The sequence below is a fragment of the Curtobacterium sp. NPDC098951 genome, from assembly GCF_044759965.1.
Classification (GTDB): Bacteria; Actinomycetota; Actinomycetes; order Actinomycetales; family Microbacteriaceae; genus Curtobacterium.
Genome location: NZ_JBIWAG010000001.1, coordinates 117359 through 232701 on the forward strand (window position 1 = coordinate 117359; position 115343 = coordinate 232701).

General features: G+C 70.6%; 91 protein-coding genes (1 of these 91 cut by a window edge). 68 read left to right on the plus strand and 23 right to left on the minus strand.

The genetic code is table 11. From position 1 onward, the window contains the following. Positions 1–240 precede the first annotated feature (240 nt). Together pknB and ACIQUC_RS00620 are read right to left on the minus strand one after the other, a co-directional pair. On the minus strand, positions 241–2265 hold the full coding sequence (gene pknB / locus ACIQUC_RS00615; protein ID WP_402262066.1) for a Stk1 family PASTA domain-containing Ser/Thr kinase: 2025 nt from the start codon (positions 2263–2265) through the stop codon (positions 241–243). A gap of 202 nt (positions 2266–2467) precedes the next feature. Beyond that, on the minus strand, positions 2468–3685 hold the full coding sequence (locus ACIQUC_RS00620; RefSeq protein WP_402262069.1) for a LysM peptidoglycan-binding domain-containing protein: 1218 nt from the start codon (positions 3683–3685) through the stop codon (positions 2468–2470). A gap of 163 nt (positions 3686–3848) precedes the next feature. On the opposite strand from ACIQUC_RS00620, the gene ACIQUC_RS00625 reads away from it, so the two are divergent. Next, positions 3849–4214: an Rv2175c family DNA-binding protein gene (locus ACIQUC_RS00625; RefSeq protein WP_022906697.1), complete on the plus strand. Its 366-nt coding sequence runs from the start codon at positions 3849–3851 to the stop codon at positions 4212–4214. Positions 4215–4286: 72 nt separating this feature from the next. Here ACIQUC_RS00625 and ACIQUC_RS00630 read toward each other — a convergent pair whose 3' ends face one another. After that, positions 4287–5405: a polyprenyl synthetase family protein gene (locus tag ACIQUC_RS00630; protein ID WP_402262073.1), complete on the minus strand. Its 1119-nt coding sequence runs from the start codon at positions 5403–5405 to the stop codon at positions 4287–4289. 83 nt (positions 5406–5488) lie between these two features. On the opposite strand from ACIQUC_RS00630, the gene ACIQUC_RS00635 reads away from it, so the two are divergent. The 22 genes from ACIQUC_RS00635 (at position 5489) to ACIQUC_RS00740 (ending at position 32539) form a co-directional block, all read left to right on the plus strand. Beyond that, on the plus strand, positions 5489–5884 hold the full coding sequence (locus ACIQUC_RS00635; RefSeq protein WP_402262076.1) for a DUF3040 domain-containing protein: 396 nt from the start codon (positions 5489–5491) through the stop codon (positions 5882–5884). 1283 nt (positions 5885–7167) lie between these two features. Beyond that, positions 7168–7599: a division/cell wall cluster transcriptional repressor MraZ gene (gene mraZ / locus ACIQUC_RS00640; RefSeq protein ID WP_022906684.1), complete on the plus strand. Its 432-nt coding sequence runs from the start codon at positions 7168–7170 to the stop codon at positions 7597–7599. A gap of 64 nt (positions 7600–7663) precedes the next feature. After that, complete coding sequence (gene rsmH, locus ACIQUC_RS00645) at positions 7664–8671, plus strand: 16S rRNA (cytosine(1402)-N(4))-methyltransferase RsmH (protein WP_402262079.1); 1008 nt, start codon at positions 7664–7666, stop codon at positions 8669–8671. 1 nt (position 8672) lies between these two features. After that, a complete protein-coding gene (locus ACIQUC_RS00650; RefSeq protein ID WP_402262082.1) occupies positions 8673–9374 on the plus strand; it encodes a hypothetical protein in 702 nt (233 codons plus the stop codon). Positions 9375–9423: 49 nt separating this feature from the next. Beyond that, the gene (locus ACIQUC_RS00655) at positions 9424–11193 is read left to right on the plus strand and encodes a peptidoglycan D,D-transpeptidase FtsI family protein (protein ID WP_402262084.1); all 1770 of its coding nucleotides are present in this window, start codon (positions 9424–9426) and stop codon (positions 11191–11193) included. 14 nt (positions 11194–11207) lie between these two features. Continuing rightward, positions 11208–12845, plus strand: coding sequence for a Mur ligase family protein (locus tag ACIQUC_RS00660; protein WP_402262087.1), 1638 nt, complete (start codon positions 11208–11210; stop codon positions 12843–12845). Then, a complete protein-coding gene (murF, locus tag ACIQUC_RS00665) occupies positions 12842–14407 on the plus strand; it encodes a UDP-N-acetylmuramoyl-tripeptide--D-alanyl-D-alanine ligase (RefSeq protein ID WP_402262090.1) in 1566 nt (521 codons plus the stop codon). The genes ACIQUC_RS00660 and murF overlap by 4 nt, the downstream gene beginning before the upstream one ends. After that, entirely contained in the window at positions 14404–15507 is a 1104-nt protein-coding gene (mraY, locus tag ACIQUC_RS00670; protein ID WP_022906691.1) for a phospho-N-acetylmuramoyl-pentapeptide-transferase, read from the plus strand. The genes murF and mraY overlap by 4 nt, the downstream gene beginning before the upstream one ends. Then, the gene (murD, locus tag ACIQUC_RS00675; protein WP_402262093.1) at positions 15497–17023 is read left to right on the plus strand and encodes a UDP-N-acetylmuramoyl-L-alanine--D-glutamate ligase; all 1527 of its coding nucleotides are present in this window, start codon (positions 15497–15499) and stop codon (positions 17021–17023) included. The genes mraY and murD overlap by 11 nt, the downstream gene beginning before the upstream one ends. Further along, positions 16992–18362: a putative lipid II flippase FtsW gene (gene ftsW / locus ACIQUC_RS00680; protein ID WP_402262096.1), complete on the plus strand. Its 1371-nt coding sequence runs from the start codon at positions 16992–16994 to the stop codon at positions 18360–18362. Before murD ends, ftsW begins: the two co-directional genes overlap by 32 nt. Continuing rightward, complete coding sequence (murG, locus tag ACIQUC_RS00685) at positions 18359–19480, plus strand: undecaprenyldiphospho-muramoylpentapeptide beta-N-acetylglucosaminyltransferase (RefSeq protein WP_402262099.1); 1122 nt, start codon at positions 18359–18361, stop codon at positions 19478–19480. The genes ftsW and murG overlap by 4 nt, the downstream gene beginning before the upstream one ends. After that, on the plus strand, positions 19477–20898 hold the full coding sequence (murC, locus tag ACIQUC_RS00690; protein ID WP_402262102.1) for a UDP-N-acetylmuramate--L-alanine ligase: 1422 nt from the start codon (positions 19477–19479) through the stop codon (positions 20896–20898). Before murG ends, murC begins: the two co-directional genes overlap by 4 nt. Further along, positions 20895–22172 carry an FtsQ-type POTRA domain-containing protein gene (locus ACIQUC_RS00695; protein WP_402262105.1) on the plus strand — a complete coding sequence of 426 codons (1278 nt, stop codon included), beginning with the start codon at positions 20895–20897 and terminating at the stop codon, positions 22170–22172. The genes murC and ACIQUC_RS00695 overlap by 4 nt, the downstream gene beginning before the upstream one ends. A gap of 138 nt (positions 22173–22310) precedes the next feature. Beyond that, positions 22311–23480 (plus strand): cell division protein FtsZ, encoded by a 1170-nt coding sequence (gene ftsZ / locus ACIQUC_RS00700; RefSeq protein WP_402262108.1) that lies wholly within the window; start codon positions 22311–22313, stop codon positions 23478–23480. A 7-nt stretch (positions 23481–23487) separates the two neighbouring features. Continuing rightward, positions 23488–24213: a YggS family pyridoxal phosphate-dependent enzyme gene (locus tag ACIQUC_RS00705; protein ID WP_402262111.1), complete on the plus strand. Its 726-nt coding sequence runs from the start codon at positions 23488–23490 to the stop codon at positions 24211–24213. A 44-nt stretch (positions 24214–24257) separates the two neighbouring features. Then, positions 24258–24821 (plus strand): cell division protein SepF, encoded by a 564-nt coding sequence (locus ACIQUC_RS00710; RefSeq protein ID WP_402262113.1) that lies wholly within the window; start codon positions 24258–24260, stop codon positions 24819–24821. Between the two features lie 71 nt (positions 24822–24892). After that, positions 24893–25195 carry a YggT family protein gene (locus ACIQUC_RS00715; RefSeq protein WP_402262115.1) on the plus strand — a complete coding sequence of 101 codons (303 nt, stop codon included), beginning with the start codon at positions 24893–24895 and terminating at the stop codon, positions 25193–25195. Positions 25196–25372: 177 nt separating this feature from the next. After that, the gene (locus tag ACIQUC_RS00720; protein ID WP_402262118.1) at positions 25373–26056 is read left to right on the plus strand and encodes a DivIVA domain-containing protein; all 684 of its coding nucleotides are present in this window, start codon (positions 25373–25375) and stop codon (positions 26054–26056) included. A 2-nt stretch (positions 26057–26058) separates the two neighbouring features. Beyond that, a complete protein-coding gene (gene lspA / locus ACIQUC_RS00725; RefSeq protein ID WP_402262121.1) occupies positions 26059–26721 on the plus strand; it encodes a signal peptidase II in 663 nt (220 codons plus the stop codon). Continuing rightward, positions 26718–27641 carry an RluA family pseudouridine synthase gene (locus ACIQUC_RS00730; RefSeq protein WP_022905404.1) on the plus strand — a complete coding sequence of 308 codons (924 nt, stop codon included), beginning with the start codon at positions 26718–26720 and terminating at the stop codon, positions 27639–27641. Before lspA ends, ACIQUC_RS00730 begins: the two co-directional genes overlap by 4 nt. 597 nt (positions 27642–28238) lie before the next feature. After that, positions 28239–31721 carry a DNA polymerase III subunit alpha gene (gene dnaE / locus ACIQUC_RS00735; RefSeq protein ID WP_042723464.1) on the plus strand — a complete coding sequence of 1161 codons (3483 nt, stop codon included), beginning with the start codon at positions 28239–28241 and terminating at the stop codon, positions 31719–31721. Between the two features lie 35 nt (positions 31722–31756). Further along, on the plus strand, positions 31757–32539 hold the full coding sequence (locus tag ACIQUC_RS00740) for a hypothetical protein (protein ID WP_402262124.1): 783 nt from the start codon (positions 31757–31759) through the stop codon (positions 32537–32539). Positions 32540–32596: 57 nt separating this feature from the next. Here the strand turns inward: ACIQUC_RS00740 and ACIQUC_RS00745 are convergent, their stop codons facing one another. Beyond that, a complete protein-coding gene (locus tag ACIQUC_RS00745) occupies positions 32597–34051 on the minus strand; it encodes a glycosyltransferase family 2 protein (RefSeq protein ID WP_402262127.1) in 1455 nt (484 codons plus the stop codon). Continuing rightward, positions 34048–35418 carry a glycosyltransferase family 4 protein gene (locus tag ACIQUC_RS00750; RefSeq protein WP_402262130.1) on the minus strand — a complete coding sequence of 457 codons (1371 nt, stop codon included), beginning with the start codon at positions 35416–35418 and terminating at the stop codon, positions 34048–34050. The genes ACIQUC_RS00745 and ACIQUC_RS00750 overlap by 4 nt, the downstream gene beginning before the upstream one ends. Before the next feature lie 169 nt (positions 35419–35587). Between ACIQUC_RS00750 and ACIQUC_RS00755 the strand changes: the two genes are divergently transcribed. Together ACIQUC_RS00755 and ACIQUC_RS00760 are read left to right on the plus strand one after the other, a co-directional pair. Further along, on the plus strand, positions 35588–36409 hold the full coding sequence (locus ACIQUC_RS00755) for an ABC transporter permease (RefSeq protein ID WP_022905399.1): 822 nt from the start codon (positions 35588–35590) through the stop codon (positions 36407–36409). Then, complete coding sequence (locus tag ACIQUC_RS00760) at positions 36406–37134, plus strand: ABC transporter ATP-binding protein (RefSeq protein ID WP_402262132.1); 729 nt, start codon at positions 36406–36408, stop codon at positions 37132–37134. Before ACIQUC_RS00755 ends, ACIQUC_RS00760 begins: the two co-directional genes overlap by 4 nt. A 126-nt stretch (positions 37135–37260) precedes the next feature. Here ACIQUC_RS00760 and ACIQUC_RS00765 read toward each other — a convergent pair whose 3' ends face one another. Further along, positions 37261–39924: a CDP-glycerol glycerophosphotransferase family protein gene (locus ACIQUC_RS00765; RefSeq protein ID WP_402262135.1), complete on the minus strand. Its 2664-nt coding sequence runs from the start codon at positions 39922–39924 to the stop codon at positions 37261–37263. Positions 39925–40261: 337 nt separating this feature from the next. Between ACIQUC_RS00765 and ACIQUC_RS00770 the strand changes: the two genes are divergently transcribed. After that, complete coding sequence (locus tag ACIQUC_RS00770) at positions 40262–41902, plus strand: glycosyltransferase family 61 protein (protein WP_402262137.1); 1641 nt, start codon at positions 40262–40264, stop codon at positions 41900–41902. A gap of 109 nt (positions 41903–42011) precedes the next feature. Here the strand turns inward: ACIQUC_RS00770 and ACIQUC_RS00775 are convergent, their stop codons facing one another. Further along, positions 42012–44633, minus strand: a complete 2622-nt coding sequence (locus tag ACIQUC_RS00775) for a CDP-glycerol glycerophosphotransferase family protein (RefSeq protein ID WP_402262139.1) — start codon at positions 44631–44633, stop codon at positions 42012–42014. A 124-nt stretch (positions 44634–44757) separates the two neighbouring features. Next, positions 44758–46383: an endonuclease/exonuclease/phosphatase family protein gene (locus tag ACIQUC_RS00780; protein WP_402262142.1), complete on the minus strand. Its 1626-nt coding sequence runs from the start codon at positions 46381–46383 to the stop codon at positions 44758–44760. A 133-nt stretch (positions 46384–46516) separates the two neighbouring features. On the opposite strand from ACIQUC_RS00780, the gene ACIQUC_RS00785 reads away from it, so the two are divergent. Next, entirely contained in the window at positions 46517–48199 is a 1683-nt protein-coding gene (locus tag ACIQUC_RS00785) for a glycosyltransferase family 2 protein (RefSeq protein ID WP_402262145.1), read from the plus strand. Positions 48200–48205: 6 nt separating this feature from the next. On the opposite strand, the gene ACIQUC_RS00790 is transcribed toward ACIQUC_RS00785, so the two are convergent. The 5 genes from ACIQUC_RS00790 to ACIQUC_RS00810 all read right to left on the minus strand — a co-directional run bounded on the left by ACIQUC_RS00790 (position 48206) and on the right by ACIQUC_RS00810 (position 54933). After that, positions 48206–49258 (minus strand): glycosyltransferase, encoded by a 1053-nt coding sequence (locus tag ACIQUC_RS00790; RefSeq protein ID WP_402262148.1) that lies wholly within the window; start codon positions 49256–49258, stop codon positions 48206–48208. A gap of 22 nt (positions 49259–49280) precedes the next feature. Beyond that, positions 49281–49436, minus strand: coding sequence for a hypothetical protein (locus ACIQUC_RS00795; protein WP_022905388.1), 156 nt, complete (start codon positions 49434–49436; stop codon positions 49281–49283). 102 nt (positions 49437–49538) lie between these two features. Further along, the gene (locus tag ACIQUC_RS00800) at positions 49539–52139 is read right to left on the minus strand and encodes a glycosyltransferase (protein WP_402262151.1); all 2601 of its coding nucleotides are present in this window, start codon (positions 52137–52139) and stop codon (positions 49539–49541) included. Continuing rightward, the gene (locus ACIQUC_RS00805) at positions 52139–53584 is read right to left on the minus strand and encodes a glycosyltransferase family 2 protein (RefSeq protein ID WP_402262153.1); all 1446 of its coding nucleotides are present in this window, start codon (positions 53582–53584) and stop codon (positions 52139–52141) included. The genes ACIQUC_RS00800 and ACIQUC_RS00805 overlap by 1 nt, the downstream gene beginning before the upstream one ends. Next, a complete protein-coding gene (locus ACIQUC_RS00810) occupies positions 53581–54933 on the minus strand; it encodes a hypothetical protein (protein ID WP_022905385.1) in 1353 nt (450 codons plus the stop codon). The genes ACIQUC_RS00805 and ACIQUC_RS00810 overlap by 4 nt, the downstream gene beginning before the upstream one ends. 53 nt (positions 54934–54986) lie before the next feature. Between ACIQUC_RS00810 and hisD the strand changes: the two genes are divergently transcribed. The 3 genes from hisD to ACIQUC_RS00825 are packed head-to-tail and all read left to right on the plus strand — an operon-like array spanning position 54987 to position 57859. Continuing rightward, entirely contained in the window at positions 54987–56294 is a 1308-nt protein-coding gene (gene hisD / locus ACIQUC_RS00815) for a histidinol dehydrogenase (protein ID WP_402262156.1), read from the plus strand. Positions 56295–56306: 12 nt separating this feature from the next. Continuing rightward, positions 56307–56786 carry a transcriptional regulator NrdR gene (gene nrdR / locus ACIQUC_RS00820; RefSeq protein WP_402262159.1) on the plus strand — a complete coding sequence of 160 codons (480 nt, stop codon included), beginning with the start codon at positions 56307–56309 and terminating at the stop codon, positions 56784–56786. Then, positions 56783–57859, plus strand: coding sequence for a quinone-dependent dihydroorotate dehydrogenase (locus tag ACIQUC_RS00825; protein ID WP_402262162.1), 1077 nt, complete (start codon positions 56783–56785; stop codon positions 57857–57859). Before nrdR ends, ACIQUC_RS00825 begins: the two co-directional genes overlap by 4 nt. 514 nt (positions 57860–58373) lie before the next feature. Here the strand turns inward: ACIQUC_RS00825 and ACIQUC_RS00830 are convergent. Further along, positions 58374–58949 carry a DUF3043 domain-containing protein gene (locus ACIQUC_RS00830; protein ID WP_022905383.1) on the minus strand — a complete coding sequence of 192 codons (576 nt, stop codon included), beginning with the start codon at positions 58947–58949 and terminating at the stop codon, positions 58374–58376. Between the two features lie 53 nt (positions 58950–59002). On the opposite strand from ACIQUC_RS00830, the gene ACIQUC_RS00835 reads away from it, so the two are divergent. The 6 genes from ACIQUC_RS00835 to ACIQUC_RS00860 all read left to right on the plus strand — a co-directional run bounded on the left by ACIQUC_RS00835 (position 59003) and on the right by ACIQUC_RS00860 (position 65751). Further along, the gene (locus ACIQUC_RS00835; protein WP_402262165.1) at positions 59003–60448 is read left to right on the plus strand and encodes a dipeptidase; all 1446 of its coding nucleotides are present in this window, start codon (positions 59003–59005) and stop codon (positions 60446–60448) included. 58 nt (positions 60449–60506) lie between these two features. After that, complete coding sequence (locus ACIQUC_RS00840) at positions 60507–60881, plus strand: iron-sulfur cluster assembly accessory protein (protein ID WP_022905381.1); 375 nt, start codon at positions 60507–60509, stop codon at positions 60879–60881. Between the two features lie 258 nt (positions 60882–61139). Beyond that, a complete protein-coding gene (gene coxB / locus ACIQUC_RS00845) occupies positions 61140–62039 on the plus strand; it encodes a cytochrome c oxidase subunit II (RefSeq protein WP_402262169.1) in 900 nt (299 codons plus the stop codon). A 12-nt stretch (positions 62040–62051) separates the two neighbouring features. Then, positions 62052–63791 (plus strand): cytochrome c oxidase subunit I, encoded by a 1740-nt coding sequence (ctaD, locus tag ACIQUC_RS00850; protein WP_402262172.1) that lies wholly within the window; start codon positions 62052–62054, stop codon positions 63789–63791. A gap of 4 nt (positions 63792–63795) precedes the next feature. Further along, complete coding sequence (locus ACIQUC_RS00855) at positions 63796–64212, plus strand: cytochrome c oxidase subunit 4 (protein WP_402262175.1); 417 nt, start codon at positions 63796–63798, stop codon at positions 64210–64212. 159 nt (positions 64213–64371) lie between these two features. Continuing rightward, positions 64372–65751: a glucose-6-phosphate dehydrogenase gene (locus ACIQUC_RS00860; RefSeq protein ID WP_402262177.1), complete on the plus strand. Its 1380-nt coding sequence runs from the start codon at positions 64372–64374 to the stop codon at positions 65749–65751. A gap of 102 nt (positions 65752–65853) precedes the next feature. On the opposite strand, the gene ACIQUC_RS00865 is transcribed toward ACIQUC_RS00860, so the two are convergent. Continuing rightward, positions 65854–67743 (minus strand): glycoside hydrolase family 15 protein, encoded by a 1890-nt coding sequence (locus ACIQUC_RS00865; protein WP_402262180.1) that lies wholly within the window; start codon positions 67741–67743, stop codon positions 65854–65856. A 55-nt stretch (positions 67744–67798) separates the two neighbouring features. After that, positions 67799–68863 (minus strand): App1 family protein, encoded by a 1065-nt coding sequence (locus ACIQUC_RS00870; RefSeq protein WP_402262183.1) that lies wholly within the window; start codon positions 68861–68863, stop codon positions 67799–67801. A gap of 146 nt (positions 68864–69009) precedes the next feature. On the opposite strand from ACIQUC_RS00870, the gene ACIQUC_RS00875 reads away from it, so the two are divergent. The 13 genes from ACIQUC_RS00875 to holA all read left to right on the plus strand — a co-directional run bounded on the left by ACIQUC_RS00875 (position 69010) and on the right by holA (position 86438). After that, complete coding sequence (locus ACIQUC_RS00875) at positions 69010–69657, plus strand: TetR family transcriptional regulator (RefSeq protein ID WP_402262186.1); 648 nt, start codon at positions 69010–69012, stop codon at positions 69655–69657. Between the two features lie 201 nt (positions 69658–69858). Further along, positions 69859–70728: an ABC transporter ATP-binding protein gene (locus tag ACIQUC_RS00880; protein WP_022907004.1), complete on the plus strand. Its 870-nt coding sequence runs from the start codon at positions 69859–69861 to the stop codon at positions 70726–70728. Beyond that, positions 70725–71447, plus strand: a complete 723-nt coding sequence (locus ACIQUC_RS00885; RefSeq protein WP_402262190.1) for an ABC transporter permease — start codon at positions 70725–70727, stop codon at positions 71445–71447. Before ACIQUC_RS00880 ends, ACIQUC_RS00885 begins: the two co-directional genes overlap by 4 nt. After that, on the plus strand, positions 71444–72184 hold the full coding sequence (locus ACIQUC_RS00890) for an ABC transporter permease (protein WP_022907006.1): 741 nt from the start codon (positions 71444–71446) through the stop codon (positions 72182–72184). Before ACIQUC_RS00885 ends, ACIQUC_RS00890 begins: the two co-directional genes overlap by 4 nt. Beyond that, positions 72181–73116 (plus strand): ABC transporter substrate-binding protein, encoded by a 936-nt coding sequence (locus tag ACIQUC_RS00895; RefSeq protein ID WP_022907007.1) that lies wholly within the window; start codon positions 72181–72183, stop codon positions 73114–73116. Before ACIQUC_RS00890 ends, ACIQUC_RS00895 begins: the two co-directional genes overlap by 4 nt. 272 nt (positions 73117–73388) lie before the next feature. Next, the gene (locus ACIQUC_RS00900; protein ID WP_402262194.1) at positions 73389–74801 is read left to right on the plus strand and encodes a cytochrome ubiquinol oxidase subunit I; all 1413 of its coding nucleotides are present in this window, start codon (positions 73389–73391) and stop codon (positions 74799–74801) included. Beyond that, positions 74801–75805, plus strand: coding sequence for a cytochrome d ubiquinol oxidase subunit II (gene cydB, locus ACIQUC_RS00905; protein WP_402262197.1), 1005 nt, complete (start codon positions 74801–74803; stop codon positions 75803–75805). Before ACIQUC_RS00900 ends, cydB begins: the two co-directional genes overlap by 1 nt. A 9-nt stretch (positions 75806–75814) precedes the next feature. Then, positions 75815–77464 carry a thiol reductant ABC exporter subunit CydD gene (gene cydD / locus ACIQUC_RS00910; protein WP_402262199.1) on the plus strand — a complete coding sequence of 550 codons (1650 nt, stop codon included), beginning with the start codon at positions 75815–75817 and terminating at the stop codon, positions 77462–77464. Then, positions 77461–79209 carry a thiol reductant ABC exporter subunit CydC gene (gene cydC / locus ACIQUC_RS00915; RefSeq protein ID WP_402262202.1) on the plus strand — a complete coding sequence of 583 codons (1749 nt, stop codon included), beginning with the start codon at positions 77461–77463 and terminating at the stop codon, positions 79207–79209. Before cydD ends, cydC begins: the two co-directional genes overlap by 4 nt. A gap of 125 nt (positions 79210–79334) precedes the next feature. Next, positions 79335–81875, plus strand: coding sequence for a leucine--tRNA ligase (gene leuS / locus ACIQUC_RS00920; RefSeq protein WP_402262205.1), 2541 nt, complete (start codon positions 79335–79337; stop codon positions 81873–81875). 220 nt (positions 81876–82095) lie between these two features. Next, positions 82096–82863 carry a helix-hairpin-helix domain-containing protein gene (locus ACIQUC_RS00925; protein ID WP_402262208.1) on the plus strand — a complete coding sequence of 256 codons (768 nt, stop codon included), beginning with the start codon at positions 82096–82098 and terminating at the stop codon, positions 82861–82863. A gap of 11 nt (positions 82864–82874) precedes the next feature. Further along, positions 82875–85409 (plus strand): ComEC/Rec2 family competence protein, encoded by a 2535-nt coding sequence (locus tag ACIQUC_RS00930; RefSeq protein WP_402262211.1) that lies wholly within the window; start codon positions 82875–82877, stop codon positions 85407–85409. Between the two features lie 9 nt (positions 85410–85418). Then, entirely contained in the window at positions 85419–86438 is a 1020-nt protein-coding gene (gene holA / locus ACIQUC_RS00935; protein WP_022905737.1) for a DNA polymerase III subunit delta, read from the plus strand. 404 nt (positions 86439–86842) lie between these two features. Here the strand turns inward: holA and rpsT are convergent, their stop codons facing one another. Next, entirely contained in the window at positions 86843–87103 is a 261-nt protein-coding gene (gene rpsT, locus ACIQUC_RS00940; protein WP_022905736.1) for a 30S ribosomal protein S20, read from the minus strand. A gap of 191 nt (positions 87104–87294) precedes the next feature. Between rpsT and ACIQUC_RS00945 the strand changes: the two genes are divergently transcribed. Together ACIQUC_RS00945 and lepA are read left to right on the plus strand one after the other, a co-directional pair. Next, a complete protein-coding gene (locus ACIQUC_RS00945; RefSeq protein ID WP_402262215.1) occupies positions 87295–88479 on the plus strand; it encodes a pyridoxal phosphate-dependent aminotransferase in 1185 nt (394 codons plus the stop codon). Positions 88480–89168: 689 nt separating this feature from the next. Beyond that, positions 89169–91016, plus strand: coding sequence for a translation elongation factor 4 (lepA, locus tag ACIQUC_RS00950; RefSeq protein ID WP_022905734.1), 1848 nt, complete (start codon positions 89169–89171; stop codon positions 91014–91016). 12 nt (positions 91017–91028) lie between these two features. Here lepA and ACIQUC_RS00955 read toward each other — a convergent pair whose 3' ends face one another. After that, positions 91029–91517, minus strand: coding sequence for a hypothetical protein (locus ACIQUC_RS00955; RefSeq protein ID WP_402262218.1), 489 nt, complete (start codon positions 91515–91517; stop codon positions 91029–91031). A 132-nt stretch (positions 91518–91649) separates the two neighbouring features. Here ACIQUC_RS00955 and ACIQUC_RS00960 point away from each other — a divergent pair, with 132 nt between their 5' ends. Then, entirely contained in the window at positions 91650–92297 is a 648-nt protein-coding gene (locus ACIQUC_RS00960) for a DUF1990 family protein (RefSeq protein ID WP_031261340.1), read from the plus strand. A gap of 27 nt (positions 92298–92324) precedes the next feature. Here ACIQUC_RS00960 and ACIQUC_RS00965 read toward each other — a convergent pair whose 3' ends face one another. Together ACIQUC_RS00965 and ACIQUC_RS00970 are read right to left on the minus strand one after the other, a co-directional pair. Beyond that, on the minus strand, positions 92325–93008 hold the full coding sequence (locus tag ACIQUC_RS00965; RefSeq protein ID WP_022905731.1) for a response regulator: 684 nt from the start codon (positions 93006–93008) through the stop codon (positions 92325–92327). Continuing rightward, positions 93005–94510 carry an ATPase gene (locus ACIQUC_RS00970; RefSeq protein ID WP_402262222.1) on the minus strand — a complete coding sequence of 502 codons (1506 nt, stop codon included), beginning with the start codon at positions 94508–94510 and terminating at the stop codon, positions 93005–93007. Before ACIQUC_RS00970 ends, ACIQUC_RS00965 begins: the two co-directional genes overlap by 4 nt. A gap of 174 nt (positions 94511–94684) precedes the next feature. On the opposite strand from ACIQUC_RS00970, the gene ACIQUC_RS00975 reads away from it, so the two are divergent. Next, positions 94685–96073: a cation:dicarboxylate symporter family transporter gene (locus tag ACIQUC_RS00975; RefSeq protein ID WP_402262225.1), complete on the plus strand. Its 1389-nt coding sequence runs from the start codon at positions 94685–94687 to the stop codon at positions 96071–96073. A 134-nt stretch (positions 96074–96207) separates the two neighbouring features. On the opposite strand, the gene ACIQUC_RS00980 is transcribed toward ACIQUC_RS00975, so the two are convergent. Further along, on the minus strand, positions 96208–96909 hold the full coding sequence (locus tag ACIQUC_RS00980; RefSeq protein ID WP_402262228.1) for an HAD family hydrolase: 702 nt from the start codon (positions 96907–96909) through the stop codon (positions 96208–96210). Positions 96910–96937: 28 nt separating this feature from the next. On the opposite strand from ACIQUC_RS00980, the gene hemW reads away from it, so the two are divergent. Next, positions 96938–98155, plus strand: coding sequence for a radical SAM family heme chaperone HemW (hemW, locus tag ACIQUC_RS00985; protein WP_402262231.1), 1218 nt, complete (start codon positions 96938–96940; stop codon positions 98153–98155). Position 98156: 1 nt separating this feature from the next. On the opposite strand, the gene ACIQUC_RS00990 is transcribed toward hemW, so the two are convergent. Next, entirely contained in the window at positions 98157–98555 is a 399-nt protein-coding gene (locus ACIQUC_RS00990) for a DUF4870 domain-containing protein (RefSeq protein ID WP_022905727.1), read from the minus strand. A 107-nt stretch (positions 98556–98662) separates the two neighbouring features. Here ACIQUC_RS00990 and hrcA point away from each other — a divergent pair, with 107 nt between their 5' ends. The 8 genes from hrcA to era all read left to right on the plus strand — a co-directional run bounded on the left by hrcA (position 98663) and on the right by era (position 105815). Further along, a complete protein-coding gene (gene hrcA, locus ACIQUC_RS00995; RefSeq protein ID WP_022905726.1) occupies positions 98663–99679 on the plus strand; it encodes a heat-inducible transcriptional repressor HrcA in 1017 nt (338 codons plus the stop codon). A 30-nt stretch (positions 99680–99709) separates the two neighbouring features. Beyond that, entirely contained in the window at positions 99710–100825 is a 1116-nt protein-coding gene (gene dnaJ, locus ACIQUC_RS01000) for a molecular chaperone DnaJ (RefSeq protein WP_402262235.1), read from the plus strand. Further along, positions 100825–101562 (plus strand): 16S rRNA (uracil(1498)-N(3))-methyltransferase, encoded by a 738-nt coding sequence (locus ACIQUC_RS01005; protein ID WP_402262238.1) that lies wholly within the window; start codon positions 100825–100827, stop codon positions 101560–101562. The genes dnaJ and ACIQUC_RS01005 overlap by 1 nt, the downstream gene beginning before the upstream one ends. A gap of 50 nt (positions 101563–101612) precedes the next feature. Next, entirely contained in the window at positions 101613–101966 is a 354-nt protein-coding gene (locus tag ACIQUC_RS01010) for a histidine triad nucleotide-binding protein (RefSeq protein ID WP_022905722.1), read from the plus strand. 67 nt (positions 101967–102033) lie between these two features. Further along, a complete protein-coding gene (locus tag ACIQUC_RS01015; protein WP_402263786.1) occupies positions 102034–103095 on the plus strand; it encodes a PhoH family protein in 1062 nt (353 codons plus the stop codon). After that, positions 103092–103553, plus strand: a complete 462-nt coding sequence (gene ybeY / locus ACIQUC_RS01020) for an rRNA maturation RNase YbeY (RefSeq protein ID WP_022907665.1) — start codon at positions 103092–103094, stop codon at positions 103551–103553. The genes ACIQUC_RS01015 and ybeY overlap by 4 nt, the downstream gene beginning before the upstream one ends. Before the next feature lie 4 nt (positions 103554–103557). Continuing rightward, positions 103558–104880, plus strand: coding sequence for a hemolysin family protein (locus tag ACIQUC_RS01025; protein ID WP_402262243.1), 1323 nt, complete (start codon positions 103558–103560; stop codon positions 104878–104880). Then, positions 104877–105815: a GTPase Era gene (gene era / locus ACIQUC_RS01030; RefSeq protein WP_402262245.1), complete on the plus strand. Its 939-nt coding sequence runs from the start codon at positions 104877–104879 to the stop codon at positions 105813–105815. Before ACIQUC_RS01025 ends, era begins: the two co-directional genes overlap by 4 nt. Positions 105816–105874: 59 nt before the next feature. Here era and ACIQUC_RS01035 read toward each other — a convergent pair whose 3' ends face one another. Next, positions 105875–107938 (minus strand): acyltransferase family protein, encoded by a 2064-nt coding sequence (locus ACIQUC_RS01035; RefSeq protein ID WP_402262248.1) that lies wholly within the window; start codon positions 107936–107938, stop codon positions 105875–105877. Between the two features lie 127 nt (positions 107939–108065). On the opposite strand from ACIQUC_RS01035, the gene ACIQUC_RS01040 reads away from it, so the two are divergent. The 6 genes from ACIQUC_RS01040 to recO all read left to right on the plus strand — a co-directional run. After that, the gene (locus tag ACIQUC_RS01040) at positions 108066–109313 is read left to right on the plus strand and encodes a sensor histidine kinase (RefSeq protein ID WP_402262251.1); all 1248 of its coding nucleotides are present in this window, start codon (positions 108066–108068) and stop codon (positions 109311–109313) included. Beyond that, the gene (locus ACIQUC_RS01045; RefSeq protein ID WP_402262254.1) at positions 109310–109984 is read left to right on the plus strand and encodes a response regulator; all 675 of its coding nucleotides are present in this window, start codon (positions 109310–109312) and stop codon (positions 109982–109984) included. The genes ACIQUC_RS01040 and ACIQUC_RS01045 overlap by 4 nt, the downstream gene beginning before the upstream one ends. Positions 109985–110155: 171 nt before the next feature. Beyond that, complete coding sequence (locus ACIQUC_RS01050; protein ID WP_022906404.1) at positions 110156–110908, plus strand: ABC transporter ATP-binding protein; 753 nt, start codon at positions 110156–110158, stop codon at positions 110906–110908. Beyond that, positions 110905–112305, plus strand: a complete 1401-nt coding sequence (locus ACIQUC_RS01055; protein ID WP_402262257.1) for an FtsX-like permease family protein — start codon at positions 110905–110907, stop codon at positions 112303–112305. Before ACIQUC_RS01050 ends, ACIQUC_RS01055 begins: the two co-directional genes overlap by 4 nt. 277 nt (positions 112306–112582) lie before the next feature. Then, the gene (leuA, locus tag ACIQUC_RS01060) at positions 112583–114352 is read left to right on the plus strand and encodes a 2-isopropylmalate synthase (protein WP_402262260.1); all 1770 of its coding nucleotides are present in this window, start codon (positions 112583–112585) and stop codon (positions 114350–114352) included. A 282-nt stretch (positions 114353–114634) separates the two neighbouring features. Next, positions 114635–115343, plus strand: partial view of a DNA repair protein RecO gene (recO, locus tag ACIQUC_RS01065; protein ID WP_022906402.1) — the 5' portion only. Its footprint extends 200 nt past the window's final position; 709 of the gene's 909 nt are visible here — the first part of the coding sequence; the start codon lies at positions 114635–114637; the stop codon falls past the right edge of the window.

Here is a 115343-nt window from a genome sequence, read left to right on the forward strand (position 1 = left end):
CGCGCGCCCGCCGGGCGGGGGGGGCGGGGCCGCTATCGGCCCCCCCCCCCCCGGGGGGCGGGGGGGGGGGGGGGGGGCCCGGGGCCCCCGCGCCTCCCGTCCGTGACGTGCGTGCGCCCGCCGCCCCGCCCCGCTCGCCCCGAGACTCGGCTCCGCGGACACCTTCGTGGCTCCGAGAGCGCAAAACTGTCCGCCTGGCCGAGTCTCGGCACCGCGGAGTGCGGAGTGCTGGGCGTGCGCCTACTGCTCGTAGGCGAGCGTGATCGTGTCGCCGCGGTACACCGTCGCGCCGGCGCCCGGGTCGGTGGACTGGACGGGGAGCGAGGCCTTCCAGTCGTAGAAGCCGCACAGGATGTTCGTGCAGTCCGGCACCGAGACCTTCAGTCCGAGCGCGTCGAGCGTCGCCGTGGCGTCATTGATCGTCTTGCCGTGCACGTCCGGCAGCGTGATCGGAGTCGGACCCTTCGACACGACGACGTCGATCGCGGAGCCCTCGACCACGGGGTCGTCCGCGGCCTTCGCCGAGATGATCTGCCCCGTGGGGACGGTGTCGCTGTACTGCGCGTCCTGCGAGCCGAGGGTGAGGCCGACCGCGTCGAGCGTCGCCGAGGCGTCGTCGACCGACTTGCCGACGACGTCCGGCACCGCGCCGAGCGAGACGGTGAGCGTCACCGGGCCGCGTTCGCCGTAGGCCTTGACGGTCGAGAGGTCGACGGATGCCCCGTCGGTGCCGAGTCCGGTCGCCGCGATGACGGTGTCCTTCGGTGCGTCGGCGGAGAACTGGTACTGGTCGTCCTGCAGCTCGAAGTCGTCGTCGAGCGCGGCGGTGACGGTGGAGAGCGGCTGCCCGACGATCGCCGGCAGGGCGATCATCTTCGGGCCGTTCGACACCACGATCTGGACCGAGGTGCCCTTGCGGACCTCGCGCCGGGCCGCGGGCTTGGTCGTGGAGACCTGCCCCTTCGCGACGACCGCGTCGAACCGGGTCGCGGTCGACGACGCCGTCTGCAGACCCTGCGCCTCGAGGAGCTGGCGAGCCTGCGAGACCGACTTGCCCGCGACCTCGGGGATGCGGACGTTGCCCCACGGACCGGGACCGAACGCCCAGCCGATCGACCCGCCGAGCGCCATCAGCACGAGGACGACGACGAGGACGATCCAGCCGCGCTTCCGGCGCCTGGTCGACTTGTCGGCGAGGCGCTGTGCGGCGGGGGAGAGCGCACCGGGCTGCGAGCCGGTGCGCCGGGGGCCCGGTGCGTTCCGACCGCCACGGCCGCCGGGCTGCTGGGCCGACGAGCGCTGCGACGGCTCGAGGATGGTGGTGGCGTCGCCGGAGTCCGCCGAGGTGGGCGTCGCGGACCCGGCCGGGATGATCGCGGTCGCGTTCTCGGGACGCAGCACGGCGGTCCGGTACTGCCCGGTGGCGCGCTGCTGGTCGCCCGCCATGTGGTCGAGCATCTCGCGGGCGTCACGCGGACGGTCGTCCGGGTTGCGGGCGGTGGACCAGGCGACGAGGTCGTCGAGCTCCGGCGGGATCCCGGCCACGGCGGCGCTCGGTGCGGGGACCTGGTCGTTCGCGTGCTGGTAGGCGATCTGCATCGGCTGCTCGCCCTTGTAGGGCTGCTCGCCGGTGAGCATCTCGTAGAGCATGATGCCGAGCGCGTAGATGTCGCTGCGGGAGTCGGCGGCGCCGCGCGTGACGAGCTCGGGGGAGAGGTACGCGATCGTGCCGAGCAGGGCCGCACCGGTCGCGGTGTTCGCCGTGGTGGCGCGGGCGAGGCCGAAGTCCCCGAGCTTGATGCGGCCGTCGTCGGCGAGCAGGACGTTCTCGGGCTTGAGGTCGCGGTGCACGATGCCGGCACGGTGCGCCGAGGCGAGGCCGGCGAGGACGGCCCGGAGGATGTCGGTCGCCTGCTCCGGCGTGAGCGCGTGGTGTTCCTGCAGGAGGTCGCGGAGCGTGATGCCCGGGATGTACTCCATGACGATGTACGCCGTGTCGTCCTCGGCGCCCTGGTCGTACACGCCGACGAGGTTCGGGTGGGAGAGCCGGGCGGCGGAGCGGGCCTCCTGGATGAAGCGCTCCCGGAAGGCCTGGTCGTCCGCCAGGTGGCCGTGCATGATCTTGATCGCGACGCGTCGCTCGAGCCGCACGTCGGTCGCCAGGTACACGGTCGCCATGCCCCCGCGCGCGATGCGGGAGCGTACGCGGTACCGGTGATCGATCATGCGACCGATCATCGGGTCCGTGGCGGCGTTGGTGGTCATCGGCGGCATTCTACGAATCGGGACTGCACGGACCCGCACTGACGCACCGGTCGTGACCGAATCTCGATCTTGCGGATGACTCGGTTCTGTCGGGCGGCCAGGCCTGCGAGCACGCCCGGGGACCGGGCGGCCAGGCGTGCGGGCACGCCCGGGGACCGGGCGGCCAGGCGTGCGGGCACGCCCGGGGGCCGCGCGGCCGGGGTCAGAGCGATGCCAGCAGGCTCTGCGCGGTCTTCTCCCACTGCGCGTACGCCTTCGGGTACGCCGACACCTGGACGGCCTGCGCCGCCGTGGTGACGTTCATCGACGACCACCCGGCGATGTCGAGCAGCCCGCGGGTGTGCCCGGGGTTGCCGGTGAAGAAGCGCTTCGTCGCGGTCACCGGGTCCTGCAGCGCCGCAGCGGAGCCCCAGCCCTGGCTCGGCCGCTGCTGGAACAGCCCGACCGAGTCGCGGTCGCCGTGGGACAGGTTGCGGAGGCTCGACTCCTGCATCGCCGCGGCGAGGGCGATGACGATCCCGTGGTCGGACACCCCGAGCGATCGGCCGACGGACACGATCGTCGCCGCGTTGCCCCGCTGCTCCGCCGAGAGCGAGGGGCCGGAGGACGGCAGCACGAGGGTCTTGCCGGCGTAGATGGTGCTCGTGTAGGTGAGCCCGTTCGCCGAGAGGAGCGCCGAGACCGACACCCCGTGCGCGGCGGCGATCGAGGCGATGGTGTCGCCCGTGCCGATCTTCACGCTGCCGGCCCGGGCCGACGAGGCGTTTCCGGAGCTGGAGGTCGGAGCGGCCGCGACCGACGCCACGGGCGCCGCCGTGGCACCAGCCGTCGGGACCCGGAGCGTCTGCCCGGGGTAGATCACGGAGCGCTGCGAGAGCTTGTTCGCGCTGAGGAGCGCCGTGGTCGACACGCCGACGCGCGCGGCGATGCCGGACACCGTGTCGCCCTGCTTGACGTGGTAGCTGCCGGTGGCCGACGTCCGCGCCGAGGCCGTCGTGACCGCTGGCGTCGACGCGAGGTGCAGCGTCTGGCCGGGGTGGATGATCGTGTTCCAGCCGAGGCCGTTGCGCACGAGCACCTCCTGCGCGGACAGGCCGTACCGGGCGGCGATGCCCGACACGGTGTCGCCCTGGCGCACGGTGTACGTGGTGGGGACCCGGGTGGAGACGGCGGCGACCGTCTGGACGGTGGTCTCGGCCGGACGGGCCACGGCGGTCTGGAAGACCGGTCGGTCGGTCACGGTGCGGTCCTCGTCGACGTGTCGCTTGTTGCGGTTGTCGTCGTCGTGGCGTGGTTCGGTGTGGGCGACCGGGCCGGTGAGTCCGGCGGTCACCGCGATCGTCCCCGCGAGGACGATGGGCATGGTCGCGAACCGGGCGGATCGTGCGCGCCGGGCGTCTTCGTCTGCAGCGTTGTCCACGGTGTCTCCTGTTCGAGCGGTGAGCCGTTGCGCGTGCGTGCGCACTCACAGGTGTTCCCACGCTGGCATGGCGCGTTTCCCAAGTCAACCAGAGAGTCGGATGTTGCGTGTGTGACGAATGTGACGAACGAGTCGGTGTGACGCCGCGCCCCACTCTGGCAACATGGGGCCTGTGAGTGCTGCACCCATCGACGACACGACCCTTTCCGAGCGATGGCTGACCGTCCCCGACCTGGTGGACCTGCTCGGGGTGAGCCCCGGGCGCATCCACCGTCTCTTCGAGCAGAAGACGCTGCTGCCCGCGCGCGTGGACGGCGTCCTGCGGGTGCCGAGCGAGTTCCTCGACGAGGGCGAGCCGCTGCCCGAGCTGCGCGGGACGCTCATCGTGCTCTCGGACAACGGCTTCACCGATGACGAAGCCGTCCGCTGGATGCTCTCGGACGACGACGCGATCGGCACCTCGCCGATCGCCGCGCTGCGCGCCGGCCGCAAGGCCGAGGTGCGTCGCATCGCCCAGTCCCTGCTCTAGCGGTCCCCGCCCGACGGACAGGAGGCACGGTGCCAGCTGGCACCGCGCCTCCTGTCCGTCTCGCTGGAGCGTCTACGCGACGCGTCGGCTGACCGTGTCGGCCAGCGCGACGAGCTGCTCGCGCGCCGACGGCGTGAGCGGAGCCGCTTCGATGGCGGCCTTCGCGCGCTGCACGTGCCGGTCGATCGACCGCTCGACGGCCGCGACCGCACCGGACTCGGTGAGCGTGGCGCGGAGCATCTGCACCTGCGCCTCGTCGAGGTCCGGGTCGCCGAGGAGCTCGTCGAGCAACTGGCGCGGACCACCGGGGAGCGCCTTGCGGGCCGAGGCGATGAGGACGGTGCGCTTGCCCTCGCGCAGGTCGTCGCCGGCGGGCTTGCCCGTGACCTCGGGGTCGCCGAAGACGCCGAGCATGTCGTCGCGGAGCTGGTAGGCGACGCCGAGGGGGAGTCCGAACGCCCGGAGCCCCTCGAGCTGCGCGTCCGACGCCCCGGCGACGAGGGCGCCGATGACGAGCGGTGCCTCGATCGAGTACTTCGCCGACTTGAAGACGATGACGCGCTGCGCCCGCACGAGGTGCTCGTCCTCGTCGATGGTCGGCCACGCGGTCTCCTCGTGCACGTCGAGGTACTGGCCCGCCGTGACGTCGAGGCGCATGGTGTGGAACTCCTGGCGGACGATCCGACCACGAGCGGGGTCGAGCAGGGCGAGTCCCTCGTCGAAGACGGCGTCGCTCAGGGAGAGCAGGAGGTCGCCGAGCAGCAGTGCGGAGTTCGTGCCGTACAGCGCGCGGTCACCGACCCAGCCGGACTCCTCGTGCAGGGACTCGAACCGGCGGTGCGCCGCCGGACGCCCGCGACGGGTGTCCGAGCGGTCCATGATGTCGTCGTGCACGAGGGCCGCCGCGTGGAAGATCTCGAGCGCCGCTGCGACCGTGACGATCGCCTCGGCCGTGGTCTGCCGCGACCCCTCGCCGAGCGGGTCGAACGAGCCCGATCGTCCCGCCACGGACTGCCATCCCCAGTAGCAGAACAGGGCCCGGAACCGCTTGCCCCCGGACAGCAGATCGCGCGCGTACCGGTCGAACGGAGCAAGGTCCGGACTGATCGCTGCGAGCCGTTCCCGTTGGTCGTCCAGCGCTCGATCGATCCGCGCCGACACGAGGTCCACTAATCGCGTACTCTCAGCCACACTCCCTACCCTAGTGGAGCGGTCGAGTCGTAGACTCGGTCCACCTCAACCACGCGTCGATCCCAGGAACAGAGGGAACACAGATGCCACTCTCGGAGCAAGAGCAGCGACTCCTCGAAGAGATGGAGCGGAGCCTCTACCAGAATGACTCCGACTTCGTCGCGCGCGTCACGCGTCGCCAGGGTCGTCCGACCTACACGTCGATCACGCTCGGGGTGCTCGGCGCCCTCGCGGGTGTCGCGATCGTCATTGTCGGGTTGGTCATGCGCCAGCCGCTCATCGGGATCCTCGGCTTCGTCGTGATGCTGGCCGGAGTCCTCTTCGCGCTGCGTCCCGGCATGCGAGCGCCCAAGGCGAAGACGCCTCGGGCCGGCAAGCCGTCGTCGGGCGGGTCCGCTCGGCCGAGCCAGAGTGGCGGCGGGTCCTTCATGGACCGCATGAACGAGCGCTGGGACAAGCGGAACGACAACCAGGGCTAGGCGCCCTCCACACTCCTCCACGGGGTCGGTCCTTCGGGGCTGACCCCGTTGTCGTGCGCGGGGGCGCATCGCGCCCCGCGAGTCCGTGCCCCGTCCCGCGTCCTGCACCTCCGCGCCCCGTCCTGCGCCTCCGCGCCCCGCGCCCCGTCCCGCGCCTCGCGCCCCGCGAGCGGGCGAAATACGTCCCGCTCGGCGGCCCTGAGCGGCCGAATCCGCCCGCTCGGCGGGCAACGCGCGGCGTGTCCTGCCCGCTCGGCGGGTGATCGTGCGCGGCTGTCGGACGGGAGGTGCGGGTCGGCCTCGCACCGCGCCTCCCGTCCCCGATGGGTGCAGCTGTACCCCGCGCTCCCGCGAGTGGGCGATGTCCGTCCCGCTCGGCGAGCTTGGGCGGCCGATTCCGCCCGCTCGCTGGGGAGCGCGCGGCGTGTTCTGCCCGCTCGGCGGGGAGCGCGCGGCGTGTCCTGCCCGCTCGGCGGGCAGTGCGCGGCGTGTCCTGCCCGCTCGGCGGGTGACCGTGCGCTGCTGTCGGACGGGAGGCGCGGGTCGGCCCCGCACCGCGCCTCGCGGCCCCGACGGGTGCTGCTGTACCCCGCGCTCCCGCGAGCGGGCGATGTCCGTCCCACTCGAGCGGGCCGGGCGGCCGATTCCGCCCGCTCGGCGGGGAGCGTGCGGCGTGTTCTACCCGCTCGGGAACCGGGCAGCCAGCGCGTGAGGTCGAGCGCGTGCGGACCGGTCGGCGGGCGGGCTGGTCGGGGGAGGTGTCGGCGGGGCGGGCACGCGCGCGCCGGCGCGCGGGCGCTGGTCGCGAGAAGTGTCGCCGGGGCCGGCCGGCGGCGGCACGTCCTGCGACCCGGGCGATCGGCGGACGGCACGTCGTGCGACCCAGGCGATCGACGGCCGGCGGCGGCACGTCGTGCGACCCAGGCGATCGGCGGACGGCGCGTCGTGCGACCAGCGCGGCGACGGAGTCGACCCGCCGCCCGGGTCCCGCCGTCCTGGCTGCGGCGACCGCCCGCCGGGACGGCCCTGCCGGGGACACCTCGGCACGCCGCCGTCGTGCCCACGGAGCTGCGAAAGTCCTCCACTTCCCTCCACGCGCTCCACTCCGCTCCACAGGCCCGCCGTTCCGCGGCAGTACGGGCCGAAATTGCCCGATCGACGACGAGATCCGCCCCCAGAACGAGGCTGACGGGCGACTTCGGGAATGAAATCCGCCCCGTGGGGAGGGGAGTGGAGTAAAGTGGGGCACACAACGGTCCGGTGGAGCGGAGGGGAGGCCCGACGTGCTGCTCGGTACCCATGCCCCGAAGCTCGACGAGAAGGGTCGCGTGATCCTCCCCGCCAAGTTCCGGGACGAACTGTCCGGGGGCCTCGTGATGACCCGCGGGCAGGAGCGCTGCGTGGTCGTCTTCAGCGCGGACACGTTCGAGCAGCTGCACGAGCGGATCCGCACCGCACCGATGACCTCGAAGCGCACCCGGGACTACATGCGCCTGTTCCTCTCCGGAGCGAGCGCGGAACAGCCCGACAAGCAGAACCGCGTCACCATCCCGCAGAACCTCCGCGAGTACGCGGGGCTCGAGCGGGACCTGACGGTCATCGGCTCCGGTGACCGCGCCGAGATCTGGTCGACCCCCGCGTGGGAGGCCTACTACGCCGAAGTCGAAGAGGGCTTCGCCGACAACGACGAGGAGGTGATCCCGGGGATCTTCTGATCCGTGGATCGGGACTCCCAGCCGTGCATCCCTGACACCCCTTCCCCGGTGTCAGGTCGCATGGATGGGGATCCGGACCCGCGGCCCGGAGGACGAGGGGCTGCACATGGCCGAGGACGAGACCAACACACCGCGCTTCCCGCACACCCCGGTGATGCTCGAGCGCATCGTCGACCTCTTCACGCCCACGCTCGAGGGGCCGGGCAAGGTCGTGGTCGACGCGACGCTCGGCATGGGCGGCCACTCCGAGGGGCTCCTCGAGCGGTTCCCGGAGCTGACGCTCATCGGCCTCGACCGCGACACCGACGCGCTCGGCATCGCGGGGGACCGGCTCGCCCGGTTCGGTGACCGCGTCCGCCTGGTGCACACCGTCTACGACGGCATCGTCGAGGCGATCGAGGGCGAGGGCTTCGAGCAGGTCGACGGCGTGCTGTTCGACCTCGGTGTCAGCTCGCTGCAGCTCGACCGTGCCGAACGCGGCTTCGCGTACAGCCAGGACGCACCGCTCGACATGCGGATGGACCGGACCGAGGGGCAGACCGCGGCCGACGTCCTCGCCACCTACGACGAGGGCGAGCTGCGCCGGATCTTCCAGCGCTACGGCGAGGAGAAGCTCGCCGGACGCTACGCCCGCGCCATCGTCGAGCGACGCGCCAGCGCCCCGTTCGAGATGTCCGGCGACCTGGTCCAGGTCCTGCACGACGCGACCCCGGTGGCGATCCAGCGACAGGGACACCCGGCGAAGCGGGTGTTCCAGGCGCTCCGCATCGAGGTCAACGCCGAGCTGAGCGTCCTCGAGCGGGCGATCCCGGCGGCCCTCGACTCCATCGCGGTCGGCGGCCGGATCGTCGTCGAGTCGTACCAGTCGCTCGAGGACCGCATCGTCAAGCGGGCACTCACCGCACGGACGAAGTCGAGCGCACCCGCCGGCCTGCCGGTCGAACTGCCCGAGCACCGGCCGACGTACGAACTGGTCGTCAAGGGCGCCGAGCTGGCCGACGAGGCCGAACGCGCCGCCAACCCACGAGCAACCCCCGTGCGCCTGCGCGCGGCCGAGCGGATCCGGAAGTGACATGAGCACGAACCTCGCACTCGTCGACCCCGCCGTCGTCCCGTCCCGCGCCCCGCGTCCGACGCGACAGAACCGGCCGGAGCTCGTCGAGGTCACCCCGACCAAGGCCCAGCGCCGGGCACGCCCCCGCATCGCCTACGCCGTGGTGGCGGTGGTCGCCCTCGGCATCCTGCTCCTCGCGCAGCTCGGCATCAGCATGGTGCTGAGCCAGGGCGCGTACACGCTCAACTCCCTGAGCGCCGAGCAGACGAACCTGTCCCGCACCCAGCAGTCGCTGTCCGAGGAGCTGCGGGTGCTCGACTCGCCGCAGAACCTCGCCCGCAACGCCCAGGCGCTCGGGATGATCGCGAACTCGACGCCGGTGTACCTCGACCCGAAGACCGGTCGTGTCTACGGCACGCCGACCCCGGCGGTCGCCGACCCGGCCACCGCGGCGACGTCGAACCAGGTGCCGAACTCGCTGCTCGCCGACGTGCCGCTGGCCGCGAAGCCGGGTGACACCTCGACGAGCAAGGAGAGCGGGGCCAGCTCGACGAGCACGGACAGCGGAGCCGGCTCGACGAGCAAGGACGCTGGCACCACCACGGACAGCACCGCCGCCGACGCTGGGAAGACCACAGGCGCCAGCGCGTCGGCCGGGGCTTCGTCCACCGCCGACGTAGAGTCCGACCCGAACCAGCTCCAGGCCCCCTCCACCCGGTGACCTGCGGGTCGGGACAGCCTGCCGCACCACCCGGGAAGGACCGCATCGCGTGACGAAGACGATCCGCAACCGTCGACTGCGCTACAGCGTCGTGATGATCGCCGTGATCGCGCTCGTGGCGGTCTTCGTGGTCCGCCTCGTCGACATCCAGGTGGTCCAGGCCGCCTCGCTCAACGAGCTGTCGAAGGAGAAGCGGAGCATCCCGGTCACGATCTACGGGACCCGCGGGTCGATCGTCGACCGCAACGGGACCGAGCTCGCCGACAGCGTCACCCGCTACAACATCACGACGGCCCCGCGCCTGGTGAAGAAGTTCGAGGGAAAGCTCGGCGGCACCCGCGTGAAGGACGTCACGGTCGACCAGGCGCTCGCGGCGCTGGCGAAGGCCTCGGGCGGCGACGTGGCGACCATGCAGAAGAGCATCGCGGCGAACCCGCGGTCCGACTTCGCCTACCTCGTCAAGGGCCTCGACGTGAAGCACTACGAGGCGGTGACCGCGCTCGGCATCCCGTGGATCTACAAGGAGCAGCAGGCGTCACGGGTGTACCCGACGGCGGCAACGACCGGCAACATCACCGGCTTCATGGGCACCGACGGTGCACAGGCCGGGCTCGAGTACGCCTACGACAAGTGCCTGGCGGGGTCGAACGGCTCCGAGACGTACGAGCGCGGTTCCGACGGCGTCCAGCTCCCCGGGAGCACCGTGACGACCAAGGAAGCCAAGGACGGCGGCACGGTCGAGACCACGATCGACAGCGACCTGCAGTACATGGCCAACCAGACCATCGCGTCCGCCGCGAAGTCGCTGCAGGCCGAGTCCGCCACGGCGACGGTCACCAGCGTGAAGACGGGGGAGATCCTCGCGGTCGCGGACTACCCGACCGTCGACCCGAACGACGTCGACGCCACCACGGACAAGGGTGCGTTCGGATCGCGGGCGCTCACGGCGACGTACGAACCGGGCTCCACGATCAAGGCCGCGATCGCGGCGGCACTCATCGACCAGGGCAAGTCGAGCCCGACCGACCGAGCGGTCGTGCCGTACTCGCGCTCGTTCCCCTGGGGCGGGTCGATCCACGACTCCGAGTTCCACCAGACCGAGAACCTGACGCTCACGGGCATCCTGCAGAACTCGTCGAACGTCGGCATCACCGAGCTCGGTGAGCGCCTGACCGCCCAGCAGCGGTACGACTACATGAAGAAGTTCGGCCTGTTCGAGCCCGAGTCGGCGATCGACTACCCGGGGCAGCCGTCGATGGACTACGGCTCGAGCCCGGAGTGGGACCAGCAGACGAACATCAACTCGATGTTCGGGCAGGGCATCTCGACGACCGCGATCCAGGTCGCGAGCATCTTCCAGACCCTCGCGAACGACGGTGTCCGGATCCCGCTGCACTTCGTGAAGGGCTGCGAGACCGCCGACGGCACCATGATCGACGCGCCCGACGTGCAGCCGACGCGTGTCGTGTCCGCGAACGCCGCGACGCAGGTCACGGACATGCTGCAGAGCGTGGTCACGGGTGGCACCCTCGTCGGCATGAAGCCGATCTCCGGCTACAACATCGCCGCGAAGACGGGCACCGCCGAGGTGGCCGAGGGGTCCAAGGGCTACGGCGGACAGCGCATCACGTCGGTGGCCGGAATGGCACCCGCCGAGGACCCCCAGTATGTTGTCACGGTGACGTTCACGAAGCCGCAGACCAACAAGTGGTCCAGCGGAGCGGCTCCGGCGTTCCGAACTCTCATGTCCCAGGTGCTCGAGAAGTACCGAGTAGCCCCCTCCACGACGCCGGCGAAGACCTACCCGACCACGTGGTGAGGAAGAAGGAGCACTTGTCCGCACGGATCCCCCCGGTCCTCCGACCCGAACACCCGACCCCGAGGGCCGTGGCCGAACTCGCGAACGCGTTCGGTCTGCGTGTCGTCGGCTCGGTCGACGCCGTCGAGACGACCGGTGTCACCCTGAGCGCTGCCGAGGTGCAGCCGGGTGAACTCTTCGTCGGCGTGCACGGTGCGAACCGCCACGGCGCGGAGTTCTCCGCCGAGGCCGCCGAGCGCGGTGCGGTGGCCGTCCTGACCGACGACGCCGGCGTGGAGCACGCCCAGGCGGCCGGTCTCCCCGTGCTCGTCGTGGACGACCCCCGTGCGGCCCTCGGCGACGTCTCGGCGTGGGTCTACCGCACCCACCCGGACGAGGCCACCGACCTGCCGCAGCTGTTCGCCGTCACCGGCACGAACGGCAAGACGAGCACTTCCTACATCCTCGAGGGGATCCTCAAGCAGCTCGGTCTCGTCACCGGCCTGAGCTCGACCGCCGAGCGCCACATCGGCACCCTCAGCGTCACGAGCCGGCTCACCACGCCCGAGGCGAGCGAGATGCACGCGCTGCTCGCCCGGATGCGCGAGAGCGAGGTGCGCGCGGTCGCCGTCGAGGTGAGCGCCCAGGCCCTCAGCCGCCACCGCGTCGACGGCATCGTCTTCGACGTCGCGGCCTTCACGAACCTGTCGCACGACCACCTCGACGACTACGCCGACATGGAGGAGTACTACCAGGCGAAGCTCCCGCTGTTCCAGCCCGAGCACGCCCGCCGCGGCGTCGTCTCGCTGGACACCGACTGGGGCCACCGCGTGGTGCAGGACTCCCGCATCCCGGTCACGACCATCACGGTCCACCCCGACGTCGAGGCCGAGTGGCACGTCGACATCGTCGAGGCGCACGCCGCCTACACCGAGTTCCGCCTGACCGGACCCGAGGGGCGTGAGCTCACCACCCGTGTGCCGCTCATCGGGTGGCACATGGCTGCGAACGCAGCGCTCGCGATCGTGATGCTCGTCGAGGGCGGGTTCGAGCTCGGTGCCATCGCGCACGCGCTCGAGACGAACCACCGCCGCTACCCGGACGAGGACGAGCGCGAGCAGCGCGACGAGCCGACGAGCGCCATCGAGTGCTACCTGCCCGGCCGCACCGAGCGCGTCTCGGGCGATCGCGGTCCGAGCGTCTACGTCGACTTCGGGCACAGCCCCGACGCCTTCGAGAACACCCTCGCCGCGGTGCGCCAGTTCACCTCCGGCAAGGTCCTCATGCTCTTCGGCGCCGACGGCGACCGCGACACCACCAAGCGTCCCGACATGGCCCGCGTGGCCGCCGCGGGGTCGGACATCCTCGTGATCACCGACCACCACCCGCGCTTCGAGGACGCCGCGTCGATCCGGAAGACCCTCGTCGACGCCGCGCGCGAGGCGTTCCCGGACCACGAGATCCACGAGGTCAGCCCGCCCGAGGCGGCGATCCGCACCGCCGTGGGCCTCGTCGGCGACGGGGACTCGATCCTCTGGGCCGGCCCCGGCCATCAGGACTACCGCGACATCCAGGGCGTCCGCACCCCGTACTCGGCACGCGACGAGGCCCGCCAGGCCCTCCGCGAGGCCGGGTGGGAGCCGAACTCCGGTCCGGCCGAGGACGCACGATGATCGCCCTGACCCTCGCCGAGATCGCGACCGCGGTCGACGGCGAGCTGATCCCCGGTGCCCAGGCGACCGACGTCGCCGACCAGGGTGACCTGGTCGTCGAGGGCTCGGTCGAGACCGACTCCCGGCTCGTCGGGCCCGGCAGCGTGTTCTTCGCGCTCCCGGGCGAGGTCACGGACGGCCGCCGCTTCGTCCCCGCCGCGACCGAGGCCGGCGCCGCGCTGATCGTCACGCCGGAGCGCGTCGACACCACCGCGCCGCAGATCGTGGTCACCGACGGCTACGCGGCCCTCGCGGCGCTGGCGCACGAGGTCGTCACACGCGTCCGGATGGCAACCGCCGACCGGGTCGACGCCGACGGTCGCCCGGCACCCCTGCGGGTCGTCGGCATCACCGGCTCGAACGGCAAGACGAGCACCAAGAACATGCTGCGCACGATCCTCGAGCAGCACGGTGCGACGATCGCGCCCCAGGGATCGTTCAACAACCACGTCGGCGCACCGATCTCGATGCTCCGCATCACCGAGGACACCCGGTACCTGGTCGTCGAGATGGGCGCGAGCGGCATCGGCCACATCGCCAAGCTCGTCTCGATCGCCGAGCCGGACGTCGGTGTCGTCCTCAAGGTGGGCCTCGCGCACGCCGGCGAGTTCGGCGGGATCGAGGCGACCCAGCGCGCCAAGTCCGAGATGGTCACCGACCTGCCGGCCAGCGCGACCGCGCTCCTCAACGTCGACGACGACCGCGTCGCGTCGATGCGCGACCTGACGGCGGCGACCGTCGTGGGCTTCGGCACGTCGGCGGATGCCGACTACCGCATCACCGGCATCGAGACGGACCGCAACGGCACCCGCTTCACGCTCACCGCGCCTCCCGTCCGCCAGGAAGGCGACCCGTCTGCGGACGGACAGCCGGGGCCCACGCCGCCGGTTCCGGATCGACGCGCCAGCGGCGAGCCGGCCGTGCAGGTGGGGAGAGGGACGGACCACGTCGACGTGCAGCTCGCGATCCTGGGTGAGCACCACGCGATGAACGCGTCCGCCGCGCTCACGGTCGCCCACCTGTGGGGCGTGCCCCTCGCCGACGGCGCGGCCGCGCTCGCGTCGATGACGCGCGCCGAGCGCTGGCGCATGGAGCTCCTCCCCGGCGGCCCCGACGGGGTCACCGTGATCAACGACGCGTACAACGCGTCGCCCGACTCGACCGCCGCCGCGCTGCGGACGCTCGCCCAGATCGTCCGCCCGGGGGAGCGGACCGTCGCCGTGCTCGGCGAGATGGCCGAGCTCGGCGAGTTCTCGACGGAGGAGCACGACCGCATCGGCCGGCTCGTCGTCCGTCTGGGCATCGGTCAGCTCGTGGTCGTCGGCCGCGGCGCGATGCCCATCCACCAGGCCGCCACCCTCGAGGGATCGTGGGACGGCGAGTCCGTGTTCATCGAGGACGTCGACGACGCCGTCCACGCACTGCAGGAGATGCTCCGCCCCGGCGACGTCGTCCTCGTCAAGTCCTCGAAGTCCGCCGAACTGCGATTCCTCGGCGACCGCCTCGGAGGTGTCACCGAATGATCGCCCTCCTGATCGCCGGCGCCGTGTCGCTGGTGTTCACACTGCTGCTCACGCCGCTGTTCATCAAGCTGTTCCACCGCCTCGGCTGGGGACAGTTCATCCGCGACGACGGTCCGCAGTCGCACCACACCAAGCGCGGGACCGCGACCATGGGCGGCATCGTCCTGATCATCGGCGCGGTGCTCGGCTACTTCGTCGGGCACCTGGTCGGCCGCGACTCGATCACGCTGTCCGGGCTGCTCGTGCTGTTCCTCATGGTCGGCCTCGGGTTCGTCGGGTTCATCGACGACTTCCTCAAGGTCCGCCGCCAGCGCAGCCTCGGCCTCGGCGGGTGGGCGAAGGTGCTCGGTCAGGTCATCGTCGGCGTGATCTTCGCGACCGTCGCGCTCGTCGTCCCGTCCGGCAACGGCAAGCCGCCGGCGTCGACCATGGTCTCGGCCATCCGGGACATCCCGTGGCTGGACTTCATGGCGCTCGGCACCGTGATCGGCACCGTGCTGTTCCTCGCCTGGATCGTGCTGCTCACGGTCTCGACGTCGAACGGCGTGAACGTCGCGGACGGCCTCGACGGCCTCGCCACCGGGTCGAGCATCCTCGCGATCGGCTCGTACGTGATCATCGGCTTCTGGCAGTCGAACCAGATCTGCGGCGGTGCCCGGCTCGACTCGAACACCGAGCACGCCTGCTACACCGTGACCAACCCCCTCGACCTCGCGGTCGTGGCGGCGGCTGTCTGCGGCGGCCTGATCGGCTTCCTCTGGTACAACACGTCGCCGGCGCAGATCTTCCTCGGCGACACCGGGTCGCTCGGCCTCGGCGGCGCGCTGGCGGGTCTCGCGATCCTCAGCCGCACCGAGCTCCTGCTCGTCCTCATCGGCGGCCTCTTCTTCATCGTCACCGGCTCGGTCATCCTGCAGCGGGCGTACTTCAAGATCACCCACGGCAAGCGCATCTTCCGGATGAGTCCACTGCACCACCACTTCGAGTTGAAGGGGTGGGCCGAGGTGACCGTCGTCGTCCGGTTCTGGATCATCGCCGGACTCTGCGTCGCGGCCGGCGTCGGCCTGTTCTACCTGGAGTGGATCGCCCGTGTCGGCTGACCGCCTGGCATCGCTCGACAGCTGGTACGCCGAGGGCTGGAAGGGGCTCGACGTGGCGGTCCTCGGACTCGGCGCCACCGGGTTCTCGGTCGCGGACACCCTCGTCGAGCTCGGCAGCGCCGTGACCGTCTACTCGTCGGACGCCCCCGCGGACAGCGTCGAACTGCTCGACGTGATCGGCGCGCGCTTCGTGCAGGCGCCGCTGGACACCGTGCCCGCCGCGCTCGAGGCGCAGGCGCCGGACCTCGTCGTCGTGTCGCCGGGCCTGCCGCCGCACAACGCGACCGTGCAGTGGGCCGTGGCGAACAGCGTCGTCTGGGGTGACATCGAGCTCGCCTGGCGCGTCCGCGACAAGGTCGTGCGCGGTCCGATCGCCGCGCCGTGGGTGACCATCACCGGCACGAACGGCAAGACCACCACGACGCAGCTCACCACCGCGATGTTCGAGGCCGCCGGGCTGCGGGCCGTGTCCTGCGGCAACATCGGCGTGCCCGTCCTCGACGTCGTTCGGGACCCGGACGGCTTCGACGTCCTCGTGGTCGAGCTGTCCAGCCACCAGCTGCACTACATGCCGACCACCGGCGACGGCGCGGTGGTGCCCCTCGCGAGCACCTGCCTGAACATCGCCGACGACCACCTCGAGTGGCACGGCTCGGCCGAGGCCTACCGGGCCGCCAAGGCGAAGGTCTACGAGCGCACCGTGCTCGCCTGCGTCTACAACACCACCGACGACGCCACCCGGCACATGGTCGAGGAGGCCGACGTCGTCGAGGGGTGCCGTGCGGTCGGCTTCACCCCCGGCATCCCGGCACCCGGTGACGTCGGCGTGGTCGAGGACGTCCTGTGCGACCGGGCCTTCACCGACGACCGACGCAACAGCGCGCTCGAGCTCGCGACCGTCGCCGACCTCGAGGCGGCCGGGCTCGCCAGCCCGCACATGACCATGAACGTGCTCGCCGCGGCCGCACTCGCCCGTGCGGCGTCGGTCGAGCCGGCCGCGATCCGTGCCGCCGTGCAGGGGTTCCGTGCCGACCACCACCGGACCGAGCACGTCGCCACCGCCGACGGCATCACGTGGGTGGACGACTCGAAGGCCACGAACCCGCACGCGGCGACGGCGTCGCTGGCGTCGTTCGACACGGTCGTGTGGATCGTCGGGGGCCTGTTCAAGGGCGTCGACGTCGACGGACTCGTCGCGCGCTTCGGCCCCGACGTCCGTGCCGTCGTCGTGATCGGCACCGACCGGACCCCCGTGCTCGAGGCATTCGCGCGACACGCGCCCGGGGTGCCGGTGCTGCAGGTCGAGGCAGCGGACACTGATCAGGTCATGCCCGAGGCGGTCCGGCATGCCGCATCGGTCGCGAGACCGGGCGACACGGTCCTCCTCGCCCCGGCCGCGGCGTCGTTCGACCAGTTCGGCTCCTACGCGGACCGGGGGCGTCGATTCGCGGCGGCGGTCCACGAGCACCTGGGAGGAAACGCCGATGGCGACGACGGATCTTCCGAGCGGCAGTAAGACCGGGGCAGCTCCGAGCCGCCCGCACACATCCGCCCGCCGCCACAACGGTGCGGTCGTCGCCGTCAAGAACGTCTTCGTCGCCGAGTCGAGCACCTTCTACACGATCCTCGGCGTGACGCTGTTCCTCGTCGTGTTCGGGGTCGTCATGGTGCTCTCGTCGTCGAGCGTGGAGCAGTACGCCGCGACGCACGACTTCTTCGGGGCCGCGTCCCGTCAGGGTCTCTACGCGGTGCTCGGCGTGCCGCTCATGCTCATCGCCTCCCGTCTGCCCGCGCGGTTCTGGCGGAAGTGGGCGATGTGGATCGTCGGGGTCGGCCTCGTCGTGCAGGCGCTCGTCGTCCTGACGCCGCTCGGGTACTCGATCCAGGGCAACCGGAACTGGATCCGCGTCGGGTCGTTCACCGCGCAGCCGTCCGAGATCCTGAAGCTCGCGCTCGTGCTCGGCATCGGCGCGATCATGTACGTCAAGCGCGAGAAGCTCGACGACTGGAAAGAGGTCTTCATCCCGATCGGCATCGCGTCGCTCGGGTCGATCGGCCTCGTCCTCGTCGGCGGTGACCAGGGCACCGCGATGATCATGCTCATCCTGGTGTTCGGGGCGCTCTACGTCGGGGGAGCCCGGGCGAAGCACCTGCTCGTCGGGGTCGTCGGCCTCGCCGTGCTGCTGCCGTTCGTCACGATGGCGTCGAGCTCCCGGTCGCACCGCATCAGCGCCTGGCTCTCCGGCTGCACGGACACGAGCCAGTACCAGGACCTCTGCTGGCAGCCGACCCACGGCATGTGGGCACTGGCCTCCGGCGGCGTCTTCGGCGTCGGGCTCGGCAACTCCAAGGCGAAGTGGTCCTGGCTGCCGGAGGCGGACAACGACTACATCTTCGCGATCATCGGCGAGGAGCTCGGACTCGTCGGCGCCGTCGTCGTGCTCGCCCTCTTCGTCGTCCTGGCCGTCGGCATGATCAAGATCATCCGCCAGTCGAACGACCCCTTCGTGAAGACCGTCACCGGTGGCGTCCTCGCGTGGATCATCGGCCAGGCGCTCGTCAACATCGCCGTGGTCCTCGGCCTCCTGCCGGTCCTCGGCGTCCCCCTCCCACTCATCTCGGCCGGCGGCTCCGCGCTCATCATGACGCTCGTCGCCATCGGCGTCGTCCTGTCGTTCGCACGGGACCTGCCGGGCAAGAACGACCGCGCGAGCGCGTTCCCGGGCAAGAACGACCGCGCGAGCGCGTTCCCGGGCAAGAGCGACCGGGCGAGCACGTTCCCGGGTCCGAGTGGCCGCACGAGCGCGTTCCCGGGTCCGAGCGGCCGCACCACCACGAACGGAACCCTCCGGTGAGCACCTACCTCTTCGCCGGCGGCGGTACCGCCGGTCACGTCAACCCCCTGCTCGCGGTCGCCGACCGTCTGACCGAACGCGAGCCCGACGCCGAGGTCCTCGTCCTCGGGACGGCCGAGGGGCTCGAGTCCCGCCTGGTCCCGATGCGCGGGTACGAGCTGCTGACGATCCCGCGCCTGCCGTTCCCGCGCAAGCCGAACGCCGCCGCGCTCCGCTTCCCCGGCGGGTTCCTCGGCGCGGTCCGTCGTGTCGAGCAGATCATCCGCGACCGCGGGGTCGACGTCGTCCTCGGCGTCGGCGGCTACGCGGCCGCGCCGGCGTACATCGCGGCGCGTCGCACCGGGACGCCGATCGTCGTGCACGAGCAGAACGCGAAGCCGGGGCTCGCGAACCGTCTCGCCGCCTTCCTCACCGACCACGTCGGCCTGACCTTCTCGAACACCCGCCTGCGCCACGGCCGGGTCGTCGGCATGCCGCTCCGTCGCGAGATCGAGTCGCTCGACCGTCGCGCCGTCCGCGCCGAGGGCCTCGCCGAGTTCGGCCTCGATCCGGCCCGTCCGGTCCTGCTCGTGACCGGCGGGTCCTCGGGTGCGCGCAGCATCAACCGCACGGTGAACCGCTCCGCCGCGACCATCGTCGGCGCCGGCTGGCAGGTCCTGCACGTCGTCGGGGGCAAGTCCGACATCGGTCCGAGCGACCTCGACGGCTACCACGTGCTGCCCTACTGCGACCGCATGGACCTGGCGTACGCCGCGAGCGACTTCGTGGTCTCGCGCGCCGGCGCCGGCATGGTCTGCGAGCTCACCGCCGTCGGGCTGCCGAGCGTCCTCGTGCCGTACCCTGTCGGCAACGGCGAGCAGCGGCACAACGCGAAGGACGTCGTGGACGCCGGGGGAGCGGTCCTCGTCGCGGACGCGGAATTCGACGAGGACTGGGTGACGTTCCAGCTCCTGAACATCCTGCAGGACCGGGCCCGCATCGCGGACATGACCGTCCGGGCCGGCAGCGTCGGGCACCGCGACGGCGCCGACCGGATGACCGACCTCGTCCTCGACGCGGGCCGGACACCGGCCAGCCGGACGCGGCCGAGCGGCACCAGCACCACGGAGGAACGATGACCATCAAGCCGGACCTGACGCAGCCGATCCCCGAGGACCTCGGCACCGTCCACTTCGTCGGCATCGGTGGCTCCGGCATGAGCGGCATCGCCCGGATGTTCCTCGCCGCCGGCCACCGCGTGACGGGCAGCGACTCCCGCGAGACCGCCACGACCCAGACGATGCGCGAGCTCGGCGCGGACGTGCACATCGGCCACGACGCCCGGAACGTCGGCGACGCGGACACCATCGTCGTGACCAGTGCCCTCTGGCCGGACAACCCCGAGCTGCTCGAGGCCCAGCGCCGCGGCATCCCGGTCCTGCACCGCTCGCAGGCCCTCGCCGCGCTCATCGCCGGCCAGCGCCTCGTCGCGGTCGCCGGTGCCCACGGCAAGACGACGTCGACGGGCATGATCGTCACAGCGATGGTCGAGCTGGGTCTGGACCCGAGCTTCGTCAACGGCGGGGTCATCCAGTCCCTCGGCACGAGCTCCGCTCCCGGATCGAGCGACCTGTTCGTCGTCGAGGCCGACGAGTCCGACGGCTCGTTCCTGCTCTACGACGTCGCCGTCGCCCTCGTCACGAACGTCGACGCCGACCACCTCGACCACTACGGCAGCGAGGAGGCCTTCACCGAGGCGTTCGTCGAGTTCGCCGCGAAGGCGTCCGAACGGGTCGTCATCTCGAGCGACGACGCCGGCGCCCAGGCCGTCACCGCCGGCATCCGCGCGCGCACCGACGCCCCCGAGGTCGTCACCTTCGGCGAGGCCGTCGACGCCGACGTCCGGATCGAGGGCATCACCGAGTCCGCCGGGGTCGAGGTCGACTTCCGCGCAGCGGGCGCATCGCACCACCTGACGCTCCGCGTGCCCGGGCGCCACAACGCGATCAACGCCGTCGGCGCGTTCGCCGTCCTGACCGGGCTCGGCGTCGCCGCCGCGGACGCGATCCGCGGGATCGAGGCCTTCGGTGGCACCCAGCGGCGCTTCGAGCTGCACGGCGTGGAGCGCGGGGTGTCGGTCTACGACGACTACGCCCACCACCCGACCGAGGTCGCGGCCGCGCTCAGGGCGGCACGGAACGTCGTCGGCGACGGCCGCATCATCGCGATCCACCAGCCGCACCTGTACTCGCGGACCCGGATGATGGCCGGCGACTTCGCGAAGGTCTACGAGGAGCTCGCCGACCACACCGTCGTCCTCGACGTCTACGGCGCCCGCGAGGACCCGGAACCCGGCGTCACCGGCGCCCTCGTCCAGGAGCGCTTCGCCGACCAGTCGCGTGTCGAGTTCCTGCCGGACTGGGACGAGGCGTCCGCGCGCGCCGCCGCGGTCGCGCGGGACGGCGACATCATCATGACGCTGAGCTGCGGCGACGTGTACCGCATCATCCCGCAGGTGCTCAGTGCCCTCCACGACGACGGGGCGCAGTCCCGGTGAAGCGTCCAGAGGGGTTCGACGAGGGTCCGGCCCGCCCGGACGCACCTGCTGCGGGCGCGCGTGCGCCCCGGCAGCGCCGCACCCCGACGGCCCCGAGGCGTCCGTCCCGCGAGGTCGCGCCGGAGGTCCAGGAGGCGCGGCACGAGCCTGCCCCGACCGCGCCGGACGACGAGACGGCCGACCCCACCGCCACCGACCCGGCGACAGCCTCGGCGCGCGACCGCGCCGGGGCCCTCGCCGGCGCCGCGGGGCGGCGCCTCGGCGCCGGGCTGTCCTCGGTCGCCGGACGGCTGCGCGAGTACACGCCGGACGAGGACCACCACGACCCGGAGGCCGAGCGCGCCGCCCGCGAGCGGCGGGAGACCGAACGGCAGGACGCCGAGCGGCTCGCCCACCTCACCGACCTGCACGGCTCCGACCCGAACGGCACCGAGCTGCACGGCTCCGAGCATCGCGAGGGCGAGCGCCCGATCGGCGCCGGCGTCCGCGCGGCGGAGACCGCGCGCGAGGCCCGGGTCGCCAAGCGCCGCCGTCGTCTGCTCGAGCGGGCCGAGGTCCGTCGCTTCACCCGCCGCAGCCGCCACCGCCGTGCCGCGTGGATCACCGCGGCGAGCATCGTCCTGGTGTTCGGGATCTCGATCCTCGTCGCGGTGTTCTCGCCCCTGATGGCCCTGCAGACGATCGAGGTGAAGGGCACGAACCGCGTCGACGCCACCGAGGTCCGCCAGGCGCTCTCCGACCAGATCGGCACCCCGCTGGCGCGGCTCGACTTCGACGCCATCAAGCGCGACATCGCCGGCTTCCCGCTCATCGAGAGCTACGTGACCGAGGAGGCCCCGCCGCACACCCTCGTCGTCACGGTCACCGAGCGCACGCCCGTGGTGGCGGTGCGGTCCGGGAAGTCCTTCGACCTCGTCGACCCCGCCGGCATCGTCGTGCAGTCCTCGCCGAAGCAGCCCGCGAACATGCCGCTCGCCGACATCGGGAACGCGAAGCTCGGATCGAGCGAGTTCCGCACGATGACCGAGGTCGTGCTCGCGCTGCCGTCGACCGTGCGGTCTCAGGTGACGAGCGTGAAGGGCTCGACCGCCGACGACGTGACGCTCACCCTGCGCGACCGCTCGAGCGTGGTCTGGGGCAACCCCGAGCAGTCCGACGCCAAGGCGGCGCTCCTCGCGGCCCTCGTGAAGGACCACGCGGCCCGGAACCCCGGCACCGTGGTCGAGTACGACGTGAGCGCGCCCGACAACGGGATCATCCGCGCGAAGAAGTAGCGGAATCGCGCGACACGCGGCGTGGCGGCGCGACAGCCTGTGGACGGCACCCGTAGCGTCGATTCGAGCACCACATCTACCAGCATTGCCCCTGAACTTCAAGTAGAGGTTGAGGGTTCAACCGGAGGCCTGACTGACGTGACCACGAACCACAACTACCTCGCCGTCATCAAGGTCGTCGGTGTCGGCGGCGGCGGCGTCAACGCCGTCAACCGGATGATCGAGCTCGGCCTCCGTGGCGTCGAGTTCATCGCGATCAACACCGACGCGCAGGCACTGCTGCTCAGCGACGCCGACGTCAAGCTCGACGTCGGCCGCGAGATCACCCGCGGCCTCGGCGCCGGCGCGGACCCCGAGGTCGGCCGTCGTGCCGCCGAGGACCACGCCGAGGAGATCGAAGAGGCCCTCGCCGGTGCCGACATGGTGTTCGTGACCGCTGGTGAGGGTGGTGGGACCGGCACGGGTGGTGCGCCCGTCGTCGCCCGGATCGCCAAGTCCATCGGCGCCCTCACCATCGGTGTCGTCACGAAGCCGTTCAGCTTCGAGGGCAAGCGTCGTCAGTCCCAGGCCGAGAACGGCGTCGCCGGGCTGAAGGACGAGGTCGACACGCTCATCGTCGTGCCGAACGACCGCCTGCTCGAGATCAGCGACCGCGGCATCTCCATGGTCGAGGCCTTCGCGACCGCCGACCAGGTGCTCCTCGCCGGCGTGCAGGGCATCACCGACCTCATCACCACCCCGGGCCTGATCAACCTCGACTTCGCCGACGTCAAGTCCGTCATGCAGGGTGCCGGTTCGGCGCTCATGGGCATCGGGTCCTCGCGCGGTGCCGACCGGGCGATCAAGGCCGCCGAGCTGGCCGTCGCGAGCCCGCTGCTCGAGGCGTCGATCGACGGCGCCCACGGCGTGCTGCTCTCGATCCAGGGCGGATCGAACCTCGGCATCTTCGAGATCAACGACGCGGCCCGTCTCGTGCAGGAGGCCGTGCACCCCGAGGCGAACATCATCTTCGGTGCCGTCATCGACGACACCCTCGGCGACGAGGTCCGCGTGACCGTCATCGCCGCCGGCTTCGACGGTGGCGAGCCGACCTCGCAGCTCAAGGAGCGTCGCTCCAGCTGGGTCGACCCGGACGCCGGTGCGACCGTGCCGGTGGCGTCCGCCGGCGCGAGCGGTGCGATCGAGGACTCGTCCTCGGCCGCTCCGTCGTGGGCGTCGCAGGAGCACGAGGCGCCCGCGCAGCGTGCCGCCGACCCGGCGTTCGACGACGACGACGACGAGCTCGACGTCCCCGACTTCCTGAAGTAAGTCCTCCTTGGTAGCCGAACCGCGCCTCCCGTCCGCCTCGTCACCAGACGACGGACCGGAGGCGCGTCTCGCGTCCGTCAGGAGCGGCATCGCCGACGCGGCGCGCGCCGCAGGGCGCTCGGCCGACGAGCTCACGCTCATCGTCGTCACGAAGTTCCACCCGGCGTCCCTCGTCCGCGAGCTCGCCGCGTTCGGCGTCACCGACGTGGGGGAGAACCGCCACCAGGAGGCGCAGGCCAAGGCCGCGGAGCTCGCCGACCTCGACCTGACCTGGCACTTCATCGGCCAGCTGCAGTCGAAGAAGGCCCGGCAGGTCCGGCGGTACGCGCACGTCGTGCAGTCGCTCGACCGCGAGTCGGTCGTGGACGCGTTCGCCCCGACCGAGGCCGAGCCGGAGCCGCCGGTCATCGACGGCTTCGTGCAGGTGAACCTGACCGACGACCCCGACCGCGGTGGTGTCCGACCGGACGCCGTCGAAGCGATGGTCGAACGGGTCCTCGCGACCGGGACGATCCGGCTGCGGGGTGTGATGGCGGTCGCGCCGCTCGACGAGGAGCCCCGCGCGGCGTTCGCCCGGCTCCGCGGCGTGTCCGAGCGCGTGGTGTCGATCGTGCCGACGGCGACGGACATCTCGGCGGGGATGAGCGGCGACTACGCCGACGCCGTGCTCGAGGGCGCGACACACCTGCGGATCGGGTCCGCAATCACGGGAAATCGGCCGGTCGCGCCCTAGCCTCGTTGCAAGGGCATCCACGAGCACCGACCTCCGGAGGAACCATGGCCAACCCGCTGAAGAAGACGATGGTCTACCTGGGCCTCGCCGACGAGGAACTCGAGTACGAGGACGAGCCGCAGCAGCAGACCGCGCGCCAGCAGTCCGCTCCGGCTCCCGCCCCCGCGGCCGCGCAGGTCGCCGACGAGACCCCCGCGCCCGCCGCGGCACCGGTGGCGCCCGTCGCTGCCGAGCCCAAGACGCACACCCACCAGCGCGGCGCACAGGTCACCCCGCTCCGCCGCTCGCACACGTCCGCACAGAAGGCAGCACCGGTCCAGGAAATGAACGAGATCCTCACCGTCCACCCGCGCGAGTACAAGGACGCCCAGTCCATCGCCGAGAGCTTCCGTGACGGCATCCCCGTCATCATCAACCTCTCGCAGATGACCGAGGCCGACGCCCGCCGCATGATCGACTTCGCCTCGGGGCTGTCGCTCGGCCTCTACGGCAAGATCGAGCGCGTCACGAACAAGGTCTTCCTGCTCTCGCCGGCCCACGTCGCGGTGAGCGGTGAGGCGCCTGAGGTAGAGTCCGACATCGAGGCGTCCTTCTTCGCCCAGTCCTGAGTCCCTCAGGCCCACCCGCCCCGTGCAGGTCGTCGCGTGACGATCCGCACCCGAGCTGAGCGAGCCCAATCGTGACCGCGATCCTCACGATCCTGTACTACCTCCTCCTGCTGTACATCCTCGTGCTGTGGGGGCGGTTCGTCCTCGACATCGTCCAGCAGTTCAACCGGTCCTGGCGGCCGCGCGGAGGACTCCTCGTCGTCGCCGACGTGGTCTACACCGTGACGGACCCGCCGATCCGGGCGGTCCGACGGGTGCTCCCGCCGATGCGCATGGGGCCCGTGGCCCTCGACTTCGGCTGGACGATCGTGCTCCTGGTGGCGATCATCCTGCGGTTCGTGATCGCCCTGCTCATCCCCGTGTTCGCCAACTAGGGGGACACGACACGCGCCACGCCCAGGGTGCGGTCACGGTTCACGGCCACCGTCGGTGTACGGTGGTCGGGACCGATGCTCGCCCCGGCGTGGCATCCGCACCGTTCGGTGTGACTGGTAGATTCGGTCGCACCGGTTCGGTTCCACACGTTCAGCAGTTCTATTGAGGTGACGGCAATGGCTTTGACGCCGGAAGACGTAGTCAACAAGCGGTTCCAGCCGACGAAGTTCCGCGAGGGCTACGACCAGGACGAGGTCGACGACTTCCTCGACGAGGTCGTGGTCGAGCTCCGTCGCCTGACGGCCGAGAACGACGAGCTCCGCCAGCGTCTGCAGGCGGCCGAGTCGGCGCCGAAGCCGGCCGAGGCCGAGCAGTCCGCCCCGACCCCCGAGCCCGAGCCGGAACCCGCCCCCGTGGCAGCCGCTCCGGAGCCGGCTCCGGTCGCCGCCGCCGCGCCGGCCACCACGGTCCCGGCAGACGAGGACACCGAGGGCACCACGAACCTCCTGACCCTCGCGCGTCGTCTCCACGAGGAGCACGTCCGCGAAGGCGTCGAGAAGCGTGATGCGCTCATCGCCGAGGGCACCGCCCAGGCCGCGCGTCTCGTCTCCGAGGCCGAGGCCAAGCAGCGCCAGATCATCGCCGACACCGAGAACACGAACCGTCAGCGTGTCGCGGTGCTCGAGCAGGAGCAGCGCCAGCTCGAGGGCAAGATCGACGAGCTCCGCACGTTCGAGCGCGACTACCGCGCACAGCTCAAGAGCTACATCCAGGGTCAGCTCGCTGAGCTGGACGGCTCGGGCACCGAGCAGTCCGGGCTCACCCCGGCGCCGGCATCGGCGCAGGGCTTCGGCAACTGACGTTGTCGCGACCAGCATCACGAGCGAAGGTCAGTGTCCGCGCGATCGCGGCACTGGCCTTCGCCGCTGTCGTCGTGGTGGCGCTCGACCAGGGCGTGAAGGCGCTCGTCGTCCAGAACCTGCCGTACGGCACGCCGGTCCCGGTCCTCGGGAACGTCCTGCAGCTGCTCTACGTCCGGAACCCCGGTGCCGCGTTCTCGTTCGCGGTGAACATGACCTGGGTGTTCTCGATCGTCTCCACCGCCGTCGTCGTCGCGATCATCCTGTTCGCCCGACGCATCCGCTCGATGTGGTGGGCGCTCGTGCTCGGCATGCTCCTGGGCGGGGCGCTCGGCAACCTGCTCGACCGGCTCTTCCGTGAGCCCGGCTTCGGCCGCGGCCACGTGGTGGACTTCATCTCGACGCCGTGGATGATGCCGGCGATCTACAACATCGCCGACTCGTTCATCTGCATCAGCATGGTGATCTTCGTCCTGCTGGTGATCCTCGGCGTGAACCTCGACGGCTCGCGCGCCCTCTCCGCGAAGCAGCAGCGCGCGGCGGACGCGGCCCGCGCGCAGTCGGACGCCTCCGAGGTGGACGAGCACCGCGCCTCCCGGCCCCTGGTCGACGACCCGCGCGCGCCGCGTGACGGGCGGGACACCCTCGGGCACGACGCGACGTGACCGAGAGCCGTTCCCTGCCGGTCCCGGACGGGCTCGCCGGTGAGCGCGTCGACGCCGCCATCGCGAAGCTGCTCGGGTTCAGCCGCTCCTTCGCGGCCGAGGTCGTCGCAGCCGGTGGCGTGACCGTCGACGGTGTGACCGTGGACAAGTCCGATCGGTTGCACGCCGACTCGTGGCTGCAGGTCGAGTGGACGCCGAAGGAAGCCCCCCGGATCATCCCGGTCGAGGTCCCCGGCATGACGGTCGTGCACGACGACGACGACATCGTCGTGGTCGACAAGCCGATCGGCGTCGCCGCACACCCCTCGCCCGGCTGGGACGGCCCGACCGTGCCCGGGGGCCTCGCCGCCGCCGGCTTCACGATCGCGACCTCCGGTGCCGCCGAGCGTGCGGGCATCGTGCACCGCCTCGACGTCGGCACCTCGGGGCTCATGGTCGTCGCGAAGACCGAGCTCGCGTACACGCACCTCAAGCGCGCGTTCAAGGAGCGCACGGTCGACAAGGTCTACCACGCGCTCGCGCAGGGCCACCCGGACCCGACCTCCGGCACGATCGACGCCCCGATCGGACGGCACCCCTCGAGCGACTGGAAGTTCGCGGTCACGGCCGACGGCAAGCCGAGCGTGACGCACTACGAGACGCTCGAGGCGTTCCGGTCGGCGACGTTGCTCGAGGTGCACCTCGAGACCGGCCGCACGCACCAGATCCGGGTGCACATGGCGGCGACGCGGCACCCGCTCGTGGGCGACACGATGTACGGGGCCGACCCGGTGCTCGCGAACGAGCTCGGGCTGACCCGGCAGTGGCTCGACGCCGTCCGCCTCGGGTTCGAGCACCCGCGCACGGGGGAGTGGGTGTCGTACTCGGCGGAGTACCCCGACGACCTGCAGCTGGCGCTCGACCGCATCCGCGCCGCGTAGGCGCGCGGCGGGTCCCGCGCGGCCCCGCGCGGCCCCGTCCCGCGCGGCCCCGTCCCGTCCCGCCGAGCGGGCGAAATACGTCACGCTCGGCGCCTCCGAGCGGCACGTTCTGCACGCTCGGCGGCACGCACGCGGCGTGTCCCGTCCGCTCGGCGTCGCGTCGGGCGCGGGGCGACCCCCGACGGCCTGGAGGCGCGGGTGGGCCCCGCACCGCGCCTCCCGTCCGGTGTCGGTCGCGCCGGGCGCCAGGCTCGCCGGACCCGGCCACCTCGGGCTCGGCCACCTCGTCTGCGAGGTCGCGGGATCTGTCGCTCGCGGCGCCGAGGAGCGGCACATCGTGCGACCTGGGCGGCACGCGCGCGGCGTGTTGTGCGACCTCGGCGTCGCGGTCCGCGCGTGTCCCTCGGCGTGTTGCGCGACCTCGGCGTCGCGGTCCGCGCGTGCGCCGCGCCGGGGCCCGGCGACCGCGCCGACGCGCCCGGGTTTGTCCCCGGTCGCGGTTAGGCTGTTCCCAGACCGCAGCAGCTCCCGCGAACCGGAGGTTCCGTGTCGGATTCCGACTCCTTCGTCCACCTGCACGTGCACAGCGAGTACTCGATGCTCGACGGCGCCGCCAGGCTGGGCGACCTCGTGGCCGAGACCGCGGCGCAGGGCATGCCCGCCGTCGCGGTGACCGACCACGGCAACATGTTCGGCGCGTTCGAGTTCTGGAAGGCCGCCAAGGCCGGCGGCGTGAAGCCGATCATCGGGACCGAGGCGTACATCACGCCGCGCACCCACCGCACCGACAAGACGCGCATCCGCTGGGGCGACGGCGGCGGGGACGACGTGTCCGGCTCCGGCGCGTACACGCACATGACGATGTTCGCCGAGAACACCACGGGCATGCACAACCTGTTCCGGCTCTCGAGCAAGGCGTCGATCGAGGGGTACTACTTCAAGCCCCGCATGGACATCGAACTGCTCGAGGAGTACCACGAGGGCATCATCGCCACGACGGGCTGCCCCTCCGGCGAGATCCAGACGCGCCTGCGGCTCGGGCAGTACGACGAAGCCGTCAAGGCGGCGGCGGACTACCGCGACATCTTCGGCAAGGAGAACTACTTCGCCGAGGTCATGGACCACGGACTCGAGATCGAACGACGGATCATGAGCGACCTGATCCGCCTGGCGAAGGACCTCGACATCCCGCTGGTCGGCACGAACGACCTGCACTACACGCACGCCCACGACGCCAAGTCGCACGCGGCGCTGCTGTGCGTGCAGTCCGGCTCCACCCTCAACGACCCGAACCGCTTCAAGTTCGACGCCGACGAGTTCTACCTGAAGACCCCGCAGCAGATGCGGCACCTCTTCCGCGACAACCCCGAGGCCTGCGACAACACGCTGCTCATCGCCGAGCGGTGCAACGTCGAGTTCGACACCGCGGCCAACTACATGCCGAAGTTCCCGGTGCCCGACGGCGAGACCGAGCACTCGTGGTTCGAGAAGGAAGTGGCGAAGGGGCTCGAGTACCGCTACCCCGAGGGCATCACGCCCGAGGTGCAGGAGCGTGCCGACTACGAGGTCGGGATCATCAACCAGATGGGCTTCCCTGGGTACTTCCTCGTGGTCGCCGACTTCATCAACTGGTCGAAGAACAACGGCATCCGCGTCGGCCCCGGCCGTGGTTCCGGTGCCGGCTCGATGGTGGCCTACGCGATGCGCATCACCGACCTCGACCCGATCCGGCACGGCCTGATCTTCGAGCGCTTCCTCAACCCGGACCGCGTCTCGATGCCCGACTTCGACGTCGACTTCGACGACCGGCGCCGCGGTGAGGCGATCAAGTACGTCACCGAGAAGTACGGGTCCGAGCGCGTCGCGCAGATCGTCACGTACGGCACCATCAAGGCGAAGCAGGCGCTCAAGGACTCCTCGCGCGTCCTCGGGTTCCCCTTCGGCATGGGCGAGAAGCTCACCAAGGCGATGCCGCCGCCCGTGATGGGCAAGGACATCCCGCTCACCGGGATCTTCGACAAGGACCACCCCCGCTTCAAGGAGGCGGTGGACGTCCGGACGGTCGTCGAGACCGACCCCGAGGCGAAGACGGTGTTCGACACCGCGCTCGGGCTCGAGGGGCTGAAGCGACAGTGGGGCGTGCACGCCGCCGGCGTCATCATGTCGAGCGACCCGCTGATCGACATCATCCCGGTGATGAAGCGCGAGCAGGACGGCCAGATCGTCACGCAGTTCGACTACCCGGCAGCGGAGTCGCTCGGCCTGATCAAGATGGACTTCCTGGGCCTCCGGAACCTGACGATCATCAGTGACGCCCTCGACAACATCAAGACGAACCGCGGGATCGAGCTCGACCTCGAGACCATGGGGCTCGAGGACCCCGAGGCGTACGCGCTCCTGCAGCGCGGTGACACCCTCGGTGTGTTCCAGCTCGACGGCGGCCCCATGCGCGGGCTGCTGCGCCTGATGAAGCCGGACAACTTCGAGGACATCTCGGCGCTCATCGCCCTGTACCGTCCGGGGCCCATGGGTGCGAACTCGCACACGAACTACGCGCTCCGCAAGAACGGCGAGCAGGCGATCACCCCGATCCACCCCGAGCTCGCCGAGCCCCTGCAGGACATCATCGGCACGACCTACGGCCTGATCATCTACCAGGAGCAGGTCATGGCCATCGCGCAGAAGGTCGCCGGGTTCTCCCTCGGCCAAGCGGACATCCTCCGCCGCGCGATGGGCAAGAAGAAGAAGTCCGAGCTGGACAAGCAGTACGCGGGCTTCGAGAAGGGCATGCAGGACAACGGCTACTCGGCCGCTGCCATCAAGACGCTGTGGGACATCCTGCTGCCGTTCTCCGACTACGCGTTCAACAAGGCGCACTCGGCGGCGTACGGCGTGGTGTCGTTCTGGACCGCGTACCTCAAGGCGCACTACCCGGCCGAGTACATGGCGGCGCTGCTGACGAGTGTCGGTGACGCCCGCGACAAGCTCGCGCTGTACCTCAACGAGTGCCGCCGCATGGGCATCAAGGTCATGCCGCCGGACGTCAACGAGTCGATCGGCTTCTTCGCGGCCGTCGGCGAGGACATCCGCTTCGGCATGGGCGCCATCCGCAACGTCGGGTTCAACGTCGTCGACGACATCGTGAAGGCCCGCACCGAAAAGGGTGCGTTCGAGTCGTTCCACGACTTCCTGCGCAAGATCCCGATCTCGTCCGCGAACAAGCGGACCGTCGAGTCGCTCATCAAGGCCGGTGCCTTCGACGAGTTCGGCGACTCCCGCCGGGCGCTCGTCGAGATCCACGAGGCTGCGGTCGAGGGCGCGGTGAAGGTCAAGCGCGACGAGGCCCACGGCAACGTCGGGTTCGACTTCGACTCGCTCTTCGCCGAGGTGGCCGAGGAACAGCCCTCGGCGGCCGTGGTGTCGCAGGTCCCGGACCGGCCGGAGTGGTCCAAGCGCGACAAGCTCGCGTTCGAGCGCGACATGCTCGGCCTGTACGTCTCCGACCACCCGCTCGCCGGGCTCGAGATCGAGCTCGCCAAGCACCAGTCGATCACCATCGCCGACCTCATCGCGGCCGACGACTCGGTCGAGGGCGAGACCGTCACGGTCGCCGGCCTGCTCACGAGCGTCCAGCACCGGGTCGCGAAGTCGAGCGGCAACCCGTACGGCATCGTCGACATCGAGGACTTCGGTGGCCAGATCGGCGTGATGTTCCTCGGCAAGACGTACCAGGAGTTCGGGCCGTCGCTCGTCGCCGACTCGATCGTCGTCCTGCGCGGGCGGGTGAACGTCCGCGACGACGGCAAGGCCCTGCACGCGGTGAGCATGTTCCAGCCGAACGTCGGTGACGCGATGGGGTCCGGACCGCTCACGCTGAGCCTGCCCGAGCGCCAGGCGACCACGACGACGGTCACCGAGCTCGCCGCCGTGCTCGGCCGGCACAGCGGCGAGACCGAGGTCAGGTTGAAGCTCATCAAGGACGACGTGGCTCGTACCTTCGAGCTGCCGTTCCCGGTGAACCTCACGCCCGACCTGTTCGGCGAGCTGAAGAGCCTGCTCGGCCCGCGCTGCCTGGTCTGACGCGGTGCCTGGTCTGACGCGCTGCCTGGTCTGACGTGCTGCCCGTCCGCCCCGACCCCGCCGTGCTGCGGGCGTTCGGGGTGGCCGGTGCCCGACCGGTCCTGCTCGCGGGCGGCCGCGGGCTGACCTGGCGCGCCGACACCGTGGTCCTCCGGCCGCACGACGGCGCGGCGGTGACGGACTGGCGGGCCGAGGTCCTCGCCGAGCTGGAGCACACGCCGGCGTTCCGCACACCACGGCCGGTCCCGACGTCCGAGGGGTCCTGGCGCGTCGGCGAGTGGGAAGCGCTCGAGTGGGTGCCGGGGCATGCCGTCCCGACCCGGGTGGCCGACGTCATCGCCGCGGGGACGGCGTTCCACGAGGCGGTCGCGCACCTGGACCGCCCGGCCTTCCTCGACCATGCCGACGACGCGTGGAGTCGTGCCGACGGCATGGCCTGGGGGACTGCTCCGCTCCCGCGGCAGCCCGCCCTCGACCGGCTCGGTGCCGCGTTCCGGCCGGTCCGGTCGCCGTCCCAGCTCGTGCACCGGGACCTGCTCGGCAACGTCCTCTTCGCCGACGGTCAGCCGCCGACGGTGATCGACTGGCCACCGTCCTGGCGTCCCGCCGGCTTCGGCGCGGCCATCGCCGCGGTGGACGCCGTGTGTTGGCACGGGTACCCGGTCGACGCGGTCGGCGCCCTCGGCGACGGGATCGCCGAGTGGGCGCAGCTCCTCGTGCGGGCGCTCGCGTTCCGCATCGCGACGCTGCAGCTGCTGGACGCGTGGGACCCGGCCACCGCCCACCGGCACGATCCGGTCGTGGACGCGCTCGTCTGACGGCCAGGAGGCGCGGGGCGGCGCCGCCCCGCGCCTCCCGACCGGCGGGTGGTCCGGTCAGGCCCCGCGGCCGGTGATGGCGCGGATGCGCGCCACGAGACGGGGGCTCCGCGCACCGAAGGTGAGCGCGGTCAGTCGGCGGATCGAGACGGTCGCGCGGTGCACGAGCAGCCCCGTGGCCTCGGCGATGTCGGACACCGCGTGCCAGCGCGCGCGGAGCGCCACCGGGTCGATCTCGGACGACGCGGCCATGCGGACCAGCTTGACGAGGTCGTCGCCGCCGTGCCACACGGTGCTGTGGTTCTCGAAGCGGCGCAGGATCCGGTCGATGGCCGACGCGCGGTGGTTCGCGACCGCGAGCGACCAGCGGTGGTCGTGCGAGACGGGATCGACCAGGACCCACCGTGGCGCGTTGGCGTTCAGCGCGGAGAGCTGGGCGAACGTCGTCAGCGCGCCCAGGGCGACGGCGACGTCGAAGATCTGCCGCGGACGCCCGCCGACGGCGATCGACGCGCCCGGCAGGGCCTGCCGGGCCGCGCGCACCTGCGACCTGGGGACGATGACGGTGACGACCATGTCGTCGGACACTGCGGCGAGGGTGCTGCGGACGCGGGCGACGAGCTCGTCGGTGAGGTCGCCGGGAAGGTGGAGCGCGACCCGGACCACGTCGTCGTCGGGCAGGAAGGCGTCGGCGAAGACGTCCACCGCGTCGCGGTACCGGGCGAGGAACAGGGCGACGGCGCCGCCGTAGAACGGGTAGCGCTCGAGCAGGATGCGCTCGTGTTCCAGCCGCAGCGACGGGCCGCGGTCACCGCTGAAGCTCGTCGACCCGGTGTGCAGGACGAGCGCACGGTTCGCGAGGACCGAGGTGAACCCCTCCTCGTTGATGCGCAGGCAGAAGTCGTTCTCCTCGCCGTAGCCCGGCGAGAAGACCTCGTCGAAGAGGCCGAAGCGGTCGATCATCTCGCGGCGGATGAGGAAGCAGAAGCCCATCGCGACGGGGGAGACCGTGTGGCGGGGGAGCAGGTACTTCGTGCGGCCGTGGAGCTCGCGGGTCCGTCGGGGTGCGAGGTTCGCGCTCGGGTTCCGGCGGGCGTACGGGAACGACGCGATCGTGGCGTTGTCGCTGCGGGCGCAGACGACGCCGATCACGTCGTCGGAGGCGAGCACCGCCGTCATCTCGTCGAGGAACCCGGGCATCGGCACGGTGTCGCTGTTGAGGAGCAGGACGTCGTTGCCCGTCCCGTCGAGCTCGAGGACCGCGCGGTTGCAGTTGCCGACGAAGCCGAGGTTCCGTGCGTTGCGGGCGTACTCGAAGCCGTCGTGGTCGCCGACGAGCTCGAGGATCCGCGCCTCGATCACGTCGACGCGGGGGCCGACGTCGTTCGCGAGCAGCACCCGGTCGACCGAGAAGTCGACCGTCTCGAGGAGCGCCTCGATGCAGCGTTCGAGTCCGGGCAGGTCGTCGTAGACCGGCACGACGATCGTCACCGCACGGCGGTCGCGGGTCACCGGCGAGCCAGCTTCCGCACGACGACACCCGGACGGGCGAGCAGCCGGCCCACCGCACCCGAGCGCGACCGCACCCGATTCGCGAGCAGGCCCACCGCGGCGCGGGCGCTCGTCGCGCCGAGGGACGCGTAGGCCCCCGGCAGCTCGAACCAGTAGCGCGCGGCCTGGGGGAGCCGGTAGCCCTCGGTGCCGACCAGGGCGACCAGCCGCTCGATCGCGGCGGCGTTGTCGTGACCCGACCCCGTGACGGCGGCGAGCCGCTCCGGAGCAGCCGCACCGTGCCTCCTGGCCGAGTCGGGGTCGGCCGCGTACGCAGCGAGGGCGTCCGCGAGGGCCGCGGTGTCGTCCGCTTCCACCAGCGTGCCGGTGACGCCGGGCTCGACCAGCTCGGCGCTCCCGCCCTGGCGGGTGGCGACGACCGGCTTGCCGAGCGTCATGTACTCGGCGGTGGTGCGACCGAACGCCTCGATCGTCGACGGCGTGACGCAGACGTCGGCCGCCTCGATGAACGGCGCGGGGGTGTGCTGCTCGCCGGCGAACACGACGTGGTCGGCGACGCCGAGCGACCGGGCGCGGTCGGTGAGGCGCTGGTCCTCGCCCGGGTGCTTCCAGCTGCCCACGAAGCAGACGCTCGCGGTGACGCCGCGCGCGCGGAGCGCGCCGAGCGCGTCGACCACGCGGAACTGGCCCTTCGACTCCTCGACGCGGCCGAGCACCGTGATGCGGAGCCCGGGGTCGGGTTGCGGGAAGGGCGCCACCGCGGGCGTCTGGTCGCGGGTGGCCTGGAGGCGCGTGGTGTCGACAGTCGGGTAAGCGACGGAGAGCTTGTGGTCCGGTACGTACTGCGCGAGGTGCGCGCGCATCGCCTCGGAGTTGGTGACCACGGCGCCGGACATGAGGCCGATGTCGCCGAGGACCCCGGCGCGTCCTGTCTGGAACTGCAACCCGTGGTCGAGGTCGCCGTACTCGCGGACGAACCAGGCCTGGGGGATCCCGAGCACGGCGGCGGCGAAGGACGCCCACGGGGCGACGAGCGTGTTCGTGACGACGAGGTCCGGGCGCTGGCGCTCGTAGAGCCGGATGATCGCGTTCACGGCCGCGTAGTCGACGGTGGCGAAGGCGGCGCGCTCAGCAGCCGGTGCGGGCTGCGGGCTCGGCAGGGCCCAGCCGCGGAAGCGCAGCGCGTCGTAGGACCAGCCGTGCTCGTCGAGCGCCTCGATGAACTTGCCCCGGGGTGCCTTCGTGACGAAGGTCGGGGTCATGGTCGGGTCGATCGTCAGCCAGTCCTCGACGAACCGGAGGAGTGACCGCTCCGCACCACCGAGGTTCACCGGCGCCGTGGAGTGGTTGGCGAAACTGACGATCACCTTGTCACTCTACAAAGGTTTCGGCGAGTCTTCGTCATCTCGACACCTTCTGTGGACAGCGTTCACGGTGCGGATCGTGCATCATGCAACGGTTGTGCGAGAATGCCTCGTCCCCCGAATCCCGCGAGGAGCGCGCTGGTTGCGCTCCGGAGGAGCCAGCACCCGAAGCATGACGTACCTGAACGAGCTCATGTCCTCGCGCGAGTTGCTGGCGAACCTCACAGCGCGAGAGGTCAAGGGCAAGTACCGCCGCACGGTCTTCGGGCAGCTGTGGTCGCTGATCAACCCGCTCGCGACGATGCTGATCTACACGATCGTGTACTCGTTCATCTTCCGGGCGCGGCTCGAGGTCGGCGACCCGAGCGGACTGAACATCTACCCGCTGTGGCTGATGTGCGGACTCCTGCCGTGGATCTTCGCCCGGAACGTCATCAACTCCGGCATGACGTCGATCGTCGCCAACGGCTCGCTCATCAAGAAGGTCTACTTCCCCCGGATGACGCTGCCGCTCGCGGCCGTCGGCTCCTTCGGCTTCACCTGGCTCGTCGAGATGGGCGTGCTGCTCATCGCCCTCGCCATCGCCGGCTCGAACTTCTGGATCTACCTGCCCGTGATCGCGCTGACCATGGTGTTCCTCGCCATGTTCGCCGCCGGCCTCGGGCTGATCCTGTCCATCGTCAACGTGCACTTCCGCGACATGCAGCACCTCGTCGGCATCGCCCTGCAGATGTGGATGTACCTGTCGCCGATCATCTACCCGCTGTCGCTCGTCGAGGACGCGGCGAACAAGGCCGGGCACCCGTGGATCATCCACGTGTACAAGCTCAACCCGATCGAGCGGTTCTCCGAGGTCTTCCGGAACCTCATGTACGACAACCGACTCCCGAACTGGACCGACCTGGTCGCGTGCGCCATCGCGGGATGCGCGTCGCTCGCACTCGGCTACTTCGTGTTCTCCCGCAACGAGAAGAAGCTGGCTGAACTGCTGTGACCGATGCTGCCATTACCGTCGACCACGTCTCGAAGCGCTTCCGCATGTACAAGGAGCGCAACGACTCGCTGAAGAGCATGGTCATGCGGGGCAAGAAGTCCGTGCACGAGGACTTCTGGGCCCTGAAGGACGTCTCGTTCGAGGTGCCGCACGGCACCACCTTCGGACTGATCGGCAAGAACGGATCAGGCAAGTCCACACTGCTCAAGTGCCTGGCGAAGATCCTCTGGCCGGAAGAGGGCGCGATCACCGCCCGCGGCAAGCAGGCATCGCTGCTCGAGGTCGGCTCCGGCTTCCACCCCGAGCTGTCCGGCCGCGAGAACGTCTTCCTGAACGGGTCCATCCTCGGCATGAGCCGCAAGGAGGTCGCGCGGAAGTTCGACGACATCGTGTCGTTCTCCGGCGTCGGCCACTTCATCGACCAGCCCGTGAAGAACTACTCGTCCGGTATGTACGTGCGGCTCGGGTTCTCGGTCGCCGTCGCGGTGACGCCGGACATCCTCGTCGTGGACGAGGTGCTCGCCGTGGGTGACGCCACCTTCCAGAAGCGCTGCCGGACCAAGTTCAAGGAGATGAAGGAGGAGGGCCGGACGGTCATCCTCGTCTCCCACTCGATGAGCACGGTGAAGGACATGTGCGACGAGGTGGCCTGGCTCAACGAGGGCGAGCTGAAGATGATCGGCAAGACCGACGACGTCGTCAAGGCGTACAACGAGACCGTCTGACCATCCCGGCCACTTCTCGCTATCCCGACGTCGGGAGCCGATGGCGATAGCTCCCCTGATCGGAGCGCCGATACCAGCTGTTCGGCTCTCCCGCGGAGATCGCTCACCGCGGAAGAGCCGTGCGTGCTAGTTGGCTGCTGGAGTGGCCGCTTCGGATCGACTCGGCTCTGCCACAGGTGCACCGCCGTCTACGGCGAGCATCGCGGTGAACACTCGCTCTCGGTTCTTCCCGTCCGCTGCGACGAAGGCCCGGCGCTCACGTTCGAGGTACACCTCAGCTGGCTGCCAATTCGCGGCTGCGTCGGAACGGAGCGTCTCTACGACTTCGGAGGCAGTGCGCACGACTGGGCCGAAACCGTCTTCGCGGTGGTCGAAGTACCCGGGGCGGCCGACGTGCAGACCGTTGAAGAACTCGTCCCGATCGAACTGGAAGTAGGTGACGGGGATGTTCAACAGAGCCGCATCGAACGCCACGGACGTGTAATCGGTCACGAAGGCGCAGGAACGGGCCAGGACATCCTGGACGTTGTCCGTAGCGAACGACAAGACCTCGACCGACTCCGGAAGACCGAAGTCACCGAGGTACGGCTTCATGTTCGGATGCGGCATGAAAGCAACTCGTTTGCCGTGTTTGGCAGCGAGCTCATGGAGAGCCGGGTCCGTCAGCAGAGCTCTGAAAGCCTGCGCGTACTCGCTCGTGTCGAAGTCGGGATGCTTCAGACGCTCATTCGAACCCTTGACGACCCGACCGACCAATGATTGACGCCAGGTCGGCATGACGACGATCAGATCGCGCTCTCCGACCGGGACGGCTTCTCGGCGGGCCAGCAGGGCATCGTGTCGAGGCAATCCCGTCAGCACGACCTCGCGGTCACTGAACTTGTAGGGCCCTGGACCGGCGATGGCTGCCTTCTCATCGGGTGTAGAGGTGACGAAGACGTCGATGTCCTTTTCGTTCAGCCATCGCGAGAGGTCGTTGTGGATGACACCGTGCTGGAGGAAGGTGAACGAGAATCGTTCCCGGCCGAAATCGATACGAGGGAGCGGATGGACGACGTAGTTGTCGATGTGCGATGAAGCGAGGTGCTTCGCGTGCAGTATCAGGGAGTACCAGTCCTTCGACTTGTAGTCCACGAGACGGAATCCCTCAGTCTCGAGCCTTGCCCAGTCCTTGGACTCCTTCGACAGGACAAACCAAGAGTTGACATCGGGACGGTTATTCTTCATCCAGCGGTACTGGTGCTCGGCATTGTCGTTCGCGTCCGTGTCCCGGTCCATGAAGACCCACGCGTCCGCGAATCGGGTCCGCGCCGCCTTCGAGCGAGCGCGCCAGACGATCGCCCGGATCCGCCGCTCTCGGGCGCTCAGGAAGCGGTCGCGAAGCACTCGCGCCTCCGACCTCACGAGCTCCAGACGGCTGCTCCCGAGCGCCCACTTGTCTGCCACCTCCTCGCGCTGACCGACGATGAACGGGTCGAGCATGCGCTTGGTGAGAGCGTGTGGCTGCCCCAGAGGGGCGTCGCGCGAGAACGCGACTGGTTTGCCGTCCAGTGTGAGCGTCGTCATCTGTCCGCGAACCAACCAGACAACTCGACGTCTCACGAGGACGCGATCGTAGAACGCAACATCTTCGACGGTCTCGTAGGCGGGCTGGACCGTCGCCAAATCGCTCGTCCAGCGTTCCTCGGGCAGATCGCCAGTGAACCAGTAGGCGAACTGCAGAAGTTGATGACGCTCGTCCACTGAGATGAGCTGGACTGTGTCCGGTCGCCGGTTCCCCGCCGCGTAACCGTACAGGAGCACCTCGCGAACCGATTCCTGAACCGAGATCGCTGAGAACTCGCGGATCGCGTCAGCGCTGATGTGCTGGAGGATCTCCGCAGCGAGTTCGTGGAACTCACCGAGAATTTCTTTCGGCGCCGCGGCTGTTGCCGATCTGGCGCCCCGCTCGTTTCGGAAGTACCAGATGAGATCGTACAGAACCGTGTTCTCGACCCAGCGCGGGATCGGGCCGACAGTCGCCGCCTCACGGAGGAGGTCGAGTTCCCCGTATCTGAGAACGTTCGTGTACTTCTCCGGCTTGTCGTACCCACCTTGAACGAGGGAGGAGTTGTCAGAGCGCACGCGATAGAAGTACTTTGCGGACGCCATGAGACCGATGTGATGCGACCCCGTACGGAGAAGGTAGCGACCCACTGTATGAGCATCCTCGAAAGTCGGACGGATACGTGAGTCGAAGGTGAGCCCGGTCTCCCGGAGCAGAGCGGTCTTGAGGAACGCGTGATTCACACCGAACTGCGTCACAGGATCGAGCCGCATGTTCACGACTCGTGACCCCTTTTCGAAGCGCTTCCTCGAAGGGTGGTTGTCGGTGACGTTCCCGTCGTCGTCAGTCTTCATCAGGTGAGCTGCGAGGACCGTCAAGGACGGCCGATCGTGGAGGTTCATGAACTTGATCACCTCGTCGAAGTACGACGATTCGAACATGTCATCGGGGTCAGGGAAGGTGACCCAGTTGCCCCGAGCCTCACGCAGTCCCGTGTTCCGTGCTTCAGCCAGTCCCTGGTTTTCCTGCCGAATGACTCGAGCATTGAGAGGGTGCTTCGAGAGCCAGGCCTCGATGATCTCCGCGCTGTCGTCGGGGGATCCGTCGATGACGAATAGGAACTCGACGTTCTCGAGGTCGTTCGTCTGGGCTTCGATCGAGCTCAAGAAGTCAGACAGGTACCGCTCGACGTTGTAGGTCGGCACAACGGCTGTAATGAGCGGGAGAACGGATTCGCGGGGCATCGGTGCTTTCCTTCGGTGAACTTCAGCAGTTTACGCAAGCTTGAGAGCCGAGTGTGCGGCGTTCAAAAAGATCGACCACGTGGTTGGCGCGGCGCTGGACGTCCCGGCCCCTCCGACCCATGCCCAGTCCCGTGGCATCCCGCCTTCGCGGCTCTAGGTCAACACCCCAATATAGAGGACTGGTTCGGCAGCGAGGAAGGTAACTGACACAGCTCGACGTTCGAAGCGGCCCTCCCGTCGCTGCGACGCGTCTCGCCGCGCTGCCGCCAAGGGCGCGATCGTGGCACGAGGCCGGTCGCTGGGCGCTTTCACGCGGAGCGACCCATACGATGACGGAGTGGCCCGCCTTGACTCACATCGATCACTGTCCAAGCTCACTGCCTTCGTGAAGCAACGATCTGCCGACCTGTCAGGTCCGATTGTGCTGATCTCGGACGCCGCTGAGCACCCGGCTGTGTCGCACCTGTCATCGGCCTTCCCCAGGCTGACCGTGCTCCTTCCAAAGACGACGGAGCGTGCTGGACTCCGAACCGTAAAAGTCGATTCGCCGGAAGATGCGTCGCTGGCACTGAGTGAGATCGGGGCGCCGCTGGCGGTTGTCGACGTTCGGGAGGCCTCCACAGGGGAGCGATCTGCGTGGTTCGAGTGGCTGTTCTTCCATGTCGCACCTGGCGGCTTGTACGTTGCTCCGAAGGGAGAAGAAGTCCGCTCCGCCTGGCTGGCAGCTGCTACTTCGACAGTGCAGCATCGCGGGCCTGCGCAACTAAAGGAGCTTGCAGCATCGATCGGGGACCCGGTCCCCGTCGGGAACTTTGTGGCAGTTCCGAAGGTGGAATCTCACATCTTCAAGCTGAAAGAGGAGAACACCAACCGGTATCTTCCTAAGCGCGAGGGTATTTCAAACTTTCGCACAATCTCTCAGATCGCTGGTGGGACATATTCGGCCACAACAACGATTCACGAGTACGGCGGAAAATCACTTCCTAGAAGTGGTTGGGAGTTCCAGGAGTCCTTCGTTCGTCACGTGAGGGGTCCCGTGCAAGTACTGTCCGATGGCCTTGCGGTGAAGGGCAACACTGCGCTGCCGTCATCTTTCCGCCACGCGCGCGCCCGTGACGTGAAGAACGATGCTCTCCGAAGCTTGAACCAGGAATTCGCGGTACTTAGGTCAGCGGTGACGCCGCGTTACCTCGAGGGTAGTTACTACGATCTGAGTTCTACGCTCACTGGGCACTTCGGGCATTTCGTCACGGAAACCGTGGCGAAGCTCTGGGGATGGCAAAATGCGAAGCGTTCGATGCCGGACCTCAAGGCTCTATACCGGACTCCAGCGACTGGTCGACAACCAGTATTGGAAAGAGCTGTATTCAATGCGTACGGCATCGCGGATGATGACATGGTTTTCGTCGACGATGACGTTGTGGTCGACAATTATGTCTGGAGTTCCTACCTTTGGCAGAATCTTTCCAACTATCACTTTCACCCGGCAATCTTGGCGACGTGGAGAAAGCTCAGAGAGAATCTTGTCGATCGTCAACAGAAAACGCCAGAACGCATCTTTATATCTCGATCGGACCGCAGCTCGGACAATAGGGCTTGCCGCAACGTGGAGGATCTCGAGAACCGGTTTGCTGACGCTGGCTACAGCATTGTGTATCCCGAGTTGCTCCCATTCGGCGAACAAGCCACTGTATTTGGAAACGCCAAGCACGTCGCTGGTCTTGCGGGTTCGGCCATGTTCAATATGCTGTTCGCTGAACAATTGGAGAAAGTGATTGTGCTTTCTCACAATTCTTACACCGCGCGAAATGAATTTCTCTACAGCATGGCGCTCGCGAACGAGCTGCACTACTTTTGGTCTCGTGCTGACCTGCAGCATGGAAAAAATGGCTTCTCAACGCAAGCTTTCCACTCATCCTGGGAATTTGATTTCAATCAGCACGGAGAAGCGCTGATGAAAGTCTTGGGTGATAGTTGACAGGGAGTTTGCGCCCGCAAACCTTTGTAGACGATGAGAAACGACTAGGCATCCCTCGTTAAGTTATCTGGCCGTCAAACTTCCAGTATTGGCCGGTGAACTTTGATGCTCATTCAGTCCGAGACCGAAGAGCTCGCATTGCTCGGTATACGCGCTCACTCGAGCCTTGGTCTCGAAATCCAAACGCTTCGCGTGCGAGATCCGCGTATCGAGACTCAACGGTAAATGAATTCCTTGCTGAGCGCGCAACGATGTCAACGAGGTCGTCACGTTCGTAAGCTACTTCACCGAAACCGTCATGATTATAGTCGAAATAACCACGCCTCCGCGGATTTTTGCCGCCCCAAAACTCGGCGCGGTCGAATTGATAATAGGCGACCGGAACTCCGACGAACGCTGCTTCGAATGCGATAGAGGAGTAATCGGTGATGACCATTGCGGCGCGAGCTATCACGCTCTGAATGTCGTCAGAAGCGAAGTCTAGAACCTCGACGCCCTTCGGAACCGCAAAATCCGATAGATACGGGCGCATGTGCGGATGCGGCATGAAGACGACGCGCACGCCCTGCGCAGCGGCTATCTCCGCTAGCGTCGGATCGTTTAGGAGGTCGGAGTATCGCTTTGCGTATTCGCTATCGAGGAAGTTGGCTACCTTGAGGCGTTCATTCGCGTTATTGACCCTCTCGCCAACAAGGTATTGACGCCAGGTTGGGATGATGACGATAAGATCAGCACTTTGGGCTTGCTCACGTTTGCGGAGGAGCTCATCATGCCGAGGGAACCCTGTCAACGCCACTTCACGCGCGGTGAACTTGTAGGGGCCGGTTCCAACAAACGACTCATGTTCAGGTTTCGTCACCGAGATCATCAGATCGAAGGGCTTGGTGTTCAGCCATCGGGAGAGATCATCCTGAGTTACTCCGTGCTGCAGGAACGTGAACTTGTAGCGCGGGTTGCCGTATCGTCGACGGTTCATTGGATGGGTGACGTAGTAGTCGGCATGTGACGACGCAAGGTGGTCGGCACTAAGCAAAAGCTGCTTCCATCGCCAGGACCCGTATTCGACGAGCTTGAAGCCCTCTTTCTTCAGGCGACGCCACGAATCACTGTTCTTCTCAAGGATGAACCAGGGGTTCGTATCGGGGTGCTCCTTCGCCAGGTGGCGGTAAAGGTGTTCAGCGTTATCGTTAGCCAGGTCATTTTTATCCATGAGCGCCCAGGCGTGTGCGAACCTGCGCCGAGTCCAGGGCAGCCGTAGGGAAGTCGCCAACGCCCAGTCGTGAGCCTTCGGCCGGGTCCAACGGCGGGCATGCCACCATTTGCGGATTGAGCGATGCGCGTACCGATTGAAGCGCTCGTCTGCGGGGTCAAAACGACTTGAGATGCTTCGACGTTTGTTCATCACCATGGATGAGATCGTCTTCTCGGCCAGCCCTTCGATGCCTGGCGCGGACTCGCCACGATTAATTGATTTCGCATCTCCATTCAGGCGGATGATCGTCCGGCGGCCGCGCGGTAGCCAAATGATTCGCCGGCGCATCAGAAGCTTGCCGTAAAAAGTGAAATCGTGGATCTTTTCGTACACCGGCTTCACTGCTGCTCCGTCCACGATGATCTGTTCGGAGGGTAGGTCCCCGTTGAACCAATAATCGAATCGCACAAGCTGCACGACCTCGTCCACGTCGGCAAACCGCACGTAGGAAGGCACGTACTTCTCGTCGTAGCCGAACTGGAACGCGAGGCGGATGACCCAATCAACATGCATGAAGTCGAATCCGCGGATTGCATCATGCGAGATGATTCGCAGAGTTTCTCGCATCAGTTCGTGGAACTCGGGAAGAGCATCCGCCGGCGCAGATGCACTCAACGAATGGATGGACAGCTGCTCCTTGAAGTACCAAAAGAGTTCATACAGTACGGTGTTCTCAAGCCATCGAGGCACCCCGCCGGCTGACGCCGCGCTCCGAAGAAGGTCGAGATAGCCGTAGCGAAGAATGCTGGTGTACTTGCCGCGATCCAGGTAGCTCGACCCCAGCAAGGACGAGTCATCCTCGCGGGTCCGGTAGTGGTATTTTGCTGATGCCATCAGGCCGAGCTCATGCGAGTTCGTGAGCAGAAGGTATCGGGCGATGTAATGCCCGTCTTCGAAGTGGGGACGTACGCGACCATCGAACCTGATTCCATACGCTTCGACAAGGTTTCGGCGGAAGAACGCCGAATTCACGCTGAGCTGGAAGATTGGTTCGACGCGAAGATCGGAAATTCGTGAGCCGCGTTCGAACTTCAGTCGATGCGGGTGAGTATCTGCAAGTTCCCCAGAAGGGAGAAGCCGCATCTGGTGCGCTGCGAGAAGATTGAGGGTCGACCTGTGCCCGTGGATTCGAATGAACTTTGCGACTTCTTCGAGATACGATCCTGCGAGCACGTCGTCCGGGTCTGTAAACGTTACCCATTCCCCGGTGGCCATCTCTAGACCAGCGTTTCGAGCGGCGGCGACCCATTGATTTTGCTGTGTCAGCACGACAACGTGCTCGCCCCGATGATCCCTGTATCCGTTCAGCAGCTCGAGGCTGCCGTCGGTTGATCCGTCGTCGACGAAGATCAGCTGCACTTGTGACATGTCGAAGGACTGTCGTTCAAGCGACTCGAAGAGCGCGGGCAGGTAGCGCTCGACGTTGTATACCGCGATGACGGCGCTGATCAGGTACGAGTGCTCGACAGTGTCGGTCAACAGGATCCCCTCGAGTAGGTGAGCGCAGTTCAGCGCCGACTTAGTTTACGCGGCTGAGAGGTCCCGCGGTCACCATTGCTGGGGCACTGGTCACAGGCGAGAAGCTTGACGGCGCGCCGAGCGATCACCGACCAGCGGGCAGCCTGACGGTCGTCCAGATCAGGTTGTGGTCGGAAGGCAGAACCGTGGTGGTCGGGTTCCAGACATTGGTGAAGTTCAGGCTGCCTTGGATTCCCCGCGTGAGGATGTAGTCGATCCGAAGCCCGTCCTGGTTCGGATCGCTCACCTGGGCGCTCGGCGCCTTGAAGCTGTTGTAGGTGGGCTTGTCGGTCCCCGCCCGCCGCAGTGAGGCTGAACTGTCGTAGAACCCAGCACGGACCAGTGTCGGCTGGGCGCCGTTCGTCTGATTCTCGGGGTAGCGGTGATCATTGAGATCGCCTCCGAGCACCACGGGGAGCCCTGTCAAGCTACTGTCGCTCGCGATGAGTCGGTCGAGCGCCGCGACGAGCTGGCCCGAGTTCTGGCCGAGGAGACCCTTCTTGGCAGCTGCGCCGTAGGAAGTGGAGGGGAGTGCGAAGTGCGCGGCGACGACTATGAACCGGCTGCTCGGCTGTGCCTTGATCGAGAACACCGCCCACGGGACGGAGGTCTCCTTCGCTGTCGACGCGGGGTAGGTCCGGTAGTCCTTCACACCGGTCAGGTAGCCCTGTCGCTGCAGCGAGACCTTCGCCGGATTGTAGAAGATCCGAGTTCCTGCCTCGGTGGCACCGTTCGGCGCAGCACCGGCGTTGGTGAGCTGGAGACCCGAGAGTCGAGCGTCGAGATCCTGATATGCCTCTGGATTCGACGCAGAACCGGACGGTCCGCTCGCTTCGAGAGTGGTCAGCACGTCCGGGGCGGCGGAGTTGATCACCGACGTGAGCGCGCCGACGCGCCCGGACCAAGGCTTCCCTCCCGACGGCTCACATCCCGAACACATGACGTTGTAGCTCGCAACACGGAGATCAGTGCCGGTGGTCGACGGACTCGTCGGTTTTGGCCAGGCGTGTACCTGCACGGACTTCCGGACGTAGGTCTTGTCGAAGTAGGTGTTCCGCGCCTGTAGCCGGACGTAGATCGGGTTGCCGTACGGGGTGGAGGTGAGATCTGACGCGCTCATCGGCACGTCGTACGTCAGCGTGCCCTTCTTCCCGAAGGCAGAGAACCACGAGCTGTAGTGCTCCTGCCACCTATCGGGCACTCGATTCTCGTTGGGACCAGCCGACCATCGCACCCGGTAGTCGCTCGCGTTCGATACCGCACTGAAGGAGACACGAACACCTGTCGCCGTCGCTGTCGCGCTCACCGAGCCGAACGTGCTGACAGACGATGGCTTGAGCTTGATCTGCGTCGTGGACGAGTAGCGCCCGGAGCCGGCAGCGTTCTTTGCGGCGACCACGAAGTAGTAGGTGGTTGCGGGGGTCAGAGTCCCGATCGAGAGGCTCGTGCCGGTCGAGTTTCCCCACACCGGCTTCGAGAAGTGGCTGTCTGTCGACCACTTCGCCGCGTAGGAGGTCGCGCCAGTGACCTTCGACCACTGCACCTTCACCGTGCGGTTCGTCCAGTCCTGGCTGACGATCTTGACGCCCGTGACCTGCCCGGGAACCGAAGCCGCTTCCGCTGCCGGAGCTCCGACGGTCCCCGCAAGGACCGCGGCGATCACGATGATGACCGCTGACCACGATCGACGACGTGCTTTGCTGGCCTGCACAGTGGCCCCCTTCGACACCGCGATGCTACGTCTTGCTCGCTCAACCAGCACGCCCCTTGTTCACGGGGCCGGAAGATCGCCGTCCGAGGCGTGACGATACTTGGGTCGGCTCACTGTTAGCGTCTCAACCGTCATGAGTGCAGCCCCTGAACGCAACAACGACGTCCGCTTGTCGGTCGTCGTCCCCGTGAAGAACAGCTCGCAGTGGCTCGAGGAGCTCTTGCAGAGTGTCGTCGCCCAGGCCATCCCGGGCGTCGAGGTACTGGTGGTCGACAACGGATCCATCGATCAGTCTGCGGAGCTCGCACGCCAGATCGCTCGCACTGAGACGGAGATCAGGATCGTCTCCTCGACGGCAACGAATGCGGCAGAGGCTCGTAGTGCCGGCCTGGCGGCAGCGCGGGGCGAGTACCTGGTCTTCGCTGACTCTGACGACATCGTCCCCGACGGCGCGTATCGAGTGATGCTGGACTCCCTCGAAGCGAGTGGCTCGGACATGGCGATTGGTGATCACCTCAAGTTCTCGCCGACAGAGACGTGGAGCCCAACGCACCGCTGGTACGCGTTCGACGAGCACTTGCAGGCGATCGCTCCGAGTACCGTCCCGCAACTGCTCTCCGGACGTCCGTGCTGGAACCGAATGTTCCGGCGGTCGTTCTGGGACCGCGCCGGTCTTCGGTTCCCGGAGATCGCGAGCGTCGAGGATATCGAGCCGATGACGCGGGCCTTCGTCGTCGCGGCGAGCATCGATGTCGTCCCCGAGTGCGTCTACCTTTACCGGGACCGCGGCGACGCATCCTCGTTGTCGCTCCGCGCTGACGCATCCGTCACCGTGCGGTACCTCGAACAGGAACTCGCCTGTGCTGCGCTGGTTCTCGACGAACCCTCGCTGCGCGCACAGCACGCCGAGATCGTGCTCGACGCGGACGGTTGGGCGCACCTTCACCGGTTCCTCGCGACTGACCCCGACGACGCATCGATCACAGACGTGGCTCAGGCCACTGCGGCACTGCTGTCGGCGGTTCCGCTCGATGCGCTCGCCACGGTGGCGCCACGCCGACGCATGCTCTGGGAGCTCGTGATCCACGACGAATGGGGTGCGGCGCGAGCGTTCGTGCTCGGCACCAGGATGACCTCGGAGCGCGACAGGATCGGTGGGTGGGTCGATGCGGTGCAGCGCCTGCGGGACTCGGATCCTGCAGCGGCCGGACAGCTCGCCGGCGACGGCCTCGTCCCGGCGCTCGTGAACGGCGCGGACGAGGTGGACCCCGGAGCGCTCGGTGAGCTGCTCACCGGCTTCGATGGTCTCGTGCTCGAGCCGACCGGTAACCCGATCTCTGACGCCATGATCGCCGCGCTCCGTTCGGGGCAGGCAGAGCGCGTGTCTCGGGTCTCGACACTGCGGCGGGTCGTCCCGCTCGTCGTCGCCAAGGCGGATGCGTCGACGGACGGCCTGACCGTCGGCGGTCCTGCCGACCTCCAGCAGGTCGGCGGGCGCGCGAGCCTGCACCTGTCCGGGCCGACGAACGAGGACGTGCCCATCGAGGTCGACTCCGATGCCGAGGGATGGTGCGCAGACCTCTCAGCGGCCGACGTCGGCCCGGGCCGCTACGCCGTGACGGCCTCATTCGACGGCGTGACCGGGCGGTTCCCGGTGGTCACGGCGCGCATGGCGCTGCCGCCGATCGCCGGATCGCTCCCGATGCAGCCCCTGGCGGACCGGAAGGACGGCTGGCGGTTCCTGGTCGATCGCCGGCCCGAGCAGCGCGGGGGGCTCGGCGGCTTCCTCGGCAAAGTGGCGCGCAAGCTCCGCTGACCGGGATCAGCTCGACACGACGTTGAGCAACTCCGAGTACTCCCTCGACCGCCCGAACGGCGCCAACCGGCGACTGAACTCGTCGGCCCCCACCGCCTCGCCCGCGGGTCCGGCGAGCACTCCGGCGAGGGACGCGGCCGCATCCCCAGCGTCGAACCACCGCACCCACCCTTCGTCCCCGAACTCGGCGCGGAGGTGCGGTTCATCGGGCAGGACGGACGGCACGCCGAACGACGCCGCGAGGTGCAGGCTCCCCGAGTTGAGGACGCGCCGGTACGGGAAGACGGCCACGTCGGCAGCCCGGAACCACCGCTGCACGTCGACGTCGCCGACGTGGTCGTGTTCGCGGACGGCTCGGAGGTCGTCGCCGAGCATGGTGTCGATCGACGCCCGGTCCGCGTCCGACGTCCGGCCCGCGAGCAGCAGGACCGGACGGTCCGCGGCCGGGACCCGGCGGACGGCGTCGACCAGCACGTCGAGGCCCTTGTACGGTCGCATCTGGCCGAAGGCGAGCACGGTCCGGTCCGAGTCGACCAGGCCGAGGGCCGCACGCGCCTCGGAGCGCGTGACCGATGCCGGGTAGACGCCCTGGTAGCTGGGGTGGGGGATGCGGACGATCCGGTCCGGGTCCAGCGTGTAGTGGTCAGCGACGGCGGCGGCGGTGTCCGCGTTCATCACGTGCACGACGTCGGCGGTGGCGGCGAGGTACCGGTCGAGCGTCACTTCCAGCTCGAGGTGCCGGGCGTCGTGGGGGAGGACGTTGTGGATCGTCCACACGAGCCGGGCGCCCCGGGCACGTGCCGCGTCGACGGCGGTGCGGAAGCGGTCGAGGCGTGCGCCGGCCGCAGCGAGGTCGTCGTCGGTCCGCTGCACGATCGGCGCGGTCCAGTGCATGTGGAACACGTCACCGGCGCCGAGGCGTCCGAGGTGCTGTTCGAGCTGCTCGAGGCGGGTGCTCTCGAGGACGTTCCAGCCGCGCGCCCGCGGCGCCAGCAGCATGAGGTTCAGGTACGGGTTGTCCCGGTAGGCCGGGAACACCGCGAGGGAGCGATCGGGCACCGCCCGATCCTACGGGGAGTCGTCAGTCCGCTGTGGCGACGATGTACTCGGCCTCGTGCAGGACCGAGCAGAACGCCAGCCCCTCGTGAGCGAGCGCGTCGCGCCTCCGGATGACGGCACCGCACACGGAGCACTTGGTCGTGAAGGTCGACCGCATGGCATCGGAGAGGAGCGACATGCAGACATCGTGCTCGGCCAACGTGAACAGACGGCGGCGTCTGGCTTGGAAGCCGGTGAACGTGCCCGCAGAAACGGCCCCAGAAAGGACGGATCCTCGGCTCTACAGCGCCCGGACCACCTGCTCCGCCCCGTCCCCCGCCGACACGACCACCGCGAAGTCCCCGTCCGCCACGACCTGCCCCGGCGCGGCCCAGACGACGTTCCGCGCGCCCGGCTGCGGCACGAACGACGCACCGGCGCGGCCGGACGCCGAGCCACCGCCGACCACGGTCACGGTCACCTCGTCGATCCCGCTGGACCCCCGGTACCAGGACGTCGGCATGTCGACCGCCGCGGTGTGGCCGGCGGCCTCCAGTGCGGCGACGAGCGCCGTGACGTCCGCCACGCGGGTCCCGTCGTGCTTGATCGCGACGCGGAGCCCGACCGCCCCCTCCTCGCGGACGACGACCGGCCGCGACGACCGGACGTGCACGTCGTGGCCCTTCGGCAGCCCGGGTTCGACGCCGAGGTACCGGAGGCCGGCGGTGTCGTACCGGTCGACGGCGTCGGCGGCCGGGTAGCGACCGCGCCAGCGCTCGTCGAAGATCCGGCGGTTGTCGACGCGGGCGTCGTCGCGGCCGGGTGTGCGGCTCTCGTGGTGGACGACGACGGACGCCGGCACGACGACGAAGGCCGATCCGGCAGGCGAGGACTCGATGGCCCGCAGGCACAGGTCGACGTCCTCGAGGCCGTTCGCGTACACGGGGTCGAACCCGTGCCAGCGGATCAGGTCGGCGGCTCGGAAGGCGGCCGCCGCGGCGGTGATCGCGGTGAACCGGGCGGGGGAGCCCGGGTCGCCGGCGGTCGCGCCGAAGGCTCGGGACGCGTCGTGGCGCGGGTGGTCGCCGAGGAAGTGCCAGGGCAGCACCTTGTCGCCGCCGAAGACGGTGCCGGCGGTCTGGACGACGCCGTCCGGGTAGACGAGGAGCGGCTGCGCGCCGAGGACGGCACGGTCCTCGAGCGCCGCGACGAGCGGGCGGAGCCACCCGGTGGTGACCTCGGTGTCGTTGTTGAGCATGACGACGGTGCCGCCGGCGGAACGGGCGAGGCCGAGGTCGCTGCCGAGCCCGAAGTTGCGGTTGCGGTCCTCGCGCTGCAGCACGACACGGGGCTCGTCGCGGAACCACGCGCCGAGGATCGCCGACACGGACCGCGGCGACCCGTTGTCGACGAGCACGACCTCGACCCGGTCGCCGTCGTGGTCGGCCGCGCCGAGCACGGTGTCGACGGCCCGACGGGTCATCGTCCAGTCGCGGAAGACGGGCACGACCACGGACACCAGGGCGGCGTCGCGGGTGGGCGCCGCCGCGGCGAGGGCGTCCCAGTCGATGCGGTGCCGCGCGAGCGCGACCTCCTGCCACGACGCGGGCTGCGCGGACGAGACCCGCCGCGGGTCGCGGACGTTGTCGTAGTCGACGCCGATCACAGGGACGTACGCGGGGACGCCGAAGCGCTTCCCGATGCGGAGCAGCCACTCCCAGTCGATCCACCGCCGGAGCGTCTCGTCGAAGGGGCCGACGGCGGCGGCGACGTCCCGGCGGACGACGAGGGCGTTGAGGTCGATGAAGTTCCCGGCGAACAGGTCGTCGAGGGTGCCGTCCTCGCCGCGGTACGTCTCGACCGGCGCGGTGGAGTCGTCGGCGTTGTTAGCGCCGATCATCCGCACGCCGGTGTGCACCCCGGGACCGTCCGTCTCGAGCAGCGCCGACACCGCGACGGCGAGGTGCACGGGCCGCCAGGTGTTGTCCGCGTCGAGGAACGCCACGAAGTCGCCGCGCACGGCGGCCAGCCCGGTGTTGCGTGCGGCACCGGCGCCGCCGTTCTCGCGCTCGATGAGGCGGATGCGCGGTTCATCGACCGCGGCCCGGCGCACGACGTCGACCGTGTCGTCACCCGACCCGTCGTCGACGAGCACGAGCTCCCACGCCGTGTGCTGCTGGGCACGCACGGACGCGATGGCCGCGCCGACGACGTCGGCCCGGCGGTGCACCGGCATCACGATGGAGACGAGCGGCTGCTCGGCCTCGCGGCGGGCGGCCCCGCGCGGGTACCGTGCGAGGACGTCGGCGGTCTCCGGTCCGTCCCACGTCGCCCGGTAGCGACGCCGGGTCCGGTGCTGGGCTGCGGCGAACTCGCGAGCCGCAACCATGGCCGACTCGCGGACGGCGGGCCAGGTGGGCGCGGGTCCGCGACGGCCTGGAGGCACGGGGAGCGTGGTCTCGTCGGTCGCGTTCCGCAGGAAGTGGCGGAGCGCATCGAGCGTGGACGCCGGTCGGTCGGCCGCCGGCAGCGACGCCGCGTACGCCGCGGCGTCGAAGAGCGGTCCGGTCTGGAAGAGCTCCGGCCCCTCCTGGTGCAGTGCGTCGTACCAGGACATCGCGGGCACCGGCTGGTGCTCGCGCATCCACTCGTGCTCCACGAGGGGACTGAGCGAGAGCCCGCGCTGCCCGTCGTTGTGCACGTAGAAGGCGATCGCCTCGTCGTCGGTTGCGAACGTGCGCCCGGTCTGGGCCTCGAGGTACGGGCGGTCGAGCACGCCGAACTCGCCGATGCGCCGCGCCCACCGGTCGAGCCGGTCCGTGACGGTCAGCGGCTTCTCGGGGCCCCGCAGCCCGCGTGCGAGTCGCCGGGTGATGCGTCCGATGCCGCTCCGGTCGGCCATCAGCGACGCCCCGGCAGCCGTGCGGCGACCTTGGCGATCGCCTGACCGGTGCGGAAGGACCGACTCGTGCGCAGGTCCTCGAGCTCCCGTCGGAGTCGCGCGACCTCGGTGGCCGTGCCGCGCGTACCGACCTCGGCGGCGGCGAGGTCGAGGGGGATCAGTGCCGCCCAGCGCCGCTCGAGGTGGGCCGAGGTGCCCTCGAGCGGGGCGAGCATGCTGTGCTCCACGCCCTCGCGGGCGCTCTCCAGCTCCTCCGGGCCCACCACGTCCGCGAACGGCCGGACGAGGGCGTCGACGCGGTCCGACCCGGCGCGGTACGACGCGGACGACCACGGCACGGACGCGGGGCCGGTCTCGACGACGACCCAGAAGGCGGCGCGGCGGTTCGCCGTGACGAGGTCGGCCGGTGTCGGGTCGACCAGCACCTGCACGGTGACGAGGTCGTCCGGGTCCGGGTCGTCGGTGGTGACCGTCCAGCCGTCCGTGGCCGGCGTGCCGGCGGGGAGCCGCGCCTCCAGGGCGAAGCCGTCCCCGAAGGCCGCGTCGATCCGCCGGGCCAGCCCCGCGGCGTCCTCGACGTGCCGCAGGTCGACCGCCAGCCGCGCGGCGGGTCCCGCGGGGACGAGCACGTCGGCGAACCGCTCGGTCGCCGTCGTGCCGTGCCGCTGGTAGGCGGCGACCGCGTCCGGCAGGAAGGGGTAGCGGCGCTCGAGCTCGCGCTGGTGGGCGGCGCGCAGCGCGGACCGGTTGCCGGCGAAGCTCTTCCCGCCGGCGTGCAGGACGAGTGCCCGGTTCGCGATCTTCGCGAGCCAGCCGTGCGCGGCGATGCGGAGGCAGTAGTCGTTCTCCTCGCCGTACCCGGGGGCGAACGCCTCGTCGAAGAGGCCGTGCTCGGTGACGAGCTCGCGCCGGGTCAGGAAGCAGAAGCCCATCGCGACCGGGAGCACCTGCGACGCCGGCAGCAGCGGTGCGATCGCGTCCCACACCGCGCGGGTCCGTGCCTCGGTCCGCGCCGCGCCGCGGTTCGTCAGCCGGTACGGGATGCTCGCGATCGTCGCGTTGTCGCTCCTGGCGGTCACCACGCCGGTGCGGTCCTCGTCGAGGACGGCGAGCATCGCGTCGAGGAAGCCGGCGGTCGGGACCGCGTCGCTGTTCAGCAGCAGGACCGCTTCGCCGTCGGCGCCCGTGTCGAGCTCGGTCACGGCGCGGTTGCAGGTCCCGACGAACCCGAGGTTGTGGTCGTTGCGTTCGTACCGGAAGCCGGGGCGGTCCGCGATGCGCCCGAGCAGGGCGGTCTCGATCGCGTCCGCGTCGGGGCCGCAGTCGTTGACGAGCAGCACGCGGTGGCGGTCCGTGTCGAGGTGCTCGACCAGCCCGTCCACGCAGCGGAGCAGGGACTCGAGATCGCCGTACACCGGGACGACGACGAGGGTGGTGCGGGTCATGCGGAGGGCTCCTCGAGGCTGGTGGCGAGTGCGTCGACGGCCGCGTCGAGCGGACCCCCGAGCGCGCCGTCGGCGAGCGGGACGGCACCCGTCGGCCCCTCGGCCGCCGCCCGCCGGACCGCGTCGGCGACGGCGAGCCCCAGGGACCGGGCGTCGGCGGGGACGGCCGTCAGGTTCGGGTGTAGGTGCGCACGGGTGTCCCGGAACTCGTTCGTGACGACGCGGGCCCCCGAGATCGCACCGTCGAACGGCGGGTGGCTCGGGTGCGGGCTGTGCTGGAGCGACAGCACGACGTTGGTGGACGCGATGAAGCGGAAGTAGTCGTCCCACGGCATCGTGCCGTGGCTGACGAGCTTCACGTCGCCGCGACCGCCGTCGAGCTCGACGTCGCCGTGCTGCTCGCCCGCCGAGTGGAACTCGACGCGCAGACCGTCGGCGGCGAGCTCCTGGACCGCCACCCGGAGCGCGGCGACGCCGAGTCGGAACAGGTTGCGGTGCTTGCTCGGACGACCGTAGAAGAGCACGCGCACGACGTCCTCGTGCCGGCGTGCCTCGGCGACGCGGTCGAGCAGCTCGAGGTCCAGGTGCGGCGCGAAGGTGCGCTCGCGCGGCACGTCGAGCGCCTCGACCTCGGCGAGGTACCGGCGCAGCGGCTCCGAGTTCACGAGCATCCGGAAGCCGGCGCGGTAGGTGGAGGCGGCGACGGCGTACTCCGTCGACCACGGGCTGAACCCGGGCTCGTAGTCCTGCACGAGGTAGACGACGCGCTCGCGGCCGATCACCCCGGCGGTGACCGCGACGTCGATCGGGTGCGCGGTCTTCCAGTGCGTGGCGATCCAGACGTCGTCGTCGCCGAACGTGGTGTCGAGGACGTCCTCGCGGCGGACCACCCGGACCCCCGGGCGGCCGTCGACGCGGGACTCCGGGAAGCGGTCGGCGACGAGGGCCTCGGCCGCGGCGGCGCTGTTGCCCGGCGTGGTCCAGCGGACCATCACCACGCGGACCGGTCGGCCGAGCCGTCCGCCGAGCGCGAGCGCCACGGCCAGTGCGGTCTGCACACCGGCGAAGGCAGCACCTTCGCGGAGCTCGTCGACCACGAGCACGACCTCGGGAGCACGGTCGGTCGTCCGGATGCCGGCGAGCGCGAGGCTCGTCTCCACCAGGCCCTCGAACGGGCGGGCGGTCAGCGGTGCACGGTCGCGCTCGCGCCGGGCCACCCCGACGTCCACGCGGGACACCGTCCGCCCGAGTCGCTCGCGGACGTCGTTCCGGTAGTGGCCGTCCCGGGCGTAGCGCTCGTTCACACGGACGAGGTCGCCGACGAGGCGTCGTGCCTTCTCGAAGTTCATCGACCCTCACGTTACTGGGCCACACGGCGTCGCTCGGTAGGATCGACACCCTCATGATGCAGCGAATCGACCTCCGCGGCGGGCTTCCCGCCCGCGCCGAACTCCTCCGACTCATGCCGCGCGCCACCGGCGACGTCTCGCACGCGGTCGACGCCGCCCGCGAGCTCGTCGACGCCGTCCGCGAGCACGGGGCGTCGGCGCTGCGCGACCAGGCCGAACGGTTCGACGGGGGAGCGCCCGCGAACGTCCGGGTCCCGGCGGCCGAGATCGCCGCGGCCGTCGCCGGCCTGACGCCGGAACTCCGCACGGCGCTCGACGAGGCGATCCGCCGGGTCCGGGCGGCGAGTGCCGCACAGGTCCCCGCCGCGTCCGTCACCACCCTGGCCGACGGTGCCGAGGTGCACCAGCGCTGGCAGCCGATGCGCCGCGTCGGGCTCTACGTGCCCGGCGGGAAGGCCGTCTACCCCTCGAGCGTCGTCATGAACGTCGTCCCCGCGCAGGTCGCCGGCGTCCGGTCCATCGCGCTCGTGTCGCCGCCGCAGCGCGCCCACGGCGGCGCGGTGCACCCGACGATCCTCGCCGCGGCCGGGCTCCTCGGCATCGACGAGGTCTACGCCATGGGCGGCGCCGGAGCCGTCGGCGCCCTGGCCCACGGTGTCGGCGAGATCGGCCTCGAGCCGGTCGACCTCGTCACCGGTCCCGGGAACAACTACGTGGCCGCGGCGAAGCGGATCGTGCGGGGCACGGTCGGCATCGACTCCGAGGCCGGCGCGACCGAGATCCTCGTGATCGCGGACGACACCGCGGACCCCGGGTACGTCGCCGCCGACCTCATCAGCCAGGCCGAGCACGACGAGCAGGCCGGCGCCGTCCTCGTGACGACGTCCGCGGCGTTCGCCGACGCGGTGGAGGCGGCCATCCCGGAACGCGCGGCGCGCGTCGGGACCGTGTCGCGCCTCCAGGTCGCCCTCGACGGACCGCAGTCCGCGATCGTGCTCGTGGACTCGCTCGCCGACGCGGCGACCGTGAGCAACGCGTACGGACCCGAGCACCTCGAGATCCAGACCGCCGACGACGACGCGGTCCTCGCCGACATCGACGCCGCCGGTGCGGTGTTCGTCGGACCGAGCACGCCCGTGAGCCTCGGTGACTACCTCGCCGGGTCGAACCACGTCCTGCCCACGGGCGGGCAGGCCCGCTTCGGGTCCGGGCTGTCCGCCTCGACGTTCCTGCGGCCCCAGCAGGTCGTCCGGTACACGCCCGACGCCCTCGCCGAGGTCGCGCCGCACATCGTCGCCCTCGCCACCGAGGAGCAGCTCCCCGCGCACGGCGCCGCCGTGACGGAGCGCACGAACCGGTAGCCTGGGCACGACATGTTCTGCCCCTTCTGCCGCCACCCGGACTCCCGCGTCGTCGACTCCCGGACGAGCGACGACGGAACCTCCATCCGTCGCCGTCGTCAGTGCCCGAACTGCGGGCGCCGTTTCTCGACCACCGAGACCGCCTCGCTCAACGTGGTGAAGCGCAACGGGGTCACCGAGCCGTTCAGCCGCGACAAGATCGTCTCCGGCGTGCGCAAGGCCTGCCAGGGGCGCCCGGTCACGGACGGCGACCTCGCGGTGCTGGCGCAGCGCGTGGAGGAGACCGTGCGGTCGTCCGGGTCGAGCCAGATCGACGCGAACGACATCGGTCTCGCGATCCTCGCACCGCTCCGCGAGCTCGACGAGGTCGCCTACCTGCGGTTCGCGAGCGTCTACCAGGCCTTCGACTCGCTCGAGGACTTCGAGGACGCCATCACCCAGCTCCGCCTCGACCACCACGGCACCACCAGCCCGGCCGGGGCCGACGCGTGAGCGGCATCGCCGAGCGGGTCGTCCGGAACGGGTACGCCGTCGTCTTCCGCTCGGTGTTCGCCAACATGGACCCCGAGCGTGCGCACCACATCGCCTTCGCGGTGATCAAGTGGCTGCCGCGCGTCCCCGTCGTCGGTCGCGTCGTCGAGCAGTACTGCCGCCCCTCGGCCGCCGACGGCGTGACCACGATGGGGATCCACTTCCCGTCCCGCTTCGGCCTCGCCGCCGGGTTCGACAAGGACGCTCGCGGCATCGCCGGACTCGGGGTCCTCGGCTTCGGGCACGTCGAGGTCGGCACGATCACGGCGAAGCCGCAGCCCGGCAACGAGCGGCCCCGGCTCTTCCGGCTCATCCCGGACCGCGCGCTCATCAACCGCATGGGGTTCAACAACCACGGCGCCGCCGCGGCCGCCCGTCGGCTCGAACGCGCCCGTCGGCACCCCGGTCGACCCGTCATCGGTGTGAACATCGGCAAGAGCCGGGTCGTCGCGGTCGAGGACGCGGTGGACGACTACCTCGAGTCCACCCGGCGGCTCGCACCGTTCGCCGACTACCTCGCGGTCAACGTCAGCTCGCCGAACACCCCGGGGCTCCGCGGACTGCAGGAGCTCGACCAGCTCCGCCCGCTGCTCACCGCCGTGCGCGACGCCGCCGGCAAGACCCCGGTGCTGGTGAAGATCGCGCCGGACCTCACCGACGACCAGATCGATGCGATCGCCGGACTCGCCGTGTCGATCGGGCTCGCCGGGATCATCGCGAACAACACCACGATCTCGCGCGAGGGACTCCGGACCCCCGCGGCCGAGGTCGAGGCGATGGGTGCCGGGGGACTGTCCGGCGCACCGGTCGCCGCCCGCTCCCTCGAGGTCCTCGGTCGCGTCCGGGCCGCCGTCCCCGATGACTTCTGCGTCATCGCGGTCGGGGGCGTCACGAGCGAGCAGGACGTGCAGGACCGGATCGACGCGGGGGCGACCCTCGTGCAGGGCTACACGGCGTTCCTCTACGAGGGGCCGACCTGGGCCGCGCGGATCAACCGGCTGCGGCGCCGGCGGTTGCGGCGCGCCGCGCGCTGAGCGCCGGTCGGGGCGCGGTCGCGTGCCGCCGCGCGAGGTCGCACCTCCGTGGTCGAGGTCGCGAGACACGCCGCGCGCGCTGCGGCGAGGTCGCGAGACACGCCGCGGGCGCTGCGGCGAGGTCGCGCAAGGTGCCGTCGCGCGCGCCGCGGAGCGGCACTTCTCGCGACCTCGCCGGTGCGGATCGGACGGGTCCCGAGCCCACGGCGCGCGCCTGACGGACTGGAGGCGCGGGGCGGGGGTGCACCGCGCCTCCAGTCCGGTGGGTGGTCGGCGCGTCGATCCGCAGGTGGTCGGTAGCACGATGCGCGGCTCGCGCTCGGCGTGCGGACGGCGGCGAGTGGGCACGACGTGCCGCTCAGGTTCGGCGAGCGGGCGGGAACTGCCGCCTGGAGGCCGCGAGCGTGACGTATTTCGCCCGCTCGGCGGGGAGGCAGCGGGCCCGCCCCCGGGGCGACCCCGGCCCGCACGACGAAGCGCCGCCCGGCGGACCGGACGGCGCTTCGTGGAGGGGTCAGACCGTGGGGTACTGCCCGCGCTTGACCTGCGGCTTCGGCAGGCGCAGGAAGCGCAGCTGCCACGCACGCGTGAGGATGTAGAGGAACGTCCCGCGCTGCATCGTGCCGAACTTGGCCGTCAGCTTCTTGCGGAAGGACAGCCAGAGCACGAGGCAGTCGAGCACGAAGAGCGCCACGAACGCCCAGACGAGCAGCAGCGAGTACGACGCGATGACGGTCTGCGAGGCGGCGAACCCGACGATGAGGAACAGCACGAGCACCGGCATCATGATCTCGCCGACGTTCCAGCGGGCGTCGATCCAGTCCCGGACGAACCGACGCTGCTCGCCGCGGTCCTTCGCCGGCAGGTAGCGCTCCTCGCCGTTGGCCATGCCGACCCGGGCCTTCTCGCGCTCGTTCGCGAGGCGGGCACGAGCGGCCTTCTTGTCCTCGGCGGAGCCGCCCACGATCGGACGGCGGTTGGCCGCCTCGCGCTCGCGACGGGTCGGCGTCGGACGGCCCTTCCCCTGTTCGAGGAGCTCGGCCTCGGACGGGTTGACGGTCGTGTTGGTCTTGGGGGCTGCCTTCGCCACGGTGCGTTCCTGACTGCGGTCTGCGTGCTGGATCGTCCTCTAGATTACGGGACATGACCGACACCGACCAGCACGCCGCCGCCACCGACCCCGCACTCCTCGACGCCCTCCGCGAACACGTGCAGGGATCGCTGCCCACGACGATCGCCGACCTGTCCGCCCTCGTGCGGCTCCCGTCGGTGTCCTGGTCGGCCTTCGACCCGGCGAACGTGCGGGCCAGCGCCGAGGCCGTCGCGGACCTGGCGCGGTCGACGGGCGTGTTCGCGGACGACGCCGTCCGGATCGTCCGGTCGGCGGTCGAGGGGGACACGGCGACGGTCGAGGCCGCCGGCGGCGAGCTCGGTCAGCCCGCCGTCCTCGCGGTGCGCCCGGCCCGGAACGGCAGGCCCACCGTGATGCTCTACGCCCACCACGACGTCCAGCCGCAGGGCGACGACGCGCTCTGGGAGACGCCGCCCTTCGAGCCGACCCTGCGCGGCGACCGCCTGTACGGGCGCGGCGCCTCGGACGACAAGGCCGGCGTGATGACCCACATCGCCTCGCTCCGGGCGCTGCACGCCCGGTTCGGCGACGACCTGGACCTCGGCGTGGTCCTGTTCATCGAGGGCGAGGAGGAGTTCGGCTCCCGGTCGTTCCGGACGTTCCTCCGCGAGCAGCAGGAGCACCTCGCCGCCGACGTCATCGTGGTCGCGGACAGCGACAACTGGTCGACCGAGGTCCCGTCGATCACGGTGTCCCTCCGCGGGAACGTCACCTTCAAGCTGACGCTGACGACACTCGAGCACGCGAGCCACAGCGGCATGTTCGGGGGAGCGGCTCCGGACGCCATGATCCCGATGGTGCGGCTGCTCGCCTCCCTGCACGACGACGACGGTGCCGTGGCGGTCGAGGGCCTCACCGCGTACGAGGCCGACGTGCCGACGCGGACCGAGGACGAGCTCGCCGCCGACGCCGCACTGCTGCCGGGCGTGCGTCCCGTCGGCCGCGGCGAGGTCCTGTCCCGCATGTGGTTCCAGCCGTCGATCACGGTCACGGGCATGGACGTCCCGAGCGTCGCGAACGCGTCGAACACGCTGCTGCCGACGGTCTCGGCGCGGGTCTCGGTGCGCGTCGCGCCCGGGCAGGCGGCGACCGACGCGTACGCGGCCGTGGAACGGCACCTGCGCGCGCACGTGCCGTTCGGCGCGCGCCTCGAGATCACCGAGCCGGACGCCGGCGACGGCTTCCTCGTGGACACCGCCGGCTGGGCCGTCCAGGAGGCGCGGGTCGCCATGCGCGAGGGCTGGGGCAACGAGGCGGTCGAGCAGGGCATCGGCGGGTCGATCCCGTTCGTGTCGGACCTCGCCGCGCAGTTCCCGGACGCGCAGATCCTGGTCACCGGCGTCGAGGACCCGGACACCCGGGCGCACAGCCCGAACGAGTCGCAGCACCTCGGCGTCCTGCACCGGGCCATCGCCTCGGAGACGATCCTGCTGGCGCGTCTCGCGACTCGCGGCTGACGGTGCTTACAATCGATCCGAGCGCGGTGATCGACACCGCACGGAGGGAGACGCGCGGATGAGCGACACCATCACCGACAACGCACCGACGACCGAGGCGCCGTCGCACGGCGTCCTGCTCAGCGACGCGGCCGCGGCGAAGGTGGCGAGCCTCCTCGAGCAGGAGGGTCGCGACGACCTCCGTCTGCGTCTGGCCGTGCAGCCCGGTGGCTGCTCGGGCCTGATCTACCAGCTCTACTTCGACGAGCGCCTGCTCGACGGCGACGCCACGGCCGAGTTCGACGGCGGCGTCGAGGTCGTCGTCGACAAGATGAGCGTGCCGTACCTCGACGGTGCCTCGATCGACTTCGAGGACACCATCCAGAAGCAGGGCTTCACGATCGACAACCCCAACGCGCAGGGCAGCTGCGCGTGCGGTGACAGCTTCCACTGAGCACCCGTCGAACCGACACGAGCGGGGAGTGACCGACACGGTCGCTCCCCGCTCGTTCGTTCCCGGGCGCGGCATGCGGCACGACCAGGGAAAACCCGTCCTGGGCCGTTGCGGATAGCGGCCCGAGGTGTGTCGCGTGTGCGCGAGCGGCCCCGAGCTGCGAGTAAGCTAGGAGTGTTCCAACCAAGCTGGGAGCGAGCCATGCGCGACCTTCACGTCGCGGCCTGCTCCGGTTTCACGTTCTTCCGAGAGGTAACAGTGCGTTCGAATCGCCGTATACGTTGGGCGGCCGTCCCGGTGGCCGTCGGTCTGGTCATCGCACTGGCTGGTTGCACGCAGCAGCAGCTGAACGGATGGCTCCCCGGCACGGAGGAGACGAAGGACGTCACCAACCACACGAGCCGCATCGTCGGCCTGTGGACCACCAGCTGGGTCGTGCTCCTCGCCGTCGGTCTGATCGTGTGGGGCCTCATCATCTGGGCCGCGATCGTCTACCGCCGCCGCAAGGGCCAGACCGGCCTGCCGGTGCAGATGCGGTACAACATGCCGCTCGAGATCTTCTACACGATCGTGCCGCTCATCCTCGTGCTCGGCTTCTTCGCCTTCACCGCGAAGGACCAGACCGCGATCGAGCAGCCGTTCAAGAACGCCGACGCCACCATCCACGTCTACGGCAAGCGCTGGGCGTGGGACTTCAACTACATCAACGAGGCCGACAAGTCCAAGAGCGTCTACTACCAGGGCATCCAGGCCCAGGAAGAAGAGAACGCGAACGGCGCGATCGACGAGTCGCAGCTCCCGACCCTCTACCTGCCCAAGGGCAAGAAGGTCCACATCGAGCTCTCCTCGCGCGACGTCAACCACTCGTTCTGGATCATCGACTTCCTCTACAAGAAGGACATGATCCCCGGGAAGCAGAACGACGAGTACTTCATCCCGGAGAAGCTCGGCACCTACCAGGGCAAGTGCGCGGAGCTCTGCGGTGAGTACCACTCGCTCATGCTCTTCCAGGTGAAGGTCGTCACGCCGACCGAGTACCAGAACTACCTCGACTCGCTCGAGAAGCAGGGCAAGGTGGGTCTGCTCGGCAACGAGTACAACACCAACACGAACGAACCGAACAACAAGGCGCCCGTGACGGCGTCCGAGAACGAGTAGGGGCTCCGTCAGATGACCACGTCGCTCGTCGGCCAGCCGGCGGCAGGCTCCACGACCCTGGACTTCCAGGCGTCGAGAGTCGGTCGCAAGGGCAACATCATCGTCCGGTGGATCACGTCCACCGACCACAAGACCATCGGGTACATGTACCTGATCGCGTCGTTCATCTTCTTCCTGCTCGCGGGTGTGATGGCCCTGGTCATCCGCGCCCAGCTCTTCGAGCCCGGCCTGCACGTGGTCGCGACGAAGGAGCAGTACAACCAGCTCTTCACGATGCACGGCACGATCATGCTGCTGCTCTTCGCGACGCCGCTCTTCTCGGGCTTCGCGAACGCGATCATGCCGCTCCAGATCGGTGCCCCCGACGTCGCGTTCCCGCGTCTCAACGGCTTCGCGTTCTGGCTCTACGTCTTCGGCGCGCTCATCGCGGTCGGCGGCTTCCTCACCCCGCAGGGTGCCGCGTCGTTCGGCTGGTTCGCCTACGCACCACTGAGTGACACGACGTTCACACCCGGCCTCGGCGGGACGCTCTGGGTCTTCGGCCTCGGCATGACCGGCTTCTCGACGATCCTCGGCGCGGTGAACTTCATCACCACGATCATCACGATGCGTGCACCGGGCATGACCATGTTCCGCATGTCGATCTTCACGTGGAACACCCTCGTCACGGCCCTGCTCGTGCTGATGGCCTTCCCGGTCCTCGCGGCGGCGCTCTTCGGCCTCGGTCTCGACCGGGTCTTCAACGCGCAGATCTTCAACCCGGCGAACGGCGGGGCGCTCCTCTGGCAGCACCTCTTCTGGTTCTTCGGCCACCCCGAGGTGTACATCATCGCGCTGCCGTTCTTCGGCATCGTCTCCGAGGTCTTCCCGGTGTTCAGCCGCAAGCCGATCTTCGGCTACAAGACCCTCGTCTACGCGACCATCTCGATCGCGGCCCTCTCGGTCACGGTGTGGGCGCACCACATGTACGTCACCGGTGGCGTCCTGCTCCCGTGGTTCTCGCTCATGACGATGCTCATCGCGGTCCCGACCGGCGTGAAGATCTTCAACTGGGTCGGCACGATGTGGCGCGGCTCGGTGACCTTCGAGACCCCGCTGCTCTGGTCGGTCGGCTTCCTCATCACCTTCACGTTCGGTGGTCTCACCGGTGTGATCCTGGCGTCGCCGCCGCTCGACTTCCACGTGTCCGACTCGTACTTCGTCGTCGCGCACTTCCACTACGTGGTCTTCGGCACCGTCGTGTTCGCGATGTTCGCCGGGTTCTACTTCTGGTGGCCGAAGTGGACCGGCAAGATGCTCAACGAGCGTCTCGGCAAGATCCACTTCTGGCTCCTGTTCATCGGCTTCCACACGACGTTCCTCATCCAGCACTGGCTGGGCGTCATCGGCATGCCGCGTCGGTACGCGACGTACCTGCCGAACGACGGGTTCACCTGGATGAACCAGCTGTCGACGATCGGCTCGATGATCCTGGCGATCTCGTTCCTGCCGTTCATCTTCAACGTCTACGTGACCGCCCGGAACGCACCGAAGGTCGCCGTGAACGACCCGTGGGGCTACGGCCGTTCGCTCGAGTGGGCGACCAGCTGCCCGCCGCCGCGGCACAACTTCACGTCGATCCCGCGCATCCGTTCGGAGTCGCCGGCGTTCGACCTGAACCACCCCGAGGCCGGTGTGCCGATCGGTGTGGGCCCGGCGAAGGACGCCCCCGACGCCCCGACCTACGACGCCGCGAAGGGCGAGGTGAAGTAAGGCCATGCGCGCCAACACCAACCTGTTCTGGATCCTGTTCGTCTTCTTCATCCTCGCCGACGCGGCGTACACGATCTGGTCGCTGATCAGCTACGGCCGTCCCGAATGGGTCGGGACCGTCTCGATCGGCCTGACCGGGATCATGTCCGCGTTCATCGCGTTCTACCTCGGCAAGGTCATGTCCTCGCAGGGCGGCGTCCTGCCCGAGGACCGTCCGGACGCCAACATCGAGGACGGCGACGCCGAGCTCGGGCACTTCAGCCCGTGGTCGTGGTGGCCGATCCTGCTCGCCGGTGCGACCGGCCTCTGCTTCCTCGGTGTCGCAGCCGGCCTCTGGATCGTGCCGATCGGGCTCGCCTGCGTGGCCGTCACCCTCGTCGGCTGGGTCTACGAGTACTACCGCGGCAACTTCGGTCACTGACCGGACCCGCAGCGCACCTGACATTCGGGCGGCACCACACCGGTGCCGCCCGAAGTGCGTCCGGACACGAACTCCCCGACCCGTTCGGGAATCAACCAGTCCGCCCACGGCTTGGCCTCAAGCGGACCACCCCCACACCAGCGAAAGGAGTCACCTCCGGTGACCGACAAGCGCACTCTCATCATCTTCGGCGCGACGGGCGACCTCGCCTCCCGCCTGCTGCTGCCGGGCCTCGGCACGTTCCTGCAGAGCGGTCGAGCGGTCCCCGTCCAGCTCATCGGCACGGGCCGCAGCGCCCGCAGCGAGGAGCAGTGGAAGGACGTCGTCACGAAGTCCTTCGCGTCGCAGGACGTGAAGGGCCCGGAGGTCGACGCGACCCTCGCCTCGACGCAGTTCATCCAGGGTGACCCGACCGACCCCGAGCACCTCAAGGCGCTATTCGCCGCGGCCGACGCCGACGCCGAGCCGATCCTCTACTTCGCGCTCCCGCCGCAGATCGCGTCCGACATCTGCGAGGCGCTCCAGCAGGTCGAGCTCCCCGAGGGCACCACCCTCGCGTTCGAGAAGCCCTTCGGCACCGACGTCGCGAGCGCCCGAGCCCTCAACGAGACGGTCCTCAAGCTGGTGCCGGAAGAGCGCGTGCACCGCACCGACCACTTCCTCGGTCGCACCACGGTCCTCAACATCATCGGCCTGCGCTTCGCGAACCGCCTGTTCGAGCCGATCTGGAACGCCGAGAACATCGAGAAGGTCGACATCTTCTACGACGAGACCCTCGGTCTCGAGAACCGCGCCCAGTACTACGACGAGGCCGGCGCGATGGTCGACATGATCCAGTCGCACCTGCTGCAGATCCTCGGCATCGTGACGATGGACGCCCCGTCGGACATCGACGCGGTCGAGTTCCGCTCGTCGCTGGCGCGGGTGCTCCGCTCCACCGAGCTCAAGGGCGGCGACCCGAAGGTCGCCTCGCGTCGTGCCGTCTACACGGCCGGCACGATCGACGGCAAGGAGCTGCCGTCGTACCAGGACGAGGACGGCGTCGACAAGTCGCGCCAGACGGAGACGCTCGCCGAGATCTCGGTCGAGGTCGACACCGCGCGCTGGAAGGGCGTCCCGTTCACGCTGCGCTCCGGCAAGGCCCTCGGCGCCAGCCGCAAGGAGGTCCTGATCACCTTCAAGCCGGTGACGCGCCTGCCCTCCGGCCTCTCGGGTCGCCCGAAGACGGACACGCTCCGCATCGTGCTCAACCCGGACGAGATCGAGCTGACGGTGTCGGCGAACGGTGGTGGCAACCCCTTCGAGATGGGCCAGGTCACGTTGTCCTCGTCCTTCGCCGACGGCGAGCTGACCCCCTACGGCGAGGTCCTGAACGGGATCTTCCACGACGACCCGCTGCTCTCGATCCGCGGTGACGTGGCCGAGCGCTGCTGGGAGATCGTCGGGCCGGTCGTCGACGCCTGGAAGGCGGACGAGGTCCCGCTCGAGGAGTACCGCGCGGGTTCGCGCGGCCCGGCGGACTGGGAGTCCTCGTCCTGACGGACGTGACGTCGGCGCCCTGATCGGGCGCTGCTGACGGACGGGAGGCACGGTGCCAGCTGGCACCGTGCCTCCCGTCCGTCTGCGGTCGCGACCACGACGTCAGGCGGGTGTGCCCGCCCGCTCACCCTCGCCGGTCCACGACCGGGTGCCGCCGTCGTGGACGGCGAGGCGGGTGCGGTGGCCGGCGGCCGTGCCGCGGGCCCGGGCGATCGCGTCCGCCGCGGACACGAGGGTCAGGTGCGAGAGCGCCTGCGGGGTGTTCCCGATGTGGTGCCCGGTGGCGACGTCGATCTCCTCGGAGAGCATGCCGACGTCGTTCGCGTACCCGGTGAGCACGTCCATGAGCCGCTCGGCGTCGTCCACCCGGCCGGACGCGGCGTACTGCTCGACGAGCCAGAACGAACACGCGAGGAACGGGTGCTCGCTGCCGGACAGCCCGTCGAAGCCGGACGACGTGCGGTACCGGAGCACGAGGCCGTCGTCGCCGGTGCGGAGGTCCTGCTCGATCGCGGCGACCGTGCCGGTCATGCGCGGGTCGTCGGCCTTCAGGTAGCCGATCTGGGGGAGCACGAGCAGGCTCGCGTCGACCTCGTCGGTGTCGTAGTGCTGCCGGTAGCTGCCGCGCTCGGCGTTCCAGCCGCGCTCCTCGATCTCGGCGCGGACCGCTCCGCGGAGGGTGCGCCAGCGGTCGACGGGACCCTCGAGGCCGAACTCCTCGACCGCGGCGACCCCGCGGTCGAACGCCGCCCAGATCATCGCCCGCGAGTGCGTGAAGTGCCGCCTCGGGCCGCGCATCTCCCAGATGCCGTTGTCGGGCTCCTGCCAGTGCTCCTCGACGTAGCCGAGGAGCGCGCGTTGCAGCGCCCACGAATCGGCGTTCTCCTCGACGCCGAGCTCGCGGGCGTCGTGCAGTGCGGCGAGGACCTCGCCGAAGACGTCGCCCTGGTACTGCGTGTAGGCGCCGTTGCCGACGCGGACGGGGGTCGAGGCCGCGTAGCCGGGCAGGTTCGACAGCTCGCGCTCGGGGAGCTCGCGCTCCCCGGCGATGCCGTACATGATCTGCACGTCGGCGGGGTCGCCGGCGATGGCGCGGAGGAGCCAGCCGCGCCAGTGCGCCGCCTCGTCCCGGTAGCCGTGCGCGATGAGCGAGGCGAGCGCGAGGGAGGCGTCGCGCAGCCAGACGTAGCGGTAGTCCCAGTTGCGTTCGCCGCCCGGGTCCTCCGGCAGGCTCGTCGTCGCGGCGGCCACGACCCCACCGGTCTCGGCGTGGGTCATCGCGCGGAGGATCACGAGGGACCGACGGGTGGCCTCGGCGTACCGGCCGTCGGTGCGTGCGGTCGACATCCAGTCCCGCCACCAGCGCACCGTGCGGTGCAGGGCCGCGTCGACGTCGAGCGGTGCCGGCGGTTCCCGGTGCGAGGGGTACCAGGTGAGGACGGTGTCGAGCACCTCGCCGTCGTGCACGGTGCTCGTGGCGGAGTGCCGGTGGTCGTCGGCGTGGAAGCGCACGCCGCGGACGATCACGGAGCCGGGGCCGGCGGTGGCGAGCAGTGCGGGGTCCTCGTCGCCGCCGATCTGCCGCACCCAGGGGAGCGCCCGGGCGTAGTCGAAGCGGATCCGGAGCACCTGCCGGACCTCGACGGCGCCGCGCAGGCCTCGGACCCGGCGCACGATGCTCGCCCGGTGCGCCCCGATCGGCATGAACTCGGTGACCTCGACGACTCCGGTCCCCGTCGTCCACACCGTCGACAGGACGAGCGTGTCCGGGTCGTACCGGCGCTTCGCGGTCGCGTCCGGGTCGGTCGGGGCGAGGGTCCAGTGCCCGTGGTCCTCGGTGCCGAGGATCGAGGCGAAGGTCGACGGACTGTCGAACCGGGGCAGGCACGCCCAGTCGATCGTGCCGTCCCGCCCGACGAGCGCGGCGGTGTAGGTGTCGCCGATCAGGGCGTGGTCCTCGATGCGGTTCGTGGGGGTGTCAGCCGGGCTCATGGGCCGATCCAACCACCGTCGCCCCCGCTGGCGGTGGCTCCTGCTGAGGGATGGCTCAGGCCGGGTCGCTCGGATCGGCGCGCGTGATGCCGACGCGGGCGAGCTCGGACCACATGCCCGCGCCGTCCGGTGCGTAGACCCACGGAGCCTGGGACTCGCGCGAGCGTTCCTGCGCACGCGAACGACCACCGGCGAGGACGGCCTCGCTCGTGGAGAGCTGGCGGATCGCGACGCCGGCGACGTTCTCGGGGTGCGCCCGGGCGAAGTCGCCGTAGAGCGTCTCGTCGTGCTGGCCGTCGTCACCGACGAGCAGCCACTGCACGTCCGGGAAGTCCTGGGCGAGCCGTTCGAGGTTCTGCTGCTTGTGGAGCTGCCCGCTCCGGAAGAACCGGTCGTGCGTGGGGCCCCAGTCGGTCAGCAGCAGGGTGCCGGAGGGGTAGAGGTTCCGGCTCAGGAAGCGCTGCAGGGTCGGCGCGACGTTCCAGGCGCCGGTGGAGAGGTAGACCGTCGGGGCGCCCGGGTGCTGCGCGAGCACCCGTTCGTACAGGACGGACATGCCCGGGACCGGCCTGCGGGCGTGCTCCGTGAGCACGAACGAGTTCCACGCGGCCAGCATCGGGCGGGGGAGCGAGGTCACCATGACGGTGTCGTCGATGTCCGACAGCAGTCCGAAGCGGGTGTCCGGGTGCACGATGAAGACGTCCGCCTCGACGTCGCGCATGCCGCCGGCGGACAGCTTGATCGTGCGCCAGCCCGGTTCGAGGTCGATCGGCACGATGGTGTCGACGACCCCGCCGCGGTCCGACTGCACGACGTGCGAGGTGCCGCCGGCCGTGATCGTGACCTCGGCCGCGTCGACCGCGACGCTCGTGAAGCTGCGCCACCCGCGCACGCCGTAGTACGAGGCGTCGGACGCCAGCCCGCGTCGGGTGAGCAGGACGCGGCAGAGGACGCGGATCCAGCCCGGTGCGCCGTAGCCGTTGTAGGGGATCACCGTCGGCACGAGCCCGCGGCGGCGTGCGCGGTGCTCGCGGAACTCCTGGACGGCGTCCTCGATGCGGGCGGCCCGGTGGAGGATCGGCTCGGCCAGCGACGGCTCGTGGGGCGTCGGGTCGGGCATCGTGCCATCATTCCACGTCGGACCTGGCTCACGTACGACCTCACACGTGTACTGGGAGAGTCGCAGCGATATTCCAGCCGGTCTCTGCGACAGTTGGTCCGTCAGCCACCCACTTGAGAAGCGCTGCCCGCGCAAGAGGAGAACACGTGCTCGTCACCGAGGTATCGAACGCACTGCCGGGGGGATCATCACTGCTCAGGAACGAGCCGGTCCAAGCCCGCAGTTCGGCGCGCCTCGCCGGCCTCCTCGACGCGGCCGCCGGGGTGATCGACGAGATCGGGTTCGAGCGCCTGACCACCGCCATGGTCGCCGAGCGCGCCGGAGCGTCCATCGGCACGGTCTACCGCTACTTCCCGGACCGGATCGCCGTCGTCGAGGCGCTGGCGATCCGGAGCACCCAGCGACTCGCGGAGCGGTTCATCACCGCCCTCGACACCAGCGGTGCCACGACCTGGCAGCAGGCCTGCGACGCGCTCATCGACGTCACCGCCGAGATGTACCGCACCGAGCCCGGCTTCCGGGCGATCCGGTTCGGCGACGCGGCGGACACGGGCACCGGCGACGCCGAGGACCGGATGGCGGCGCTCGGCGGCGCCGTCGCACACATCATGCACGAGCGGTTCGGCATGCCGACGACCGAGCGCCTCGCCCGCACCTGGGTGGTCCTCGCCGAGTCGTCGCACGCCGTCCTCGCCCGCGCCCACCGCGACCCGGCGAACCCGGAGGCCGCGCTGATCGAGGAGTACCGGACGATGAGCCGGGCCCACCTCGAAGCGGTGATCGCCGCCTCCTGACCCGCTGCGCGGCGCGCCCGAGCGGCGTCCCGACCGGTGATCCGGCGACGCCCGCACCCCGGCCAGGGGTGCGGGCGTCGCCCCGTCCGGACGCCGTTCGCGCTGTCCAGGAGGCGACACGCGCCGTCACGGGGGAACGGGTGTCGCACCCGACGGGTACTCTCACTCGGAGTCGGGCTACCTCCGAACAGAAGGGCACCCATGATCGAGTTCCGCTCGGTGCGCAAGACCTACCCGGACGGCACCAACGCGGTCGACGACTTCAGCCTCGTCATCCCCTCGAGGACCACGACGGTCTTCGTCGGGTCGAGCGGCTGTGGCAAGACCACGCTGCTCCGGATGATCAACCGCATGGTCGACCCCAGCGCAGGTGCCGTCGAGATCGACGGGGAGGACGTCGCGGGCGTCGACCCGGTCAAGCTCCGTCGGAGCATCGGCTACGTCATGCAGAACGCCGGGTTGCTGCCGCACCGCAAGGTCGTCGACAACATCGCCACGGTGCCGCTGCTCACCGGTGTCTCGAAGGCCGACGCCCGGCAGCGCGCCCTCGAGCTGATGGACACGGTGGGCCTCGACCGCGCGTTCGCGAACCGGTACCCCTCCCAGCTCTCCGGCGGACAGCAGCAGCGCGTCGGTGTGGCCCGCGGGCTCGCGGTCGACCCGAACATCCTGCTGATGGACGAGCCGTTCGGTGCCGTCGACCCGCTGGTCCGCAACGACCTGCAGGACGAGCTCATCCGGCTGCAGCGCGAGCTCGGCAAGACGGTGGTCTTCGTCACGCACGACATCGACGAGGCCTTCAAGCTCGGCGACCAGGTCGTCATCCTGAAGAAGGGCGGCGAGATCGCCCAGCTCGGCACCCCTGCCGAGATCCTGGCCGAGCCCGCCGACGACTTCGTCGCGAACTTCATCGGCGCCGGCCGTGGCCGCCGTGCGCTCCGTGTCGAGCAGACGCCGACCGGCCCGATCGTGGTCGACGGCGAGGGGCGCGCCGCCGGCGTGCTCACCGGTCCGGTGCAGGTCGTCGACGCGGCCGCGGCAGTGCCCCAGGAGACCCGGGGCGACGCGTGAACTGGGTCCTCGGCAACACGGACACGATCAGTGACAACCTGATCGCGCACGTCTGGCTGTCGATCCCGCCGATCGTCATCAGCTTCCTGCTGTCGGTCCCGATCGGCCTGCTCGTCTCGCGGCTCCGGAAGCGCAGCGGCGTCGCGCGCGGCACCGCGTCGACCATCGTCGTCCTGGCGAGCCTGCTCTACACGATCCCGGCGCTGCCGCTCTTCCTCGTCCTGCCGGCGATCATCGGCACGAGCACCCTCGACCCGGTGAACGTCGTCATCGCGATGACGATCTTCGGCGTGGCCCTGATGGCCCGGTCCGCCGCCGACGCGATCGACGCGGTGGACCAGGACGTCGTCGGGGCGTCCGAGGCGCTCGGGTACTCGCCGACGCAGCGGTTCTTCAAGGTGGAGCTGCCGCTCGCCGGTCCGGTGCTGCTGGCCGGCATCCGCGTGGTGTCGGTGTCGACGATCAGCCTCGTCACGGTCGGTGCGCTCATCGGCGTGCCGAACCTCGGCTTCCTGCTCACCGACGGGCTCAAGCGTGCCATCAGCGCCGAGATCCTCACCGGCATCGTCCTCACCATCGTCCTCGCGCTGGTGTTCGACGTGCTGCTCGTCGGGATCGGCCGGCTCGTGATGCCGTGGACGCGGGGGAGCAGCCGGTCGGCCCGTGCCGTCCGCCGTCGTGCCGCCGACGACGTCCGGGCGAACGAGGTGTCCGCATGAACCTCTTCGCACAGGGCATCGCCTGGATCTTCGACCCGGCGAACAACGTCGGCCAGAACGCCGTCGGCGTCCGGCTCTGGGAGCACGTCTGGATCACCCTGCTCGCGGTCGCGATCGCCGTGGTGATCGCGGTGCCCCTCGGTCTCGCCATCGGCCACACCGGCAGGGGCCGCTCGATCGCGGTCGGTGTCTCCGGTGGCATCCGCGCGCTCCCGACGCTCGGCCTCCTCACCCTGCTGGCGTTGGCGATCGGCCTCGGGCTCGGCGCCCCGCTCATCTCCCTCGTCGTCCTCGCCATCCCGTCGGTGCTCGCCGGCGCCTACTCGGGCGTCGAGGCGATCGACCGGGTGACGATCGACGCCGCCAAGGCGCAGGGCATGACCGGCTGGCAGGTCCTCGGCAAGGTCGAGATCCCGCTCGCCCTGCCGCTCATCGTCGGCGGCATCCGTGCGGCGGTGCTGCAGGTCGTCGCCACCGCGACCCTCGTCGGCTACATCAACGCCGGCGGACTCGGCGGCTACGCCTTCTCCGGCATCGCCAACTCCGACTACGCGGAGGTGCTCGGCGGATCGCTCCTGGTCATCGCCCTCGCCATCGCGTTCGAGATCGTCTTCGCCGCGCTGCAGCGGCTCGCCGTCCCCGCGGGTGTCTCCGCCGGGTCGGCGCGTCTGTCGCGTCGGAGCTCCCGAAGCTCAGCACCACGAGCATCAACCCCTGTGGAAGGAACCCACCCGTGATCACAGCAACGACCCGGCGTCTCGCCGCGACGATCGCCGTCGCGTCCGCGGCAGCCATCGCCCTCGCGGGCTGCTCGTCGAGCGACCCGCTCTCCTCCGGCTCCGGCGGCGGGGACTCCAAGACCATCGTCGTCGGCTCGCAGGCGTACCCGTCGAACGAGATCATCGCCGAGCTCTACGCGCAGGAGCTCGAGCACGAGGGCTTCACCGTCACGAAGAAGCTCAACATCGGTCAGCGCAAGGCGTACTGGCCCGAGATCGCCAAGGGGAGCATCAACGTCTTCCCGGAGTACAACGGCAACCTGCTGAACTACCTCCTGCAGGAGGACGGCAAGGACACCACGACCGAGACGACGACGGACGGCATCAACTCCGCGCTGAAGTCGGCGCTGCCGTCGGACGTCAAGGCGCTGCCGTCGGCCGACGCCTCCGACGCCGACACCTACACGGTGACCCAGGCGACGGCGGACAAGTACGACCTGAAGTCCATCGCCGACCTCTCGAAGATCGGCGGCACGATCTCGATCGCCGCCAACCCGGAGTTCGCGACGGCCGCCTACGGTCCGAAGGGCCTCAAGGAGAAGTACGGCATCACCGGCGAGGTCAACCAGCAGAACGACTCGGGCGGCCCGCTGACGATCAAGGCGATCCAGGACGGTGACTCGCAGGTCGCGGACATCTACTCCGCCAGCGCCTCGATCAAGACCGAGAAGCTCGTCACCCTCGAGGACCCGAAGCACCTCGTCCCGGCGAACAACGTCACCCCGATCGTGTCGAAGGACCTCGACTCGAAGGCGGCTGACGCCATCGAGAAGGTGAACAAGCTCCTCACGACCGACGCGCTCATCGAGCTCAACCGTCAGAACTCGGTCGACCAGAAGTCGGCGGCCTCCGTCGCCAAGGCGTTCCTGCAGGACAACGACCTGCTGTAGCACGCACAGCACCACAAAACGACAGGTGTCGGGCAATCTGCCCGGCACCTGTCGTCGTTGGTGCACACGGCGCATGCACCGGTGTTCCGCACGGTTGTGCCGTGCAACTCTTCTGCACGTTCGTGCAGGGCGTGCTTCTACAACTTGTCGAACCATGTGTCCGGGAGGTAACGTGGTGGTGTCCCAACGGCCAGTGACACCAGAAGTTCCCCTCCACAGGAAGCAACTGACGTGCACCAACAGCGCGCGGCGAACCGGCTCGGAAACGCCGCATGAACGACATCCTCGACCCGCTCCTCCTGTCGCGGTGGCAGTTCGGTCTGACGACGATCTACCACTTCCTCTTCGTCCCGTTGACGATCGGCATGGCCGTCGTCGTGGCCGTGTTCCAGACGGCCTGGTACCGCACGGGGCGCGCCCACTACCTCCAGCTGACCCGGTTCTTCGGGCGCATCTTCCTCATCAACTTCGCGATGGGCGTCGTGACGGGGATCGTGCAGGAGTTCCAGTTCGGCATGAACTGGTCGAACTACTCCCGCTTCGTCGGTGACGTGTTCGGCGCCCCGCTCGCGCTCGAGGGCATCCTCGCCTTCTTCTTCGAGGCGGCGTTCATCGGCATCTGGATCTTCGGGTGGGACCGCCTGCCGAAGGGGCTGCACCTCGCGAGCATCTGGTGCGTGAGCGTCGGCACCATGATGTCCGCGTACTTCATCATCGCCGCGAACGCGTTCATGCAGCACCCGGTGGGCTTCGCGATGAACGAGGCCAAGGGCCGCGCGGAACTCACGGACATCTGGGCCGTGCTCGGCAACAAGGTCGCGCTGGCCGCCTTCCCGCACACGCTCTTCGCCTGCTTCATGGTCGCTGCCGCGGTGATCATCTCCGTCGCCGCGTACCACCTCGCGCGGAACCAGAACCTCGAGACGATGATGCCGGCGCTGAAGTTCGGCATGTGGACGATGCTCGCGGCCGGGGCCCTCACGGTCCTCACCGGCGACCAGCTCGGCCTCACCATGGTCGACACGCAGCCGATGAAGATGGCCGCGGCCGAGGCGCTCTACAACACCGCCACCGGCAAGGACGCGTCGTTCTCGATCTTCACGCTCGGCACCCCCGACGGCGTGCACGAGCTGTTCTCGATCCGCGTGCCGTACCTGCTGTCGTTCCTGTCGACGCACACCTTCAACGGCACGGTCGAGGGCATCAACGACCTGCAGGCCCAGTACTCCCAGGTCTACGGCCCGGGCGACTACAAGCCGATCATCTGGGTCACCTACTGGTCGTTCCGCTGGATGATCGCCCTCGGCGTCGGTGCGGTGCTGGTCTCGCTCGTCGGGCTCTGGCTGACCCGCAAGGGCCGCTTCCCGACGCAGCGGTGGGTCTGGCGCATCGCCACCTGGACCGTCCCGCTGCCGATGGCGGCCATGATCGTCGGCTGGATCTTCACCGAGATGGGCCGCCAGCCGTGGCTCGTGTTCGGGTTGCTCAAGACGAGCGACGGCGTCTCGCCGAACGTCACCGGGGTCGAGGTCTTCATCTCGCTCATCGTGTTCACGCTCATCTACGGCTCGCTGGCGGTGGTCGAGTTCCGGCTCATCAAGAAGGTGGCGCAGGAGGGCCCCGGCGCACCGGCCGAGGTCGACGAGGCCACCGGCGAGGTCAAGCACGAAGTGACGGTCTACTGATGGATCTCCCCGTTCTCTGGTTCGCGATCGTCGGCCTCTTCTTCGTCGGCTACTTCGTCCTCGACGGCTTCGACTTCGGGGTCGGCATGTCCCTGCCGTTCCTCGGCAAGGACGACACCGACCGTCGGGTCCTGATCAACACGATCGGGCCGGTCTGGGACCTCAACGAGACCTGGGTGATCGTCGCGGGCGCCTGCCTGTTCGCGGCCTTCCCGGAGTGGTACGCGACGATGTTCTCCGGGTTCTACCTGGCGCTGCTGCTCATCCTCGCGGCGCTCATCGCCCGCGGCGTCTCGTTCGAGTACCGGCACCAGAACAAGCACCTGGAGTGGAAGCGCCGGTTCGACCTGATGATCATCGTCGGCAGCGCGGTGCCGTCGTTCCTCTGGGGCGTCGCGTTCGGCAACGTGGTCCGCGGCATCCCGATGGACGCCGGCCACAACTACACCGGCACGCTGTTCGACCTGCTCAACCCGTTCGCGCTGTTCACCGGTCTCGCGACGCTGCTCGTGTTCTTCACGCACGGTGTCGTGTTCGTCGCGCTGAAGACCGAGGGCGAGATGCGGGAGCGGGCGAAGCGCCTCGCGACCCGCGCCGGCGTGCTCACGATCGTGGTGGGCGCAGCGTTCCTGGTGTGGATGGCGTTCGTGCGGTCCACCCCGACCTCGATCGTCCTGTCGGTCGTCGCCGCGCTCGCCCTCGTGCTGGCGGTGCTCTGCACGGCCTGGGGCAAGGAGGGGCGCGCGTTCGCCCTGATGGCGCTGACGATCGCCGCGATCGTGCTGGCGATGTTCACCGCGATCTTCCCGGACGTCATGCCCGCGACGAACGACCCGGCGAACAGCCTGAACGTGTACAACGCCTCGAGCGGCTCGTACACGCTGACGGTGATGAGCTGGGTGGCGCTGATCTTCGTGCCGCTCGTGCTCGCCTACCAGGCGTGGACGTACTGGATCTTCCGCAAGCGCGTGACCCGGGCCCACGTGACCCAGGCCGCGCACTAGGCGGCGACGGTGAAGCCGCTCGACCCGCGCCTGCTGCGGCTGTCGCGGACGGCCCGCGGCTTCATCGTCGCCGCCGCCGGCACCGGGGTCCTCCGCACGCTCGCGACGATCGCGATCGCGTGGGGGATCGCGGCGGCGGTGACCCTCGGCGTCGACGCGGTCCGTGACGGCAGCGTCCCGGGCGCCTTCGTCCCGGCGCTCGCGCTCCTCGGCGCGGCGTTCGTCGTCCGCGCGGTGGCCGCCTGGGCGACCGACGACCTCGCCGCCCGCGCCGCGGCGACGGTGAAGAGCGAGCTGCGGGCGACGGTCCTCGCCCGCGCGGCGGAACGCGGGCCGTCGTGGCTCGCCGAGCGTTCCAGTTCGGCGTTCGCGACCACGCTCGGCCCCGGCCTCGACGCGCTCGACGCGTACTTCGGCCGGTACCTGCCGCAGCTGGCCCTCACGGCGATCGCCACACCGGTGCTCCTCGTGGCGATCGGCCTCGGCGACCTGACCAGCGGTCTCGTCGTGCTCTGCGCCCTGCCGGTGATCCCGGTGTTCATGATCCTCATCGGCCTCGCCACCCAGGCGCTGCAGCGGAAGCAGTCCGACGCGTTGGCGACGCTCGGCGGTGCCTTCACCGAGGCGGTCGAGGGACTGGCCACCCTCAAGGTGTTCGGCCGCGCGCGGCGCCAGGTCGGCCGGATCGGTGTCGTCACCGACGAGTACCGCCGTGGCACGATCGGTGTCCTCCGGCTCTCGTTCGTGAGCGGGTTCGCACTCGAACTCGCCGCGAGCCTGGCCGTCGCGCTCGTCGCGGTGTCGATCGGCATCCGGCTCGTCGACGGTTCGCTCGGGCTGGGCGCCGCGATGTTCGTGCTCGTGCTCGCACCGGAGGCCTTCGCCCCGATCCGCCAGGTGGGTGCGGACTTCCACGCGGCGCAGGACGGGGTCGAGGCCTCGTCGGCAGTCCTCGACGTCCTCGACGACACCACGGCACCCGCGGCACGGCCCGGCGGCCTCCCCGCGGCCGGTGACCTCGTGCTCGAGGGGCTCACCGTCCGTCGTCCCGACGTCGTGATCGGGCCGCTCGACCTGCGGGCCGGGCCGGGGACGCTCGTCGTGCTGGCCGGTCCGAGCGGCTCCGGCAAGTCCAGTCTCATCGCGGCGATCCGTGGCGCGCTGCCCCACGACGGCACCGTGACCGTGCCGGGTCGAGGGGGCAGCACGGTCACCGAGCGGACCGCCTGGGCCGACCAGCGTCCCCGACTCATCCGCGGCACCGTCGCCGAGAACGTCGCGCTCAGCGCGACCCCCGACGACGAGGCGGTGCGCACCGCCCTGCGCGAGGCGGGGCTGGGACTCGACCCGTCCCTCCCGGTCGGCTCCGGCGGCAGCGGCCTGTCCGGCGGGCAGGCGCAGCGTGTGGCCGTCGCGCGGGCGCTGTACCGCGTCCGGCGCGCGGACACGCGACTCGTGCTGCTCGACGAGCCGACGTCCGCGCTCGACGCCGACGCCGAGGCGCACGTCGTCCGCACGCTGCGACGTCTCGCCGACGACGGCGCGGTCGTCGTCGTCGCGAGCCACCGACCCGCGGTCGTCGCGGCTGCGGACGTGCGCGTCGACGTGCGCTCCGGTGGTGCGGTCACGGTCACCCCCGTGGACGGGGTGCGAGCATGAGCCAGGAGGCACGGCAGACCCACGACGTCGGCCCCCGTCCGACGCGCCGACGGCGTGGCGGCGGGGCCGCGCGGGACGGCTCGGTCCTGCGGCTCGCGATGCCGCGCGGCGCCGGGTGGGCGAAGGCGGTCGCCGCCGGCGCGCTCAGCGCGGTCTGCGCCGTCGCGCTGCTCGCGGCGAGCGGCTACCTCATCACCCGGGCGGCGGAGCACCCGCCGATCCTGTACCTGACGCTCGTCATGGTGGGCGTGCGTGCGTTCGCGCTCGGCCGGGCGGCCCTGCGCTACGTGGACCGACTCGCCGGACACGACGCGTCGTTCCGGCAGCTCGCCGTCGTCCGCACCGAGATGTACCGCCGGCTGTCCTCGGTCGCGCCGGCGGGACTCGGCGCCACCGGCCGCGGTGACCTCCTCACCCGGCTCGTCACGGACACCGACCGGCTGCAGGACCTGCCGATCCGGGTCGTCGGTCCGCTCGTGTCCGCCGGGGTGGCGGCGCTGCTCTCGGTCGTTGCCGTCGCCGTCGTGTCGGTGCCGGCGGCGGTCGTGCTGCTCGTCGCCCTCGCCGTGGCCGCGCTGCTCGGCTCGGTCGTCACCCTGTCGGTCGCCAGGCGCTCCGACGAGCAGACGGCCGCGGACCGCGGCCACGTCGCCGACCTCGTGCTCGACACCGTGCGGACGCTCGACGTCTTCGCCGCGTACGGCACGCTCGACGAGCGGCTCGAGCACATCGCCGGGCTCGACGCCCGGGTGACCCGGGCGGTGCGGCGTCGGGGGACGGTCGAGTCCCTGGTCGGTGCGCTCGTCGGTCTCGTCGGGGGCGGCGCGGTCGTCGGGATCCTGGCCGTCGGCGCGCCCGCGGTGGTCACCGGCGCGCTCGACGGGCCGCTCTGGGCCCTCGCCGTGTTCGTGCCGCTCGCGCTGTTCGAGGTCGTCGGCGGCGTGCCGCTCGCGGTCCTGACGTCCCGCCGGGTCCGCGCCGCGGCCGACCGGGTCGAGCGGGTCGTCCCGGCTGAGGTGCCGGCCGGCATCGTCCCCGAGCCGGACGCCGACGCCGACCCCGCCTCGCTCGTGGTCGACGGTCCGGTCGCCGTCGCCCTCCGTGACGTCTCGGTGCGCTGGCCCGGCGCCGCGGCCGCCGCCGTCGACCGGGTGTCGCTCGACCTGCACCCCGGCGAGGTCGTCGTCCTCGATGGCCCGAGCGGCGCCGGCAAGTCGACGCTCGTGGACGCCCTCGTCCGGTTCGTCGACCACGAGGGCTCCTACACGCTCGACGGTGTCGAGGCGCGGGACATGCACCCCGACGCCGTCCGGGCGCGCGTCGGCCTGATCGAGCAGGACCCGTTCGTGTTCGACCAGTCGGTCCGGCAGAACCTGCTCTTCGCCCGCGACACCGCGACCGACGACGAGCTGCTCGCCGTCCTCGACCGGGTCGGTCTCGCCGCCTGGGTCCACGGGCGCGGCGGCCTCGACGCGGGCGTGGGTGAGCGCGGGGCACTGGTCTCCGGTGGGCAGGCGCACCGGCTCGCGCTCGCCCGGGCGCTCCTGCACGCGTTCCCGGTGCTCGTGCTCGACGAGCCGACGGCCGACATCGACCCCGACCTCGGTGACGCCCTGCTCCGCGACCTGGTCGGGGCCGCGCGGCAGGACGGCAGGACGGTCGTCATCGTGTCGCACGTGCCGGTCGCGGCGGACCTCGTCGACCGGACCCTGCGGATGCGCGACGGGCGGCTCGTGGCGGCGTGAGCCGACCACCCGCCGGGGGCGGGCCGACGCCGGTGCGGTGATCCGTTCCTCCCGGCCTTATATCCTTGACCACCGGAGCGCGTCCGACGGACGTGATCCGTGCCTCCAGACTGAATGAGAGTTCCGTGACCACCGAGCCGTACCCCGAGGACCCGAACGCCTACGACTTCCGTCGTCTGCAGGAGAAGTGGCAGCCGCGCTGGGAGGAGCTCGGGCTCTTCACGACCGACCTCGACGACACGCGTCCCCGGAAGTACATCCTCGAGATGTTCCCGTACCCGTCCGGCGACCTGCACATGGGGCACGCCGAGAACTGGGCGCTCGGCGACTTCGTGGCGCGGTACTGGCGGCAGCAGGGCTTCAACGTGCTGCACCCGATCGGCTGGGACTCGTTCGGGCTGCCGGCCGAGAACGCGGCGATCAAGCGCGGGGTCGACCCGAAGGACTGGACCTACGCGAACATCGAGCAGCAGAAGGCCTCGTTCAAGCGGTACGCGCCCTCGTTCGACTGGACGACCGAGATCCACACCTCGGACCCCGAGTACTACAAGTGGAACCAGTGGCTGTTCCTCAAGATGTACGAGAAGGGCCTGGCCTACCGCAAGGACAGCTGGGTCAACTGGGACCCGGTGGACCAGACCGTCCTCGCCAACGAGCAGGTGCTGCCGGACGGCACCTCGGACCGTTCCGGTGCCGTCGTCGTCAAGAAGAAGCTGACGCAGTGGTACTTCAAGATCACCGAGTACGCCGACCGGCTGCTCGACGACCTCAACCAGCTCGAGGGTCGGTGGCCGGCGAAGGTCATCGCCCAGCAGCGCAACTGGATCGGCCGCTCGGTCGGCGCGGACGTCGACTTCGTGATCGAGGGGCGTGACGAGCCCGTCACGGTGTTCACCACGCGTCCGGACACCATCCACGGGGTGACGTTCCTGGTCGTGGCGCCGGACTCGGACCTGGCCGCTTCGCTCGTCGAACCTGCTGACGACTCGGTGCGTTCTGCGTTCGCCGATTACCTGACCGCCACCCAGAAGACCTCCGAGATCGACCGGCAGAACGCCGACCGCCCGAAGACCGGCGTGCCGCTCGGCCGCTTCGCGATCCACCCGCTGACGGGGGAGCGCCTGCCGATCTGGGCCGCCGACTACGTCCTCGCCGACTACGGCCACGGCGCCGTCATGGCCGTGCCGGCGCACGACCAGCGCGACCTCGACTTCGCCCGGGCGTTCGACCTGCCCGTCCGCGTCGTGGTGGACACGAACGCCGCCGTGACGGGGGCGATCCCGGTGATCACGCCCGACACCGAGCTCCCGGCACTCGACCCGGTGTCCACCGGCGAGGCGCTGACCGGCACCGGTCGGATGATCAACTCCGGCCCGCTCGACGGCATGTCGAAGCAGCACGCCATCAGCGCGGCGATCTCCCTGCTCGAGGAGCGGGGCACCGGACGCGCCGCGAAGACCTACCGACTGCGCGACTGGCTCATCTCGCGGCAGCGGTTCTGGGGCACCCCGATCCCGATCATCCACGGCGCCGACGGCACCGAGCACCCGGTGCCGATGGACCAGCTGCCGGTGCGGCTGCCCGAGACCGACGGCCTCGACCTCAAGCCGAAGGGCACCTCGCCCCTCGGTGGCGCGACCGACTGGGTGAACGTCCCGAACCCCGTGGACGGCACCCCCGCGCTCCGCGACACCGACACGATGGACACCTTCGTGGACTCGTCGTGGTACTTCCTGCGCTTCCTCGCGGCGAACGACGACACGCAGGCGTTCGACCCCGCGGTCGCGCGCAAGTGGGCCCCCGTCGACCAGTACATCGGCGGCATCGAGCACGCGATCCTGCACCTGCTCTACGCGCGCTTCGTCACGAAGGTCCTGTTCGACCTCGGCTACCTCGACTTCACCGAGCCGTTCTCGGCGCTGCTCAACCAGGGCATGGTGCTGTCCGGCGGCTCGAAGATGTCGAAGTCGAAGGGCGGCGTCTCGCTCGGCGACGAGCTCGACGCGAACGGGGTCGACGCCATCCGCCTGGTGATGGGCTTCGCCGGTCCGCCGGAGGACGACATCAACTGGGAGGACGTCTCGCCGTCCGCCTCGGCACGCTTCCTTGCCCGTGCCTACCGACTGGCGCTCGACGTCACCTCGTCGCCCGACGTCGTGTGGGCGGACGGCGACCGTGCGCTGCGGCAGGTCACGCACCGCTTCCTGGCCGATGCGCCGGGGATGATGGAGTCGTTCAAGTTCAACGTCGTGATCGCGCGGCTGATGGACCTGGTGAACGTCACCCGCAAGGCGATCGACAACGGGCCCGGCGCGGCCGACCCCGCCGTGCGCGAGGCCGTCGAGACCATCACGCTCGGGCTCGCGGTCTTCGCGCCGTACGTCGGCGAGGAGATGTGGGAGAAGCTGGGCTACGAGCCGACCGTCGCCACGTACGGGTGGCGGAAGGCTGACCCGACGCTGCTCGTGCAGGAGTCGCTGACGGCGGTCGTGCAGGTCAATGGCAAGGTGCGGGACTCGTTCGAGGTGTCGAAGTCGATCGAGCCCGCGGAGCTGGAGGCCATGGCGCGGGCGTCGGCGAACGTGCAGCGGTACATCGGTGAGCGCGAGATCGTGAAGGTGATCGTGCGGGCGCCGAAGCTCGTGAACATCGCCATCAAGGGCTAGCGCTCCGGCGGGTCGGTCCGCGCGGTCCGGTCGGTCCGGGCGGTCCGGTCAGGCTGGTCGTGCTGGTCGGTCCGGTCCGTCTGGTCGTTCCGGCCCGTTCAGTCGTTCCGGTCGGTGTGGTCGTTCCGGTCGTTCCTCCACAGGCGAGCGGACCGTCCGGTGGTCCACCGGTCTCCGGGCGGGCCCCCGGTCGGGCGTGGTGCGTCCGTAGCGTGCCGGCATGTCGTCTGGTGATGGTCGGTCCGGGTCCTCGTCGCCCTCGTCCTTGTCTTCGTCCTCGTCGCGGTTCGCCGCGCTGGCGGTGTCGCCCCGTGCCGCGGTGCTCCTGGCTGCCGTGGTGGTCGTCATCGCCCTGGTCGTGGTGCTGCTCGGAGCCCGGTCGGGCTCGTCTTCGCCGGACGACGGTGGTGGTGCGCTGACGGTCACCGGAGCGCCGTCCGTCCAGTCGTCCACCGCGGCGACGAGCGGTCCTGGGGCCCCGGGCGTCGGAGGGTCGTCGCCGTCCGCCTCGGCCGTGGCCGACCGGGTGGTGGTGCACGTCCTCGGAGCGGTCGCGCGGCCGGGCCTCGTCAGCCTGGCCGCCGGCAGCCGGGTGTCCGACGCGGTCGACCGGGCGGGCGGTGCGCGTGACGATGCCGACCTGAGCCGGGTGAACCTCGCGCGCGTGCTGGCCGACGGGGAGCGGTTGTACGTTCCGGCGATGGGGGAGACCGCGATCCCGGAGCCCGTCGACGGTCCGCCGGGCGCGGGCGCGGGCGCCGACGTCGGGCCTGGGGCCACTGGTGCGTCCAGCGGCACCGTCGTCGACCTCAACTCGGCGGACCAGACCACGCTCGAGACGCTCCCGGGGATCGGCCCGTCGCTCGCGGGTCGGATCCTCGCTTGGCGTGACGAGCACGGACGCTTCGCCGCGGTGGAGGACCTGCTCGACGTCAGCGGCATCGGTGACGCTCGGTTCGCGGAGCTCCGCGACCGCGTGCGGGTCTGATCGGCCTCCCGGTGGCCGTCGAGACGACGCCCGGCGTCCGCGACCTGCGCGTGGCCCTGCCCGCGGCGGCCGCGTGGGTCGGTGCTGCGCTGCTGGTCGGGTCGCCCGAGCGTGCCGGATGGGTCGTGCTGATCGGTGCGGTGGCGGTGTGCGGCGGCATCGCCTGGCTCTTCCTCCGGCGTCCACAGCGTGCCCTCGGCCTCATCGGGATCGTCGTCGTCGCGGCGGCGTTCTGCACCGTGGTGGCGGTCGCGGTGGTGGTCGGCGACGCCCGCCGGAGTCCCGTCGCGCTGGACGGTGCGGGGACGGTCACGGTGGAGGTCGTGCTCACCCGCGACCTCGCGCCGGGGGACCGCTCGGTCGTCGGGACCCTCGTCGACGCGGGCGACACCGAGGGACTGCACGTCCCGGTCCGGGTGGTCCCGGCTGGGACCGGCGCCGACGGACCGATCGCCGCCGGCTCCCGGCTGCGCGGGGCGGCCGTGCTCGAGCCGGACGAACCGGGGAACGCCACGGCGTACGTCGCCTTCCTGCGCGGAGCCGTCCGGACCACGCCGCCGACGGGGCTGCTCGCCGCGACCGATCGGGCACGGCAGGCGTTCGTGGCGGTCACCCGGGCGCTGCCGGAACCCGGGGCGTCGTTGCTGCGGGGCCTGGCGATCGGCGACCGGAGCGGACTCGACCCCGGAACCGAGGCGGCGATGGAGACCTCGGCGCTCACCCACCTGACCGCCGTGTCCGGGTCGAACTGCGCGGTGATCGTGGGCCTCGTGGTCGTGCTCGGCCGGTTCGTCGGACTCTCCCGCGTCGCTCGCGCCGCGGCGGCGATCGCGCTCCTGGGGGCGTTCGTCGTCCTCGTCCGGCCGGATCCGTCGATCGTGCGCGCGACGGTGATGGCGGTGGTCGTCCTCGTGGTCCACCTCGCCGGTCGCCCGGTCCGGGGTGTGCCGCTGATCGCCCTGGCCGTGGTCGGCATGCTCGTCGCCGATCCCTGGTACGCCCGCTCCTTCGCGTTCGCCCTGTCGGTGCTCGCGACGAGCGGGATCGTCGTGCTCGGTCCACCGCTGACCGCGGTCCTCGCCACGCGCCTCCGGACGCCGTTGGCGGCGGCACTCGCGATCCCGGTCGCGGCCCAGGTCGCTTGCTGGCCCGTGACGATCCCGCTGTCGGCTGCGTTCCCGACCTACGCGGTGCCGGCCAACCTGCTCACCGAGCCGCTCGCGCCGATCGTCACCGTGGTCTCGATCGGCGCCTGCGTGCTCGCGCCGCTGTGGCCGTGGGGTGCGTCGGTGCTCGCCGCCATCGCCTGGGCGCCGGCCACGGCGATCGCCGGGATCGCGCACGGCGCCGCTGCGCTCCCCGTCGCGGCGGCGCCGTGGCCCGCGGGTGTGACCGGCGTGGCCGCCGCAGCCGTCGTGAGCGCCTGCATCGCCGTCGCGATCCTGACACCGGGCGCGGTCCGGTTCCGGTTGCTCGTCGCCGCGGGTGCCGTCACGGCGATCGGACTCGTGTCGGTCGCCGTGCCGCGGATCGTCGTCCGCGCGGGGCTGCCGGGCGACTGGGCGATCGCGGCGTGCGATGTCGGGCAGGGTGACGCCGTGGTCATCCGCGGCGGGACCGGCGTCGCGATGGTGGACGTCGGGGACGACCCGGAACGGCTCGGCGCCTGCCTGGACCTCCTCGGTGTCGACCGGGTGGACCTGCTCGTCCTGACGCACTTCGACCGCGACCACGTCGGCGCGGTGGCATCGGTGACGGACCGTGTGAGGACGGCGCTGGTCGGGCCCACCGGCCGCCCCGAGGACGAGCGGGTCCGCCGGTCGCTCGTGGACGCGGGCATCGACGTCCGGACGGCTGACGACACCACTGCGGGCACGCTCGGGCCCCTGCGGTGGCGGCTGCTGTGGCCGCGTGCGGGAGCGGGGGAGAGCGGCAACGCTGCAAGCCTCGTCCTCCGCACGGAGCCCGGACCCGACTGCCCGTCGTGCGTGAGCGGGTTGTTCCTCGGCGACCTGGGGGAGACGGCGCAGCGGCGGCTCCGGGGTGTCCTCGACGCTGAGGACGCTGCCGACCGGGTCCCGATCGACGTCGTCAAGGTCTCACACCACGGATCCGCCGACCAGGACCCGCTCCTGTACCGCGAGACGGCGGCAGCGGTCGGGCTCATCGGGGTCGGTGCTGACAACACGTACGGGCACCCGACCCGGTCGGCGCTCGAGATGCTCGACGCCGCCGGGACCCGGGCGTACCGGACCGATCTGCTCGGGACGATCGTGGTCGGGCGGGACGGTTCGGGCGGGCTCCGGGTGTGGACCGAGCGCTCGGCTCCCGGGTCCCCGCGGGGTGCTCCCGGGTCCCCGCAGCGCGATCCGTCGGTCCCTGCGCTCGCACCGGGGCGGGACTCCCGACGTCGGTGGCAGGCCGCCGGCGCGGTGTCCGGTGCGGGGGCGGTGTCCGGTGTCAGGTCGGTGTCCGGCGTCTGCGCGGCGTCCGGTGTCGGCGAGGGGCGTCCGGGCGGAGCGCTCGGCGTCGGCCGTCGCCCGTAGGATCGAGACATGCCCGCCAAGAAGCCCGCACGCGCCGCAGCGAAGATCGACCAGGTGCCTTGGTCGGGGATCCGCCCGGCGCCGGTCGTGCTCGTCACCGGGCCCGAGTCATTCCTCGCCGAGCGTGCGAGCGGCGTGCTCCGCGACCTGCTCGTGGGTGAAGACCCCGCGCTCGAGGTCCACGACCTCGAAGCCGACCAGTACGCGCCGGGGCTCTTGGCGACCCTCGCGAGCCCGTCCCTGTTCGGGGAACCGCGTCTGGTCCGGGTCACCAACGTCGAGAAGTGCACCGACGCGTTCATCACCGAGACCATCTCGTACCTCGGTGCGCCGGCGGACGACGTCACCCTGGTCCTGCGACACGGCGGTGGCGTGCGCGGGAAGAAGCTCCTCGACACGATCCGCAGCGGTGTGGGCGGCGGCATCGAGGTGCTGTGCGACGAACTCAAGCGCGAGACGGACCGGATCGACTTCGTCACCGCCGAGTTCCGGGCTGCCCGGCGCAAGATCGCCCCGTCGGCGGTGCGCACCCTCGTCGCGGCCTTCGCCGACGATCTGGCCGAGCTCGCCGCGGCGTGCCGGCAGCTCCTCGCCGACGAGGCGGCGGAGATCACGGACAAGGTCGTCGACAAGTACTACGGCGGTCGCGTCGAGACCAACGCGTTCAAGGTCGCCGACATCGCGCTCGCGGGGCGTTCGGCACCGGCCATCGTCGAGCTCCGGCACGCGCTGTCGACGGGCGAGGCCCCGGTGCCGATCGTCGCGGCGTTCGCCTCGAAGATCCGCACGATGGCGAAGGTCAGCGCCTTCCGCGGCCCGAGCGGGCAGGCGGCGTCGGCGCTCGGCATGGCGCCGTGGCAGGTGCAGCGCGCCCAGCGTGACGTCGCCGGGTGGAGCGAGTCCGGTCTCGCGAACGCGATCATCAGCATCGCCGAGGCCGACACCGCGGTGAAGGGCGGGTCGCGCGACGCCCACTACGCGCTCGAGGTCATGGTCCGGACCATCGCCCGGCGCGGCGAGGCGCGCTGAGCCGAGCCGCGCCTCCAGGAATCACCGACGGGCGACAGCCCACCCGCCGGAGCTGCTCCGCCGGAGTTGCTCCGCTGGAGCCGACGGTCCGCGGCCGACCTGCGGGACCCGAGCCGGCGATCCGGACCGCTCGGACCGGCACGGCGACCGGGCACGACCCGCCGCTCAGTTCCGCCCATCGGGCGGTACCTGCTGCGCGCGCACGCCGAGCGGGACGAACACTGCCCACTCACCGCCCGCGCCGGATCGCCGACCCGCCGCCGGCGCCGGCACACCACCGCCCGCGCCGGCACACCCCGCCCGCGCCGGCACACCCCGCCCTCCGCGTGGCGAACCCGCACCGCGCGAACGACGAAGGCCCCGCACCGAACGGTGCGGGGCCTTCGGACCACAGGGTCCGTGCGTCAGAGCGACGCGACCTTCTTCGCGATGGCCGACTTGCGGTTCGCGGCCTGGTTCTTGTGGATGACGCCCTTGCTCACGGCCTTGTCGAGCTTCTTCGAGGCGAGGGTCAGGGCCGCGACGGCCTTGTCCTTGTCGCCGGCGACGACGGCCTCGTTGGTGTGACGGATGACCGTCTTGAGCTCGGAACGGTAGGCCTTGTTGCGCTCCTGGGCCTTGAGGTTGGTCTTGATGCGCTTGATCTGCGACTTGATGTTCGCCATGCGTGTTGCTCCTTGTTCGTCTCTACGGGTGGTCGCGACCGCTGGGTAGAGGGGCCCTTGGTCGCATCGCGTTCCACCCGTGGGCGGGGAACGCGGAAGCCAGCCACCAACATTACCAGGCTGGAGCGTCTGGACCAAAGCACCGAAACGCCGAAACCGTGCCGCAACAACCGTTCGCTACCGTGACGAGCATGCCATCGCTCGCGCCCCGCATCGAGACCGTCCCCGCCTCCGGCATCCGCCGGGTGTTCGAGCAAGCAGCCCGCATGCAGTCGGACGAGGCCGACCGCGGTACCGAGGGAGACATCGCGATGCTGGTCATCGGCGAGCCGGACGTGCCCGTCGCCGCCCACATCGGCGAGGCCGCCCGTCGCGCCTGGACCGAGGACCGCACCGACTACACGCCGAACGGCGGCATCGCCCCGCTGCGGGCGGCCATCCGAGAGAAGCTCCGCCGCGAGAACCGCATCGAGGTCGACGTCGAGCAGATCTGGATGACGATCGGGGCGACGCAGGCGCTGTTCCAGGCGATGACCCTCGTGCTGAGCCCGGGCGACGAGGTCCTCGTCCCCGACCCCGGCTACACGACCTTCACCATGAACGCGCACATCATCGGGGCGACCCCGGTGCCGTACCGCCTCGAACCGCAGCACGGGTTCGAGCCGGACCTGCAGGCCCTCGAGGCGAGCATCACCGAGCGCACCCGCGTCCTCGTGGTGAACTCCCCGTCGAACCCGCTCGGCTCGGTGTTCGGCGAGCAGACCCTCCGCGACCTGCTGGCGTTGGCGAAGCGCCACGACCTCTGGGTGATCAGCGACGAGGTCTACGAGTACTTCACCTACGGCACCCGCCACGTCAGCCTGGCGAGCCTCGACGAGGACGACCGGGTCTTCACCGCCTTCTCGCTGAGCAAGACGTACGCGATGACGGGCGTCCGGGTCGGGTACCTCGTCACGCCGAAGGGCCTCGGCGCGACGATGCGCACCACCCAAGAGGCGATGATCAGCTGCGTCGCCGAACCCGACCAGTGGGCGGCCCTCGCGGCCATCGTGGGGGACCACTCCGCCGTGCAGGAGGCCCGGGAGCACTACCGCGCCAACCTCGATGTCGCGAAGGAGGTCCTCGACGCCGCCGGCATCCGGTACCTCGACCCGCGCGGCGCGTTCTACCTCTGGATCGACATGTCCCACGTCACCGAGGGCGACGTCGCGGAGTGGGCGCTCGCGTTCCTGCAGCGCGAGCGTGTCGCGGTCGCGCCGGGGAGCGCCTTCGGCCGGACCGGTGAGGGGTGGATCCGTGTCTGCCTCGCGGCGACCGCGGCGGACCTGCGCCGTGGGCTGGGTGCACTGCCGGCGCCGGAGCGCGTCGCCGTCTGACGCGGCGTGCGTCGGGCCTGTCCTGGAGGCGCGGTGCGCGTCCGGCGCGCCGCGCCGCGCACCGTGCTTGGTCCGTCAGCTGGTGCGCGGTTGGTTGCATGGTGCGGCGCTGAAAGCGGGCACGGAGCGGTCGCCGCTGTCGCGGGTGACGAACCTCGCACCGTGCGTCGGCCTGCCCGGCCGCGCCGTGCCTCCTGACACGCAGGCGCGGCCTGCCGTGCCTCCCGGCCTGGAGGCGCGGTGCGCGTTCGCCGCGCTGCGCACGGTGCGTGGTCCGTCAGCTGGTGCGGTGTTGGTTGCTTGGTGGGGCGCAGGAAGCGCGCATGGAGCGGTTGCCGCCGCCGCAGGTGACGAACCTCGCACCGTGCGCCGGCCTGCTCGGCCGCGCCGTGCCTCCTGGCCTGGAGACGCGGCGTGCGTTCGCCGCGCTGCGCACGGTGCGTGGTCCGTCAGCTGGTGCGGTGTTGGTTGCATGGTGCGGCGCTGGAAGCGCGCACCGGGCGATCGCCGCTGCTGCGGGTGACGAACCTCGCACCGTGCGCCGACCGGACGCCGCCGCCGCCGGCGGCGAACCTCGCACCGTGCGCCGGCCGGACGTCGCCGCTGCGGGCGACGAACCTCGCACCGTGCGCCAGCCGCCGCGCGGACGTGGGACAATCGTTCGACCGTCCGACCCACCCCGAGGAACCGTGAGCCCACAAGCATCCGCGCCGCTCGAGCCCGCCTCGACCCCGGCCGACGCGATCCGCAACTTCTGCATCATCGCGCACATCGACCACGGCAAGTCCACGCTGGCCGACCGCATGCTGCAGATCACCGGCATCGTCGAGGACCGCGCCATGCGTGCGCAGTACCTCGACCGCATGGACATCGAGCGCGAGCGCGGCATCACGATCAAGTCGCAGGCCGTGCGCATGCCGTGGGAGCTCGACGGGCAGACCTTCGCGCTGAACATGATCGACACGCCCGGACACGTGGACTTCTCGTACGAGGTGTCCCGGTCGCTCGCCGCGTGCGAGGGTGCGATCCTCCTGGTCGACGCGGCGCAGGGGATCGAGGCGCAGACCCTCGCGAACCTCTACCTGGCGCTCGAGAACGACCTCGAGATCATCCCGGTGCTGAACAAGATCGACCTGCCGGCGGCCGAGCCGGACAAGTACGCGGCCGAGCTCGCGCAGCTCATCGGCGGCAAGCCGGAGGACGTGCTCCGCGTCTCCGGCAAGACCGGCGTCGGCGTGGCCGAGCTCCTCGACCGTGTGGTCGGGTCGGTGCCGCCGCCCGTCGGTGACGTCGACGCGGCACCCCGCGCGATGATCTTCGACTCGGTCTACGACAGCTACCGCGGCGTCGTGACCTACGTGCGGATGGTGGACGGCACGATCCACCCGCGCGAGAAGGTCCAGATGATGTCGACCAAGTCGACGCACGAGATCCTCGAGATCGGTGTGTCGTCGCCCGAGCCGAAGCCGACGAAGGGCCTCAGCGTCGGCGAGGTCGGCTACCTCATCACCGGCGTGAAGGACGTCCGCCAGTCGAAGGTCGGCGACACGGTGACCACGGCGCAGAAGCCCGCGACCGAGGCGCTGGCCGGGTACACCGACCCGAAGCCGATGGTGTTCTCGGGCCTGTACCCGATCGACGGCTCCGACTACCCGGACCTCCGCGAGGCGCTCGACAAGCTCAAGCTGTCCGACGCGGCCCTCGTGTACGAGCCCGAGACGTCGGTGGCGCTCGGCTTCGGCTTCCGCTGCGGGTTCCTCGGCCTGCTCCACCTCGAGATCATCACCGAGCGCCTCAGCCGCGAGTTCGGGCTGGACCTCATCACCACCGCCCCGAGCGTGATCTACGAGGTCACGAACGAGGACGACACGGTGACCGAGGTCACGAACCCGTCCGAGTTCCCCGGCGGCCGCATCGTCGAGGTCCGTGAGCCGATGGTCCGCGCGGCCATCCTCGCCCCGAAGGACTACGTCGGCGCGATCATGGAGCTCTGCCAGTCACGTCGCGGGTCGCTGCTCGGCATGGAGTACCTCGGCGAGGACCGCGTCGAGATCCGCTACGAGATGCCGCTCGGCGAGATCGTCTTCGACTTCTTCGACCAGCTCAAGAGCAAGACCCAGGGCTACGCGTCGCTCGACTACGAACCCACGGGCGACCAGGCTGCCGACCTTGTGAAGGTCGACATCCTGCTGCAGGGCGAACAGGTCGACGCCTTCAGTGCCATCGTGCACCGCGACAAGGCGTACGCCTACGGCACGCTCATGACCGAGCGGCTTCGCAAGCTCATCCCGCGCCAGCAGTTCGAGGTGCCGATCCAGGCCGCCATCGGCGCGCGCATCATCGCCCGCGAGAGCATCCGGGCGATGCGCAAGGACGTCCTCGCGAAGTGCTACGGCGGTGACATCACCCGCAAGCGCAAGCTCCTTGAGAAGCAGAAGGAGGGCAAGAAGCGCATGAAGATGGTGGGTCGCGTCGAGGTCCCGCAGGAAGCCTTCATCGCGGCGCTCTCCGGCGACGTCGAAGAGAAGAAGAAGTAGCAGCGGGGCCGGTCAGGCGCGGCGGGCGCGAGCCCGCAGCGCGGCCAGGCCCAGGGCCGGGAGGCTCGCCGCGGCCAGTCCAACGAGTGCGGTCCGCAGGATGACGAGTCCGGCGGCCGCGTCGTAGTCGGTCTCGGACCCCGCGGCGAACCCGGCCACCACGGCGCCGACGACCATCGCCAGCGTGCAGAGCCCGAGCACGGAGGGCAGCCGACGGGCCGCGTGCCGACGGACCGCGAGCACGAGGGTGACCCCGAACAGGATCACGCCCACGCCCGCGCTGCACGCCCCGAACACCGCGATGGCGTTCGCCGTCTCGAAGACGTCCGCGTCCCCCGGGGCCGTCGCGGCGTACCGCGCGGGGGCGCCGAGTCCGGCGGTCGCCCACGCGACCGCGGCCCGCGCCGTCGCGGCCAGCCCGAACGCCGCGAGCGTCAGGACGGCGAACGAGACCGTGGTGCGGTCGACGGACCGTGCGCGGTCGAGGGCGGAGCGGGGCACGCACCAACGATAGGGGCGTGGCGGACGCGTGTCGGGCCTCCCGTTCGGGGCGCGCGGGAACCGGACGGGTGGCCCGCCGTCCGGACCGTCCCGGTTCGGTCCGGGGCACGAGGGGCCAGTACAGTGGGCCGCATGAGTACCCGCGGGAGCTACCGGACCGCCCTGACGTACGGAGCCGTGGGTGCGACCCAGGCGTCGGACCTCATGACGTACCCGCCGGAGGGGTTCGTCCCGTCCGAGTCGCGGTCCCGGATCGGCCACGGCGACCAGCGCTTCGAGACCGCGGTCACGCAGGCACTGACGTGGCAGATCCAGGAGCGCAGCGGCATCCGCGTGCACGTCGAGGACCAGCCCGACGACGACGAGGTCCGCTACAACCCGGTGACCTTCGACGAGCAGGGCGTGCCGATCGCCCCGGCCTCGATCGGGACGCCCCGGGTCGAGAAGTTCGCCCCCGACGGCACGCCGCTCGTCACGGCGGGCACGAGCGCGACGCTGACGATGCACGCCTTCGGCCGGACGGTCCTGGCGCCGGTGCGGGTCGTGTCGATCATCGACGAGACCGACCGCAAGGGCTTCGCGTACGGCACGCTCGAGGGGCACCCGCTCTCGGGTGAGGAGTCGTTCGTCGTCGAGCGGACGCCGGACGGATCGGTGTGGCTGCAGATCCGGCAGTTCTCGCAGCCGTCGAGCCGGAAGTGGCAGTTCGTGGCCCCGTTGCTCCGCCGGCAGCAGAAGGTCATGGCGCAGAAGTACCTCGAGGCACTCCGCGGCGACTGACGACCCGCACCGGCCGTCAGTGACGGCTCAGCCGAGCCAGCGGTACTCGGACACCGGCCGACCCGGTGCGCCGTACCGTGATCGGCGCTCCGCGGCCCCGGTCCCGACGAGGTGCTCGAGGTAGCGCCGGGCGACCACACGGGAGAGCCCGAGGTGCGCGCCGGTCTCGGCGGCGGAGAGTCCGTCGGCACCGCGGAGGGCGCCGGCCACGAGGTCGAGGGTCTCCTCCGCCAGCCCCTTCGGCAGGGTCGACCGTCGGACGGGACGCAGTGCGCCGAACAGGGCGTCGATCTCGTGCTGCGTCGGCAGGCTCCCGGTGTCGGTGGCGCGCCGGTGGTACGCCCGGTACTGCTCGAGCCGCTCGTGCAGGTCCCCGGCGGTGAACGGCTTCACCAGGTAGTGCGCGACGCCGAGGGCCGCCATCCGTCGGACGGTGTCGGCATCGCGGACCGCGGTGACGGCGAACACGTCGACGCGCGCTCCCGAGCCGCGCAGCGCCCGCACGAGGTCGAGTCCGGAGCCGTCCGGCAGGGTGACGTCGACCAGGGCGAGGTCGACGCGCGCCATCACCGCCGGGTCGCGGAGTGCGGTGAGGACCGCCCGCGCCGTCGTGCACTCCGCGGTCACCCGGAAGCCCTCGACGCGTTCGACGAGGGTCCGGTGGAGCTCGAGGGTGAGCGGGTCGTCCTCGACGACCATGACGCCGATCACGGCGTGGGCTCCGCGGGCAGGCGGACGACGAAGCGGGTGGGGTCGCGGTGCACCTCGACCGTGCCCTGCGCCTGGTCGACGACGGACCGGACGAGGGCGAGGCCGATGCCCCGCGTCGACGGCACGCCCGGGGCCGGTGCGAGCGCCGGGGCCGGGGCCGGTGCCGGGGCCGCGGCGGGGCCCGGCTCGCCGTGGGGGTCCTCGGTCGCCACCGGCTTCGTGCTCCAGCCCCGGTCGAAGACCCGCGCCAGGTCCGCGTCGGCGATCCCCGCCCCGCTGTCGACGACCTCGATCTCGAGCGCCGCCGCACCCGCGGGGGAGCGGCCCGCCGACGCGGCCGATCGCCCGCCCAGCGGCGCGCCCGACCGCCCGCCAGACCGCCCACCCGCCAGCCCGCCCGACCGCCCGGTCGCCGAGCGCACGCCGTCGTCGACGCGGGCCGACCGCGTGTCGCGCACCGCGCCTCCCGGACCGTCCGCCCGACGGACCGCCACCCGCACCCACCGGGGTGCCGGACCGGATGCCGCCGCGTCCAGCGCGTTGTCGACCAGGTTCCCGACGACGGCGACCAGGTCCACCGGCCGTACGGCCGGCACCGGCACGTCCGGCTCGACCTCGGCGCGCCACCCGACGTGGCGTTCTGCTGCTTGCGAGGCCTTCCCGAGCAGGAGCGCCGCGACGGTGCGGTCACCACCGTGGACGTGGTCCACGAGGTGCTGTGCGTCCCGGGCACCCTCGGTCAGGAGCGTGACCGCCTCGTCGCTCCGGTCCAGCTCGATGAGCGTCACGGCGGTGTGCACCCGGTTCGCGTGCTCGTGCTGCTGCGCGCGCAGTGCCTCACCGAGGGTGCGCACCGACTCGTACGAGGCGACCGCGTCGCGGACCGCTCCCGGCGGCAGGTCGCCGAGGACGCGCCTGGTCGACCGTCGTGCCACCAGCGCGGACAGGACGCCGGCGAGGAACACGGCCGCGGCGACGAGCACGGCGAACGGCAGCCGTTCGGCGACCGCTGCGCCGATCCGGTCGACCGTGACACCCGTCGCGACCCAACCGACGACCCGGCCGTCGGCGCGCACCGGCACGATGGTCCGGACGGACGGTCCGAGCGTGCCGGTCGAGCGCTCGGTGAGTGACCGCGGCGTGCTCGGGATGGTCCCGATGTAGTGCCGGCCGACCTCGTCCGGGTCGGGATGCGTCACGCGGATCCCCGCGGCGGTCATGATGGTGACGAAGGCGGCGCCACTGGCACGCTCGGCCCGCGTCGCGACGGGCTGCAGGGTCCTGGAGGCGCGGCTCGGCTCCTCCTGCAGGGCCGCGACGGTCCTCGGGTCGGTCGCGAGCCCCGTGGCGACGGCGCGCGTGACGCTCGCCGCCCCGGTCTCGGCCGCCCTGCGGGCGTCGAGGACGAGCAGCAGCGCGAGCAGGGCGCTGACGAGCACGACGGCGGCGGTCACGACGAGGAAGACACGGCCGGCGGTGCTGCCGGTCGGAGGACGGCGCACGGCGGCGCGCGTGCGGGGCGACCGTGCGGCAGCGGTGCGCGCCGGGGTGCGGGGGCCGCCCATGGTGTCCTCCAGACGTCGGTGTCCTGCGACCAATTCGACCACAACTCGCGTGCGGGTCGGTGCCGGCACGATGCTGTCCGGCGGACGACGACGTCCCCGAAGGAGGCAACGATGGCTCTCGACCGCACGGTCAGCCCCCGGCGCACGGGCTCCGCCCGTCGGCGCCCGGCACCGCACACCTGGCTCTACCTGTCCGTGATCGCCGCCGTGGTGCTCGGCGCACTCGTCGGGCTCGTGTTCCCCGCGTTCGCGCAGACGCTCAAGCCCCTCGGGGACGGCTTCGTCGCGCTCATCCACATGATGATCGCGCCCATCATCTTCTGCACGATCGTCGTCGGGGTCGGGTCCATCGCCAAGGCGGCGACGGTCGGGAAGATCGGTGGCCTCGCGCTCGGGTACTTCCTCGTGATGTCGACCGTCGCGCTGGCGATCGGCCTGGTCGTCGGCAACCTCGTGCACCCCGGTGACCACCTCGACATGCGGGGCTCGACCTACCAGGCGACCGGCGAGGCGTCGTCCACCCACGAGTTCGTGCTCGGGATCATCCCGACGAGCCTGTTCTCCGCATTCACCGACGGCAGCGTGCTCCAGGTGCTGTTCGTCGCCCTGCTCGTCGGGTTCGCCGTGCAGCGGATGGGCGTCCGCGGCGAGCCCGTGATGCGCGTCGTGCGGAAGCTGCAGGAGGTCGTCTTCCGGATCCTCGGGATGGTGCTGTGGGTGGCCCCGGTCGGCGCCTTCGGTGCGATGGCGGCGGTGGTCGGTGCGACCGGTGCCGGCGCGATCGCGAGCCTCGGGCTCCTGATGGTCGCGTTCTACGTCACCTGCGTGCTGTTCATCGTCGTCGTGCTCGGCTCACTGCTCTGGGTGGTCGCGCGCATCAACGTGCTGCGGCTCGTGCAGTACCTCGGCAAGGAGTACCTGCTCATCGTCGGGACGTCGTCGTCGGAGTCCGCCCTGCCCCGACTCATCGCCAAGATGGAGCACCTCGGCGTCGCGAAGCCGGTCGTCGGCATCACGGTCCCGACCGGGTACTCGTTCAACCTCGACGGCACCGCGATCTACCTCACGATGGCGTCGCTGTTCATCGCGAACGGCATGGGCGAGCCGATGAGCGTCGGGGAGCAGATCGGGCTGCTCGTGTTCATGGTGATCGCGTCGAAGGGCGCCGCCGGGGTGAGCGGGGCCGGGCTCGCCACCCTGGCCGGGGGACTGCAGGCCTACCGTCCGGACCTCGTGAACGGTGTCGGCGTGATCGTCGGCGTCGATCGCTTCATGTCCGAGGGACGTGCGCTGACGAACTTCACCGGCAACGCCGTGGCGACGATCCTGGTGGGCCGGTGGACGCGGCAGTTCGATGCCGAGCGTGCGCGCCGGGTGCTCGCCGGGGCGCTGCCGTTCGACGAGTCGGCGGTGCAGGGGCACGACGGCCACGACGGGGGCGAGGACGCATCCGCCGCCGAGGCCGAGCGGGAGCGCGAGCCGGAGCGGGTCTCCGTCTGACCGCGGGGCCAGCGGGCCGGCGGGGCGGCGGGGCCGGCGGGGCGGCGGGGCCGGCGGGGCGGCGGGGCCGGCGGGGCGGCGGGACCGCCGCCGCGGCCTGGCCGGGGCCCAGGCCGGGCCGCGGCCGCGGCCGGTCAGCCGACCGGGCGGAGCGGCGGCAGCGCGGCGATCGCGTCCTCGATGAGCCGGGCGTCCTCGACGCAGTCGCGGGCGATGGTCACGGCGCTGGTCGCCCGGAGCGCCTCGACGTCGTACACGCCGGTCGCCACCGCGAGGAACGGGATGCCGACCGCGTCCGCCGCCTCGCCGTCCCGCGGGGTGTCCCCGACGATCACGGCCCGGGTGCCGGCGAGTGCCTCGGCCGCGCGCGCGGTCACCCCGGTGCGCTCGACCTCGGTGTCGCCGAAGAACGAGTGGTCCCAGTCGAACGCGTCCACGTCGAAGCCGGCACCCTGCAGCTTGACGCGGGCCCGGTAGGGGGAGTTGCCGGTGAGCAGACCGTTGCGCCAGCCGAGCTCGGCGAACCGCCGGACGAGACCGATCGCGCCCGGCGCCGGACTGCGGCGGTCCCCGGACACGTGCCGCTCCTCGGTCAGGTCGCGCAGGTGCCGGCTCACGGTGGGGATGAGCGTGTCGTCCAGGTCGTGCGCCCGGACGTGCTCGGCGATGAGCCCGGCGTCGGTGCGGCCGTGCTGGTGACCGACGCGCAGGACGAGGTCGCGGCCGATCGCCCGCTCGAGCGCGAGGTGGTACAGGTTGCCCGGCGACGAGGCGTTCAACACGAGGGTGCCGTCGATGTCCCACAGCACCGTGGTGGGGACGGTGTGGTGCTCCATGCCTCCATCATGACGGACAATGGAGTCCATGCCGAGTGCTCTCCCGATCGCCGACCCCGCACCCGCGGACGGCCTGATCACCCCGGCGTCCGGTGCCGGCGACGTCCCCTTCGGCGTGTACGTGCACGTGCCGTTCTGTCGGGTCCGCTGCGGCTACTGCGACTTCAACACCTACACGGCGTCGGAGCTCCGCGGGGTCCGTCGGGACGACTACGCCGGACACGCGGTGCGCGAGATCGAGTGGGCCGCGAGCGTCCTCGACCGCTCGGGCGTCGCCCGTCGACCGGTGTCGACGGTGTTCTTCGGCGGCGGCACCCCGACGATGCTGCCCGCCTCCGACCTGGTGATGATCCTCCGCGCGATCGACGACACCTGGGGGATCGTGCCCGGTGCCGAGGTCACGACCGAGGCGAACCCCGACTCCGTGGACGAGGACGCGTTGCGGACCCTCGCCGACGGCGGCTTCACCCGGGTGAGCTACGGCATGCAGTCCGCGGTGCCGCACGTGCTCGCGACGCTCGACCGGACGCACGACCCCGAGCGCGTGCCCCTCGTGGTGGACCTCGCGAAGCAGCAGGGCCTCGACGTCTCGCTCGACCTCATCTACTCGACGCCCGGCGAGTCGCTCGACGACTGGCGCACCTCGCTCGACGCGGCCCTGGCGTGCGAGCCGGACCACGTGTCGGCCTACTCGCTCATCGTCGAGGAGGGCACCGCGATGGGCCGGATGGTCGCGCGCGGCGAGCTGCCGGCGCCGGACGACGACCTCGCGGCGGACATGTACGAGCTGGCGGACCGGGTCCTCGGTGACGCCGGCTACGCCTGGTACGAGGTCTCGAACTGGGCCCGCGGCGACCAGCACCGGAGTCGGCACAATCTGTCCTACTGGACGGGCCACGACTGGTGGGGCGTCGGCCCCGGCGCGCACTCCGCGGTGGCCGGCACCCGCTGGTGGAACGTGAAGCACCCGGCCGCGTACGCGAACCGGGTGCTGGCGGGAGAGTCGCCCGCGGCCGGACGCGAGACCCTCGACGCCGAGACCCGGTACGTCGAGCGCGTGCTGCTCGCCGCGCGGGTGCGCGGTGAGCTCGCGACCGGCGAGCTGGGCCAGGAGGCGCGGGGCCGGGTGGCCGGCCTCATCGCACGTGGACTCGTGGACGGGTCGGCCGCGGTGCGGGGACGGATCGAGTTGACCCTGCAGGGACGGCTGCTCGCGGACGCGGTGGTCCGCGAGATGCTCGACTGAGCTACTGCTTGATGAACTCGATCGAGAGCGGGTAGCGGTAGAACTGCCCGCGGTTCGCCGCGATCGCCGCCTGGATCCCGAACACGATCGAGAGCACCCAGGCCGCGAGGATGATCAGGACGCCGATGCCGAGGAACGACGTGATCGACCCGACCGCGTACGCGATCGCCATCGTGATGTGGAAGTTCAGCGCCACGCGCGTGTGCTCGCGGACGAACCCGCCGCGGTCGCGCAGGACCAGGTAGGCCACCAGCGGCGCGATGAAGTTGAAGAAGATGCCGCCGATGTGCGTGAGCGTGGCCCAGAGGCGCTGGTCCTCGGGCGACATCGGCTGCGGCGGGGTGTACCCACCGGGGTACTGCGGGCCGCCGGGCTGCTGGGGCTGCTGTCCGTAGGTCATGCCCGAAGCGTATCCGTCGGCTGGGGAGAAGTCCCGGTCGGTCGGCGGTCGGGCGTAGGATCAGCAGTCGACACGTCCGAGTGCCAGTACGAGTGGAAGGGGTCCGGGTGGTCAGCGAACGCAGCCTCGAGGTCCTCAAGGCCATCGTGCGGGACTACGTCGCCTCGCGCGAGCCGGTCGGTTCGAAGACGATCGTCGAGCGGCACGCGTTCGGGGTCAGCGCCGCCACCATCCGCAACGACATGGCCCAGCTCGAGGACGAGCAGCTCATCGCGGCCCCCCACACCTCGTCCGGTCGGGTCCCCACCGACAAGGGGTACCGGGTCTTCGTCGACCACCTCGCGGGTGCCCGGCCGCTGTCGAGCGCCCAGCGGCACGCGATCGAGACGTTCCTCGGTGCGCCGAACGACCTCGACGAGGTCCTCGGCCGGACCGTCCGGCTGCTCAGCCAGCTCACGAACCAGGTCGCCCTCGTGCAGTACCCCTCGATGGTCCGTGCACGGGTGCAGCACGTCGAGCTCGTCCGTCTCGGCGACAACCGCCTGATGGTCGTGCTCATCACCGACACCGCCCGGGTCGAGCAGCGCGTCGTCGAGACCGACGTCGCGCTCGACGAGACCGCGCTCACCGAACTCCGTGCCGTGGTGAACGGCGCGAGCGTCGGCCTGCTCCTGCAAGACGTCGCGGCGGCGCTCCGCGCAGTGCCGCAGCAGATCCGTCCGGACGTCCAGCCCCTGGCCGGGGTCGTCGTCGCGACGCTCATCGAGCAGGTCGCCGCCAACCGGCAGGACCGCCTGGTGATGGCCGGCGCGGCGAACCTCGCCAAGAGCGAGCAGGACTTCTCCGGCGGCCTCTTCCCCGTGCTCGAGGCGATCGAGGAACAGGTGACCCTGCTCCGGTTGTTCGGCGAGATGCAGATCGACGACGGTGTCGCGGCCCGGATCGGCGTGGAGAACGCCGAGTACGGGCTCGACGCGACGAGCATCGTCGCCGGCGGGTACCTCGCCGGCGGTGAGCTCGCCCGTCTCGGCGTGCTCGGGCCGACCCGCATGGACTACGGCACGAACATGGCCGCCGTGCGCGCCGTCGCACGGTACCTGTCCAAACTCCTGGGCGAACATTGACCGATCCGAACCCAACCGACTGAGGGATACGTGGCAGACCACTACGACGTCCTCGGCGTCCAGCCGGACGCCTCCGATGCCGACATCAAGAAGGCGTACCGCCGTCTGGCGCGCGAACTGCACCCGGACGTGAACCCGAGCCCGGACGCGGCCGAACGGTTCAAGGACGTCACGCACGCCTACGACGTGCTGAGCGACCCGGAGCAGCGCCGCCGGTACGACGCCGGCCCGCAGGCCGACAGCCCGTTCGGTGGCGGCGCCGCCGGCGGCTTCAGCGACATCTTTGACGCCTTCTTCGGCGGGGGTGCCGGCGGCGGACGCGGCAACGGTCCGCGCAGTCGCGCCGAGCGCGGGCAGGACGCCCTGCTGCGCATCGACGTCGACCTCGACGAGGTCGTCTTCGGCACCCACAAGGACGTCGAGGTCGACACGGCCGTGCTCTGCGAGACCTGCGGCGGGTCCTGCTGCGCGCCCGGCACGACCCCCCGCACGTGCGACATCTGCGGCGGGACCGGTCACATCCAGCGCCAGGTCCGCTCGCTCCTCGGCAACGTCGTGACGAGCGCGCCGTGCGGGACCTGCCGCGGGTACGGCACCGTCATCCCGAACCCGTGCCCGACGTGCCAGGGCCAGGGCCGCATCCGTGCCCGCCGCACGGTGCCGGTGGACGTCCCCGCGGGCGTCGACTCCGGTCTCCGCCTGCAGATGCCCGGTCAGGGCGAGGTCGGCCCGGCCGGCGGTCCCTCCGGTGACCTGTACCTCGAGATCCGGGTCCGCCACCACGACGTGTTCAGCCGCGACGGGGACGACCTGCTCGCCACGCTCGAGGTCGCGATGACCGACGCCGTGCTCGGGACGACCACGACGATCGACGGGCTCGACGGACCGGTCGAGCTCGAGGTCCGTCCGGGCGTGCAGAGCGCCGACGTCCTCGTGCTGAAGGACCGCGGCGTCACGAAGCTGCGCGGCAACGGCCGGGGCGACCTCCGCGTGGGGGTCCAGGTCGTGACGCCGACGAAGCTCTCGCACAAGGAACGCCAGCTCGTCGAGCAGCTCGCGAAGTCGATCAAGCCCGGGAAGCCGCAGCTCGCACGCTTCCAGCAGGGCATGTTCGGCAAGCTCCGCGACCGCTTCTTCAACCACTGATGGCGTCGCTCTACTTCGTCGGTTCGCTCGACGGCGTCTCGGTCGGCGACCCCGTCGTGCTCGACGGGGTCGAGGGGCGCCACGCGGTGTCCGTGGCCCGCGTCCGCGTGGGCGAGACCCTGCGGATCGGCGACGGGCACGGTGCGGTCGTGACCGGTGCGGTGGAGACCGTCGGTCGGGACACCCTGACGCTCACGGTCGGGACCGTCGCGGTCGAGCCGGCGCCGAGCCCCTCGCTGACCCTCGTGCAGGCGCTGGCGAAGGGCGGCCGCGACGAGATGGCGGTGCAGGCCGCGACCGAGATCGGCGTCGACCGGATCGTCCCGTGGTCGGCCGCGCGCAGCGTGTCCCGGTGGGACGGCCCGAAGGTCGACAAGGGCCGCGCGCGGTGGGCTTCGATCGCGCACGAGGCGTCGAAGCAGGCCGTGCGGTCGCGGATCCCGGACGTCGACGCCCCGGTCACCACGGCGCAGCTCGCCGGGTTCCCGGGCGCTGGACGGGTCGTCCTCGTGCTGGACCCCGTCGGCGACGTCCGGCTCTCCGAGTGGGAGCCGCCGGCCGACCTCGACGAGATCGCCCTGGTGGTGGGGCCGGAGGGCGGCATCGACGGCTCCGAGTTCGACCGGCTCGTCGCCGCGGGCGCCGTCCGGGTCCGGCTCGGCGACACCGTGCTCCGGACGTCCACGGCCGGTCCGGCCGCGCTGGCGGTCCTGCAGACGCGGCTCGGGCGCTGGTAGCGCGCGGATCGGGAAGGCGTGGCGTCGGCGCCGCGTTCTACGATGGAGCCATGAGCACCAGCACGCCCAGCATCTTCTCCCGGATCATCGCGCGCGAGATCCCGGCGACGGTCGTCGCCGAGGACGACCGCGTGATCGCCATCGAGGACATCGCGCCGAAGGCACCCGTCCACGTGCTCGTCATCCCCAAGACCGAGCAGTACCGGAACGTCACCGAGCTCGCCGCCGGCGACCCGGACCTCCTCGCCCACCTGGTCGCCACCGCGCAGCGCATCGCCGACGAGCGTGCCGGCGGCCAGTTCCGACTCGTCTTCAACACCGGCGAAGCCGCCGGTCAGACCGTGTTCCACGTGCACGCGCACGTACTCGCAGGTGAACTGCAGGAAGGCACCCTTGCCGGCTAACGAACCAGCACCCACCCCGGCCGACCCGACGGACGTGTCGGCCTCGATCCAGGTCGACGGCATCGCCATGGTGCAGCTGCTCGGCCCCCAGGACCGACTGCTCAAGACCGTCGAACGCCAGTACCCCGGTGTCCGCGTCCTCGTGCGCGGCAACGAGGTCTCGCTGACCGGTCCCGAGCGCGACGTCACGCGCGCACACGCCCTCGTCGACGAACTCGTCGGCATGGTCCGGCGCGGCCAGGACATCGGCCCGGCCGACATCCCGGTGTCGGCGAAGCTCCTCGACGAGGACCGCAAGCCCTCCGACACCTTCGGCACGCCGATCGTGTCGAGCCGCGGCAAGTCCGTCCGGCCGAAGACCGACGGGCAGCGGGCCTACGTCGACGCGATCGACGAGAACACGATCACCTTCGGCATCGGCCCCGCCGGTACCGGCAAGACCTACCTGGCGATGGCGAAGGCCGTCCAGGCGCTGCAGCGGCGCGAGGTCACCCGGATCATCCTGACCCGTCCCGCGGTCGAGGCCGGCGAGCGGCTCGGCTTCCTGCCGGGCACCCTCACCGACAAGATCGACCCGTACCTGCGGCCGCTGTACGACGCGCTCAACGAGATGATGGACCCCGAGCTCGTCCCGAAGCTCCTGGCGGCCGGCACGGTCGAGGTGGCACCGCTGGCGTACATGCGCGGGCGCACGCTGAACGACTCGTTCGTCGTCCTCGACGAGGCGCAGAACACCACGCCCGAGCAGATGAAGATGTTCCTGACGCGGCTCGGGTTCGGGTCGAAGATGGTCGTCACGGGCGACATCACCCAGGTCGACCTGCCGGGCAACCTGTCCGGGCTCCGGCTCGTGACGCGCATCCTCGGCGAGGTCGACGACATCCACTTCGCCCGCCTCGGCAGCGAGGACGTCGTCCGGCACACGCTCGTCGGCCGGATCGTCGACGCCTACACCGTCTACGACGAGGAACGCCTCGCCGGGCAGTCCGGGTACCACCCGGGCGGCCGGGGCAGCGCGGCCACGCCGAACCCCGCCGGTGCCAACCGCGCCGAGCGACGGGGGCGTCCGCCGCAGGACCGCCAGCGCTCCCCGTACCCCCAGAACGACCCCCGAGGAGGGAACCGGTGAGCATCGAGCTCAACAACGAGTCCGGCGTCGAGGTCGACGAGGCCGCCATCCAGCGCCTCGCCGCCTTCGCGCTCGACGCGCTCCACGTCCACGCCGACGCGGAGCTCGCGATCGTGCTCGTCGACGAGGGCGCGATGGAGCAGCTGCACGTCCGGTGGATGGACGAGCCCGGCCCGACCGACGTGCTGAGCTTCCCGATGGACGAGCTCCGCCCCGGCACCGAGGACGAGCCGACCCCGGCGGGCCTGCTCGGCGACATCGTGCTCTGCCCGCAGGTGGCCGAGGAACAGGCGAAGACCGCCGGACACTCGAGCACCGACGAGATGCTCCTGCTGACGTGCCACGGCATCCTGCACCTGCTCGGGTTCGACCACGCCGAGCCGGAAGAGAAGGCCGAGATGTTCGGGCTGCAGGGCGAGATCCTCACGGCGTTCGCCGCCCAGCGCCGAGGGCGGTGAGCTGATGCTGCTCGTCGTCGGCATGCTGACGGTCGCGTTCGTGCTGGTCGTCGTCGGCGGGCTGCTCGCCGCGTCCGACGCAGCGCTGTCCGTGCTGTCCCGGGCCGACCTCGACGAGATCGCCCGCGAGAGCGGGCACCGACGCGCGATCGAGGCGATCGGAGACGACGTCGGCGCGCACGTCAACGCGCTCAACTTCTTCCGCGTGCTGGCGGAGACCGCGGCGGCCGTCCTCGTCACGATCGCGCTCGTGATGGTGTTCGACACCTGGTGGGTCGCCCTCATCGTGGCGGCTGCCATCATGACCGCGGTGTCGTTCGTGCTGGTCGGGTCGAGTCCCCGCAGCGTCGGGCGTGCACACGCCGAACGCCTCATCGCCACGACCGGTGGGCTCGTCCGGGGCGTCCGCATCGTGCTCGGCCCGCTCGCCGGGCTCCTCGTGGCGATCGGCGACCGCGTCACGCCGGGGCGCGGAGGCAGCGCGTCGACGGTGTCGAGCGAGGAGCAGCTGCTCTCGCTCGTCGACGAGGCGACCGAGAGCAACGTCCTCGAGCAGGACGACCGCGAGCTCATCCACTCGGTGTTCGAGTTCAGCGACACCCGGGTGCGCGAGGTCATGGTCCCGCGCACCGACATGCTCACCGTGGACGGCGCGGACACCCTCGCGAGCGGCATGGAGCAGTTCCTGGCCTCCGGTGTGTCCCGCATGCCCGTCACCGGTCGGGGCAGCGACGACGTGCTCGGGGTCCTGTACCTCCGCGACGTCGCCCGCGCACTCTACGAGCGACCGGGGTCCGGCGCGCAGCGGGTCACGACGCTCCTGCGTCCGGCCGAGTTCGTCCCGGAGTCGAAGGCCGCCGACGACACCCTGCGCCACATGCAGGTCGCGAAGAACCACCTCGTGCTCGTCGTCGACGAGTACGGCGGCGTCGCCGGGCTCGTCACGATGGAGGACCTCATCGAGGAACTCGTCGGGGACATCTCCGACGAGTACGACCGCGCCGTCGTCGACCGGGTCGAGGTCGGGCCCGGCGTCTGGCGGATCTCCGCGCGACTGCCGATCGACGACCTCGGCGACCTGTTCGGCATCGAGCTCGAGGACGACGACGTCGACACCGCCGGAGGCCTGCTCACCAAGGAGCTCGGCCACCTGGCCGTGAGCGGCGAGCGTGTCACCGTGTCCGGCCTGGAACTGACGGCCGACCGGGTCGAGGGCAAGCGCCGCCACCTCATCACCGTGCTCGCCGAGCGCACACCGGGACTTGCGGACGTCGAGGACGCCTTCGACGACGCCGCATCCACCACGACGGGAACCACCACCGCATGACCTACACCACGCCAGCCGCCGCCGGACCGACCGAGCCCTACCGAGCCGGGTTCGTCTCCTTCGTCGGTCGCCCGAACGTCGGGAAGTCCACGCTGACGAACGCGCTCGTCGGCCAGAAGGTCGCGATCACGTCCTCGAAGCCGCAGACCACCCGTCGGGCGATCCGGGGCATCGTGCACCGGCCGAACGGCCAGGTCATCATCGTCGACACCCCCGGTGTGCACCGTCCGCGCACCCTGCTGGGCGAGCGGCTGAACGACCTCGTGCAGTCCACGCTCGGGGACGTCGACGTCATCGGGTTCTGCGTGCCGGCCAACGAGCCGGTCGGCCCGGGGGACCGGTTCATCAACGACACGCTCGACCAGTACCCGCGGGCGAAGAAGATCGCCATCGTCACGAAGATGGACCAGGCCGCCAAGGACAGGGTCGGGGAGCAGCTGCTCGCCGTGTCGAAGCTGCGCGAGTGGGACGCCATCGTGCCGACCTCGGGCACGAGGGGCCTGCAGCTCGAGGACCTGCTCGGCGTGATCACGTCGCTGCTGCCCGAGTCGCCGCAGCTCTACGACGACTCGGCCGTGACCGAGGAGACCGACGAGGAGCGGATCGGCGAGCTCATCCGCGAAGCCGCGCTCGAGGGCGTGCGCGACGAGCTGCCGCACTCGCTCGCCGTCGTGATCGAGGACGTGGTCGAACCCGACGAGGACGACGACCCGGACGGCCCGCTGCGGATCTTCGCGAACCTGTTCGTCGAGCGGGACAGCCAGAAGGCGATCGTCATCGGCCGCAAGGGCGAGCGCCTGAAGGACGTCGGGTCGCGTGCCCGCACCGAGATCGAGGCGCTGCTCGGCGGCCGCCACGTGTACCTCAACATCCGGGTGAAGGTCGCGAAGGAGTGGCAGCGCGACCCGAAGCAGCTCGGTCGCCTCGGCTTCTGACCCGGCCACCTGCGGACGTCGACCTGCAGGCGGACGCGCACCGCGCCTCCTGACCCGCGTCAGCGTTCCAACCCGCCCGCTGCGGTGATGAGCTCGCCGAGCGCCGGACCGGCGGCGGTCGACGCGGACGGGGTGAGGTGCACGCCGTCGATCCGCAGCAGTTCGCCACCGATCGTGGCCGGGGTCCGGCCGTTCACCGCGACGAGGGGACTCGTGTCGACGAGTCGGACACCGTGCGCCGTCGCGACCCGCTCGGTGGACGCCATCCGGGAGCGCCACTCGTCGGACACCGGTCGGATGCACGACCTGGGCGTCCCGAAGCGCAGGTGGCACCGGCTGGGGTCGGCCCCGGCGGGCGGCGCAGCGAGCTGGACGACCACGGGAGTGCGGGCCGCGACCCGGTCGATCATCGCCGCGGACGCGTGTTCGAACTCCGTCGGGGTCAGTGTGCCGCCGCCGTCCGCGCGCTCGAAGGGGATGCCGTCGAACCGGGTCGCCACGATCACGGCGTCGGGGGAGAGCTCGTCGATGCGATCGACGACACCCTGTTGCAGCTCGGCGCACGGGACGCCCGGCTGGACGTCGGTGGTGATGAACGGACACCCGTTGCGTGCCAGGACGACGAGCCGCCATCCGGGTCGATCGGTCCGCATCCACTCGACGAGGGCCTCCGACCAGGCCCCGGCGACGGAGTCCCCGACGAGGACGGCGGTGTGCGGTGCGTCCGTGGGCCCGAACGTGCAGGACTCCTCGGTCCGGCTGGTCCCGATCACCCCGCAGGGGCGGGGCGCGGTCGCGCTGTCGGTCGGCGTGCCGCGGTGGGTGAGTGCCGTCGACCAGCTGTCCGCACGGAGCGCCTCGGCGAGCTCGCCCCGGTCGGCGGCGACGTGGGGCAGCGCACCGTTCGACGGAGCGTCCGCGACCGCCGCGGACGGCACCGGCGTCACGGGGACGACGGCAGCGGCGGTCAGCGCCGCGGTCGTGCAGACCACCAGCACCGTCGTCCCGGTGCGGATGCGTCGGACCCACCATGCGCCCGAGCTCGACCGGTCCCGAGCCAGGAAGGGGCGTTCGATCGCGTGCGTGGACAGCTGTGCTGCCGCGAGGGCCACGGGGACCGCGGTCCACGTGGCGTCCGGTGCGACGGCGCCGACGAACACGAGGACGGGGAAGTGCCACAGGTAGAGCGAGTAGCTGATGCCGCCCAGCCAGTCCGAGACCGGGTTCTCGAGCACGATCGTTCCACCGGCCGGGGAGCCTCCGCCGATGAGCACCATGGCGGTGCCGAGCACGGCGGGGACCGTGCCCGGGAAGGGGACCCCGGCGTCCGACCCGACGAGGACGACGCTCGCGACGATCAGCACGATGCCGAGCACCGTCACGGGCAGACCGATCCGCGACGACGGGCGGGCGGTCCCGACGAGGCCGACGGCGACCACGGCACCCATCGCGAGCTCCCACGCCCTGGTGACGGTCGAGAAGTAGCCTGCGTCCCCGGTACCCGCGAGGCCCGCGGCGGCGATCGAGGCGCAGACGACCAGACCGAGGACGACGAGCATGCCGAGTCGCGCGCGTCGTTCGGTGCCACGCGGCGGGACCGGCCCCGACCAGCCGGCGCCGCGACCGGGCGCCGAACGCCGCCGGAGCAGCCAGAGCGTCAGGGCGATGAGCGCCGGCCAGACGAGGTAGAACTGCTCCTCGACCGCCAGCGACCAGGTGTGCAGGAACGGCGAGACGGCGGCGTGTGCCCCGAAGTAGTCGGTGCCCTCGTGGACGAACCACCAGTTGGACATCGAGACCGAGGCAGCGGCGAGGGGCTCCAGGACCGACCGCGGATCGGCCGAGGGGAAGCAGACGACGAACACGGTGGCGGTCGTCGCGGCGACCACGACGAACGCCGGTGCGAGGCGGAGCGCCCGTCGGGTCCAGAACGCGCGGAGGTCGACCCGACCGGTCCGCGTGATCATGTCGAGCAGCGAGCGCGTGATCAGGAACCCGGACACGACGAAGAACACGTCGACGCCGAGGAACCCGCCCGCGGGTGACCCGAACACATGCTCGAGGACGACGGCCGTGATCGCCAGTGCTCGGAGCCCCTGGATGTCGCGTCGCTTCGTGTGCACAGTGTAAATATATCACATGGTGAATGGCAACCGACGAGTCGCTCCCGACGGGCTGCTGACCCGGCCGCCCGCGGACGTCAACCTGCAGGCGGACGCGCACCGCGCCTCCTGGACGTACCGTGGAGCGGTGTTCCGTCCCATGCTGCGCGCGCAGGTCATCACCGACGTCGTGATCGCGGTCGTCCTCGGTGGCCTGGTGCTCGTGCTGACGGCCCGTGGGATGGACTCGCCCTTCGCGTTCCTGACGGTGGTCGGGATGACGGCAGCGCTGGCGCTCCGACGGCTGTCGCCGGGGCTCGCACTCGGCGTGGCGTGGGTGTTCGCCGTCATCGAGATGGTCACGCTGCAGATGCCGGACCTGTCGAACGCGTTCATCGCTGGCGTGGTCTACGCGACCAGTCGGTACGGCAGCAGTCGGGTGCGGCTGGCCGGGCTCCTGTCGTCGATCGGCGGTCCGGTGATCGCGGCCGTCTACCTCGGACTCGACGACTACCGCGAGCGGCTGGGCATCCAGACGGCGACGACGCCGGAGCAGGAGTCGCTGAAGGTCGCGGTCGCGTACTTCGCGATCGTGCTGCTGCTGCTCCTGCTGCCGTGGCTCGCCGGTCTCGTGCTCCGCACCCGCCGCTCCGCGAGCATGAGCCGCGAGGCCCAGCTCCTCGCCGAGCGCGACGCCGCGCGCGCCGACCGGGCGGTCGCGGTCGAGCAGGAGCGCGTCCGGATCGCCCGGGACATGCACGACATCGTCGCGCACTCGCTCGCGGTCGTGATCGCGCAGGCCGACGGCGCGCGGTACGCGTTGAAGGCGGACCCGGCGATCGCCGACGAGGCGCTCGGCACGATCTCGAGCACCGCACGACGTGCACTCGGGGACGTCCGCGAACTGCTCGGGGCACTACGACACGAGCAGGGCACCGCGCCGACCCCGGAGATCGACGACATCGACCGCCTCGTCCGCGAGATGCGGGGGATGGGCCTCGACGTGCGGGTCGAGCGCGAGGGCGACGGCGCCGGACTCCCGACGACGACCCAGCTCGCCGTGTACCGGATCGTGCAGGAGAGCCTGACGAACGCGTGGAAGCACGGTGAGCCGAACACGCCGGTGCACGCCACCCTCACGTACCGGCCCGACACCGTCGAGATCACGGTCGTGAACCGGCGCGCCGACGACGGCACGCGCGGGCCCGGCACCGGACACGGCCTGGTCGGCATGCGCGAGCGTGCCACCATGACCGGGGGGACGATGACGGCCGGACCGCGTGGCGACGACTTCGCGGTCGCGGTCCGGATGCCCTCCGTCCCCGCGAGCGGCCAGATGCCGCGCGGGCTCGTCCCGATCCCACCCCAGACCCTGCAGGAGCGCACCGGCCGATGAACGACACCCCGATCCGCGTCGCGCTCGTCGACGACCAGGCACTGTTCCGCACCGGCATCCGGATGCTCATCGACTCGCAGGCCGACCTGCAGTTCGTGGGCGAGGCCGGCGACGGTGCCGAGGGTGTCGAACTCGTGCGGCGCGGCCGACCCGACGTCGTGCTGATGGACGTGCGCATGCCCGTGATGGACGGCATCACCGCCACCGCCCGCATCGTCGAGGACAGCGGCGCGGACGGCGCGAAGGTCCTCGTGCTCACCACGTTCGACTTCGACGAGGCCGCGGCGAAGGCGATCCGGGCCGGCGCGAGCGGGTTCGTGCTGAAGGACGCCGACCCCGAGTTCCTGCTCGCCGCGATCCGCACGGTGCACGCCGGGACGGCCGTGTTCGCGGCGTCGGCGACCCGCGAGCTCCTGCGCCGCTACGAGGACACGAGCGAGCAGGCCGCCTCGGTGCCGCCCGCCTTCGAGGAGCTGACCCCCCGCGAGCGCGAGATCTTCGACCTGGCGGCGCGCGGGTTCAGCAACAGCGAGATCGCGCAGCACGAGTTCGTGAGCGAGGCGACGGTGAAGACCCACATCTCGCGGGTCCTCACGAAGCTCGAGCTGCGCGACCGGGTGCGGCTCGTCGTGTTCGCGCACGAGCACGGGTTGGTCGCGAAGGCCGACTGACCGCGGGCGCGCTCGCGCGGCGGCCCGCGCCCGCCCGCGGGGCGGGGTGGTTCGTCTGACGGACCGTCATCCGAGCGGATGACTCCTCCCCAGGCAGTGGAGCCGAGCGGACGATCCACAGGAGCCGCGCGACGGACGCGGGGCGTGCCTCCCGGCCGTCATCGTGGAGTCATGACCACGAGCAGCACACCGATCATCCGTCTCGACCACGTCTCGAAGCACTACGGCGACGCCGCGCGCCGGGTCACGGCGCTCGACGACGTGAGCGTCGACATCGGCGCGGGGGAGTTCACCGCGGTGATGGGCCCGTCGGGCTCCGGCAAGTCGACCCTGATGCACGTCGCCGCCGGGCTCGACCAGGTCTCGTCCGGTCGCATCCGGATCGACGGCGTCGACATCACCGCGTTGGGCGACAAGGACCTGACGGAACTGCGTCGTCGTCGGCTGGGGTTCGTGTTCCAGTCGTTCAACCTGGTGCCGACGCTCGACGTGCAGGAGAACATCCGGCTGCCGTTCCTGCTCGGCGGGCACAAGCCGACGCGCGAGGAGTCGGCCTGGATCGACCGTCTCGTCGAGATGCTCGGGCTGGGGAACCGGCTGACACACCGGCCGCACCAGCTGTCGGGCGGACAGCAGCAGCGGGTGGCGATCGCCCGGGCGCTGGCCTCGCGGCCGGCGGTGGTCGTCGCGGACGAGCCGACCGGCGCGCTCGACTCGCGGACGGGCCGGGACGTGCTGCAGATCCTGCGCGGTGCGGTGACCGAGTGGGGGCAGAGCGTGGTGATGGTCACGCACGACCCGGTGGCCGCGGCGAACGCGGACCGGATCCTGTTCCTCGCCGACGGGCGTGTGGTGGGGGACCGACCGGCGATGGACGCCGCGTCGATCTCCACCACGATGCTCGGGATGGAGGCCGCAGCGTGAACGGGCTCCGTGCCTTCGCGCCGACCGTCCTCGTCGCGGCCCTCGGCACCACCTTCGGATCGGCGCTCGTCATCGCGCCGGGCATCGTGACCGAGGCCCTCGGCGCCTCGGGGCTCGCCGAGCTCGGGCCGGTTCAGGCGATCCTCTCGGTCGTCGGATGGCTCTTCCTCGGCATCGCGCTGTACGTCGGTGCGATCGTCACCGCGAACACGTGCGCGACCCTCATCGCCGGGCAGACGCGCATCATCGCGCTGCAGCGGCTGGTCGGCGCGACCGGAGCCTCGCTGCGTGCGCGGATCACCCGCACCGGTCTCGTCGTCGGCGTGGTCGGCGGGCTGATCGGCGCGGTCGTCGGCACGGGCCTCTGCGCGGTGTTCGTCCTCGTGCTGCGCGCCGACGGGTTCCTGCCGGACACCGCGTACACGATGGTGCCGTGGGAGCTCGTACTCCCGGTCGCGGCGGTCGTCCTCGCCACGTGGGGTGCGTTCGCGGCTGGGTCGCGCCGGGTGCTCACCGTCACCCCGCTCGAGGCGCTCTCGTCGAGCGTCGAGCCGAGCCACGACGACGTCCGCTCCGGGACCGCCCGCACGGTGTGGGCCATCGTGCTCATGGCCACCGGCGGGCTGCTCGTGCTCGTCGGATTGCTCGCGAGCGGGCTCTCGCCGGTCGCGGTCCTGCCGGCGGCGCTCGGCGGCTTCGTGTCGTTCGCCGGGGTGGCCGTCGGGGCGACGATCGTCATGCCGCCCGTGCTGCAGCTGATCGGGCGGATCGGTTCGCGCGACCCCGTCGTCCTGCTCGCCGGGCGGAACGCCATGCGCGCACCGGGTCGGTCCGCGCGGGCCACGATCGGGCTCGTCATCGGCGTCACCCTGCTCGTCACCTTCGCCGTCGCGCTCGGGATCATGCAGCACGTGCTCGAAGCCCAGCTGCAGGCCGTCGGGCAAGGGCAGACGACGACCGAGATGGTGCAGGGGCAGCGGGACTTCTTCGTGCAGCTCAACGCGGTGGTGAGCGTCATCGTCGGGTTCTCCGCGGTGATCGCTGCTGTGGGCGTCGTGAACGCGCTCGCGCTCGGGGTGCTCCAGCGTCGCCGCGAGCTCGGTCTGCTGCGGGTGCTCGGGCTCACCGGGGCGCAGGTGCGTCGGATGATCGTGACCGAGGCGGTCCAGATGGTCGTCGCGGCCGTGGTCACGGGACTCGTGCTCGGCACGTTCTACGGCTGGGTCGGCGGGCAGACGCTGCTCGGCTCGCTCGGCTTCGCGACGACGCCGGTCCTGCCGCCGTTGACCGTCGGGATCGTGGTGGTCGGAGCGCTCGTCCTCGCGGTGGTCGCGACGATCGCGCCCGTGCGACGCGCGATGCGCGTCCCACCGACCGAGGCACTGGCCGTGGACTGACCCCCGGGTCGCCCGTCGGTGCGGGAGGGCGCGGTGCGGGACGGGAGGCGCGGTGCCAGCGGCCGGCGCGGTGCCGGACGGGAGGCGCGGCGCGGGACCGCCCGCGCCTCCCGTCCGGTCGGTGCTGTCACACGCACCGTGCCCGGTGCTACGGTGGTCCCGATGTACTCGGCGCTCCTCCTCCTTCGCTGCCGCGACGAGGCCTGACACAACGGCCCACCTCGTCGCGGAGTCCGTCGTGGCCTGAACCACCCCTGACGACGAAAGCGACGAAACGATGCAGAACACCCAGCGCCCCTCGGGGATGCCGATCCACAAGTACGTCCCGTTCCACGAGCAGATCCGTGTCGACCTCCCGGACCGCACCTGGCCGACGAAGCGCATCGACGCCGCGCCCCGCTGGTGTGCGGTCGACCTGCGCGACGGCAACCAGGCCCTCATCGACCCGATGGACTCCGAGCGCAAGCGCGCGATGTTCGACCTGCTCGTCCGGATGGGCTACAAGGAGATCGAGGTCGGCTTCCCGAGCGCCTCGCAGACCGACTTCGACTTCGTGCGGTCCCTCATCGACGAGGGCGCCATCCCCGACGACGTCACCATCCAGGTGCTGACCCAGGCGCGCGAGCACCTCATCAACCGCACCTACGAGGCGATCGACGGTGCGAAGCAGGCCATCGTGCACCTGTACAACTCGACGTCGATCGTCCAGCGCGAGGTCGTGTTCCGCACCGACGTGCAGGGCGTCGTCGACATCGCCGTGTCCGGCGCCGAGCTGTGCCGCGCGGCCGAGGCGAACCTGCAGCACGACACGAAGGTCTTCTACGAGTACTCGCCCGAGTCGTACACGGGCACCGAGCTCGAGGTCGCCGTCCGGATCTGCAACGCCGTGCTCGAGGTCTTCGAGCCGACGCCCGACCGCAAGGTGATCATCAACCTGCCGGCCACCGTCGAGATGGCGACGCCGAACGTCTACGCCGACTCGATCGAGTGGATGTCCCGCAACCTGGCCCACCGCGAGGACGTCATCCTCTCCCTGCACCCGCACAACGACCGCGGGACCGCCGTCGCGGCCGCCGAGCTCGGGTACATGGCCGGTGCCGACCGCATCGAGGGGTGCCTGTTCGGCAACGGGGAGCGCACCGGCAACGTCGACCTCGTCGCCCTCGGGATGAACCTGTTCACGCAGGGGATCGACCCCGAGATCGACTTCTCGGACATCGACCAGGTCAAGCGGACCGTCGAGTACTGCAACCAGCTGCCGGTGCCGGAACGGCAGCCGTGGGCGGGCGACCTCGTCTACACGGCGTTCAGCGGCTCGCACCAGGACGCCATCAACAAGGGCTTCGAGGCGATGAAGGCCAAGGCCGCCGCCGCGGGCAAGGACGTCGACGAGATCGCGTGGGCAGTGCCCTACCTGCCCGTCGACCCGAAGGACATCGGCCGCTCCTACGAGGCCGTCATCCGCGTCAACTCGCAGTCCGGCAAGGGCGGTGTCGCCTACCTGCTGAAGACGGACCACGCGATCGACCTGCCCCGCAAGCTGCAGATCGAGTTCTCCGGGGTCGTGCAGCAGCACACCGACGCCGAGGGCGGCGAGTTCTCGTCCGAGCGCATCTGGGACCTCTTCCGCGACGAGTACTTGCCCGCCGCCGACGAGTCCGACAAGTGGGGCCGCTACGAGATCACGAAGACGGCGACGTCGAGCGACTTCGACGGCACGACGAAGCTCTCGGTCGCCCTGCGCGTCGACGACGGCTCGGTCGTGTCCGAGGCCGTCGGCACCGGTCCGATCGACGCGTTCCTCACGGTGATGCGGGAGCAGGGTGTCGACGTGACGCTCTACGACTACTCGGAGCACACGATGAGCGCCTCCGGTGACGCCCAGGCCGCGTCCTACGTCGAGCTCGACGTCGACGGCGTGCGGCTCTGGGGTGTCGGGATCGACGCGGACATCGCGACGGCGTCCCTCAAGGCGATCGTGTCGGCGGTGAACCGCGCGGTGCGGGCGGGCGCGGCGTCCGGCGCGTCGGAGCTCGTCTCCGCCTGAGACGCGGCCAGGCCAGGAGGCGCGGTGCGGGCTGGTCCCGCACCGCGCCTCCTGTGTGTGGTCACGTCGTGCGCGTTCCTTCCCAGAACGGGTGCGATGGGAGGTCGGATCGGGTGTACCTGGTCGTTTCTTCCGACCAGGTACGCCCGGAATCGTCAGGCACGCCCGAAACCGTGAGGTACCCCGGCGGGCGCGGCGGGCGCGGCGGGCGCGGCGCGGAGCGGGCGCGGCGCGCGCGGGCCCCGGGCGCGGAGCGTCGGTGAGGAGGGGGATACTGGTCCAATGCCGCTGTACCGGGACGAGTGCGTCGTGTTGCGCACCCACAAGCTCGGTGAAGCCGACCGCATCGTGACGATGCTGAGCCGGCAGCACGGCAAGATCCGCGCCGTCGCGAAGGGCGTCCGGCGGACCGCGTCGAAGTTCGGGTCCCGCCTCGAGCCGTTCATGGTCGTCGACGCACAGTTCTACGAGGGCCGCTCGCTCGACATCGTCACGCAGGCCGAGTCCCTCGGGTCGTACGGCGCGCAGATCGTCGCGGACTACGGGGCCTACACGGCCGCGAGTGCGATGGTCGAGACAGCCGACCGCCTGAGCGAGGCGGACGCCGGACTCCAGCAGTACCTGCTGCTCGTCGGGGCCCTGCGTTCCCTCGCGCGCGGCGAGCACGTGACCACCGCCACGCTCGACTCGTACCTGCTGCGCGCGATGAGCATCGCCGGGTGGGCGCCCTCGTTCCGTGACTGTGCGGTGACCGGCGAGCCCGGCCCGCACTCGGCGTTCGTCGTGCAGCTCGGCGGCGTGGTGGCCGACCACGCGGCGCCTCCGGGGACACCGCGGCTCGACCCCGAGACCCTGCACCTGCTCGGCTCGCTGCTCGCCGGCGACTGGGGCACGGTGGACGCGTCGGACGAGCGCACCCGCTCCCGGGCCTCCGGCGTGGTGGCGGCGTACGCCCAGTGGCACCTGGAACGATCGCTCCGGTCGCTGCCGC

Coding starts and splice junctions, on each gene's coding strand:
- pknB (WP_402262066.1), bottom strand. CDS start 2,265: ATGACCACCAACGCCGCCACGGACCCGATGATCGGTCGCATGATCGAT.
- ACIQUC_RS00625 (WP_022906697.1), top strand. CDS start 3,849: ATGGGGCCTGTGAGTGCTGCACCCATCGACGACACGACCCTTTCCGAG.
- ACIQUC_RS00635 (WP_402262076.1), top strand. CDS start 5,489: ATGCCACTCTCGGAGCAAGAGCAGCGACTCCTCGAAGAGATGGAGCGG.
- rsmH (WP_402262079.1), top strand. CDS start 7,664: ATGGGGATCCGGACCCGCGGCCCGGAGGACGAGGGGCTGCACATGGCC.
- ACIQUC_RS00650 (WP_402262082.1), top strand. CDS start 8,673: ATGAGCACGAACCTCGCACTCGTCGACCCCGCCGTCGTCCCGTCCCGC.
- murF (WP_402262090.1), top strand. CDS start 12,842: ATGATCGCCCTGACCCTCGCCGAGATCGCGACCGCGGTCGACGGCGAG.
- mraY (WP_022906691.1), top strand. CDS start 14,404: ATGATCGCCCTCCTGATCGCCGGCGCCGTGTCGCTGGTGTTCACACTG.
- ftsW (WP_402262096.1), top strand. CDS start 16,992: ATGGCGACGACGGATCTTCCGAGCGGCAGTAAGACCGGGGCAGCTCCG.
- murC (WP_402262102.1), top strand. CDS start 19,477: ATGACCATCAAGCCGGACCTGACGCAGCCGATCCCCGAGGACCTCGGC.
- ACIQUC_RS00710 (WP_402262113.1), top strand. CDS start 24,258: ATGGCCAACCCGCTGAAGAAGACGATGGTCTACCTGGGCCTCGCCGAC.
- ACIQUC_RS00720 (WP_402262118.1), top strand. CDS start 25,373: ATGGCTTTGACGCCGGAAGACGTAGTCAACAAGCGGTTCCAGCCGACG.
- dnaE (WP_042723464.1), top strand. CDS start 28,239: ATGCTCGACGGCGCCGCCAGGCTGGGCGACCTCGTGGCCGAGACCGCG.
- ACIQUC_RS00755 (WP_022905399.1), top strand. CDS start 35,588: ATGACGTACCTGAACGAGCTCATGTCCTCGCGCGAGTTGCTGGCGAAC.
- ACIQUC_RS00765 (WP_402262135.1), bottom strand. CDS start 39,924: ATGCCCCGCGAATCCGTTCTCCCGCTCATTACAGCCGTTGTGCCGACC.
- ACIQUC_RS00785 (WP_402262145.1), top strand. CDS start 46,517: ATGAGTGCAGCCCCTGAACGCAACAACGACGTCCGCTTGTCGGTCGTC.
- ACIQUC_RS00795 (WP_022905388.1), bottom strand. CDS start 49,436: ATGTCGCTCCTCTCCGATGCCATGCGGTCGACCTTCACGACCAAGTGC.
- ACIQUC_RS00800 (WP_402262151.1), bottom strand. CDS start 52,139: ATGGCCGACCGGAGCGGCATCGGACGCATCACCCGGCGACTCGCACGC.
- ACIQUC_RS00805 (WP_402262153.1), bottom strand. CDS start 53,584: ATGACCCGCACCACCCTCGTCGTCGTCCCGGTGTACGGCGATCTCGAG.
- ACIQUC_RS00810 (WP_022905385.1), bottom strand. CDS start 54,933: ATGAACTTCGAGAAGGCACGACGCCTCGTCGGCGACCTCGTCCGTGTG.
- hisD (WP_402262156.1), top strand. CDS start 54,987: ATGATGCAGCGAATCGACCTCCGCGGCGGGCTTCCCGCCCGCGCCGAA.
- nrdR (WP_402262159.1), top strand. CDS start 56,307: ATGTTCTGCCCCTTCTGCCGCCACCCGGACTCCCGCGTCGTCGACTCC.
- ACIQUC_RS00835 (WP_402262165.1), top strand. CDS start 59,003: ATGACCGACACCGACCAGCACGCCGCCGCCACCGACCCCGCACTCCTC.
- ACIQUC_RS00840 (WP_022905381.1), top strand. CDS start 60,507: ATGAGCGACACCATCACCGACAACGCACCGACGACCGAGGCGCCGTCG.
- ctaD (WP_402262172.1), top strand. CDS start 62,052: ATGACCACGTCGCTCGTCGGCCAGCCGGCGGCAGGCTCCACGACCCTG.
- ACIQUC_RS00855 (WP_402262175.1), top strand. CDS start 63,796: ATGCGCGCCAACACCAACCTGTTCTGGATCCTGTTCGTCTTCTTCATC.
- ACIQUC_RS00865 (WP_402262180.1), bottom strand. CDS start 67,743: ATGAGCCCGGCTGACACCCCCACGAACCGCATCGAGGACCACGCCCTG.
- ACIQUC_RS00870 (WP_402262183.1), bottom strand. CDS start 68,863: ATGCCCGACCCGACGCCCCACGAGCCGTCGCTGGCCGAGCCGATCCTC.
- ACIQUC_RS00880 (WP_022907004.1), top strand. CDS start 69,859: ATGATCGAGTTCCGCTCGGTGCGCAAGACCTACCCGGACGGCACCAAC.
- ACIQUC_RS00890 (WP_022907006.1), top strand. CDS start 71,444: ATGAACCTCTTCGCACAGGGCATCGCCTGGATCTTCGACCCGGCGAAC.
- ACIQUC_RS00900 (WP_402262194.1), top strand. CDS start 73,389: ATGAACGACATCCTCGACCCGCTCCTCCTGTCGCGGTGGCAGTTCGGT.
- cydB (WP_402262197.1), top strand. CDS start 74,801: ATGGATCTCCCCGTTCTCTGGTTCGCGATCGTCGGCCTCTTCTTCGTC.
- cydC (WP_402262202.1), top strand. CDS start 77,461: ATGAGCCAGGAGGCACGGCAGACCCACGACGTCGGCCCCCGTCCGACG.
- ACIQUC_RS00925 (WP_402262208.1), top strand. CDS start 82,096: ATGTCGTCTGGTGATGGTCGGTCCGGGTCCTCGTCGCCCTCGTCCTTG.
- holA (WP_022905737.1), top strand. CDS start 85,419: ATGCCCGCCAAGAAGCCCGCACGCGCCGCAGCGAAGATCGACCAGGTG.
- rpsT (WP_022905736.1), bottom strand. CDS start 87,103: ATGGCGAACATCAAGTCGCAGATCAAGCGCATCAAGACCAACCTCAAG.
- ACIQUC_RS00945 (WP_402262215.1), top strand. CDS start 87,295: ATGCCATCGCTCGCGCCCCGCATCGAGACCGTCCCCGCCTCCGGCATC.
- ACIQUC_RS00960 (WP_031261340.1), top strand. CDS start 91,650: ATGAGTACCCGCGGGAGCTACCGGACCGCCCTGACGTACGGAGCCGTG.
- ACIQUC_RS00975 (WP_402262225.1), top strand. CDS start 94,685: ATGGCTCTCGACCGCACGGTCAGCCCCCGGCGCACGGGCTCCGCCCGT.
- ACIQUC_RS00980 (WP_402262228.1), bottom strand. CDS start 96,909: ATGGAGCACCACACCGTCCCCACCACGGTGCTGTGGGACATCGACGGC.
- hemW (WP_402262231.1), top strand. CDS start 96,938: ATGCCGAGTGCTCTCCCGATCGCCGACCCCGCACCCGCGGACGGCCTG.
- ACIQUC_RS00990 (WP_022905727.1), bottom strand. CDS start 98,555: ATGACCTACGGACAGCAGCCCCAGCAGCCCGGCGGCCCGCAGTACCCC.
- ACIQUC_RS01005 (WP_402262238.1), top strand. CDS start 100,825: ATGGCGTCGCTCTACTTCGTCGGTTCGCTCGACGGCGTCTCGGTCGGC.
- ACIQUC_RS01010 (WP_022905722.1), top strand. CDS start 101,613: ATGAGCACCAGCACGCCCAGCATCTTCTCCCGGATCATCGCGCGCGAG.
- ACIQUC_RS01015 (WP_402263786.1), top strand. CDS start 102,034: ATGGTGCAGCTGCTCGGCCCCCAGGACCGACTGCTCAAGACCGTCGAA.
- ACIQUC_RS01025 (WP_402262243.1), top strand. CDS start 103,558: ATGCTGCTCGTCGTCGGCATGCTGACGGTCGCGTTCGTGCTGGTCGTC.
- era (WP_402262245.1), top strand. CDS start 104,877: ATGACCTACACCACGCCAGCCGCCGCCGGACCGACCGAGCCCTACCGA.
- ACIQUC_RS01045 (WP_402262254.1), top strand. CDS start 109,310: ATGAACGACACCCCGATCCGCGTCGCGCTCGTCGACGACCAGGCACTG.
- ACIQUC_RS01050 (WP_022906404.1), top strand. CDS start 110,156: ATGACCACGAGCAGCACACCGATCATCCGTCTCGACCACGTCTCGAAG.
- leuA (WP_402262260.1), top strand. CDS start 112,583: ATGCAGAACACCCAGCGCCCCTCGGGGATGCCGATCCACAAGTACGTC.